Annotated in this window: 123 protein-coding genes and 1 tRNA gene (1 of these 124 cut by a window edge); 34 read left to right on the top strand and 90 right to left on the bottom strand. The window is 69.4% G+C overall.

The genetic code is table 11. From position 1 onward, the window contains the following. The 5 genes in view from nuoE to FKR81_RS31295 are tightly spaced (at most 7 nt apart) and all read right to left on the bottom strand, a layout consistent with a single transcriptional unit that may run on beyond the window. Positions 1-694, bottom strand: partial view of an NADH-quinone oxidoreductase subunit NuoE gene (gene nuoE / locus FKR81_RS31315; protein ID WP_146357426.1) — the 5' portion only. 23 nt of this gene lie to the left of the window's left edge; only the first 694 of its 717 coding nucleotides appear in the window; the start codon lies at positions 692-694; its stop codon lies off the left edge, out of view. Further along, positions 691-2,010: an NADH-quinone oxidoreductase subunit D gene (locus tag FKR81_RS31310; protein ID WP_146357424.1), complete on the bottom strand. Its 1,320-nt coding sequence runs from the start codon at positions 2,008-2,010 to the stop codon at positions 691-693. The genes nuoE and FKR81_RS31310 overlap by 4 nt, the downstream gene beginning before the upstream one ends. Then, complete coding sequence (locus FKR81_RS31305) at positions 2,007-2,747, bottom strand: NADH-quinone oxidoreductase subunit C (protein WP_146357422.1); 741 nt, start codon at positions 2,745-2,747, stop codon at positions 2,007-2,009. Before FKR81_RS31305 ends, FKR81_RS31310 begins: the two co-directional genes overlap by 4 nt. Beyond that, positions 2,744-3,295, bottom strand: a complete 552-nt coding sequence (locus FKR81_RS31300; protein ID WP_146357420.1) for a NuoB/complex I 20 kDa subunit family protein — start codon at positions 3,293-3,295, stop codon at positions 2,744-2,746. Before FKR81_RS31300 ends, FKR81_RS31305 begins: the two co-directional genes overlap by 4 nt. Before the next feature lie 7 nt (positions 3,296-3,302). Beyond that, positions 3,303-3,668, bottom strand: a complete 366-nt coding sequence (locus FKR81_RS31295; RefSeq protein ID WP_146357418.1) for an NADH-quinone oxidoreductase subunit A — start codon at positions 3,666-3,668, stop codon at positions 3,303-3,305. 451 nt (positions 3,669-4,119) lie between these two features. Between FKR81_RS31295 and FKR81_RS31290 the strand changes: the two genes are divergently transcribed. Next, positions 4,120-5,250 (top strand): amidase domain-containing protein, encoded by a 1,131-nt coding sequence (locus tag FKR81_RS31290; protein ID WP_186763271.1) that lies wholly within the window; start codon positions 4,120-4,122, stop codon positions 5,248-5,250. A 66-nt stretch (positions 5,251-5,316) separates the two neighbouring features. Here the strand turns inward: FKR81_RS31290 and FKR81_RS31285 are convergent, their stop codons facing one another. Genes FKR81_RS31285 through FKR81_RS31270 form a run of 4 tightly spaced genes read right to left on the bottom strand, consistent with a single transcriptional unit; the run spans position 5,317 to position 9,524 of the window. Further along, positions 5,317-6,582, bottom strand: a complete 1,266-nt coding sequence (locus FKR81_RS31285) for a geranylgeranyl reductase family protein (RefSeq protein WP_146357414.1) — start codon at positions 6,580-6,582, stop codon at positions 5,317-5,319. Between the two features lie 45 nt (positions 6,583-6,627). Then, positions 6,628-7,329, bottom strand: coding sequence for a demethylmenaquinone methyltransferase (locus FKR81_RS31280; protein ID WP_146357412.1), 702 nt, complete (start codon positions 7,327-7,329; stop codon positions 6,628-6,630). A 9-nt stretch (positions 7,330-7,338) separates the two neighbouring features. Next, positions 7,339-8,436, bottom strand: coding sequence for a glycosyltransferase (locus tag FKR81_RS31275; RefSeq protein ID WP_146357410.1), 1,098 nt, complete (start codon positions 8,434-8,436; stop codon positions 7,339-7,341). Continuing rightward, complete coding sequence (locus tag FKR81_RS31270; protein ID WP_222598459.1) at positions 8,433-9,524, bottom strand: glycosyltransferase family 4 protein; 1,092 nt, start codon at positions 9,522-9,524, stop codon at positions 8,433-8,435. The genes FKR81_RS31275 and FKR81_RS31270 overlap by 4 nt, the downstream gene beginning before the upstream one ends. A 145-nt stretch (positions 9,525-9,669) precedes the next feature. Here FKR81_RS31270 and FKR81_RS31265 point away from each other — a divergent pair, with 145 nt between their 5' ends. After that, entirely contained in the window at positions 9,670-10,500 is an 831-nt protein-coding gene (locus tag FKR81_RS31265; protein WP_146357406.1) for an inositol monophosphatase family protein, read from the top strand. Here the strand turns inward: FKR81_RS31265 and FKR81_RS31260 are convergent. Beyond that, entirely contained in the window at positions 10,489-11,085 is a 597-nt protein-coding gene (locus FKR81_RS31260) for a hypothetical protein (protein WP_146357404.1), read from the bottom strand. The genes FKR81_RS31265 and FKR81_RS31260 overlap by 12 nt on opposite strands. Before the next feature lie 150 nt (positions 11,086-11,235). On the opposite strand from FKR81_RS31260, the gene FKR81_RS31255 reads away from it, so the two are divergent. Further along, the gene (locus FKR81_RS31255; protein WP_146357402.1) at positions 11,236-12,705 is read left to right on the top strand and encodes an alkaline phosphatase family protein; all 1,470 of its coding nucleotides are present in this window, start codon (positions 11,236-11,238) and stop codon (positions 12,703-12,705) included. A gap of 467 nt (positions 12,706-13,172) precedes the next feature. On the opposite strand, the gene paaE is transcribed toward FKR81_RS31255, so the two are convergent. The 6 genes from paaE to FKR81_RS31225 are packed head-to-tail and all read right to left on the bottom strand — an operon-like array spanning position 13,173 to position 17,314. Next, positions 13,173-14,213: a 1,2-phenylacetyl-CoA epoxidase subunit PaaE gene (gene paaE, locus FKR81_RS31250; RefSeq protein WP_146357400.1), complete on the bottom strand. Its 1,041-nt coding sequence runs from the start codon at positions 14,211-14,213 to the stop codon at positions 13,173-13,175. After that, complete coding sequence (gene paaD, locus FKR81_RS31245) at positions 14,214-14,708, bottom strand: 1,2-phenylacetyl-CoA epoxidase subunit PaaD (RefSeq protein WP_146357398.1); 495 nt, start codon at positions 14,706-14,708, stop codon at positions 14,214-14,216. Then, entirely contained in the window at positions 14,705-15,589 is an 885-nt protein-coding gene (gene paaC, locus FKR81_RS31240) for a 1,2-phenylacetyl-CoA epoxidase subunit PaaC (RefSeq protein ID WP_146357396.1), read from the bottom strand. The genes paaD and paaC overlap by 4 nt, the downstream gene beginning before the upstream one ends. 34 nt (positions 15,590-15,623) lie before the next feature. Beyond that, positions 15,624-15,908 (bottom strand): 1,2-phenylacetyl-CoA epoxidase subunit PaaB, encoded by a 285-nt coding sequence (gene paaB, locus FKR81_RS31235; protein WP_146357394.1) that lies wholly within the window; start codon positions 15,906-15,908, stop codon positions 15,624-15,626. Further along, entirely contained in the window at positions 15,905-16,858 is a 954-nt protein-coding gene (gene paaA, locus FKR81_RS31230) for a 1,2-phenylacetyl-CoA epoxidase subunit PaaA (RefSeq protein ID WP_146357392.1), read from the bottom strand. The genes paaB and paaA overlap by 4 nt, the downstream gene beginning before the upstream one ends. A gap of 9 nt (positions 16,859-16,867) precedes the next feature. Then, complete coding sequence (locus FKR81_RS31225; RefSeq protein WP_146357390.1) at positions 16,868-17,314, bottom strand: DUF3592 domain-containing protein; 447 nt, start codon at positions 17,312-17,314, stop codon at positions 16,868-16,870. 63 nt (positions 17,315-17,377) lie between these two features. On the opposite strand from FKR81_RS31225, the gene FKR81_RS31220 reads away from it, so the two are divergent. Next, entirely contained in the window at positions 17,378-18,610 is a 1,233-nt protein-coding gene (locus tag FKR81_RS31220; RefSeq protein WP_146357388.1) for an isochorismate synthase, read from the top strand. A 49-nt stretch (positions 18,611-18,659) separates the two neighbouring features. Here FKR81_RS31220 and FKR81_RS31215 read toward each other — a convergent pair whose 3' ends face one another. Both FKR81_RS31215 and menD read right to left on the bottom strand, forming a co-directional pair. After that, on the bottom strand, positions 18,660-20,162 hold the full coding sequence (locus FKR81_RS31215) for a M1 family metallopeptidase (protein WP_146357386.1): 1,503 nt from the start codon (positions 20,160-20,162) through the stop codon (positions 18,660-18,662). Between the two features lie 52 nt (positions 20,163-20,214). After that, the gene (gene menD, locus FKR81_RS31210; protein ID WP_146357384.1) at positions 20,215-21,810 is read right to left on the bottom strand and encodes a 2-succinyl-5-enolpyruvyl-6-hydroxy-3-cyclohexene-1-carboxylic-acid synthase; all 1,596 of its coding nucleotides are present in this window, start codon (positions 21,808-21,810) and stop codon (positions 20,215-20,217) included. Between the two features lie 61 nt (positions 21,811-21,871). Between menD and FKR81_RS31205 the strand changes: the two genes are divergently transcribed. The 7 genes from FKR81_RS31205 (at position 21,872) to FKR81_RS31175 (ending at position 27,790) form a co-directional block, all read left to right on the top strand. Then, the gene (locus FKR81_RS31205; protein ID WP_146357382.1) at positions 21,872-22,777 is read left to right on the top strand and encodes a 1,4-dihydroxy-2-naphthoyl-CoA synthase; all 906 of its coding nucleotides are present in this window, start codon (positions 21,872-21,874) and stop codon (positions 22,775-22,777) included. After that, positions 22,777-23,799 carry an o-succinylbenzoate--CoA ligase gene (gene menE, locus FKR81_RS31200; RefSeq protein WP_146357380.1) on the top strand — a complete coding sequence of 341 codons (1,023 nt, stop codon included), beginning with the start codon at positions 22,777-22,779 and terminating at the stop codon, positions 23,797-23,799. The genes FKR81_RS31205 and menE overlap by 1 nt, the downstream gene beginning before the upstream one ends. 74 nt (positions 23,800-23,873) lie before the next feature. Continuing rightward, positions 23,874-24,971 (top strand): hypothetical protein, encoded by a 1,098-nt coding sequence (locus FKR81_RS31195; RefSeq protein ID WP_235921867.1) that lies wholly within the window; start codon positions 23,874-23,876, stop codon positions 24,969-24,971. A gap of 51 nt (positions 24,972-25,022) precedes the next feature. Further along, entirely contained in the window at positions 25,023-25,895 is an 873-nt protein-coding gene (locus tag FKR81_RS31190) for a 1,4-dihydroxy-2-naphthoate polyprenyltransferase (RefSeq protein ID WP_146357376.1), read from the top strand. A 27-nt stretch (positions 25,896-25,922) separates the two neighbouring features. Further along, positions 25,923-26,005: transfer RNA gene (locus FKR81_RS31185), tRNA-Leu, on the top strand. 782 nt (positions 26,006-26,787) lie between these two features. Then, positions 26,788-27,147, top strand: coding sequence for a hypothetical protein (locus FKR81_RS31180; protein WP_146357374.1), 360 nt, complete (start codon positions 26,788-26,790; stop codon positions 27,145-27,147). 337 nt (positions 27,148-27,484) lie between these two features. Next, positions 27,485-27,790: a hypothetical protein gene (locus tag FKR81_RS31175; RefSeq protein WP_146357372.1), complete on the top strand. Its 306-nt coding sequence runs from the start codon at positions 27,485-27,487 to the stop codon at positions 27,788-27,790. On the opposite strand, the gene FKR81_RS31170 is transcribed toward FKR81_RS31175, so the two are convergent. From FKR81_RS31170 to FKR81_RS31160, 3 genes are all read right to left on the bottom strand, one after another. After that, positions 27,767-29,836, bottom strand: a complete 2,070-nt coding sequence (locus FKR81_RS31170; protein ID WP_186763270.1) for an ATP-binding protein — start codon at positions 29,834-29,836, stop codon at positions 27,767-27,769. The two genes, FKR81_RS31175 and FKR81_RS31170, sit on opposite strands and share 24 nt — an antisense overlap. Before the next feature lie 640 nt (positions 29,837-30,476). Continuing rightward, positions 30,477-31,325, bottom strand: a complete 849-nt coding sequence (locus tag FKR81_RS31165) for a hypothetical protein (protein WP_146357368.1) — start codon at positions 31,323-31,325, stop codon at positions 30,477-30,479. 239 nt (positions 31,326-31,564) lie between these two features. Next, positions 31,565-32,356: an AfsR/SARP family transcriptional regulator gene (locus FKR81_RS31160; RefSeq protein WP_146357366.1), complete on the bottom strand. Its 792-nt coding sequence runs from the start codon at positions 32,354-32,356 to the stop codon at positions 31,565-31,567. Positions 32,357-32,505: 149 nt separating this feature from the next. On the opposite strand from FKR81_RS31160, the gene FKR81_RS31155 reads away from it, so the two are divergent. The 3 genes from FKR81_RS31155 to FKR81_RS31145 all read left to right on the top strand — a co-directional run bounded on the left by FKR81_RS31155 (position 32,506) and on the right by FKR81_RS31145 (position 35,270). After that, complete coding sequence (locus tag FKR81_RS31155) at positions 32,506-33,273, top strand: hypothetical protein (RefSeq protein ID WP_146357364.1); 768 nt, start codon at positions 32,506-32,508, stop codon at positions 33,271-33,273. 76 nt (positions 33,274-33,349) lie between these two features. After that, positions 33,350-34,021: a DNA alkylation repair protein gene (locus tag FKR81_RS31150; protein WP_146357362.1), complete on the top strand. Its 672-nt coding sequence runs from the start codon at positions 33,350-33,352 to the stop codon at positions 34,019-34,021. A gap of 106 nt (positions 34,022-34,127) precedes the next feature. Continuing rightward, positions 34,128-35,270 carry a serine hydrolase domain-containing protein gene (locus tag FKR81_RS31145; RefSeq protein WP_146357360.1) on the top strand — a complete coding sequence of 381 codons (1,143 nt, stop codon included), beginning with the start codon at positions 34,128-34,130 and terminating at the stop codon, positions 35,268-35,270. 12 nt (positions 35,271-35,282) lie between these two features. Here FKR81_RS31145 and FKR81_RS31140 read toward each other — a convergent pair whose 3' ends face one another. After that, positions 35,283-35,915 carry a response regulator transcription factor gene (locus tag FKR81_RS31140; RefSeq protein WP_146357358.1) on the bottom strand — a complete coding sequence of 211 codons (633 nt, stop codon included), beginning with the start codon at positions 35,913-35,915 and terminating at the stop codon, positions 35,283-35,285. Further along, complete coding sequence (locus FKR81_RS31135; RefSeq protein WP_146357356.1) at positions 35,903-37,873, bottom strand: sensor histidine kinase; 1,971 nt, start codon at positions 37,871-37,873, stop codon at positions 35,903-35,905. The genes FKR81_RS31140 and FKR81_RS31135 overlap by 13 nt, the downstream gene beginning before the upstream one ends. 136 nt (positions 37,874-38,009) lie before the next feature. Between FKR81_RS31135 and FKR81_RS31130 the strand changes: the two genes are divergently transcribed. The 4 genes from FKR81_RS31130 (at position 38,010) to FKR81_RS31115 (ending at position 42,612) form a co-directional block, all read left to right on the top strand. Continuing rightward, positions 38,010-38,684, top strand: a complete 675-nt coding sequence (locus tag FKR81_RS31130; RefSeq protein WP_146357354.1) for a hypothetical protein — start codon at positions 38,010-38,012, stop codon at positions 38,682-38,684. 285 nt (positions 38,685-38,969) lie between these two features. Then, complete coding sequence (locus tag FKR81_RS31125; protein ID WP_235921875.1) at positions 38,970-39,434, top strand: (2Fe-2S)-binding protein; 465 nt, start codon at positions 38,970-38,972, stop codon at positions 39,432-39,434. After that, the gene (locus FKR81_RS31120) at positions 39,434-40,411 is read left to right on the top strand and encodes an FAD binding domain-containing protein (protein WP_146357350.1); all 978 of its coding nucleotides are present in this window, start codon (positions 39,434-39,436) and stop codon (positions 40,409-40,411) included. The genes FKR81_RS31125 and FKR81_RS31120 overlap by 1 nt, the downstream gene beginning before the upstream one ends. Then, positions 40,408-42,612, top strand: coding sequence for a xanthine dehydrogenase family protein molybdopterin-binding subunit (locus FKR81_RS31115; protein WP_146357348.1), 2,205 nt, complete (start codon positions 40,408-40,410; stop codon positions 42,610-42,612). Before FKR81_RS31120 ends, FKR81_RS31115 begins: the two co-directional genes overlap by 4 nt. Here FKR81_RS31115 and FKR81_RS31110 read toward each other — a convergent pair. The 4 genes from FKR81_RS31110 to FKR81_RS31095 all read right to left on the bottom strand — a co-directional run bounded on the left by FKR81_RS31110 (position 42,584) and on the right by FKR81_RS31095 (position 45,444). Further along, entirely contained in the window at positions 42,584-43,567 is a 984-nt protein-coding gene (locus tag FKR81_RS31110) for an NAD(P)-dependent alcohol dehydrogenase (protein ID WP_146357346.1), read from the bottom strand. The two genes, FKR81_RS31115 and FKR81_RS31110, sit on opposite strands and share 29 nt — an antisense overlap. A gap of 93 nt (positions 43,568-43,660) precedes the next feature. Beyond that, a complete protein-coding gene (locus FKR81_RS31105) occupies positions 43,661-44,176 on the bottom strand; it encodes a DUF6609 family protein (protein ID WP_146357344.1) in 516 nt (171 codons plus the stop codon). A 9-nt stretch (positions 44,177-44,185) separates the two neighbouring features. Next, positions 44,186-44,767 (bottom strand): hypothetical protein, encoded by a 582-nt coding sequence (locus tag FKR81_RS31100; RefSeq protein WP_146357342.1) that lies wholly within the window; start codon positions 44,765-44,767, stop codon positions 44,186-44,188. Further along, a complete protein-coding gene (locus FKR81_RS31095) occupies positions 44,692-45,444 on the bottom strand; it encodes a hypothetical protein (protein WP_146357340.1) in 753 nt (250 codons plus the stop codon). The genes FKR81_RS31100 and FKR81_RS31095 overlap by 76 nt, the downstream gene beginning before the upstream one ends. Positions 45,445-45,626: 182 nt before the next feature. On the opposite strand from FKR81_RS31095, the gene FKR81_RS31090 reads away from it, so the two are divergent. Then, positions 45,627-46,859 (top strand): glycosyltransferase 87 family protein, encoded by a 1,233-nt coding sequence (locus FKR81_RS31090; RefSeq protein ID WP_146357338.1) that lies wholly within the window; start codon positions 45,627-45,629, stop codon positions 46,857-46,859. On the opposite strand, the gene FKR81_RS31085 is transcribed toward FKR81_RS31090, so the two are convergent. After that, a complete protein-coding gene (locus tag FKR81_RS31085) occupies positions 46,811-47,263 on the bottom strand; it encodes a hypothetical protein (protein ID WP_146357336.1) in 453 nt (150 codons plus the stop codon). The two genes, FKR81_RS31090 and FKR81_RS31085, sit on opposite strands and share 49 nt — an antisense overlap. A gap of 75 nt (positions 47,264-47,338) precedes the next feature. Here FKR81_RS31085 and lexA point away from each other — a divergent pair, with 75 nt between their 5' ends. Beyond that, entirely contained in the window at positions 47,339-47,989 is a 651-nt protein-coding gene (gene lexA, locus FKR81_RS31080) for a transcriptional repressor LexA (protein ID WP_146357334.1), read from the top strand. Position 47,990: 1 nt separating this feature from the next. Here the strand turns inward: lexA and FKR81_RS31075 are convergent, their stop codons facing one another. The 3 genes from FKR81_RS31075 to FKR81_RS31065 all read right to left on the bottom strand — a co-directional run bounded on the left by FKR81_RS31075 (position 47,991) and on the right by FKR81_RS31065 (position 49,770). Further along, positions 47,991-48,308, bottom strand: a complete 318-nt coding sequence (locus tag FKR81_RS31075; RefSeq protein WP_146357332.1) for an ArsR/SmtB family transcription factor — start codon at positions 48,306-48,308, stop codon at positions 47,991-47,993. Then, on the bottom strand, positions 48,305-48,742 hold the full coding sequence (locus FKR81_RS31070; RefSeq protein ID WP_146357330.1) for an SRPBCC domain-containing protein: 438 nt from the start codon (positions 48,740-48,742) through the stop codon (positions 48,305-48,307). The genes FKR81_RS31075 and FKR81_RS31070 overlap by 4 nt, the downstream gene beginning before the upstream one ends. Before the next feature lie 80 nt (positions 48,743-48,822). Continuing rightward, a complete protein-coding gene (locus tag FKR81_RS31065; RefSeq protein ID WP_146357328.1) occupies positions 48,823-49,770 on the bottom strand; it encodes a helix-turn-helix transcriptional regulator in 948 nt (315 codons plus the stop codon). A 57-nt stretch (positions 49,771-49,827) separates the two neighbouring features. On the opposite strand from FKR81_RS31065, the gene FKR81_RS31060 reads away from it, so the two are divergent. The 3 genes from FKR81_RS31060 to FKR81_RS31050 all read left to right on the top strand — a co-directional run bounded on the left by FKR81_RS31060 (position 49,828) and on the right by FKR81_RS31050 (position 52,247). Beyond that, positions 49,828-50,451: a GNAT family N-acetyltransferase gene (locus tag FKR81_RS31060; RefSeq protein ID WP_235921866.1), complete on the top strand. Its 624-nt coding sequence runs from the start codon at positions 49,828-49,830 to the stop codon at positions 50,449-50,451. A 76-nt stretch (positions 50,452-50,527) separates the two neighbouring features. After that, positions 50,528-51,472, top strand: a complete 945-nt coding sequence (locus FKR81_RS31055) for a zinc metalloprotease (RefSeq protein ID WP_146357324.1) — start codon at positions 50,528-50,530, stop codon at positions 51,470-51,472. Positions 51,473-51,563: 91 nt separating this feature from the next. Further along, positions 51,564-52,247, top strand: a complete 684-nt coding sequence (locus tag FKR81_RS31050; protein ID WP_146357322.1) for a hypothetical protein — start codon at positions 51,564-51,566, stop codon at positions 52,245-52,247. An 82-nt stretch (positions 52,248-52,329) separates the two neighbouring features. Here FKR81_RS31050 and FKR81_RS31045 read toward each other — a convergent pair whose 3' ends face one another. The 7 genes from FKR81_RS31045 to cds1 form a co-directional block, all read right to left on the bottom strand. Beyond that, the gene (locus FKR81_RS31045; protein ID WP_235921865.1) at positions 52,330-52,722 is read right to left on the bottom strand and encodes a hypothetical protein; all 393 of its coding nucleotides are present in this window, start codon (positions 52,720-52,722) and stop codon (positions 52,330-52,332) included. Next, positions 52,719-53,162, bottom strand: coding sequence for a hypothetical protein (locus FKR81_RS31040; protein WP_146357318.1), 444 nt, complete (start codon positions 53,160-53,162; stop codon positions 52,719-52,721). Before FKR81_RS31040 ends, FKR81_RS31045 begins: the two co-directional genes overlap by 4 nt. Positions 53,163-53,177: 15 nt before the next feature. Next, positions 53,178-54,164, bottom strand: coding sequence for a hypothetical protein (locus tag FKR81_RS31035; RefSeq protein WP_146357316.1), 987 nt, complete (start codon positions 54,162-54,164; stop codon positions 53,178-53,180). Further along, entirely contained in the window at positions 54,161-54,553 is a 393-nt protein-coding gene (locus FKR81_RS31030) for a hypothetical protein (RefSeq protein ID WP_146357314.1), read from the bottom strand. Before FKR81_RS31030 ends, FKR81_RS31035 begins: the two co-directional genes overlap by 4 nt. Then, a complete protein-coding gene (locus tag FKR81_RS31025; RefSeq protein WP_146357312.1) occupies positions 54,532-57,498 on the bottom strand; it encodes a methyl-accepting chemotaxis protein in 2,967 nt (988 codons plus the stop codon). Before FKR81_RS31025 ends, FKR81_RS31030 begins: the two co-directional genes overlap by 22 nt. Continuing rightward, positions 57,495-57,800: a hypothetical protein gene (locus tag FKR81_RS31020; protein ID WP_146357310.1), complete on the bottom strand. Its 306-nt coding sequence runs from the start codon at positions 57,798-57,800 to the stop codon at positions 57,495-57,497. Before FKR81_RS31020 ends, FKR81_RS31025 begins: the two co-directional genes overlap by 4 nt. A gap of 70 nt (positions 57,801-57,870) precedes the next feature. Next, on the bottom strand, positions 57,871-58,959 hold the full coding sequence (gene cds1 / locus FKR81_RS31015) for an L-cysteine desulfhydrase Cds1 (RefSeq protein ID WP_328593173.1): 1,089 nt from the start codon (positions 58,957-58,959) through the stop codon (positions 57,871-57,873). 18 nt (positions 58,960-58,977) lie between these two features. On the opposite strand from cds1, the gene FKR81_RS31010 reads away from it, so the two are divergent. Continuing rightward, positions 58,978-59,922 (top strand): ADP-ribosylglycohydrolase family protein, encoded by a 945-nt coding sequence (locus tag FKR81_RS31010; RefSeq protein ID WP_235921864.1) that lies wholly within the window; start codon positions 58,978-58,980, stop codon positions 59,920-59,922. Here FKR81_RS31010 and FKR81_RS31005 read toward each other — a convergent pair. The 4 genes from FKR81_RS31005 to FKR81_RS30990 are packed head-to-tail and all read right to left on the bottom strand — an operon-like array spanning position 59,912 to position 61,657. Next, positions 59,912-60,034, bottom strand: a complete 123-nt coding sequence (locus FKR81_RS31005) for a DUF397 domain-containing protein (protein ID WP_328593172.1) — start codon at positions 60,032-60,034, stop codon at positions 59,912-59,914. The two genes, FKR81_RS31010 and FKR81_RS31005, sit on opposite strands and share 11 nt — an antisense overlap. Positions 60,035-60,044: 10 nt before the next feature. Further along, positions 60,045-60,902 carry a helix-turn-helix domain-containing protein gene (locus FKR81_RS31000; RefSeq protein WP_146357306.1) on the bottom strand — a complete coding sequence of 286 codons (858 nt, stop codon included), beginning with the start codon at positions 60,900-60,902 and terminating at the stop codon, positions 60,045-60,047. A gap of 56 nt (positions 60,903-60,958) precedes the next feature. Next, positions 60,959-61,201: a DUF4229 domain-containing protein gene (locus FKR81_RS30995; protein WP_235921863.1), complete on the bottom strand. Its 243-nt coding sequence runs from the start codon at positions 61,199-61,201 to the stop codon at positions 60,959-60,961. A 9-nt stretch (positions 61,202-61,210) separates the two neighbouring features. Next, positions 61,211-61,657 (bottom strand): Lrp/AsnC family transcriptional regulator, encoded by a 447-nt coding sequence (locus FKR81_RS30990; protein WP_146357304.1) that lies wholly within the window; start codon positions 61,655-61,657, stop codon positions 61,211-61,213. Positions 61,658-61,801: 144 nt separating this feature from the next. On the opposite strand from FKR81_RS30990, the gene FKR81_RS30985 reads away from it, so the two are divergent. After that, on the top strand, positions 61,802-62,005 hold the full coding sequence (locus tag FKR81_RS30985; protein ID WP_146357302.1) for a BldC family transcriptional regulator: 204 nt from the start codon (positions 61,802-61,804) through the stop codon (positions 62,003-62,005). 55 nt (positions 62,006-62,060) lie between these two features. Then, complete coding sequence (locus tag FKR81_RS43855) at positions 62,061-62,234, top strand: hypothetical protein (RefSeq protein ID WP_186763269.1); 174 nt, start codon at positions 62,061-62,063, stop codon at positions 62,232-62,234. Positions 62,235-62,284: 50 nt separating this feature from the next. Here FKR81_RS43855 and FKR81_RS30980 read toward each other — a convergent pair whose 3' ends face one another. The 4 genes from FKR81_RS30980 to FKR81_RS30965 form a co-directional block, all read right to left on the bottom strand. After that, on the bottom strand, positions 62,285-63,568 hold the full coding sequence (locus tag FKR81_RS30980; protein ID WP_146357300.1) for a MinD/ParA family ATP-binding protein: 1,284 nt from the start codon (positions 63,566-63,568) through the stop codon (positions 62,285-62,287). A 100-nt stretch (positions 63,569-63,668) separates the two neighbouring features. Beyond that, on the bottom strand, positions 63,669-64,589 hold the full coding sequence (ccsB, locus tag FKR81_RS30975; protein WP_146357298.1) for a c-type cytochrome biogenesis protein CcsB: 921 nt from the start codon (positions 64,587-64,589) through the stop codon (positions 63,669-63,671). Then, positions 64,589-66,058 carry a cytochrome c biogenesis protein ResB gene (gene resB, locus FKR81_RS30970; protein WP_146357484.1) on the bottom strand — a complete coding sequence of 490 codons (1,470 nt, stop codon included), beginning with the start codon at positions 66,056-66,058 and terminating at the stop codon, positions 64,589-64,591. The genes ccsB and resB overlap by 1 nt, the downstream gene beginning before the upstream one ends. 41 nt (positions 66,059-66,099) lie before the next feature. Continuing rightward, a complete protein-coding gene (locus tag FKR81_RS30965; protein WP_146357296.1) occupies positions 66,100-66,885 on the bottom strand; it encodes a cytochrome c biogenesis CcdA family protein in 786 nt (261 codons plus the stop codon). A 118-nt stretch (positions 66,886-67,003) separates the two neighbouring features. Here FKR81_RS30965 and FKR81_RS30960 point away from each other — a divergent pair, with 118 nt between their 5' ends. Continuing rightward, the gene (locus tag FKR81_RS30960; protein ID WP_146357294.1) at positions 67,004-68,002 is read left to right on the top strand and encodes a M64 family metallopeptidase; all 999 of its coding nucleotides are present in this window, start codon (positions 67,004-67,006) and stop codon (positions 68,000-68,002) included. Here the strand turns inward: FKR81_RS30960 and FKR81_RS30955 are convergent. From FKR81_RS30955 to FKR81_RS30860, 20 genes are all read right to left on the bottom strand, one after another. Further along, the gene (locus tag FKR81_RS30955; RefSeq protein WP_146357292.1) at positions 67,959-68,537 is read right to left on the bottom strand and encodes a TlpA family protein disulfide reductase; all 579 of its coding nucleotides are present in this window, start codon (positions 68,535-68,537) and stop codon (positions 67,959-67,961) included. The genes FKR81_RS30960 and FKR81_RS30955 overlap by 44 nt on opposite strands. Further along, positions 68,534-69,142, bottom strand: coding sequence for a histidine phosphatase family protein (locus FKR81_RS30950; protein WP_146357482.1), 609 nt, complete (start codon positions 69,140-69,142; stop codon positions 68,534-68,536). Before FKR81_RS30950 ends, FKR81_RS30955 begins: the two co-directional genes overlap by 4 nt. A 20-nt stretch (positions 69,143-69,162) precedes the next feature. Beyond that, positions 69,163-70,458: a glutamate-1-semialdehyde 2,1-aminomutase gene (hemL, locus tag FKR81_RS30945; RefSeq protein ID WP_146357290.1), complete on the bottom strand. Its 1,296-nt coding sequence runs from the start codon at positions 70,456-70,458 to the stop codon at positions 69,163-69,165. An 11-nt stretch (positions 70,459-70,469) separates the two neighbouring features. After that, on the bottom strand, positions 70,470-70,784 hold the full coding sequence (locus FKR81_RS30940; RefSeq protein ID WP_146357288.1) for a hypothetical protein: 315 nt from the start codon (positions 70,782-70,784) through the stop codon (positions 70,470-70,472). 5 nt (positions 70,785-70,789) lie between these two features. After that, positions 70,790-71,218 (bottom strand): hypothetical protein, encoded by a 429-nt coding sequence (locus FKR81_RS30935; protein WP_146357286.1) that lies wholly within the window; start codon positions 71,216-71,218, stop codon positions 70,790-70,792. A 2-nt stretch (positions 71,219-71,220) separates the two neighbouring features. Beyond that, positions 71,221-71,712 carry a hypothetical protein gene (locus FKR81_RS30930; RefSeq protein ID WP_146357284.1) on the bottom strand — a complete coding sequence of 164 codons (492 nt, stop codon included), beginning with the start codon at positions 71,710-71,712 and terminating at the stop codon, positions 71,221-71,223. Continuing rightward, on the bottom strand, positions 71,709-72,284 hold the full coding sequence (locus FKR81_RS30925; protein ID WP_146357282.1) for a hypothetical protein: 576 nt from the start codon (positions 72,282-72,284) through the stop codon (positions 71,709-71,711). The genes FKR81_RS30930 and FKR81_RS30925 overlap by 4 nt, the downstream gene beginning before the upstream one ends. Continuing rightward, complete coding sequence (locus tag FKR81_RS30920) at positions 72,281-72,685, bottom strand: hypothetical protein (protein ID WP_146357280.1); 405 nt, start codon at positions 72,683-72,685, stop codon at positions 72,281-72,283. The genes FKR81_RS30925 and FKR81_RS30920 overlap by 4 nt, the downstream gene beginning before the upstream one ends. After that, entirely contained in the window at positions 72,682-73,188 is a 507-nt protein-coding gene (locus FKR81_RS30915) for a hypothetical protein (RefSeq protein WP_146357278.1), read from the bottom strand. The genes FKR81_RS30920 and FKR81_RS30915 overlap by 4 nt, the downstream gene beginning before the upstream one ends. 19 nt (positions 73,189-73,207) lie before the next feature. Next, positions 73,208-73,639 (bottom strand): hypothetical protein, encoded by a 432-nt coding sequence (locus FKR81_RS30910; RefSeq protein ID WP_146357276.1) that lies wholly within the window; start codon positions 73,637-73,639, stop codon positions 73,208-73,210. Between the two features lie 403 nt (positions 73,640-74,042). Continuing rightward, positions 74,043-74,516, bottom strand: a complete 474-nt coding sequence (locus FKR81_RS30905; RefSeq protein ID WP_146357274.1) for a hypothetical protein — start codon at positions 74,514-74,516, stop codon at positions 74,043-74,045. A gap of 23 nt (positions 74,517-74,539) precedes the next feature. Further along, positions 74,540-75,514 carry a porphobilinogen synthase gene (gene hemB / locus FKR81_RS30900; RefSeq protein WP_146357272.1) on the bottom strand — a complete coding sequence of 325 codons (975 nt, stop codon included), beginning with the start codon at positions 75,512-75,514 and terminating at the stop codon, positions 74,540-74,542. Between the two features lie 69 nt (positions 75,515-75,583). Continuing rightward, positions 75,584-77,116: a bifunctional uroporphyrinogen-III C-methyltransferase/uroporphyrinogen-III synthase gene (locus tag FKR81_RS30895; RefSeq protein WP_146357270.1), complete on the bottom strand. Its 1,533-nt coding sequence runs from the start codon at positions 77,114-77,116 to the stop codon at positions 75,584-75,586. Positions 77,117-77,134: 18 nt separating this feature from the next. Then, positions 77,135-78,070, bottom strand: a complete 936-nt coding sequence (hemC, locus tag FKR81_RS30890; RefSeq protein ID WP_146357268.1) for a hydroxymethylbilane synthase — start codon at positions 78,068-78,070, stop codon at positions 77,135-77,137. Next, positions 78,067-79,374 carry a glutamyl-tRNA reductase gene (locus tag FKR81_RS30885; RefSeq protein WP_146357266.1) on the bottom strand — a complete coding sequence of 436 codons (1,308 nt, stop codon included), beginning with the start codon at positions 79,372-79,374 and terminating at the stop codon, positions 78,067-78,069. The genes hemC and FKR81_RS30885 overlap by 4 nt, the downstream gene beginning before the upstream one ends. A gap of 37 nt (positions 79,375-79,411) precedes the next feature. Continuing rightward, positions 79,412-80,134 carry a redox-sensing transcriptional repressor Rex gene (locus tag FKR81_RS30880; RefSeq protein WP_235921873.1) on the bottom strand — a complete coding sequence of 241 codons (723 nt, stop codon included), beginning with the start codon at positions 80,132-80,134 and terminating at the stop codon, positions 79,412-79,414. Positions 80,135-80,372: 238 nt separating this feature from the next. Further along, positions 80,373-80,942: a fasciclin domain-containing protein gene (locus FKR81_RS30875; RefSeq protein ID WP_146357480.1), complete on the bottom strand. Its 570-nt coding sequence runs from the start codon at positions 80,940-80,942 to the stop codon at positions 80,373-80,375. Positions 80,943-81,094: 152 nt separating this feature from the next. After that, a complete protein-coding gene (locus FKR81_RS30870; protein ID WP_146357262.1) occupies positions 81,095-82,573 on the bottom strand; it encodes a molybdopterin-dependent oxidoreductase in 1,479 nt (492 codons plus the stop codon). Between the two features lie 57 nt (positions 82,574-82,630). Beyond that, the gene (locus tag FKR81_RS30865) at positions 82,631-82,864 is read right to left on the bottom strand and encodes a glutaredoxin family protein (RefSeq protein ID WP_146357260.1); all 234 of its coding nucleotides are present in this window, start codon (positions 82,862-82,864) and stop codon (positions 82,631-82,633) included. After that, entirely contained in the window at positions 82,864-84,336 is a 1,473-nt protein-coding gene (locus FKR81_RS30860; RefSeq protein WP_146357258.1) for an AMP-binding protein, read from the bottom strand. The genes FKR81_RS30865 and FKR81_RS30860 overlap by 1 nt, the downstream gene beginning before the upstream one ends. A 215-nt stretch (positions 84,337-84,551) precedes the next feature. On the opposite strand from FKR81_RS30860, the gene FKR81_RS30855 reads away from it, so the two are divergent. The 3 genes from FKR81_RS30855 (at position 84,552) to FKR81_RS30845 (ending at position 87,174) form a co-directional block, all read left to right on the top strand. Next, on the top strand, positions 84,552-85,127 hold the full coding sequence (locus FKR81_RS30855; RefSeq protein WP_235921872.1) for a sigma-70 family RNA polymerase sigma factor: 576 nt from the start codon (positions 84,552-84,554) through the stop codon (positions 85,125-85,127). Between the two features lie 156 nt (positions 85,128-85,283). Beyond that, positions 85,284-86,252, top strand: a complete 969-nt coding sequence (locus tag FKR81_RS30850; RefSeq protein ID WP_146357254.1) for a DUF5667 domain-containing protein — start codon at positions 85,284-85,286, stop codon at positions 86,250-86,252. 16 nt (positions 86,253-86,268) lie between these two features. Continuing rightward, a complete protein-coding gene (locus FKR81_RS30845) occupies positions 86,269-87,174 on the top strand; it encodes an HAD family hydrolase (RefSeq protein ID WP_146357252.1) in 906 nt (301 codons plus the stop codon). A 2-nt stretch (positions 87,175-87,176) separates the two neighbouring features. Here FKR81_RS30845 and FKR81_RS30840 read toward each other — a convergent pair whose 3' ends face one another. The 14 genes from FKR81_RS30840 to FKR81_RS30775 form a co-directional block, all read right to left on the bottom strand. After that, entirely contained in the window at positions 87,177-87,530 is a 354-nt protein-coding gene (locus FKR81_RS30840; RefSeq protein ID WP_146357250.1) for a VOC family protein, read from the bottom strand. Between the two features lie 315 nt (positions 87,531-87,845). After that, positions 87,846-88,814 (bottom strand): lysophospholipid acyltransferase family protein, encoded by a 969-nt coding sequence (locus FKR81_RS30835; protein WP_146357248.1) that lies wholly within the window; start codon positions 88,812-88,814, stop codon positions 87,846-87,848. A gap of 17 nt (positions 88,815-88,831) precedes the next feature. Then, entirely contained in the window at positions 88,832-89,869 is a 1,038-nt protein-coding gene (locus tag FKR81_RS30830) for an NAD-dependent epimerase/dehydratase family protein (protein ID WP_146357246.1), read from the bottom strand. A gap of 233 nt (positions 89,870-90,102) precedes the next feature. Continuing rightward, entirely contained in the window at positions 90,103-90,204 is a 102-nt protein-coding gene (locus FKR81_RS30825) for a 30S ribosomal protein bS22 (RefSeq protein WP_015105422.1), read from the bottom strand. A gap of 124 nt (positions 90,205-90,328) precedes the next feature. Then, positions 90,329-90,532 carry a helix-turn-helix domain-containing protein gene (locus FKR81_RS30820; protein WP_146357244.1) on the bottom strand — a complete coding sequence of 68 codons (204 nt, stop codon included), beginning with the start codon at positions 90,530-90,532 and terminating at the stop codon, positions 90,329-90,331. Positions 90,533-90,652: 120 nt separating this feature from the next. Beyond that, positions 90,653-91,462: a pyrroline-5-carboxylate reductase gene (proC, locus tag FKR81_RS30815; RefSeq protein ID WP_146357242.1), complete on the bottom strand. Its 810-nt coding sequence runs from the start codon at positions 91,460-91,462 to the stop codon at positions 90,653-90,655. A gap of 22 nt (positions 91,463-91,484) precedes the next feature. Continuing rightward, positions 91,485-92,270 carry a thioesterase family protein gene (locus FKR81_RS30810; protein ID WP_146357240.1) on the bottom strand — a complete coding sequence of 262 codons (786 nt, stop codon included), beginning with the start codon at positions 92,268-92,270 and terminating at the stop codon, positions 91,485-91,487. After that, entirely contained in the window at positions 92,267-93,169 is a 903-nt protein-coding gene (locus FKR81_RS30805; RefSeq protein ID WP_146357238.1) for a proline dehydrogenase family protein, read from the bottom strand. Before FKR81_RS30805 ends, FKR81_RS30810 begins: the two co-directional genes overlap by 4 nt. A 397-nt stretch (positions 93,170-93,566) precedes the next feature. Further along, on the bottom strand, positions 93,567-94,379 hold the full coding sequence (locus tag FKR81_RS30800; RefSeq protein ID WP_186763268.1) for a sugar phosphate isomerase/epimerase family protein: 813 nt from the start codon (positions 94,377-94,379) through the stop codon (positions 93,567-93,569). Continuing rightward, positions 94,376-95,578: a hypothetical protein gene (locus FKR81_RS43850; protein WP_186763267.1), complete on the bottom strand. Its 1,203-nt coding sequence runs from the start codon at positions 95,576-95,578 to the stop codon at positions 94,376-94,378. Before FKR81_RS43850 ends, FKR81_RS30800 begins: the two co-directional genes overlap by 4 nt. Continuing rightward, positions 95,578-96,558, bottom strand: coding sequence for a Ppx/GppA phosphatase family protein (locus FKR81_RS30790; RefSeq protein ID WP_146357236.1), 981 nt, complete (start codon positions 96,556-96,558; stop codon positions 95,578-95,580). Before FKR81_RS30790 ends, FKR81_RS43850 begins: the two co-directional genes overlap by 1 nt. Before the next feature lie 27 nt (positions 96,559-96,585). Next, the gene (locus FKR81_RS30785) at positions 96,586-97,266 is read right to left on the bottom strand and encodes a response regulator transcription factor (protein WP_146357234.1); all 681 of its coding nucleotides are present in this window, start codon (positions 97,264-97,266) and stop codon (positions 96,586-96,588) included. Continuing rightward, a complete protein-coding gene (locus FKR81_RS30780; RefSeq protein WP_146357232.1) occupies positions 97,263-98,423 on the bottom strand; it encodes a sensor histidine kinase in 1,161 nt (386 codons plus the stop codon). Before FKR81_RS30780 ends, FKR81_RS30785 begins: the two co-directional genes overlap by 4 nt. Positions 98,424-98,610: 187 nt before the next feature. Then, positions 98,611-99,357, bottom strand: a complete 747-nt coding sequence (locus tag FKR81_RS30775; protein ID WP_146357230.1) for a phosphoglyceromutase — start codon at positions 99,355-99,357, stop codon at positions 98,611-98,613. A gap of 47 nt (positions 99,358-99,404) precedes the next feature. Between FKR81_RS30775 and FKR81_RS30770 the strand changes: the two genes are divergently transcribed. Then, a complete protein-coding gene (locus FKR81_RS30770; RefSeq protein ID WP_186763266.1) occupies positions 99,405-99,971 on the top strand; it encodes a TetR family transcriptional regulator in 567 nt (188 codons plus the stop codon). A 66-nt stretch (positions 99,972-100,037) separates the two neighbouring features. Here the strand turns inward: FKR81_RS30770 and FKR81_RS30765 are convergent, their stop codons facing one another. The 7 genes from FKR81_RS30765 to FKR81_RS30735 form a co-directional block, all read right to left on the bottom strand. Beyond that, the gene (locus tag FKR81_RS30765) at positions 100,038-101,603 is read right to left on the bottom strand and encodes a 4-coumarate--CoA ligase family protein (protein WP_146357226.1); all 1,566 of its coding nucleotides are present in this window, start codon (positions 101,601-101,603) and stop codon (positions 100,038-100,040) included. A gap of 411 nt (positions 101,604-102,014) precedes the next feature. Further along, positions 102,015-102,860: a DUF4349 domain-containing protein gene (locus FKR81_RS30760; RefSeq protein ID WP_146357224.1), complete on the bottom strand. Its 846-nt coding sequence runs from the start codon at positions 102,858-102,860 to the stop codon at positions 102,015-102,017. A 61-nt stretch (positions 102,861-102,921) separates the two neighbouring features. Continuing rightward, entirely contained in the window at positions 102,922-103,404 is a 483-nt protein-coding gene (locus tag FKR81_RS30755; RefSeq protein WP_146357222.1) for a type III secretion system chaperone family protein, read from the bottom strand. After that, on the bottom strand, positions 103,401-104,654 hold the full coding sequence (gene mshA, locus FKR81_RS30750) for a D-inositol-3-phosphate glycosyltransferase (RefSeq protein ID WP_186763265.1): 1,254 nt from the start codon (positions 104,652-104,654) through the stop codon (positions 103,401-103,403). The genes FKR81_RS30755 and mshA overlap by 4 nt, the downstream gene beginning before the upstream one ends. Then, positions 104,651-105,415 carry an alpha/beta fold hydrolase gene (locus FKR81_RS30745; RefSeq protein WP_235921862.1) on the bottom strand — a complete coding sequence of 255 codons (765 nt, stop codon included), beginning with the start codon at positions 105,413-105,415 and terminating at the stop codon, positions 104,651-104,653. The genes mshA and FKR81_RS30745 overlap by 4 nt, the downstream gene beginning before the upstream one ends. A gap of 35 nt (positions 105,416-105,450) precedes the next feature. Further along, a complete protein-coding gene (locus FKR81_RS30740) occupies positions 105,451-106,026 on the bottom strand; it encodes a hypothetical protein (RefSeq protein WP_146357220.1) in 576 nt (191 codons plus the stop codon). Positions 106,027-106,083: 57 nt separating this feature from the next. Further along, a complete protein-coding gene (locus FKR81_RS30735; RefSeq protein WP_146357218.1) occupies positions 106,084-107,223 on the bottom strand; it encodes a L,D-transpeptidase in 1,140 nt (379 codons plus the stop codon). Between the two features lie 89 nt (positions 107,224-107,312). Here FKR81_RS30735 and FKR81_RS30730 point away from each other — a divergent pair, with 89 nt between their 5' ends. Continuing rightward, complete coding sequence (locus FKR81_RS30730; RefSeq protein ID WP_146357216.1) at positions 107,313-108,044, top strand: SDR family NAD(P)-dependent oxidoreductase; 732 nt, start codon at positions 107,313-107,315, stop codon at positions 108,042-108,044. On the opposite strand, the gene FKR81_RS30725 is transcribed toward FKR81_RS30730, so the two are convergent. Both FKR81_RS30725 and FKR81_RS30720 read right to left on the bottom strand, forming a co-directional pair. Then, positions 107,998-109,017: a chymotrypsin family serine protease gene (locus FKR81_RS30725; protein ID WP_146357214.1), complete on the bottom strand. Its 1,020-nt coding sequence runs from the start codon at positions 109,015-109,017 to the stop codon at positions 107,998-108,000. The two genes, FKR81_RS30730 and FKR81_RS30725, sit on opposite strands and share 47 nt — an antisense overlap. Before the next feature lie 81 nt (positions 109,018-109,098). Further along, the gene (locus FKR81_RS30720; RefSeq protein WP_235921861.1) at positions 109,099-110,196 is read right to left on the bottom strand and encodes a UDP-N-acetylmuramate dehydrogenase; all 1,098 of its coding nucleotides are present in this window, start codon (positions 110,194-110,196) and stop codon (positions 109,099-109,101) included. Here FKR81_RS30720 and FKR81_RS30715 point away from each other — a divergent pair. Then, entirely contained in the window at positions 110,195-110,689 is a 495-nt protein-coding gene (locus tag FKR81_RS30715) for a DUF2505 domain-containing protein (protein ID WP_186763263.1), read from the top strand. The two genes, FKR81_RS30720 and FKR81_RS30715, sit on opposite strands and share 2 nt — an antisense overlap. Then, positions 110,668-111,474: a class I SAM-dependent methyltransferase gene (locus FKR81_RS30710; RefSeq protein WP_146357208.1), complete on the top strand. Its 807-nt coding sequence runs from the start codon at positions 110,668-110,670 to the stop codon at positions 111,472-111,474. The genes FKR81_RS30715 and FKR81_RS30710 overlap by 22 nt, the downstream gene beginning before the upstream one ends. A 13-nt stretch (positions 111,475-111,487) precedes the next feature. Here the strand turns inward: FKR81_RS30710 and FKR81_RS30705 are convergent. Beyond that, on the bottom strand, positions 111,488-111,595 hold a 108-nt coding region (locus FKR81_RS30705; protein ID WP_146357206.1), incomplete at its 5' end, for an integrase core domain-containing protein.

Raw genomic sequence — 111,595 nt, 5'->3', positions numbered from 1 at the left:
GGAACTCCGCGTTGTCCGGCGTGGACGGTGCGGTCCAGCCGCGCTCGGCGGCGATCGTGGCCCCGCGCAGGGTTTCCTCGGCGGCGGAGGGTCCGTCGAGGTCCGCGTCGCGGCCCTCGAAGAACCCGGCGAGCTGGAGCTCCGCCTGCTTGAAGTCGGTGAGCGGCGCACCGCGGGTGGGGGCGGGCTTCTCCCCCTCCTGCAACGCCTTCACGAGTTCCAGCGCCTTCTCCGGCGTCTGGTTGTCGTAGAACTCGTAGTTCACCTGGAGAACCGGGCCGAGGTCGCACGCGGCGAGGCACTCGGCGTGCTCCAGCGTGATCGAGCCCGGCTCGCCCGGCTCGCCCGCGGTCTCCTCGTGGCCCACCTTGAGGTGGTCCTTGAGGGTCGCGTAGATCGCGTCGCCGCCCAGTGCCGCGCACAGCGTGTTCGTGCAGACGCTCACCAGGTGCTCGCCGCACGGGCGGCGCTTGTACATGGTGTAGAACGTCGCAACCGCGCTGACCTCGGCCTCGCTCAGGTCGAGCTGCGCCGCGCAGAACCGGATGCCGTCCTGGCTGACGTAGCCCTGCACCGACTGCACGAGGTGCAGCATCGGCAGCAGCGCGGACCTGGACTGCGGGTAGCGGGCGATGATCGCCTGAGCCTTCTCCGCGATGTCCTTGTCGAAGGTTTGGTCGAACGTCTGGGTCATCGGTCGCAACCACCCATCACCGGGTCGATCGAGGCGACGGCGGCGATGACGTCGGCGACCATGCCGCCTTCGCACATCGCGGGCATCGACTGGAGGTTCACGAAGCTTGGTTCCCGCACGTGCACGCGCATCGGACGCGTGCCGCCGTCGGACACGATGTGGTAGCCGAGTTCGCCGCGCGGCGACTCGATCGGCACGTACACCTGGCCCGCGGGAACGCTGAAGCCCTCGGTCACCAGCTTGAAGTGGTGGATCAGGGACTCCATGGACTGGCCCATGATCTTGCGGACGTGCTCGAGCGAGTTGCCCATGCCGTCCGAGCCGATCGTGAGCTGCGCGGGCCACGCGATCTTGGCGTCGGAGACCATGACCGGCCCCGGCTTGGCAAGCCGGTCGGCCGCCTGCTTGATGATGCGCAGCGACTGGTGCATCTCCTCGACGCGCAGCAGGTAGCGGCCGAAGCCGTCCGCCGTGTTCGTCGTGGGGACGTCGAAGTCGTAGGTCTCGTAACCGCAGTACGGCTCGATCTTGCGCAGGTCCCACGGCAGGCCCGCGGACCGCAGGATCGGGCCGGTGATGCCGAGCGCGAGGCACGCGTCGACGGGCAGGTAGCCGATGCCCGCGAGGCGGTTCTTCCAGATCGGCTGGCCCGTGAGCAGCTTGTCGTAGTCCGGCAGCCGCTTGTTCATCAGCTTGATGAAGTCGCGGATCTTCTCGACCGAGCCGTCCGGCAGGTCCTGCGCCACACCGCCGGGCCGGATGAACGCGTGGTTCATGCGGAGACCGGTGAGGAACTCCAGCAGGTGCAGCACTTCCTCGCGCTCGCGGAAGCCTGAGGTCATGCCGGTGAGCGCGCCGAGCTCCATGCCGCCGGTGGCGAGCGCGACGAGGTGCGAGCTGATCCGGTTGAGCTCCATGAGGAGCACCCGGATCACCTGCGCGCGTTCCGGCACGGTGACGCCGAGGAGCTTCTCGACGGCCATGCAGTACGCGGCCTCGTTGTGCAGCGGCGCCAGGTAGTCCATGCGGGTCACGAAGGTGACGCCCTGCACCCAGTTGCGGTACTCGACGTTCTTCTCGATGCCCGTGTGCAGGTAGCCGATGACGCTGCGGGCGTGGGTGACCGTCTCGCCCTCGAGCTCGAGGACGAGGCGCAGCACGCCGTGCGTCGACGGGTGCTGCGGGCCGAGGTTCATGATGATGCGCTCGTCACCCGCCGCCTCGTCGAGCACCTCGTCCCAGTCGCCTCCGGAGACGGTGTAGACCGTGCCCTCGGTGGTCTCGCGCGACGGCGCGGTGTCCATCTGCTCGCTCATGAGTAGGACCGCCTCTGGTCCGGCGGAGGGATCTCCGCGCCCTTGTACTCGACCGGGATCCCGCCGAGCGGGTAGTCCTTGCGCTGGGGGTGCCCGTCCCAGTCGTCCGGCATGAGGATGCGGGTCAGCGACGGGTGGCCGTCGTAGATGATCCCGAACATGTCCCACGCCTCCCGCTCCTGCCAGTCGGCCGTCGGGTAGACCTCGACGACGCTGGGGATGTGCGGGCTTTCGACGTCGACGGCGACCTCGAGCCGGATGCGGCGGCGGAAGGTCATCGACGTCAGGTGGTAGACCGAGTGCAGCCGTTGCGGCACGTCCGCGCCGTAGTCCACACCGGACACCGAGCTGCACAGCTCGAAGCGCAGCGTGGGCTCGTCGCGGGTGATCCGGCAGACCTCGAGCAGCTGGTCCGGGCGCACGTAGAAGGTGATCTCGCCGCGGTCGACGGTCACCTGCTGCACGGTGTCGGCCGGCAGGCCCTTGTCGGTGATCGCGGAGAACAGCTCGTCCGCGACCTCGTCGAACCAGCCGCCGTACGGCCGCTCGCTCGGCGCCGCGACGTGCGCGGGCAGGCGCAACCCGCCGAAGCCCGACGTGTCACCGGAGCCTGCGACGCCGAACATGCCCTTGCGGGCGTGGCCGGCGGCGACGGGCGCCTTGGCTCGGGCGTCAGTGGTTTCGAGGCCTTCGACAGCGCGGTCGGCGCTGGAGCCCTCGTCTCCTGGCTTGGTCACTTCTTCCTCGCAAAGCGCTCGGAGGACGGGATGAGATCCGTGCTGTAACCGGACTCGGCGAGCGCCTTGGCCCTGACCGCGTTCAGCGGCTCGTCCATGATCTTGGCGTGGATCTTGAGGATCGCGTCCATGAGCATCTCCGGACGCGGCGGGCAGCCGGGCAGGTACATGTCGACCGGCACCACGTGGTCGACGCCCTGCACGACGGCGTAGTTGTTGAACATGCCGCCGGTGCTCGCGCAGACGCCCATGGCCAGCACCCAGCGCGGCTCGGGCATCTGGTCGTAGATCTGCCGCAGCACCGGTGCCATCTTGTTGGTCACCCGGCCCGCGACGATCATCAGGTCGGCCTGCCGCGGCGATGCGCGGAAGACCTCCATGCCGAAGCGCGCCAGGTCGTACCGCGGTCCGCCGGTCGTCATCATCTCGATGGCGCAGCAGGCCAGGCCGAAGGTGGCAGGCCAGAGCGAGGACTTGCGGGTCCAGTTGACCAGCTTCTCGACGCTGGCCAGCAGGACGCCGTTCGGGAGCTTCTCCTCGAGACCCATGACTTCCTCAGTTCCAGTCCAGGCCGCCGCGACGCCACACGTAGGCGTACGCGAAGCCGACCGTGGCGATGAACAGGGCGATCTCCACCAGCCCGAAGAGGCCGAGCTTGTCCGCCGCGACGGCGAACGGGTAGAGGAACACCATTTCGATGTCGAACAGGATGAAGAGCATCGCCGTCAGGTAGTACGCGACCGGCATGCGGCCGCCACCCACGATCGGCTGCGGGCTCGGCTCGATGCCGCACTCGTACGCGTCCAGCTTGGCGCGGTTGTAGCGGCGGGGTCCGATGTACGGGGCCGCCGTCACCGAGAACAGGGCGAACGCCCCGGCGAGGGCGAACATCAATACGAGGGGGAGGTAAGGGTCCAGCACTCTCCGTCGTCCTTTCCTCGCGGTCGTCCGCACCCTAAGGGGGCCTGGTGCGGCTCTCGTTTGTTAGGCGGACCTAACAAACGCTTGTGAAACACTTCACAAGCCTGTTCAGCATGTTGTGAAGTGATTCACAAGGCCGTCGGCCAGTGTAGAACCCGCTCAAATGGCGTACGTCACAGGGTCTGACCTGGGACTTTGACCGTTCGGACATATACGAAACGTTCTCGACTCGTATTAACCCGCTCGACTGGACTTTCCGGGCCTCGCAAATGGCCGTTTTTCACCTGTGAACAACGTGTCGCAACAAGGTCGACAGCCCCCCGACCTGCTGCTACGTTCGAAGGACCGTCGCCACCGCAAGTGATGACGCACTGGGGAAACTGGGGGACAAATGAATAAGGCGCTCAGCGCCCTCTTAGGCGCGGCCACAGCCGGGTCTTTGCTAATGGGAATGGCCCCGCACTCGATGGCGGAGCCGGTGCTGACCGACGAGCAGAAGAAGGAGGTCGCCGGCCTCGCGCAGCAGTACCTGCAGGAGCGGGCGGAACGCCTCGTCGTCGGCACGGTCAGGGCACAGCAGTCGATGACGTCCGTGCGGACCAGCTCCGCGCTGTCCGAGCGCTTCGCCGCCGAGGCACGCGGACTGGACGAACGCCGCGAGAAGTCCAGGCAGGCCAACGGGGGCAAGAAGGCGGCGGCGGTCGATCTGCAGGACGTGAAGTGGTCCGGCGACAGCACCAACGTCCAGCTGGACGCGACCGAGAGCACGAAGCTGTTCTTCGTCCAGCACGGACCGGGGGCTCCTGACCACGAGCAGTTCTGGTTGGAACACACGTTCATCTTCGTGCGCGGTCAGGGCGGCTGGACGATGTCCAGGGCCACGCCGCACCTGCAGGCGGGACCAGCCCCGTCGACCCAAGTGGCGTCGGGCAGGCCCCCGGTCGCGTCCGAGCCGAAGACCGACCAGCTGCCGCTGTGGTCCGACACGGACCGGTCGCACCCGACTACTGCCGCCGTCAGCCGGAAGGTGCTCAGCGGTGAGGTGGGAGCGGCTGGTCCGCCGTACGACTACTACCGGATGGTCAACTACGCCAGGGTCTGGGCGTACGGCCGCAACCCCGAGTACCGCGACTACCCGGACAACGACTGCACCAACTTCATCTCGCAGGTCATGCGGTCCGGAGGCTGGGACTTCAACGGCAGCGGCATCTTCGAGCGCGACGACCCCGACAAGTGGTTCTACGGCGGCGGGCCTGGTGAGACGTTCCTGACCAGCTACTCGTGGGCGGGCGCGCACAACTGGGGCGTCTTCGCCCAGATCTACTCGAAGCGGACCTCGGGTCTGGAGAACGTGTGGCTCATGGACCTCGCGGACGTGCTCCAGGTGGACTGGTTCCACGACGACGGCGCCAACATCATCGACCACTCCATGGTCGTGACCTGGCGTGACGACAGCGGTGGGCCGTACGCGCAGGAGCTGTACCTGACCTACCACACGGCCAACAACCGCGACAAGAAACTGACTGATCTCCTCGCGGAGAACAGCAACCCCGCACACACGTGGTACGCCCACCGGACCTGATCCGGTTCGCCGCTGAACGGTTGCTGCCGCGGCTTCTCGCTGCGGCAGCAACCGCCGGGGTAGGAATCAGGCGCTCGGTGCCAGCTTCGTCGCCGCCGTGATGATGCGGTCCATCGAGTCGCCGTCCTTCGGGTCGTAGAGACCCGCGAGGAGCTTGAGCACCAGCTTCATCAGGGTCTTGCGCGGCATGCCGTACTTGGTGGCGGTGCGCATGATCGTGGGGTTGCCGATGAGCTTCGAGAAGACGTTGCCGAGCCGGTAGTAGCTGCCCAGCGCCTGCTCGATCCGCACCGGGTACCCGTGCAGCGCCTGCTCGCGGTTGTAACCGGTGCGCGCCATGGCCTGCACGATGCTCTCCGCCGCGATCTTGGCGGACTCCATGGCGTAGCCGATGCCCTCGCCGTTGAACGGGTTGACCATGCCGCCCGCGTCGCCGACCAGCACCAGCCCGTTGCGGTAGTGCGGCTTGCGGTTGAGGCCCATGGGGAGCGCGGCGCCGCCGATGCGGCTGGTCGCGTTCTCCTCGCGGAAGCCCCACTCCTCGGGCGTGTTGTCGAGCCAGCTCCTGAGGAGTGCCCGGTAGTCCGTGGTGCCGTAGGCCTTGGAGGTGCTGAGGATGCCGAGGCCGACGTTCACGCTGCCGTCGCCCATGCCGAAGATCCAGCCGTAGCCGGGCAGCAGGTTGCCGTCGTTGCCCCACAGCTCGAGGTGCGACTCGAGGTAGTCGTCCTTGGTGCGCGGCGACGCGTAGTAGCGGCGGACCGCTACGCCCATGGGCTTGGCGTCGTCCTTCTGCAGGCCGACGGACAGGGCCAGGCGTGCGGAGACGCCGTCGCAGCCCACGATGATCGGGGCGCGGTAGGTGCGCAGCTCCTTGTCGGGGCCGACCTTCGCCTCGACGCCCACGACGCGGCCGTTCTCGACCACGGCCTTCGTCACCGTGGTGTTCTCCTGCAGGCGGGCGCCCGCGGCGACCGCGGTGTCGGCGAGCAGGGAGTCGAAGTCCTGGCGGGGGCGGACGACGCCGTAGTTCGGGAACGTCGCCAGGTCCGGCCAGTCCAGCTCGAGGGTGACGCCGCCGCCGACCACGCGCAGGCCCTTGTTGTGCAGCCAGCCCGCCTCTTCGCGGGTGTCGACGCCCAGGTCGATGAGCTGCTTCACGCCGCGCGGGGTCAGGCCGTCGCCGCACACCTTCTCGCGCGGGAACGTGCTCTTCTCCAGCAGCAACACGTCCAGGCCCGCGCGCGCCAGGTAGGTGGCCGCCGTCGAACCCGCGGGTCCGGCGCCGACGACAATGACCTCGGCGTCCTCGTTGGCTGCGCGCCTGCTCATCCCCGACTCCTTGTGCATCAGTTCACAAAGTATTCGGGGACGAGTCTAGATGGCGCTCGCTGAGGGTTTGGTCGCTCGGTGCAGGGCGACCATGCCACCGGTCAGGTTGAACCAGGCCACGTCTTCCCAGCCTGCCTCCGAGATGAGCTCGCCGAGGGTGCGCTGGTCCGGCCACGCGCGCATGGACTCGGCCAGGTACTCGTAGGCCTCCGGGTTCGACGACACGAACCTGCCGATGAACGGCAGCAGCCGCAGCAGGTAGCGCATGTAGACGAAGCGGAACGGCCTGAAGACCGGGGTCGACACCTCGCAGATCACGAGCCTGCCGCCGGGGCGGACGACCCGCGCCATCTCCCGCAGCGCGGCCACGGTGTCGTTGAAGTTGCGCAGGCCGAAGGACACGGTGGCCGCGTCGAAGACGCCGTCGCGGAACGGCAGGCGGAGGGCGTCCGCTGCGACTTTGGGCACAGCGCGGTGAGCGCCGCCGCGCAGCATGCCGAGCGAGAAGTCGGCAGCGACGCACCAGGCGCCGGACTCGGCGTACTCGACCGTCGACACCGCGGTGCCCGCGGCGAGGTCGAGCACCTTCTCGCCGGGCCTGGCGTCGAGCACGCGCCTGCTCCACTCCCGCCAGCGCCGGTCGAACCCGAGGGTCATGACCGAGTTCGTGCGGTCGTAGCCCTTGGCCACGCCGTCGAACATCGAGGCGACCTCGCGCGGGTTCTTGTCAAGACCTGCTCGGGACATGCCCGAATGCTAGGTGACGCGCAAAACGGCCAGCATCCCGTCCACCGCCGCCTCCCACGGGTACTCCTCCGCGCGCGCCCGCGCGGCCTCCCTGCTGCTCCTGCCCAGCAGGTCCGACACGGCCGTCGCGAACGCGGGCGCGTGGTCGGCGACCGCGGCCCCGCAGGCCGGGCGGACGATCTCCTTCAAAGCGGACGACTCGGACACCACGACCGGTGTGCCGCTCGCGAGCGCCTCCAGTGCGGCGAGTCCGAACGTCTCGTGCGGGCCCGGCGCGAGCGACACGTCGGCCGACGCGAGCAGCGACGCCACCTCGGTCCGCGACTTGAGGAAGCCGAGGAACGTCACCGGCAGACCCACGGCCCGCTTCTCCAGAGCAGCCCGCCGCGGCCCGTCACCCGCGATCACCAGCCGCGCGGACACACCGGACGAGTGCAGCGACGCCAGCGTGTCCACCGAGCGCTCGACGTGCTTCTCCGGCGACAGACGTCCACAGTGGACCAAAAGTGATTCCTTGCCCTGCAACAACGTCGAGCGCAGTTCGCGATCGTGGTTCAACGGCGTGAACGTGCGCAGGTCCACCCCGAGCGGCACCTGCGCGACGTTGCGCACGCCGATCCGGTCGAACTCCTCGCGCGCGAACGACGTCGTGCACACGACCGTGTCGTACGAGGCGGCCATGCGGGCGTTGGCCCAGTCCGCGCCGTGCCGGGCGGGCGCCGGTGGCATGACGAACGACAGCAGCCGGTCGAGCCGTTCGTGCGAGATCACCACGCCGGGGATGCCGCGTTCCCGCGCCCAGTGGCCCATTCCGCGCAGCGTCAGCCGGTCGGACACCTCGAGCCGGTCCGGCCGGTGCCGCTCCAGCAACGTCTTGACGCGCCACGGGTCCACGACCCGGTAGCCGCCGGTGCCGGGGATCTTGACGGCGGGCAGCGTGATCCGGCGGACGCCGCTGGGCAGCACCTCGTCGGCACGCGCGGCACCGGGCACGACGAGCACCACGTCGTGCCCCGCGGCGACGTACCCGGCTCCGAGGTGGTGCAGCGCGGTGCGCAGACCACCCGAACGCGGGCCGTAGAAGTTGGCGAGCTGGACGATTCTCATGCAGCCCGATGCTCCGCGGGAACGTCGACGAGCTCGGCGTAGTGCCCCATCAGCTCGTCGCAGATCCTCGGCCACGTCCGGCCCGCGACGGACCGCCGGGCGGCGAGGCCGAACTGCTTGCGCAGCAACGGGTCCCGCAGCCGTTCCACGCCTTCGCGCAACGTGATCCGGTCGCCGAACAGGAACCCGGTGCGGCCGTGCCGGACGAGGTCGCGCGGACCGCCCGCGTCCGGCGCGAGCACCGGCACGCCCGAGGCGAGCGCTTCCTGGACGGCCTGGCAGAACGTCTCGTGCGGTCCGGTGTGGACGAACACGTCGAGCGACGCGTAGGCCTCGGCGAGCTCCTCGCCCTTGCGGAACCCGAGGAACTCGGCGTTCGGCAGCTGCTGGCGCAGCATCGGCAGGTCCGGTCCGTCACCGACGATCCGCAGCTTCACACCCGGCACGTCCGCGAGCTCGGTGAGCCGCGAGACCTGCTTCTCCGGCGCGAGCCTGCCGACGTAGCCGACGACGAGCTCACCGGAGTCGCCCGCATCGCGCCGGGACGGGTGGAACAGCTCGGTGTCCACACCGCGCGCCCACCGGTGCACGCGCGGCACACCGTGCTTGCGCAGCGCCTCGACGGCCCAGGTCGACGGGGCGAGGGTCCGGTCGGCCAGCGTGTGGAGACGTCTCGTCCAGCGCCACGCGGCGCGCGCGGTGAGCCCGAGGCCGTAGTTGCCCGCGAACCCGGCGACGTCGGTCTGGTACACCGCGACGGTCGGCAGCCCGAGCTTGCGCGCCGCGGACAACCCGCGCGCACCCAGCACGAACGGCGAGGCGAGGTGCACGACGTCCGGCCGGAAGTCGGCCAGCGCCTTCAGCACCTTCCGCGTCGGCACGCCGACCGGCAGGCTCGTCACTCTCGGGAGGTCGACCGCCGGAACTCTGACCACCGGCGTGCCCTCGTGGGTGTCCTCACCGGCTCCTGGCGCGATCACCAGCGCCTGGTAGCCGAGTCTCTTCAGGTGCTCCAGAACGCGGAGCACCGAGTTGGTCACCCCGTTCACCTGGGGCAGGAAGCTCTCGGTCACGATCGCGACGCGCACACCGCAGACGGTGCACGCCGAAGGACACCACCACGTGACCGCGTGAAGAACGCGTTTTGAACACCACCCGTCGTGACCAGGAGATCGCCAGAGCGTCATCTCGTAGTCGTGTCACGGTCACCCGGTGCGGTGAAACTAGGTCGGCATGACCGTCTTGTCGTCCCGGCCAGCGCACCCAGTCGATCCAGGCTTGGTGTCGATCGCGCTCGAGGTGGCCGGCCGACTCGCCAACGACGCCTCCGACGTCATCATGGCAACGGCCGGTCGCGGTGTCCGCCCCACCGAGGACGAGTCGCCCTTCGACTGGGTGACCGACACCGACCACACCCTCGAGAGACACACCCGGCGGGTGCTGACCGCCGAGTTCCCCGACATCCCCGTGTACTGCGAGAACACCGACCTCGACGTGCCCGGCGACTCCGAGTTCCGCTGGGTCGTCGACCCCGTCGACGGCACGGCCAACTACACGGCGGGCATGCCGTGGTGCGCCTACAGCCTGGCGCTGATCGACCGCTGGGGCCCGGTCGTCGGCGTCGTCGCGGACCCGTACCGCGCCCAGATCTACGCCGCCGCGCGCGGCCGGGGCATGCGCGCCAACGGCACGCCCGTGAAGCTGACCGAACGGCAGGGCGACAGCCTCGTCGTGTGCACCGAGATGACCCGCTCCGGGCCGTGGCCGGGCATGGGGACGTTCATCACCACGGCCGCCGTCGCGGGAACCGGTGTGCGCGTGCTCGGCTCGAAGGCGCTGGCCGTCGCGCAGGTCGCGCTGGGCCACGTCGCCGCTGCCGTGCTGCACGGGTACCACGAGTGGGACGTGGCGGGCGCGGTGTCGCTGGCGGTCGAGTCCGGCGCGGTCGTGCTGGACCGGCGGGGCGCGGGTGCCCAGCTGCCGCTCGACGGTCTGCTGGTCGCGGCGCCGGACGCGGCGGACGAGGTGCTGGGCTGGTGGCAGTCCGCGCTGTCAGCCGCTTAGCTGCGGCAGCTGCTGCTCCAGGAACTCCAGGTCGGTGCGCACCTGGTCCAGCTCGGGGTGGTCGAACATCTTGAGCGCGACCGTCGCGACCTGGTTCTCGAACGCGGTGAAGTCGCGCACCGCGGCCTCGAGTCGCTGGTAGACGGGGTGCTGCGCGTCCACGGCTCCCAGCGCGCGGCCCAGCTGCGCGATGCCGCGGACGTCGTCCAGCTCCTTCTTCAGGTCCTGGGCGATGCGCTCCATCCAGTCACGCGCGAGCGACTCGGGGACCGTCGTGACGGCTGCCGCGACCCGGCGCGTGGACTCGGCGCAGCGGTCGACCAGCACGGACCACATGTCGACGGGCTGGGGTGCGGCGTACGGGAGCGGTCTCGGCTGCGCGGCCCGGCGGACCAGGCCCACGACGGTGCCGACGACCAGACCGGGAACGCCGCCGAAGATCACCCCGAACACCGGGATGCTCAGCGCCAGCAGCCACACCGGGGAGTTGTTCTCGCCGAGCACCACCGCCACGACCGCGACCAGTGCGGCGCACGCAGACCCGTAGAACAACCCGCCGAGCACCGAACGTCCGACAACCCCCATGGCTGGCGATCGTGCCAGATCTCGGCCCGATCCACCGGCGAGCCCACAACGTCGCGGCGGCGAACAACATGTACTGACAAGTTTGAACGGTCGATGAACACCCTCCTGGTTCATTGACGAAAACCTTTGCTACCAAGAAATCTGCTTGTCATGACAAGAGCACTCACCCTGCTGGTGCTGATGGTGCCCCTGCTGGTCACGCCGCCTGTCGCGGCCGCTCCCGCCCCGCCGCCGAAGGTCCTGGTGATCGGACTCGACGGCGCGCGCTACGACAAGCTGATGGCCGCGAACACGCCGAACCTGCACGCGCTCGCGCTACGCGGTTACGCCGCCCCGAGCGCGCTCTACGGCTCGGGCATGGCGACCACGTCGAGCGGCCCCGGCTGGTCGACGATCCTCACCGGCGTCTGGCCGGACAAGCACAAGGTCAAGGACAACTCGTTCAGCGGCAACGCGCTGGCGTCCTACCCGAGCTGGCTGGAACGCGCCGAGAAGGCGCGGCCCTCGCTCGCCACGTACGCGGCGGTGGACTGGAAGCCGATCGGCGACCGGATCCTGCGGACCGGCCAGGACCGCAAGTACGTGCTCGACGGCGACACCGCGGGCTACGGCCCGTCCGACGCGAAGATCGCCGCCGACGCCGAGCAGCAGCTGCGCACCGGCTCGGCCGACGCGTCGTTCGTCTACTTCGGCGAGATCGACATCGCGGGTCACTCGCACGGCGCGAACTCGCCGCAGTACGACCAGGCGATGCGCACGAGCGACGCGCACATCGGCCGGGTGCTGCGCGCGGTCGAGTCGCGGCCGTCCTACGCCGACGAGAACTGGCTGATCGTGGTGACCACCGACCACGGCCACACCGCCGCGGGCGGGCACGGCGGTGACACGCCGGAGGAGCGGATGACGTTCGTGGTGTCGACCGGCGCCGCGCGTCCACCCGTCGCACCGAAGCTCGTGGACGTCGCCGCGACGGCACTGGGCCACCTCGGCGTGCCGGCCGCGCTCGACGGCTACCCGATCGGCTCCGCGCCGCGCGACGCGTTCGACGGCGTGACGCTCAAGCCGCGGCAGGACGAGACCGGCGTGCCGTCGTCGGTGCTCGGCTGGACGCACCAGGGCCCGGCGGGCTGGTCGGTGCGCAACGCCACGGCGATGCCCGCCGGGGTGGCCGAGTGGCAGGGCTGGTCGTTCACCACCGACGACTTCTGGACGCGGACGGCGCCGGCGCAAGAGCGCGAGGCGAACGTGCGGGCGCGCGGCGTGTTCGCGGTGGCGGACCCGGACGAGTGGGACGACAAGGGCTCGCCGTCGTCATCGGGCCGGTTCGACTCGACGCTGGTCTCTCCCGGCTTCGACGTCTCGGGCGCGACCACCGCGCGCCTCGAGTACGTGTCGCACTACCGGCAGGACGGCTCGCAGCGCGCCACCGTGTCGGTGTCGTTCGACGGCGGGCCGGAGAAGGTCGTGCAGACGTTGACCGCGGACGGGCTCGCCAAGCAGATCTCGCTCGACGTCGCGGTGCCCGCGGGTGCGCGCAGCGCGGTCGTCTCGTGGCGGCTCTCCGAGGCGGGCAACGACTGGTACTGGGCGGTCGACGCGCCTCAGTTCACGAAGCGCTGACCGGACAGGGGTTATGACGGGGGCGGGCTCGTGCGGCACGAGCCCGCTCGCCTCGGTCACAAAGTGGAAGACGAGGGTGTCGAACCCTCCCCGACGATCTTGCAAGGATCGTCTGCGCGCCGGCGCGTCCCCCAATTGCACTGCGCACCGGCGGAAGGAGTCGAACCCTCGGGAAACTGTTTTGGAGGCAGTTCCGCTTCCGAAGCTCACCGGTAAGGAATTAAATGGGGACACCAAACAAAGAAAGCCGCCCTGATCGGTTTCCCGATGGGCGGCTCCCAGGCTTGACGTCCTACGTCATAGCGGGGAGCCGCGGTGCAGCAGCAGCTGCAGGCGCCAGGCGAGCAAGCGCGCGGCAATGGCGGCGAGTTGCCGCATCCCCGCAATCTGCTTGTTCGTCATGACCGCTCCTCTGCTCGGTGTGTGCACACATAATTACCCACACCGCGAGGTACGTCAATCTTTATTCACGCGTCGAAGTCGACGGTCACTTCCGAAGAAGTGGGAACGGCCTGGCAGGTGAGCACGAATCCGGCTTCGACCTCGCTGGGGTCCAACGCGTAGTTGCGGCGCATCTCCACCGAACCATCGGTCACCAATGCCCGGCAGGTGCCGCAGACGCCGCCCTTGCAGGCGAACGGGAGGTCGGCGCGCACGCGCTGGGCCGCGTCCAGGATCGGCTCGTCCGGCGGCAGGTCGAGGGTGGTCGACTTGCCGTCCAGCACGACCGTCACGGACGCCGCGGACTCCAGGCGCTCCTCGACCCGGCGCGGCGGGGGCGGCGGCTCGTCGACGTAGAACAGCTCGTGGTGCACGGACTCAGGAGCCACGCCGCGCGCGGACAGCACCGCCGTGGCCTCGGTGACCAGGCCGTACGGACCGCACAGCCACCACTGGTCGATGTCGTCGACCGGCACGACCGTCGAGAAGAGCGCCTCGAGCTTGGCGCCGTCCAGCCTGCCGGAGAACAGCTCGACGTCGCGCGGCTCGCGGGACAGGACGTGGATCAGCTGGAACGTCGACGGGTAGCGGTCCTTCAGGTCGGCCAGCTCGTCGGCGAACATCACGGTGTCGGTGCGGCGGTTGCCGTAGAGCAGGGTCACGCGCGCGCCCGTGGCGAGCACGGTGGACGCGATGGACAGCGCGGGCGTGATGCCCGAGCCTGCGACCACGAAGCCGTGGTGGGTGCCCTCGGCGGACGGGGTGAACTTGCCCAGCGGCGGCAGCACCTCGACCACGTCACCGGGCGCGAGGCGGTCGACCAGCCACGTCGAGAACAGGCCGTCGGTGACCCGGCGGACGCCGATGCGCGGCGCGGTGCCGGAGGGCGCGCAGATCGAGTACGAGCGGCGCTCGTCGCCGTTGCGCAGGGTCAGGTACTGACCCGCGGAGAACGCGAAGTCCTCGGACACACCGGTGGGGACGTCGAAGGTGACCGCGACCGCGTCGTCGCACAGCCGGTCGACCTTCGACACCGTCAGCTTGTGGAACTCCGCCCGGCGCGACACTCAGATCTCCTTGACGTGCTCGAAGGGCTCGAGGCAGTCCGCGCAGCGGCGCAGCGCCTTGCAGGCGGTCGAACCGAAGCGGGACACCTCCTCGGTGCGCGGCGACGAGCAGCGCGGGCACAGCACGCGGCGCGACGGCGGCGTCAGGTTCAGCGGCACCGGGCCGACGGCCTGCGGGCCCAGCTTCGACGGCGGCGCGATGCCCGCCTCCTGCAGCTTGCGACGGCCCTCGTCGGTGATCCAGTCCGTCGTCCACGCCGGCGACAGCGCCGTGCGCACCTCGACCGACGAGTAGCCGGCGGCGACCAGCGAACGCCGCAGGTCGGCGCCCATCTCGTCGAGCGCGGGACAGCCCGTGTACGTGGGCGTGATGGTCACGACGACGCTGCCGTCCGACGACTCGGAGACCGACCGCAGCACGCCGAGATCCGCCAGCGTCAGCACCGGCAGCTCCGGGTCCCTGACGCGGGAGGCGATCTCCAGCGCGGTCGTCACCACGTCGCACCCGGCAGGGAGCGGTGCAGGTGCTGCATCTCGGCGAGCAGGAAGCCCATGGCCTCGGTGTGCACGCCGTCGCGACCGGCCATCCCGGCCACCCGCGCGGTCGGGACGTCAGCGGGACGCGTCAAGCCGGAAGCCGAGAACACGGCCTCCAGCACACCTTCCACTTCGGACCGCAGTTCGGCGGACGGCACCGCGACACCGGACAGCTTCGCCTCGACGGGGTGCGCGAGGAACAGCTCGTCGACGAACGGCCAGACGCGCTCCAGACCGGCCTGCATGCGCCGGTGCGACTCGTCGGTGCCGTCACCGAGGCGAACAGCCCACTGGGCCGCGTGGTCGCGGTGGTAGGCCAGCTCCTTGAGGCCCTTCTCCGCGATCGCCGCCAAGACGGGGTCGGCGGAGCCGCGCAACCGGGAGAACAACGCCAGCCGCCACGACGAGAACACCAGCAGGCGCGCGATGGTCGTGCCGAAGTCGCCGCCAGGACCGGGACCGCAGTCGATCTCGACCAGGTGCACGTTGCGGAACTCGCGCTCGTCGCGCAGGAACGCCAGCGAGTCCTCGTCGCGCTCCAGCACCTCGCCCGCGCGGGTCAGCAGCAGCCGCGCCTGGCCGAGCAGGTCCAGCGCGATGTTCGACAGCGCGATGTCCTCCTCGAGCTCAGGGGCGCGCGAGCACCACTCGGCGAGGCGCTGCGCCATGATCAGCGCGTCGTCACCGAGCATCAGGCAGTACGCCGCGATGTCCGCACGGTCCACAGTGGATGGGAACTCGCGGTTGACGCCGACCAGCGCCTCGGCGAAGCCGGTGCCGAAGGCCCAATGCGCGTCCTCGTGCCCGAGCAGCGACTCGTAAGCGTTGTCGAAACTCATGGCCCCTCCGCGGGGAGAAGTACGTCGGGGCGACTCATAGGTGCGGCACGTCCTCGGGAATCGCGTAGAACGTCGGGTGCCGGTAGACCTTGTCGCCCGACGGCGCGAAGAACGGGTCCTTCTCGTCCGGCGACGAAGCGGTGATGTCGTCGGCCTTCACAACCCAGATCGACACGCCCTCGTTGCGCCGCGTGTAGACGTCACGCGCGTTGCGCAGCGCCATCTCGGCGTCCGGTGCGTGCAGCGAACCCACGTGCACGTGGTTCAGCCCGCGCTTGCCGCGGACGAACACTTCCCAGAGGGGCCACGAAGAGCTCACGCGCTCTGTCCAATCATCTTGGCTTCCTTTGAGACCTGACGAGCAGCGTGGGCCTCGGCAGCCTCACGAACCCACGCGCCGTCCTCGTGCGCCTTGCGCCGGTGCGCGATGCGCTGCGCGTTGCACACGCCGTTGCCCTTGACGACCTGCCAGAACTCGTCCCAGTCCGGCTGGCCGAAGTCGTGGTGCCCGCGCTCTTCGTTCCACCTCAGCTCGGGGTCGGGGAACGTCACCCCGAGGTGCGCGGCCTGCGGCACGGACATGTCGACGAACTTCTGCCGCAGCTCGTCGTTGGTGTTGCGCTTGATCCGCCACGCCATCGACTGCTCGGTGTTGGACGACTCGGCGTCCGGTGGGCCGAACATCATCAGCGACGGCCACCACCAGCGGTTCACCGCGTCCTGCACCATGTCCCGCTGCGCCTGCGTGCCGCTCATCATCGTCATGAGCAGCTCGTAGCCCTGCCGCTGGTGGAAGGACTCCTCCTTGCAGATGCGGATCATGGCACGCGCGTACGGGCCGTAGGAGGTGCGGCAGAGCGGCACCTGGTTGCAGATCGCGGCGCCGTCGACGAGCCAGCCGATCACGCCCATGTCCGCGAACGTCAGCGTCGGGTAGTTGAAGATCGACGAGTACTTCTGCCTGCCCTCGATGAGCTTCACCGTCAGGTCCGTGCGGTCCGCACCCAGCGTCTCGGTGGCCGAGTACAGGTACAGGCCGTGACCGGCCTCGTCCTGCACCTTCGCCAGCAGGATCGCCTTGCGGCGCAGCGACGGCGCGCGGCTGATCCAGTTGCCCTCCGGCTGCATCCCGATGATCTCGGAGTGCGCGTGCTGGGCGATCTGCCTGATCAGCGTGTTGCGATACCCGTCGGGCATCCAGTCGCGAGGCTCGATGCGCGCCTCGGACCGCACCGTGCGCTCGAACGCGAGATCCAGCTCATCCGCCATGCCTCGATGTTACACCTGGCGGCGGAATCTGCGAAGTAGTGTAACAACCAGTCCTATGACGACCCAGACAGCCAGCAGGAACGTGCTGACCGGCAAGAACGACAACGACGCCGTGCGTCCGGCGACCCGCGTCAGCTCCGGGTTGGTCACGTCGTACTCGACCTTCACGCGCTGTCCGGGTTCGAGCCCCTCCGGGTAGAGCACGCCGAGCGCCGGGATGATCACGCGGCCGTCCGGTGTGACATACCGCACTACCGTCCGGTTGAAGGAGACCGACACGACCTCGGCCGCGGCCGAGCCCATCCGGCTCTCGATCGCCACGTCACCACGCCAGCAGGCGATCGGTAGCAGCACGCAGACCAGCGTGACCACGCCTCCGACCACCAGAAGAACCCGGCTCACCACCCGGCGGACGCGTACGCCGGCCGGCGGCTTCAGCACTGCGTCGTCCACCACAACTGAGAAGTCTAGAGCTGGGTCAGGGCGCGATCTTCAGCTTCGGCTTCATACCCTCGGGGCGTGACATCAGCACCCACGTCGCGAGCTCGACAACGCTTGCGCGTCCTCACGAGGCGCGACGACGCCGAGGACCTGCTCGCCAGGCTGCCCGACCCGGACCACGCGCTGGCCTGGGTGCGGGACGGATCCGGCCTGGTCGGATGGGGTGAGGCCGCGCGGCTGGAAGTGCGAGGACCTGATCGTTTCGAGCAGGCCGACCGCTGGTGGCGGGAGTTCGTGGAGCACCTGGACGTCGAGGACGAGCTGGGTGTGCCCGGCAGCGGTCCGGTGGCGTTCGTCTCCATGGCGTTCGCCGACGAACCCGGCGACTCGGTGCTGATCGTGCCCGAGGTCGTCATCGGCAGGCGCAACGGTGACACCTGGGTCACCACCATCGGCTCGTCCGAGGCCGAGCCCGCGGTGGCACCGATGCGGCGTCCGGCGACCGTCCGGTACGCGAACGGGCAGCTGCCGGTGACCGCGTACCGCGAGGCCGTGCGCGAGGCCGTCGCGCGGATGCGGCAGGGCGAGCTGGACAAGGTGGTGCTCGCGCACGACCTGGTCGCGGTGACGGACAAGCGGCTCGACCAGCGGTTCGTGCTGCGCGGGCTGGCGCGGCGCTACCCGGAATGCTGGACGTACGCGGTGGACGGCCTGGTGGGTGCCACGCCGGAGCTGCTGCTGCGGCGCACCGGCTCGGTCGTCGACTCGCGGGTGCTGGCCGGCACGACGTGGCCGCACGACGGCATGTCCGACCAGGAGCTCGCGGACTCGCTGATGTCGTCCGACAAGGACCTCGAGGAGCACAACTACGCGGTGACGTCGCTGGCGGACACGCTGCGGCCGTACTGCACGACGATGTCCGTCGATGGCCCGTCCGTGCTGCGGCTGCCGAACGTGTCGCACCTGTCCAGCGACGTGATCGGCACGCTCGGGTCGTCCGCGTCGCTGCTGCGGCTCGGTGCCGCCGTGCACCCCACGGCGGCCGTGGGCGGCACGCCGACGCTCGACGCGACGATGCTCATCAGCCAGCTGGAGGGCATGGACCGGGGCCGCTACGCGGGGCCGGTCGGGTGGATCGACGGCAACGGTGACGGCGAGCTGGGCATCGCGCTGCGCTGCGCCCAGATCGAGGGCTCCACCGCGCGCCTTTTCGCAGGTTGCGGCGTCGTGGCGGACTCAGATCCGGACACCGAGGTCCAGGAGGCCCACGCCAAGATGCTGCCCATGCGCGAGGCGCTCGAAGGCCTGTGAACGCGAAGCGGGGCCCCGCCCGAAGGCGAGGCCCCGCGTTCGTGCGTGCCTAGTGCTTGTTGGCGTCCAGGAGCTCGTGCGTGAGCTTGATCTTCTGGTGCGCCTTCGGCTCGGCCGTCACGGACTTCGCCGCGACACCGACCGACGCGCGGCCGGGAGCCTCGGCGGGCTTGCCCTTGGTGAACAGCCACGTGTTGAACAGCTCGTCCAGCGGCTGACCGGAGATCTCCTCGGCGTGCGCGATGAACTCCTCGATCGTCGCGTCGCTGTACCGCTTCTTGGCGGTCCACGTCTTGAGGATCTCGAAGAACTTCGCGTCACCGACGGCGACGCGCAGCGCGTGCACGGTCAGCGCGCCGCGGTCGTACACGGCACCGTCGAACACCTTGTCCGCACCGGGGTCGCCGGGCAGGACCTGCCAGAACGGGCTGTCCGCCGGGTAGGAGTCGTAGGTGAAGTCGGCGTTCTCCTGCGCCGTGCCCTCACCGACGTGCTCGGACCAGAGGAACTCCATGTACGAGGCAAAGCCCTCGTTCAGCCAGATGTCCCTCCAGTGGTGCACCGACACGGAGTCGCCGAACCACTGGTGCCCCAGCTCGTGCGCGACCACGTAGGTGTTCGCACCGCGCCGGAAGAACGCGGTGTCGTACGTCGGGCGCGTCTGGTTCTCCAGCGCGTAGCCGAGGTCCGGCGTCACGACGCCGCCCTGCGCCTCGAACGCGTACGGGCCGACGTTCTGCTCGAGGAACTCGATGACCTCGGGCGTGCGCTCGATGCTGGCCTTGGCCGCGTCACCGTTCTCGCCGAGGCGCTCGGAGTACGCGTTCACCACCGGCTGGCCGTTCGGCGCCGTCGACTGACGGATCTCGAACTGGCCGATCGCGACGAACGTCAGGTACGTGGCCTGCGGCTTGGTGCTGCGCCAGTTCCACCGGCTCCAGCCGTTGATCTGCCTGGTCTGGCCGAGGAACCGGCCGTTGGACAGCACCTCGACGCCGTCCGGCACCGCGACGGACACGTCGAACGTGGCCTTGTCGGTCGGGTGGTCGTTGCTCGGGAACCACCAGGCGGCGATCTCCGGCTCACCGATGCCGATGGCACCGTCCGCCGTCTTCTCCCACGCCGCGAAGCCGTTCTGGTCCTTCACCGCGGACGGCACGTCGTCGTACGTGACGACGACGGTGAGGTCCTGCCCCTTGCGCAGGCCGCCGCGCGGCGTGACGACCAGCTCGCCGTCGGCCTGGCTGTAGGAGGCGACGGCGTTGTTCACGCGGATCGACTTCACCTTGAGGCGGAAGTCGAGGTTGAACTGCGTGATGTCCTCGGTCGCCTTCGCGAGGATCGTCGTCGTGCCGGAGAGCTTGTCGCCCGCCGGCTGGTAGTTGAGCCTGATGTCGTAGTGCGACACGTCGTACCCGCCGTTCCCGTAAGACGGGAAGTACGGGTCCCCCACGCCGGGCGCGCCAGGCGCCGCAGCGAAAGCTGTTCCGGCGAACAGCGTCACCGCCGCCGCGGTTGCGACCGCGGCAGTTGCCTTGGATCTGATCGACATGCCCGGAAACTAGCCCCGCGATCGAACGTCTGATACCCCCGTACGTATGTTCCTAGCGGGCGAGAACGGTTGACACCGTCGCCTTGAGACGCTGGTGCAGGCCCCTGAGCACGGCGCGGTCCGCGCGGACCTCCACCACTCGGATGCCATGGGGCAGCGCGAGTGCAGCACGGAACTGCTCCGGTGTGTCCACAAGGGAATGTGGAATCCGGTAGCCGGCGCACAAAGCGGCCATATCGGCGTGGTGCGGTGTGCCGAACACGCGCTCGAAGCTCGCTTCGTGTTCTTCGGCCCCTTGTTCCAGCAACGAGAAGATCCCGCCGCCGTCGTCGTTGAGCACGACGATGGTGAGATCCGGACGCTCCTCGTCCGGGCCGATCAGCAGACCGTTCAGGTCGTGCAGGAACGTGAGGTCGCCGAGCAGCGCGTACGTCGGGCCGTTGACGAGCGCGAGCCCGGCCGCCGTCGAGACGCTGCCGTCGATGCCCGCGACGCCGCGGTTGGCGTGCACGTGCGCGCGCGGCACGGCGACCAGGTCGACGTCGCGGATCGGGTTGGACGAGCCGAGGAACAGGTTCGCGTCGGCGGGGATGGCGTCGACGAGCTCGCGCGCGACGTGCAGGCCGGTCGGCCACGGCTCGTCGGCGAGCAGGTCGTCGACCGCGACCGCGGTGGCCTTGTCCGCGGTCAGCCACTCCTCGGCCCAGTCGTGGTCGACGGTCTCCGGCCTCGGCAGCCAGGTGGTGGCGTGCGTGGCGTTGAACTGCGGGTCCGGCCACTCGTGCTCGCCGACGACGTGCACGGTCGGGGTCTGCGCGAGCAGCCGCGAGACGCCGCGCGAGAGCGTCGCGCGGCCGACGACCACCAGCGCCTCAGGGACGAGGTGCTCCGGCAGGCCCGCGTTGACCATGAGCGTGCCGTGGCGGAGCGCGTCGGAGCCCGCGGTCGGCTCGGCGATCACCGGCCAGCCGAGGTGCTGTGCGGCTTCTGTGCGCTCGGGCCGGTCGTCACCGATGATCACGAGCGTGCGAGGGCTGAGGTGGGCGGCGGAGCCGTAGGTGACCTGCCAGGGGTCCTCGCTGCGGGTCCACGCCTCGCGGCCGTCGTCCGGCCAGGTGTCCTCGTCCGGCACCAGCGGCTCGCGGAACGGGACGTTGACGTGCACCGGGCCGCGACGGGACTCGGCGACCGCGCGGCAGACGAGCGAGCGCCACATCGGGTGCTGGCCGTCGCGCTGCTCGGCGACCGGGACGTGCAGCGTGCCGACGCCGAGGACGTCGTGCTGGTCGACGGTCTGGCTGGCGCCCGTGCGGTACAGCTCGACCGGGCGGTCCGCGGTGAGCGCGATCAGCGGCACCCGCGAGTGCTGCGCCTCCAGCACCGCCGGGTGCAGGTTCGCGACGGCCGTTCCCGACGTGCAGCTGACGATCACCGGCCTGCCCGAGCCCTTGGCCAGGCCGAGCGCGAGGAAACCGGCACCGCGCTCGTCGATGCGGACGTGCAGCGTGAGCCGTCCGGCCAGCGACGCCTCGTGGAAGGCGAAGGACAGCGGGGCGTTGCGCGAGCCGGGGCACAGCACGACGTGCTCGACGCCGTTGCGGATCAGCTCGTCGACCAGGACCCTGGCCTGCGCGGTGGACGGATTCACGTGACCGATTGTCCCAGGTGTCGAGAACGGTCCTCAGCTCGGAGCGCCTATTGTCACGGCCGTGGCTGACGTTTCCGAGCTGTTCGACCCCGCTGCGTGGAAGCCGGTGGAGGGGTTCGACTTCACCGACATCACGTACCACCGCGCCGTCGACCAGGGCACCGTGCGCATCGCGTTCAACCGGCCGGAGGTGCGCAACGCGTTCCGCCCGCACACGGTCGACGAGCTGTACCGCGCGCTCGACCACGCGCGGATGAGCTCGGACGTGGGGTGCGTGCTGCTCACCGGCAACGGCCCGTCCGCGAAGGACGGCGGCTGGGCGTTCTGCTCGGGCGGTGACCAGCGCATCCGCGGCCGCAGCGGCTACCAGTACGCGTCCGGTGAGACGGCGGAGACCGTCGACCCCGCGCGGGCCGGGCGGTTGCACATCCTCGAGTGCCAGCGGCTGATCCGGTTCATGCCGAAGCCCGTGATCGCGGTGGTCAACGGTTGGGCCGCAGGCGGCGGGCACAGCCTGCACGTCGTGTGCGACCTCACGCTGGCGTCGGCCGAGCACGCCCGCTTCAAGCAGACCGACGCGGACGTCGGTTCGTTCGACGGCGGCTACGGCTCCGCCTACCTGGCCCGTCAGGTCGGCCAGAAGTTCGCGCGCGAGATCTTCTTCCTCGGCCGGACCTACTCCGCCGAGGACATGTTCAAGATGGGCGCCGTGAACGCGGTCGTGCCGCACGCGTCGCTCGAGGCAACGGCTCTGGAGTGGGCGCGCGAGATCAACGGCAAGTCGCCGACCGCGCAGCGCATGCTCAAGTACTCGTTCAACCTGATCGACGACGGCCTGGTCGGCCAGCAGATCTTCGCCGGTGAGGCGACGCGCCTCGCGTACATGACCGACGAGGCGGTCGAGGGCAGGGACGCGTTCCTGGAGAAACGCGACCCGGACTGGTCCAACTACCCGCACTACTTCTGATGAACCTCGACCAGCTCCGCGACGCGCTCGCCGGTGGCCTGCCGCTGGTGGAGGCGCCGCTGCGCGGCTGGGAGACGCGGGCCGCGCTGGGCGTCACGACGTCCGGCTCGACCGGTGCGCCGAAGACCGTGCTGCTGTCGGCTTCGGCGCTCCTGGCGTCGGCTGAGGCCACGCACGCGCGGCTCGGCGGGCCCGGCACGTGGCTGCTCGCCCTGCCGACGACGCACATCGCGGGCATCCAGGTGCTGGTCCGCTCGATCGTCGCCGGGACGACACCCGTCGCGATGGACCTGGCGGCTGGCTTCCGGCCGATGGGCTTCGCGGTCGACGCGCGGCCGGTGCTGGCCGCTCCCGGACGGCACTACACCGCACTGGTGCCCACCCAGCTCGCCCGGATCGTGGCGGGCGAGGGGCCTGGGCTGGCCGCTCTGCGCTCGTTCGACGCGGTGCTGATCGGTGGTGCGGCGACGCCCGCGCCGCTGCTGGAGCACGCGCGGTCGTTGGGTGTGCGGGTCGTGACGACGTACGGGATGACCGAGACCGCGGGTGGGTGCGTGTACGACGGCGTGCCGCTGGACGGCGTCGAGGTGAGCACCGACGGCGTGATCTCGCTCGCCGGGCCGATGCTGGCCCTGGGCTATCTGGGCGGGCCCCAGTTCGGCACGTGGTTCCGCACCGGTGATCTGGGTCGATTCGCGGACGGCCGCCTTTCGGTTCTGGGGCGGGCGGACGACGTGATCGTCACCGGTGGCGCGAACGTCGCTCCGACGCTGGTCGAGCAGGCGCTGATCGGGGTGGACGGCGTGCGCGAGGCGTGCGTCGTCGGCGTGCCCGACGAGGAGTGGGGCCAGGCCGTCGTCGCCGCGGTCGTCGGCTCGGCGTCCGAGGACGTGCTGCGCGAGGCCGTGCGCTCGCTGGTCGGCCGCGAAGCCGTGCCGAAGCGGCTGGCATTCGTGTCGTCACTCCCCTTGCGCGGACCGGGAAAGGTCGACCGGGCAGCCGTCGCCGCCAGCTTTAGGTGAACCTTTACCGGGCCTGAGGAGGCTGCCGCGCAGAGCGCGCGGACCCTGCCGCGTGCGCAGCGATGGGGGTTCTCATGCGCTTCCTCTTACCTCTGGTCGTCGCGGCCGTCTCGGTGGTCGGGCTCGCTCCGGCGGCTTCGGCCGGCTCCGACGACTGGTCGGCCGACCTGTCCTCCGCCGCCGTGACGTGGGGCGGCTCGCCCCGCATGGGCACGGTGGACCTGGCGCCGCACCAGCTCTCGTCCGCCGCGAACGCGGTGTCCGCGTCCGTCGACGGCTCCGGTGTGGAGATCGACGTGCGCGGCCAGATCGGCGACGACGAGTGGACGGAGTGGCGCACCGCGGACGCGTCGTCTCCGGCCGCGCTGGACAAGGCCGTGTCCGTGGTGCAGGTGCGGGTCGTCTACTCACCCGGTAGTTCGGTGGGGCTGATTCGTTTCAAGGCATCGTCCGTTCCCGTCGCGTCCGATGTGGAGGCGATGGCACCGGGCCGCGCGTACCGCGTGTACGCCACCCGCGAGGGCCTGGTCGGCGGCACGACCGCGAACGGCCACGTGATCAAGTCCCGCGACCACTTCGTCGCACTGCCGTCGCGCCGCGGCCTGGCGGGCAACAACAGCGGCAACTACACCGTCCAGGTGTGCGCGTCGAACGGCCGCTGCGAGTGGGCGCCGGTGTGGGACGTCGGCCCGTGGAACACGAAGGACGACTACTGGAACCCGTCCGCCACGCGTGAGATGTGGAAGAACCTGCCGCAGGGCAAGCCCGAGGCGCAGGCCGCGTACTCCGAGGGTTACAACGGCGGCAAGGACCAGTACGGCCGCAAGGTCGCGAACCCGGCGGGCATCGACCTGGCCGACGGCACGTTCTGGGACGGCCTGAAGCTGACCACCAACTCGTACGTCACCGTGACCTACCTGTGGACCGGCTCCGGTCCGCTCGCGACGGTCCACACCGCGGCCGACCCGCTGAACGTCCGGAGTGGAACCTCGTCCGCGACCTCTCAGGTCGGTTTGGCCGCGAACCACGCCCAGGTGCGCGTTCTGTGCCAAACCACCGGACAGAGCGTGACCGGCTCGCAGGGCACGTCGAACATCTGGTTCCGCATCGCCGCGGGCAAGTACGTGGCGAAGGCTTACGTGTCGGGCGTCACCGGCGCCACGGCCTGCTGATTTTTCGCCCCGGAGGGCGGGTCCCCGGCGTCCATACCGGAAGATGGAGGCATGGCCTCAGTCGTCCAGTGGATCGAGGGGACCCGCCCCCGCACGCTGCCGAACTCCATCGCGCCCGTACTCGTCGGCGCGGGAGCCGCCCACCACATCGAGGCTTTCTCGCTGCCCTGGGCACTGCTGGCGCTGCTCGTGTCCGTGGCGCTGCAGATCGGCGTGAACTACGCCAACGACTACTCGGACGGCATCCGCGGCACGGACGCCAATCGTGTGGGTCCGTTCCGCCTGGTCGGCTCCGGCGCGGCGTCTGCGTCGTCGGTTCGTTTGGCCGCGTTCATCTCTCTTGGCGTGGCAGCCGTTGCCGGTCTGGTGTTGGTGGCCCTGTCCGGCCGCTGGTGGATGATTCTTTTCGGTGCCGTGTGCATCGCTGCCGCCTGGTTCTACACCGGCGGCCGCAGGCCCTACGGCTACGCGGGCTTCGGCGAACTGGCCGTGTTCGTCTTCTTCGGACCGGCCGCCGTGCTCGGCACGCTGTACGTCATGTCCGGCGAGATCACCGGCATCGGCATCGGCAGCGCCATCGCGGTCGGCTCCTTCTCCACCGCCGTCATGGTCGGCAACTCGCTGCGCGACATCCCCACCGACGTCTCGGCCGGCAAGCGCACGCTCGCCGTGATCCTGGGCGACAAGGACACCCGCCGGTTCTACCTGGCGCTCGTGTTCGTGCCGTTCCTGATCGCTCTCGGGATGGCCGTGCGGGTGCCCTACTCGCTGCTCGGCTTCCTCGCGGCGCCCGTCCTGCTGCCCGCGGTGCGGCGGGTGGCGGGTGGCCGCACCGGGCGGGAGCTGATCCCGGTACTGCAGTTCACGGGGCTCGCGATGCTGGCTTGGTCCGTGCTGGTGACCACCGCGCTGGTGCTCGACTGACCTCGGGTACGCTGTGCACGCAACCTGGTCCGGGTGGCGGAATGGCAGACGCGCTAGCTTGAGGTGCTAGTCCCCGAAAGGGGGTGGGGGTTCAAGTCCCCCCTCGGACACGTTCTTTATCCCTACCGACAGGGCGGATGCTCCCATCGAGCGTCCGCCCTGCTGCGTTGGGCCGATCTCTGCGTTCAACTCTCGTACAGTCTTTGCAGCTCGCCTGCGCTTCTCAGCCTGATCGCCTTCTTCGCGTCGCCTGACGAACCAACCATGACGTAGATCTCGGCGACGCCCCGTGCGACGGGCTACGCCGCCCCGCTCAGCTCGGCCTGAGTCGCAGTTGGCCACCCCACCGCATCCTCCAGACGCCAACACACGACGGCGCCTGCAACTGACCCACTTTACTTGTCGACCGACAAGCCGTATAGCATACGGTCGACAAGTCTTGACTTGTCGACCATCAATACGAATAGGCAACCTAATGAGGGACTTGATGAACCTCGTCGCAAATGAGGCGAGGCGTCAGGGCTTCACCGTCTTTAACTCGAAAGATACCGACGTCTGGACGTTCAAACACAAAGGAAAGAGGCTGAGCGTACCGACTCCTAAAAAGCCGCTCCACTACATGGAACTCCGAGATGCACTGACAAGAATGGGCATGATCTGGCCCTTCTGAAGGGGGCGCCTTAGAGGCGTCGGGAGTCGCACCTCACTGCAGGTGCGACTCCCCAAGCCCCTAAGCTGTCCAACAGTCTAGGAGCAACAGGCGAGGAGGTGAGAAATGAGAGATTGGTATGTAAGCATAGTCCTGAATGTTCTAGCGAGCGATGATCAGGCAGATTTTATCGCCCAGCAGATCGGGTCCACGTTTGTAGACCCAGAACACAATCGGACAAGGGTGACCGCATACACCACTGCAGCCAGCGCCCGACAGGCAGTGAGCGATTGCCTCGAGCGCGTCAACGTAGCAGCATCGAAAGCCGGTTTCCAGGCAATCGTCGTTGAAATCGTCGCCAAAACGGAGGAAGACCGCATCGCCGAACTGTCCGCCTCCGGAATACCGGAGGTAGTTGGTGTGTCCGAGATTCAAGGGATCTTGCACATCAACACACGGCAGCAGGTGAGCCAACTGGCCGAGAGGCCGGACTTTCCGCAACCAGTAGCAGAGCTGCGGGCCGGGCGGATTTGGCTGCGATCCGACATAGACGACTTCCACAGAAGGTGGCAAAGAAAAACCAGACGAACTTCAGGCAAATAGCCAACAACACCACGGAAGGAACCCACGAACATGCACTTTCGGGCGACAGCATTCCCTCCAGCTAAATGGACCGCACACTACCTAATTCTTACTTGGGCGATAGTTGTCACACTGCCAGATGTCGTGGCCACCGTCGTTCGATTCGCCGTCGGCAACCTCGTGCGCCCTCGACGCGATGCTTCGAGCACATCTATTCATCTAAACTAACCAGGAAATACCTTCAAGAAGCGAAGGAGATGACCCAAATGGGTCGTCCCTTCGCTTCTGCTATGCAGTAACCAGAGCCTCGAGATCAGGCGGCCGATCTCGCCGAGGCAATCCAGGATTTCAAAAGCTCATGACCTCATCCATCACCACCTCCTTCACCCTTGGCACTGCACTGCGACCCCGTTTCGATCTGGCACATCTCAACAACGACGAAAATGGAACACCGCTGCTCAACGGTTACTGCGGCGACCTGCGCAAGTTGCGGAGCAAGCTGAGGGCGAGCTACGAAGATCCCCAAGCGGTTCAAGAGGTGCCGTGGCTGAGCCGGGAGGGAGCCGACATCTACTTCTCGAGATCCAGCAGGTGTCGCGAGCACACGTTGCCCGCCCCAGTCAGCGCAGGACGTGCAACACTAGAGATCGTCAAGCTGTCGTAGCACCTGTTCGGCCTCATCGGCGCGACCCTGCGCACGGTAGAGCGCAAGTGAGTGCCGCCAGGCGACACGTGCGTGCTCGCGCTGCCCGAGGGTGACGTAGGTCCGGGCGATGTTATCCAATGTCGTTGGCTGCGCATAGACGATGCCGTCGTCCTCGATGATCGCCATTGCCTGTCGATAGTACTCAAGCGCATCGGCGTATCTGCCAGAATGGTGTGCAATGAGGCCCAGACTGTCAAGTGTGGCGCTTTCTCCCATGCGGTAGTGCTGGCTGCGGAAGAGTTTCAGTGCGAGTTGACAGTTAGCGGCACCCTCAGCATGATCACCCAGGTAGCTCTGATATTGCCCTATCAAGTTGAGTGCCGTGGCTTCCTGCACGGGTTCGTCTAGCGTCCGTGAGAGATCACGCGCGCGAATCGCGTGCGCGAGGGCTTGCTTGTGGTCGTCGCTGTACACGCCATACGCTGCCGCAAGGTCTCGGTGTGCGTAGCTCTGTTCACGCAGATCCTCAATGTCCACAAAGATCGCGAGGGCGCGGTGTAGATGGTCCATGGCCATCTTGCGGTTCTGGTCAGTGATGAATGCGATACCGAGACACTGGTGTGCCATGCCGACAAAGTAGGCCCCCAGCTGCTTGGCGGCGGACAACGCTCGTTCCCACGCCAAGGTCATATCATGCAGATGTGCCCGCTTCCTGAACGTGTTGTTTGCCGACTGGGCGATGTGCCACACGACCGCATGCCACTGTTGTTCAACTGCAAGTTCCTGAACCGCGAGCAGGTTCAGGTGTTCTACGTCGAACCACGCTGACGCGGCTTCCTCGTCTGGCAGCGGACACATGATCACGTCGTGTGCGGGCGTAGGAGGCGTGACGGAACGGAACTGTGGGAACTGCAGGCGGTTGCCCGCATGTGCAGTGTGCAGGTAGAAGTCGGCCAGCCGACGCTGCGCGACGGAGTCTCGCGAGCTTTGCTGCGCGGCAAATAGGCGAACCAGGTCATGCATGCGGTATCGGCCGGGAAGATGCTCATCGAGCAAGGACATGCGCTCCAAGGCCCGCAATACCGTACGGGTCCTCGCGACGTGCGACCCTGTCAGGTTTGCGGCCGCGACGATGCTGAGGTCGGTGCTCGGTGTTTGGCCGAGAAGTTCGAACACCCTGGTTTGTTCGGCGTTCATTCCTGCGCACGACCACGACAGGACAGCAGTGACGTCGGCTACTAGATCGCCCATATCCAGCGACTGCAGTCGCGCTTGCCTTAGTTCATCGGCAAGTGCGGCGAGTGGGAAGTCAGGATGAGCGGCGGCACGACCAGCGACGATGCCCAGTGCCAATGGCAGCCCTGCGCAGTAGCCAAGCAGGTCGGTGACGGCGTCCGGCTCGCGCTCGAGACGTCCCACACCAAGATGCCGGGCAAGCAGATCGCGTGCCTCCTGATCAGACAGCGCGTCGAGCTTCAGTGTCCGCGCACCGCGAGTCGTGCTGAGACTATGCATGCGGTCGCGGCTGGTGATCAGGACCGTACACGTGGACGAGCCTGGCAGCAGCGGGATCACCTGCGCGGCGTCGCGCGCGTTGTCCAACACGATCAACATCCGCCGGTCCGCGACCAACGTGCGGTACAAGGCAGTCTGCGCATGCGGATCAATCGGTATAGCCGCCGGATCAACCCCAAGGGCAACGAGGAAACCGCGTACCGCGACCTCAGGCGCCATCGATCGTCCTAATGGATCGAATCCATTGAGATCCACGAAGAGCTGACCGTCCGGATAGTACTCCGCGGCACGATGAGCCCAGTGCAGGGCGAGCCAAGTCTTGCCGACTCCGCCCATTCCACCGATCGCGGAAATCACCGTCACGTCCGCGCCTGGTCCAGCAGGAAGCAGCTCCAGCTCCTGCACGCGTCCGGTGAAGGTCGCCGGGGAGGGTGGTAGCTGGCGTGGCGGCATGTGCACCACCATCGCGGCACCCGTGCCGTGCACGATGTGCACCCCGCCTTCGATCACGCCTGCCTGCACCACTGTCCCCGTAATGTCACCGTCCACTGCATTGACCACGACAGCTGACACATGACGGGTGTCGGGCTCAGTTCGCAACTCCGGCTCTGTATTCATCCGTCGTGTCAACCTCCGCTTGCCGCCACCGTTCAATGCCTGGTCGCGCCCTCGTAGGTCAGTTGTGGGCCAGTAGCTGCTCTAGCCGCCGGCGTCCTGCACGAGGTTTGACCATGCTAGAGACATCGGTCGCTGAACCTTCGTTGCAACAAGGCCGATTCATGCCTGGCGACATGGAAAGTGTGGCCCGGTGACGGATCCTCGGAAGGCCACGTGGCTGACCACACAAAATGGTATTCAATCCTCGACGGCCACTGTCCGCACCTGGCTCTCACCGACAGAGCGGCAGCGACGTCGTCCGGGTCGAGAAGTCCGCCCCCAGGTGCCGGTCCGCTAGTCGGACGTCATGTACGCGACGGATCACGCACCACCTCAAAGCTCGAGGGGCGGGCATCCGCGTGAGGCGCCCAGCCAGTAGCACCAGCCCGCCATCACTAGGTAGGCAGACGGCGAGTCACATCGAGCCATATGGTTAGCGAGCAAGTCCCCCTCGGACATACGCAGTAACCCCACGGCCCGCGAGATTGATGATCACATCAGCCTCGCGGGCCGGGTTCGTTCCTGGACCTGACTACCCGGTGCAGCCGGGCACCGCGGGGACGCTGCCCACGCAGTTGTTCGGCGTGTTGGCGCTGATCGGCGAGTTGGTGGTGGTCATGGTTCCGTTCACGCGGTAGACGCCGCCCGCGCTCAGCAGGGCGTTGTTCGCTGTCACGGCGGTCTGGGTCATGGTGGTCGCGGTCGAGTTGGCGGCCGCGATGCCGCCCCCCTGCGATCCGGTGTTGCCGGTGACGAACATCGGGCTGCCGGAGACGCCGGTGGTGGTCAGCGTGCCGCGCAAGCCGTTGTAGATGCCGCCGCCCTGCAGCAGTGCGGAGTTGCCGGACACCGGGCTCCTGGTGAACGTCGCCGCGGGTGCGGTGCCGGAAGGCGTGTCGGCGTTGGCCAGGCCACCGCCGTTGAGGGTCGCGACGTTGCCGCTCAAGCTGCTGTTGGTGAGCGTCACGGCGCCGTGGTTGAGGATGCCGCCACCGTTGCCGACGGCGCTGCCGTTGGTGATCGCGACCGATGTGGTGAGGGTGAGGCTGCCGGTCGGGCTGACCTCAGCGATGCGGAACGGCAGCAGCGAGGTGCGGGTGATGGTCGCCGGACCGATCATCTCGATGGGGGTGGTGATCACCGGCAGCCCGTTGGTCAGACCGCCGTGGGGCGAGGTGAGACCGTACGTGCAGCCGCCCGCCAGCACGAGGGTGTCGGCGGCGGAGGTGGAGTTGGCGAGGTCGACCGCGGCGACGAGAGCGGTCTCGCTGCACGCCACGGGGATGGTGATGGCCTGCGCCGCCGGCATGGCGATGGCCATGCTCCCGGCGACGACGGTGACCCCGATCAGGGCATGGATGATCGTGCGGAATTTTCGCATGACGACTTCTATTCCTGAAACATAATTGTGCACGAAAAAGGACCTCGGGCAGCGTCTTTCTGAGCCACCGAGGTCCTGGGTAACAACACACAACTTACTACTTTGCGGCGCCACTGCATACCACCATGCCCCAAATGGCCCTATTTCCGTCAGGATTTGCGGCCATCGATATTCCAGACAATTACAAGAATTTGCCCGGCGCTGAATGGAGTTCCGGTCCGCATCGGCAATTCAGGCGGTCACAGCCATCGGCGAGGGCTGTGCGCTTCGAGCGCGGGGTCCTGCACGAGAACGGCCTGCCGCAGTCGACGCAGCGCCGTGGCGGGTTCGGTGTCCAGCTCACGACGCAGATTTGCGCTGAGCCGTTCATAAGCGGCCAACGTGTCAGCACGCCGGCGGCAGCGGTACAGCGCCACCATGAGCAGACCGTGAACGCGTTCGTCGAAGGGGTGCGTGGCTGCCAGGTACTCGAGCTCGGGTATCGCCACGAGGTGGTTCCCGAGCTCGAGGTCCGCCTCGATGCGCATGATCGTGGCGAAGTGGTGCATCGCTTCCCAGCGGACGACGCAAGCGCGCAGGGTAGGGACTCCGTCCAGCTCCATCAGAGCAGGGCCGCGCCACAGCGCGAGTGCGCCGGACAGGGTCGTGGTCGCGGCGGTGAAGTCGCCGCGCAGCAGGAGATCGCGGCCGCGGGCGACCTGGTGTTCGAAGTGCAGCAGGTCCAGTTGTTCTACTCCGACGCTGAGCAGGTAGCCGGACGACCGCGTGAGCAGTAGCTGCGGAGCACCCCAGCGGGCGCGGTCGGGCTCGAGGACGCGGCGCAGGCGCGACACGTGTGCCTGCAGGACCGTGACCGCGCTCGGGGGCGGCGGGTGGTCCGGCCACAGCCAGTCCAGCAACCGTGCGACCGACACCGCGACGTTGGCGTGGCTGAGCAACGCGACGACCAGCCTGCGCTGCGTCGGCCCGCCGAACTTCACCAGGCTGCCGTCGATGCGGACCTCGAGCGGACCGAGAACGCGGAACTGCATGGTGCGCTCATGGTGGCGCAGCGCGACGGGCCATCGAAATGGCAACTTATCCCTAATGGGCGCAAGTTCTTCGCAAGTCGTTCGCAAGCCGGGACCTGCACACTGTGCGACGTCACGGGCGCGCACAGTTCAATACGAGGACGGCTCAGATGACCACGACCGTCATGCTCACCGTACCCGCACACGACCAGCACTGCGTCGCCGCCGCGCAGGCCATGGCCGACAAGCTCTCCGGCATCTCCGACGCCAGCTTCGTCATCACGCCGCACCGGCCACCGGTCGACGCCCGCGCCGTGTACGACGCGGAAGACACGGGCCGACTGGACGACCGCGTGCGGCCGGATCTGGTGATCCCGTTCGGCCACAACCCTGTCCACAGTGGACTTTGGTCGACGTTCAAGTCCTTCTACAGCGACCCGATCGCGTGGGTGGCGCTGCTGATCACCTCCGTGCTGCTCTGTTACGGCGGTGGCGCGGCCATGTTCTACGTGCACTCCATCCACTTCCGCGAGGGCGGGCCCGCGGTCAGTCCGTACGTGCACTGGGCGCTGGATTCGACGTTCGGGTGGTTCGGGCTGACCCCGGTGATCGCGGTGCTGCTCCCCCTCGCGGTGCGGCTGTGCCGCGGACTGCCGGGGTGGGCCTTCGTGCTGACCGTGGGTTTCCTGTTCGCGATCATCACGACGCCGGGGCCGCTGGCGCACGACTTGATCGTCGCGCGTGGCACGCCGGTCGCGAACGTCGTCACGCAGTTGCTCGGCGACCCGTCCGTCGTCCTGCAGCCGCCGGTGCACTACCCGCCGTTGACGAAGATGGCGCACCAGCTCGTCGCGGGGCTGCCGGTGTACGTCCTGCTGTCGGCCATTTCCTACGCGTTCGTCAGGCTCGGGTTGAAGGTGGGCGCATCGACCAGGTGAGCCGGTGGATCGGCGCCCGGCCCGCGATGCGCGTTGCTCGTAGGCTGACTCCCGACGTGATGGACGGGAGGCTGAGGTGGCCGAGACGACGGTGGCCGAGGTGATGGCCGAGCTGGCCGCGCTCGAGGACCCGAAGGCACGCGTGGTGAACGAGAAGCACGGTGACGACCACGGGGTGAACCTCGGCAAGCTGCGCGCGGTCGCGAAGCGGCTGAAGACGCAGCAGGAGCTCGCGCGCGAGCTCTGGAATACCGACGACACCGCGGCCAGGCTGCTGGCGCTGCTGATCTGCCGCCCGAAGGCGTTCGAGCGCGACGAGCTGGACGCCATGTTGCGCGAGGCGCGCACCCCCAAGGTGCACGACTGGCTCGTGAACTACGTGGTGAAGAAGAACCCGCACGCCGAGGAGCTGCGTCTGGCCTGGTTCGCCGATCCGGATCCGGTGGTCGCGAGTGCCGGTTGGGCGTTGACCACCGAACGTGTGGTGAAGAAGCCCGATGGCCTCGACCTCGTGGGACTGCTGGACGTCATCGAGGCGGAGATGAAGGACGCCCCGGATCGGCTGCAGTGGGCGATGAACCACAGCCTGGCGCAGATCGGGATCGAGCACGCCGAGCACCGCGCCCGTGCGATCGACATCGGTGAACGCCTGCAGGTGCTCAAGGACTACCCGACTCCCCCGAACTGCACGTCCCCGTTCGCGCCCATCTGGATCACCGAGATGGTGCGCCGACAGCACGGCGGGTGAGCGCGTTGGTGGAGCTGGCTCCACCACGAACCGGGGTGACCGTGCTACCGCGCGGACAGGTGCGTTCTTGACAGGGTTCCTCTCGTCACCAGCGACTGGAGGAACGATGAAGACGAAGCTGCTCGCCCCGGTGCTCGCCGCGGCGCTCGCCTGCGGCCTGGCCGCCGCGCCTGCGGGTGCGACCCCGGACCGCGCGGAGGTGCAACAGAGCCTGGACAGCTTGGTGCGCAAGGAGAAGTTCCCCGCCGCGCTGGCCGCCGTGCAAGCCAAGGGACGGTCCACTTCGTACACCTCGGGTACCGGCGAACTGGGCAAGTCGACGCCGGTACCCCGCGACGGACAGGTGCGCGTGGGCAGCAACACCAAGACGTTCGTCGCCGTCGTGGTCCTGCAACTCGTCGGCGAGGGCAAGGTCGAGCTGGACGCGCCGATCGAGCGCTACCTGCCCGGTCTCGTTCGCGGACAAGGGATCGACGGCCGGGCCATCACGGTCCGGCAGCTGCTGCAGCACACGAGCGGACTGCCGAACTACACGGCCTACATCGGACTCGAGAAGTTCGAGAACGTCCAGCACGTCTACGTCCAGCCGCGTGAGCTGCTCGACCGGGCGCTCGCGCACCCGGCCGACTTCGCGCCGGGGGCGAAGTGGGAGTACAGCAACACCAACTACCTGCTCGCGGGTCTGCTGATCGAGCGCGTGACCGGACGTCCGGTCGCGGAACAGGTGACCGAGCGGGTGATCGACCGCATCGGCCTGCGCGACACCTACTGGCCCGAGGTGGGCGACCAGACCATCGACGGCCGCCACCCGCACGGGTACGTCTTGGCGGACGACGTGTCCGATCGGGTCGTGGACGCGACCGAGCTGGACCCGTCCTGGGGTTGGGCGGCCGGCGCGATGATCTCGACTCCGAGCGACCTGAACAGGTTCTTCAGCGCGCTGCTCGGCGGCCGGCTGCTGGGCGCCGCCCAGCTCGCCCAGATGCGGACGACCGTCGAGGCGGCGACGTGGCCCGGCGCGCGGTACGGCCTCGGGCTGGTGAGCACGCCGTTGAGCTGCGGCGGCGTGTACTGGGGTCATGGCGGCGACATCCACGGGTTCGAGACGCGCGGTGGTGTCACCGAGGACGGCCGAGGCGCTGCGGTCGCGGTCACCGCGTTGCCCGGCACGTTCGACAAGGGGAACGCTGAGCGGGCGGCGCTGGCGGTGTTGTCCACTGTGGACACCGCGTTGTGCACCAGCCGATGACGTGTCGTCGACCTAGCTGTACTCGGCCAGGTACGTCAGCACGGCCAGCACCCTGCGGTGCTCCTCCATGTTGGCGGCCAGCCCCAGCTTGGCCATGATGCTGCCGACGTGGGTCTCGACGGTGCGTTCGTTGAGCCAGAGCCGCCGCGCGATCCCGACGTTGGTGCACCCCTCGGCCATGAGACCGAGCACCTCGCGTTCGCGCGGGGTGAGCGTGCCCGTGGTGGGTCGGCCGAGGAGCCGGCCCACCACTTCGGGGTCGAGGGCCGAGCCTCCTGAGGCGACGCGCGCGATCGACTCGAGGAAGTCGTCGACGTCGAGCACGCGGTCCTTGAGCAGGTAGCCGAAGCCGCCTTGGCTGACGAGCTCGACGGAGTGCCGGGTCTCGACGTGTTGGGAGAGCAGCAGGATGGCCACCTCGGGCTGGGCGGACCGGATCTGGCGCGCCGCGCGGGCGCCGTCGTCGGTGAAGTCCGGGGGCATGCGGATGTCGACGATGGCCAGGTCCGGCTGGGCATCGGCGACCACGCTCACCAGGGTCGACGCGTCGGCGGCGCGACCCACGATGTCGTGGCCCGCGTGGGACAGCAGGCTCGCGAGGCCTTCGCGGAACAACGTCGAGTCCTCGCCGATCACGATTCGCACGGCAGCACCGCCTGGATCGTCGTGCCGACGCCCTGCCGGCTGTTCAGGAGCAGTGACCCTCCCAGTGCCGCTACGCGATCGGCCAGGCCGGACAACCCCGAGCCCGCACGGGGGTCGGCGCCGCCGCAGCCGTCGTCCTGCACGCACACGCTCACCTCGTCGGCCTCCTGGGTGACGCGGACCGTGATGGCGCTGGCGTTGGCGTGCTTCGCGGCGTTGGTGATCGCCTCGGCGGCGACGAAGTAGGCGGTGGTCGCGATGTTGTCGGCCAGGGGCTCGGACATGATCTCCAGCCGCACCGGGACGGGCAGCTTGTTCGTCAGTGCGGAGAGTGCGGAGTGCAGGCCGTCGTCGAGGCTCGTGGGGCGCAGGCCGTGTGCGATCTGCCTGAGCTCGGCGATGGCGGTGGCCAGTTCGGCGACGCCCTGGTCGAGCACGGCGTGCACGTCGACCGATCCGGTGGGCAGCTGGCGCTGCGCCAGTCGCATCGCCATGCCCAGTGACACCAGTCGTTGCTGGGCGCCGTCGTGCAGGTCTCGCTCGAGCCTGCGGCGCTCGGCGTCGCCGACCTGGACCAGACGGGTGCGGCTGGCCTCGACCTCGCGCAGGGCGTTGGCGAGCTCCGCGCGGAGGCGGGAGACCTCGACGAGGCTGGCCGCGGCGGAGGCCACGACCCTGAGCACGGCCGGGGTGGTGACGGACGAGGCGAGCACGCCGATCTGGGTGCCGCCGAGCGTGATCGGGACGAGGCCGGTGTCGGCCACCGGTGCGCCCTCCGCGTCGACGAAGCCCGTCGACCTGGGGATCAGCAGGCCCACCCGCAAAGACGGGTCGCGCAACGCCGTGCGCAGGGTGGACTCGAGCTCCTCCGGCTGAGCGCCCAGGGTGTGCACGCGTCGTTGCAGGTCGTCGATGGCCTGCAGCGCCGCCTTCCGCGGCGGGAACAGCCGGCGGTCCACCGCGCGCTGCAGGTGTCTGCGGACCGGCGCGAGCAGCACGGCGCAGACCGCGGTGGCGCCGGCCGCGGCGGCCGGAGAGCCGTCGCCCACCACGAGTCCGAGTGCGAGAGCCGAGACGGCGTACGCGCCGATGAGGACCAGGAGCACGACCGTGTAGCTGACGGCGTCGGCGAGCACGCGGTCCACGTCGTAGAGGTCGTGGCGCAGCATGGCCACGGCCACCGAGCAGAACAACGCGATGATCGTGACGACGCCGAAGACCAGGGCCACGACGCCGCTGCTGCCGGTGACGACGATCTCGGCGAGGCACACGACCGGGTACGCCATCGCGGCCAGACCGGCGAACGCGAGCCACTTCAGCTGGGCCCGGACCACGCCGGTGGATCGGCGGAACCGCAGCACCAGCGAAACGCCGGACATGAGGAACGCGACGATCAGGCCGATGTTCACCGCCATGCCGAGAGCGAACACAGCATCCGACGGCGGACCCCAGGGATGGGCGAGCCCCTCCATGGGCTGGGTGAACGGTTCCCGCGGCACCATGCCGAAGCCCTGCTGTGCGAGCGCGAGGACGACGATCAGCGGTGGGAGCGTCCGCCACCTGCGGCCGGGCACCGCGCCGTCCGGGAAGTGCAGCAACAGCAACGCCACGGCGGCGAGCAGCCACCAGCCGCTCTCGTTGAGGAACGCGACCACGCGCGGGTCCAGTGGGACCGCGGAAGGGTCGTTGAGCCAGCTCCCGTAGTACACGTCGCGCGCGGTCAGGAAGACCACGATCGAGCCGACCCACGCGAGCAGGGCGCCGACCGCGTTGGCACGCACGCGAAACGCGATGACGACGCCGAGAGCCGTCATCGCCAGCCCGAGAGTCGCGAAGCCGACGAACGCCGCGGCCAGGTCACCACCCGGTCGCAAGCGGAAGAGGAGCCAGCTGCCGCCGATCGTCATGACGACGGCGAGTCCCAGCAGGCCCAGTCCCACCGACCGCGGCCACTTCATCGCCCCAGGGTAGGACCGCGACGGCGCTGCGGCCTCCGTGTCAGCACGGAGAACGACTTCCGCGCCCGCACCGATGTGACCAGCACCTTCCCGGAGGTTCCCTGGAGCGACCTCACCCCCAAGGAAGGCGGAGACCATGTCCATCGACCTCACCGCGGCGCACGACACGGCCGCGACCTCCACGCGTGGACGCGTCGCCGTCCTCGCGGCCGTACTGGCTGTCACATCAGTCGCCGCGACCGTCGGCGGACTGTTCTGGCCCGAACCGGCCGGCGGCGGCGAGACCTACTCGTACGCCGACATCGCCGCGCACCGCGACCTCTGGTGGGGACTGCTCACGGGTCTCGCGGCCATGCAGGTCCTCAACGTGCCGCTGCAGGCGCTGGCGGCCATGGTCGTCGTCCGGCGCCGCGGCAGCACGTGGGCGACCTGCGGGGCCGTGCTCATGTGGCTCGGCGGCGGACTGCAGGCCGCGGGGGTCGCGGGCTGGGCGGCGGCCTACTTCTTCCCGACCGACCCCGGTGTCGGCCGCGCGGCCGGCGAGGCGGTGATCCAGGCGGCCAACAACGACACCGGCCACCTCTTCGCGCTGATGATTCCCGGCGCCGCACTGGTGATGCTGGGCACCGTGCTGCAGTGCATCGGCCTCTTCCGCTCGCACGCCGTGCCGAAGTGGGTGCCCATCACCGCGCTCACCGTCGTGCTCACCTTCGTGATCCCCGGCAACGGGATCGCCGGACTCCTGACGGCCGTCCCGATGGCGGCCGGTGCGATCGGCCTCGGCTACTTCGCTTGGCGCTCGGCCGAATAGGGCTGATACATCGGATGTGTATGTCCTAATTCGCGTGCTGCCAGCAGGATTCGGCAGGTTGGCGCATTGACCCATCGGGTCGGTGGTGCTTATGTGACCCCGAACACAGGAGATCGCATGGCATCCAACGAGCCTGGTGTCAGTGGGGGTGGATCCGTGGACGGCCACTTGTCCAGACGGGGTTTCTTCGGGCAGGCGGCGGCGGTCTCCGCCGGAGTCGCGCTGGTTCCACCGGCGGCGGCGGTGGCGGCCGCTCAGCCGGTGGAGGCAGCGGCGAACGCGGGCCTGGTCGACGTGGCGTTCAAGGTCAACGGCGAGCCGAAGAAGCTCAGCATCGACCCGAGGGTGACGCTGCTCGACGCGCTGCGGGAACGGCTCGGCCTCACCGGCACGAAGAAGGGCTGCGACCGGGGCCAGTGCGGGGCGTGCACGGTGCACGTCGAGAACAGGCGGGTGCTGCCGTGCCTGACGCTGGCGGTTTCCCTGCAGGACAAGGCAGTCACGACGATCGAGGGAATCGCCGACGGCGAGACGCTGCACCCGGTGCAGCAGGCGTTCATCGACCACGACGGGTTCCAGTGCGGGTTCTGCACCTCGGGTCAGATCATGTCGGCCGTCGCGGTGGTCCGGGAGGGCGCGGCGCGGACCGACGACCAGATCCGGGAGGCGATGTCCGGCAACCTCTGCCGCTGCGGCGCCTACCCGAACATCCTCGACGCGATCAAGCAGGTCCAGGCAGGTGATCGGTGATGCGCGCCTTCGACTACGCGGCACCGTCGAGCGTCGACGAGGCGTTGCGACTCACGAAGCCCGGTTCCGCGTTCCTCGCGGGCGGTACCACCCTCGTCGACCTGATGAAGCTCGACGTGCTGACGCCGGACCACGTGATCGACGTCAACCGGTTGCCGTTGAACGGAATCCGGCTGAGCGACGGCCACCTGCGGATCGGTGCTCTCGAGCGGATGAGCGCCGTGGCCGCGCATCCGACCGTCATGGTGCACTTCCCGGTGATCTCCCGCGCGCTGCTGCTCAGCGCGTCGGGTCAGCTGCGCAACATGGCCAGCATCGGCGGGAACCTGTTGCAGCGCACGCGATGCGACTACTTCCGGGACGTGACGGCGCCGTGCAACAAGCGGCAGCCGGGCTCCGGGTGCCCCGCGCAGACAGGCGTGAACCGCACGCACGCGATCCTGGGTTCCAGCAGCTCCTGCGCGGCCACCCACGCCAGCGACGTCGCCGTCGCGTTCGTCGCGTTGGAGGCGATGGTCGTGGTGCGCGGACGGGGCGGCGACCGGATCGTGCCGCTGGAGGACTTCTACCTGCTGCCGGGGAACACGCCCCAGGTCGAGAACCAGCTGGGGCCGGACGAGCTGATCGTCGAGGTGCGGGTGCCGGTGTCGCCGCTGGCGCGTCAGTCGACCTACCTCAAGATCCGGGACCGGCAGTCGTACGAGTTCGCGCTCACCTCCGTCGCCGTGGCGCTGAGCCTCCGGCGCGGGGTGGTGCTCGACGCCCGGATCGCCGCGGGCGGGGTGGGCACGAAACCGTGGCGGCTGCGCGCCGTCGAAGACGCGCTCAAGGGCAACCCGGCCATGGAGAAGACCTTCAGCGACGCCGCTGAGTCCGCTGTGGATGGAGCACGTCCGTTGGCGCAGAACGCTTTCAAGGTGACGTTGCTGAAGCGGACCATCGTTCGCGCGCTGATCGACGTGGCAGGTGTGCGATGAGGGCCACGCCGATCGGGCAGCCGGTCGACCGGGTCGACGGCCGCATCAAGGTCACCGGAGCGGCGGTCTACGCCGCCGACAACAAACCGGCCGGTCTCACATACGGCTACATCGTCACGAGCACCATCGGCCGCGGCGTGATCACCGGCATGGACACGGCCGCGGCGCTCGCCTCCCCCGGCGTGCTCGCCGTGTACACGCCGTTCAACCCGCTGAAGCTGTTCGCCTACGTCCAGAACCAGAACGACGAGAGTGCACCTCCGTTGCAGGACAAGGAGGTCCGCTTCCACGGGCAGACCATCGGCTTCGTCGTCGCCGAGACGTGGGAACAGGCGAGGGACGCCGCCTCGCTGATCAGGACGACCTATCAGCAACAGCCCCCGGTGACCGCGTTCCCCGGCCCGCCCGCGGCGATGGAGAAGGCGGACACCGACGCCGAAGGCCCGGACACCGTGCTGGCCACCGGAGTGGCGTCCGTCGCCCAGGCCGTGGCCGCCGGCGAGGTCACGTTCACCGCGAGCTACTCCACGCCGGTGCAACACCACTGCGCGATGGAACCGCACGCCACGGTGGCGACCTGGAACGGCGACCACCTGACCGCCTACACCGTCACCCAGGGGGCGGTGCTCTCGGTGCGGCGGCTGTCCGAAACGCTGGGCGTGGACGCGGCGAAGATCCACGTCATCAGCCCGCACGTCGGTGGCGGGTTCGGCGGCAAGTGGGGCAACTGGGCCCAGGTGCCGCTGGCCTGCGCAGCTGCCAAAGCGCTGGGGCGGCCGGTCAAGGCGGTGCTGACCCGCGAGCAGGTGTTCACCCTCGCCGGGCACCGGCCGTTGACGGTGCAGAACCTCAAGATGGCCTGCACGGCCGACGGCAAGCTCACCGCGATCACCAACGACGGCATCACCAGCAGGGGTTTCGCCGGCAGCTGGTCCGAGTCGGTCGCCAACTGGACGCTCACCACCTACGCCAGCCCCAGCATCCAGGTCACCAAGACCATCGTGCCGCTGAACCTGGGCGCGGCGACCGTGATGCGGGCACCGGGCGAGGCGAACGGCTCGTTCGCGCTGGAGAGCGCGATGGACGAGCTGGCCGAGCGGCTGGGCCTCGACCCGCTCGAGATGCGGATGAAGAACTACGCGACCTTCGTGCCCAACACCGGAAAACCGTGGTCCAGCAAGCACCTCGACGAGTGCTACCGGCGCGGCGCCGAGGAGTTCGGCTGGTCGAAGCGGCCGAAGAAGGTGCGCGCGACCGTCGACGGCGACTGGCTCGTCGGCACCGGCATGGGTACCGCGACCTACGGCGCGTCCCGCGGCCTGGCGTCCATCAAGGTGCGGTTGAGCGCGGACGGCACCGCGTCGGTGTCGGGCACCGCGGCCGACCTGGGCACCGGGCAGTACACCGTGTTCGCCATCCTCGCCGCGGACGTGCTGGGCATCCCGGTCGACCGGGTGCGGCCCGAGCTGGGCGACTCCACGTCGCCGACCGCGGCGAACGCGGGCGGCTCGAACTCGACGTGCACCAACGGGCCCGCCGTGCAGGTCGCGGCCAAGGCGGTGCAGACGGAGCTGGTCGCGCTGGCGGTGACCAACCCGAAGTCGCCGTTCCACGGCAAGGATCCGGCGGAGGTGGTCTACCGGGACGGCAGCGTGTCGTCCGGCGGCCTCACGATGAGCTTCGGCACCCTGCTCACCACGTGCGACGTCGGGAGCGTCGAAGCGGTCGGCACCTCGCCGCGGCTCGTCGACCCGGAGCACGGGTTCCGGTCGTTCGGCGTGCACTTCTGCGAGGTCCGGGTGCACCGGTGGACCGGCGAGCCGAGGGTGACCCGGTGGCTGTCCGTCATGGACGCCGGCACGATCATCAACGTCAAGGCGGCCCGCAGCCAGATCCAGGGCGCGGTGGTCATGGGCATCGGGCAGGCGCTGCTCGAGGCGACCGAGGTCGACCAGGGCACCGGGCGCTTCGCCAACGGCAACCTCGCCTCGTACCTCGTGCCGGTGCACGCCGACATCCCGCCGATCGACGTGCGTTTCCTCGACCACCCGGACCCGTTGATCAGTGGACTCGGCGCGAAGGGCATCGGTGAGCTCGGCATCGTCGGAGTGGCCGGGGCGATCGGGAACGCGGTGCACCACGCCACCGGTGTCCGGGTTCGGGAGCTGCCGATCACGTTGGAGAAGCTGCTCGGGTCGTGACGACCACCTTGGCCCGTGCGTGCTCGATCTCCACGTGCCGGATGGCTTTGGCCGCCTCGCTCAGCGGGTACGTCGCCTCGATCACCGGGACGAGCGTGCCGGCCTCGGCGAGCTCCCGCAGCGCGTCGAGGTTCTGCTTGCTCTGGTGTGCCGCCACGAAGACCACCCGGTGCCGGATGAAGCTCGCCACCACCCTGGCCTTCAGGAACAACCCGTACGGGCCGAAGAACGACCCGCCGTTCGAGGTGCCTCCGCCGGACAGCGCGAGCGTCCCGTCCGGCGTCAGGACGCGGCGGAGGTCGGTCAGCGACCGGTTGCCCACGAGGTCGAAGACCAGGTCGTACCGCCGGGCGTCGCGGGCGAAGTCCTCCTGGGTGTAGTCGACGACGTGGTCCGCGCCGAGCGACCGGACGAGGTCGACGTTCCGCGTGCTGCACACACCGGTCACCTCGGCACCCTGCGCCTTCGCGAGCTGCACGGCCATCGTGCCCACGCCGCCGGACGCGCCGTTGATCAGCACCCGCTGCCCGGCGCCCACGTCGCGCAGGCCGATCAGCGCGGTGTTGGCGGCCAGCGGCAGTGCCGCGGCCTGCTCGAACGTCAGGTTGGCCGGTTTCCGCGCCACCGCGTTGTCCGGCACGCACACGTACTCGGCGAACGTCCCGTCCACCTCGCCGTACACCTCGTCGCCGGGCACCAGGCCGGTCACCCGCGCGCCGACGGCCTCCACCACGCCCGCGCAGTCACGGCCGCGGATCCTGGCCTTCGGGCCGCCCAGCCCCATGATCATCCGCGCGAAGTACGGGTCGCCGCGCATGAAGTGCCAGTCGTAGGCGTTGACCGACGCCGCGCGCACCCGCACCAGCACCTCGTCGTCACCGGGCACCGGCCGCTCGATCTCTCTGAGCTCCAGCACGTCCACCGAGCCGTACCGATCCTGCACGATCGCCTTCATCGCGGACCTCCCTCTGCCCGCGAAGGTAAGCGGCGCAAGGGGTTCTCCACATCAGGGACCGCACCTAGGTGAGGAGGCTGTCCGCGAGGAGGTCTAGTCGACGGCGACGTAGGTCAGCGCGATCATCGACGCCCCGATGAGCACCTTCAGCACGCCGTCGATCGCCCAGAACACCTGGAAGTTGATCGACGTCCTGAGGCCGATCACCGCGTTGATCATGCACGCGACCGCCAGGACGCCGCACAGCGGACCGTGGGAGAACGTGAGGATCAGGAAGTGGGCCGCCACGACGATCAGCATCCACATCCAGAACTCGCGGGTGCCGAACTCGTTCCGGTCCGAGACCAGGTAGACGAGGTAGCCCTCGACCAGGAACGCGACGCCGAGCACGATCCACTGGTACAGCGGGGGTGACCCCAGACCGGCGAAGATGAGCTTGGTCGCGCCTCCGACGGCCATGATGACCACGCCGAGCGCGGCGCCCGCGGCGAGTGCCGGTGCTAGCCACGAACGCGGGCCGATGCCGCCTACGACGATGCCGAGGCCGATCGCCACGAGGAACATCCCGCCGCCGCGCATCAGCGGAAAGGTCATCACCAGGTCAGTCACGGTGCCCATTCAACGCCGGTTCCCTGACGCACCCCTGACGCCCGCCAGCACCCCCAGCAACACGCCCACCCCGGCCAGGCCCCGCACCACGCGCTGACGAGCCGCGCCCGCCGGGTTGATCTCGCCCGCCGGCTGCTGGGACACCAGCACCCAGCTGAAGGACGAACGGATCTCCACCGACCTGGCCGCGACCACCGAACGTCCATCGGGGGACACGTGCGCCCCCGACCTGCCGGCGAACGCTTCCCGCGCGGCGGTCTCCACGACCGGATCGAGCGCGGACAGCCCGTGCGCGGACGCGAGGACGTGCATGTCCTTGTCGACGAGGTGCACGTCTCCCGGCAGCCTCCGCAGCGTGGTGGCGACGTACTCGGTGTCGATCTCGGTGACGACGGTCAGGTCGGCGCCCTCCGTCCAGCTGAACGAGAACAACACGGGAGTCAGGCCGTCCTGCCACCGGAGGTCGGCGCTGACCGGCAGCGGGCCGGGTGTGCGCAACGCGGGCTCACCGACGGTCAGCAGGGGCGTCCCGGCCCGGTCGATGATCGAGATGGTGCGGTAGCGGTCCTGCGCGACCAGTTGCTCCAGCACGGGGCGCAGCGCGCCGAGGTCGTTCGCGTTGGCCGCGACGCCACCGATGTCCGGGCCGCCGTTGACGGGACGAGGCCGGGCCACTCCGCCACCAGGCCTTCCTTCACCGCCTTGGTCGCCGAGACCACCGTGAAGCGCGTCAGGTGCGTGGACGTGACGGGCGCGTGCCCGACGACGGTCACCTGGCCGGCCCTGCTGCCGATCGACGGTTCGTTCGCCGCGATCTCCAGCAGCGGCTGGTCCTCGGGCGGCACGGCGGTGCCGCGCTTGGCGACGACACCACTCCGGTCGAGCAGCACCAGGCCCTCGGCGCGCCTGCTGTCGAGCGGTGCGAACGGGAGTTCCACCGGCACCGACGCGACGAGCAACCGGCCGTCCGGCGCCTCGACCGCCACGAGCAGCCGAAAGTCCTTGTCCCGCAACGGGGTGACGGACACATCCGTGGTCGGCGGCAGCTTGTCGAGCGGCAGCGCCTCACCGACCGCGGAGATCGGTGCGCGGGTGGCGCCGTCGACCAGCGCGACCCCGGCACGGCCGACCTTCAGGCGCGCGGGGTCGACATCGGGGCATCGCGGCGCGACGCGGAGATCGCGGACGGTGGCGTCGACGGTGTCGCTCGTCGACCGCGCCACCTCGGCCGCGAGCTGTTCCTGCGTGTTCAGCACCGCCCGCGGCACGACCGATCATCGGCAGGTTGACCAAAACGTGTCGTACTTCCGGCCGGTGTGGTTACAAAAGTGGCAGGGAAATACCCGCTGAAATGCCGATCGCGACGCCTTCAGCGAATCCGTAGCGTGCTTCGCGGGAGGCCGTCTTGCCGAAAAACGAAAAACCAGGCGCAATACATCGCGCCCTGCTGATGGACGTCGCGCTGTACCTCGGTTTCGCGGTTTTCGCGCGGGCGACCGTGCTGACGTCCGAGTTCCACGGGTTCCGGGTGTGGGGCAATTTCGCCGTCGCCGCTTATCTGCTGGCGGCCGCGCACGCATTGGTGTTGTTGTTGGCCGGTGCGTGGTTGCCGTCGTGGCTGCGGTCGCGGGCGCTGCCGATCTGGCTCGTGGGCGTGGTCGGCACGGCGGCCCCGCTGGGCGTGCTGACGGCGACCAGGCAGAGTGCCGAGAACTTCTCGAACACGCCGTGGACCTGGAGCGCACAGCCCAACGTCTGGGTGATCGAGCGGTCCGCGAAACTGCTTCTCGCGCACGGCACTCCGTACGTGGACGTCACCGCGCTCGGGCGGCCGCCGGACGTCAACGACTACACCCCGTACGGCCCGATGATGACCATTTTCGGGCTGCCCAGAGCGTTGTTCGGCGATGTGCCGTTCACCGACGCGCGGGTCATGTTCGCGATCATCGCCATCGCGGCCACCGCGGTGGCACTGCGGCTGCTGGCGTGGCCGAAGGTTCCCGTGCGGGCCATGCAGATCGCGGCAGCGGGCCCGTTGACGGTGCTCACCACGACCACGGCAGGCGAGGACCTGGCGGTCATCGCGTTGCTGGGGCTGATGGCCGCGCTGGTCGTCCGGGAGAAGCCGGGTTGGGCGGCCGCGGTGGCGGCGACCGCGGTCAGCATCAAGCTGATCGCACTGCCCGCCGCGGTCGTCCTCACCGTGTTCCTGCTCGTCAGGCTCGGCAGACCGGCTCGGTTCGCCGCGATCTTCGCGGGCGTGTGCGCGGCGCTCAGCCTGCCCGTGCTGCTGGTCGACCCCGGCGCGTTCGTCGAGCACGCGATCCGGTTCCCCACCGGCACGGCGCACGTCCAGTCGCCCGCCGCGAGCCCGTTCCCCGGTCACCTGCTCACCGAGCTCGGCCAGACCGGCCACGCGGTGGCGCTGGGACTGCTGGTGGCGGGCGGTCTGGCCAACCTGATCTGGCTGGTGCTGCGCCCGCCCGCCACCGCGGCCGACGCCATGCGACGGATCGTCGCCGGAATGGGGACGGCCATTCTGCTGATGCCCGCGAGCCGGTTCGGTTACCTCGTCTACCCGCTGGTGTTCTTCGGACTGGCGCTGTTCTTCCGTTCGCTGGAAAGGGTTTACGCTCAGCCGCAGTGGACCATGCCGGTGTCGCGGATGGCCATCTCGTCGTAGTAGTACGTGATGGCGCGGATGTTGACGCACTTGCCCTTCGCGTACACCTTCACGGGACCCGCGTAGTACTGGAACTTCCCACCATCGGTGTCGTTGTTGTAGCCGGGACGGTTGTTGTCGTCCTCGCGGAAGTCCTCGTTGTACATGTTGATGCTGGCTTCGTGCTTGAACTGCGAGTAGTACGCGGTCTTCACGTTCGACGCGCAGTTGTAGCCGGTGCTCGCGTTGTAGTAGAGCCGGATGTGGCTCAGCGTGTTGCCGACGCGGGACTTCACCGCGTAGGTGTCGACGAGCGTGCCGGTGCAGCCGTACTCGGCCGCGCTGGCCGTTCCCGGCGCGGTGACCGCGAACGCGCCCGCCATCAGAACCCCGGCCAGCACTCCGGCCTGTCGCAAACGTGTCATGACGACGATGCTCGGCGCGTCCGGTTAAGCGACGGCTAATCAGCGGTTAGCCGAATGGCCGCTACCATTCCGCTGGTGACCGCCTACGACGATCTTGACGACCTGGACACCTCGACGCTGCCGTCCCGGCAGCAGCACATCCTGGCCATGATCCGGGACTGGGTGGTCCGGTACGGGTACTCGCCGAGCACCCGCGAGATCGGTGACGCGGTCGGCCTGCGCTCCTCGTCGTCGGTGTCGAAGCACCTGGCCGCGTTGGAGGACAAGGGTTTTCTGCGACGCAGCTCCTCGATGTCGCGGCCGATCGACGTGCGGCTCTTCCTGCAGTCGGAACCAGCCAAGCCGTCGGACGACGCGGTGCCGGTGCCGGTCGTCGGCCACATCGCCGCGGGCGCGCCCATCTCGGCCGAGGAGCACGTCGACGACATCCTCACGCTGCCGCGCGAGCTCACCGGGCGCGGCAACGTGTTCGGGCTGCGGGTGCGCGGTGACTCGATGATCGACGCCGCGATCTGCGACGGCGACATCGTGGTGGTGCGGCAGCAGCACGAGGCCCACTCGGGTCAGATCGTCGCCGCGATGATCGACGACGAGGCGACCGTCAAGGTGTACCGCCGCCGCAACGGCCACGTCTTCCTCGAGCCCCGCAACCCGGACTACGACGTGATCGACGGTGACAACGCCGTCGTGCTGGGTGCCGTCGTCTCGGTGCTGCGCAGCGTCTGAACTAGGCCTCCTCGGCGAGGCGCTTGATGCGCGCGAGCCGCCGGTCCCACTCGGTCGCGAGCCCCGCCATCCACCGCGCCGTGGCGTTCAGCGCTTCGGGCCGCACCGCGTACCGCACCTCGCGTCCGGCGCGGCTGCGGGACACCAGCCCGGCCGCGTCGAGCACCGCGAGGTGCTTCACCACCGCCTGCCGTGAGACGGGCAGCGCTTCGGCGAGCGTCGTCGCGGTGACCTCACCCCGCGCCGCCATCAGGTCCAGCAACTGACGGCGGGTCGGGTCGGCCAGCGCGACGATGACGCCACCCGGTTCGTCGATCACATCTCGGCGCGCTTCTTGAAGGCGTCGAACACCTGCGGCCAGCCGCTGCTGTTGTCCTTGAACGCCCCGCTGCGCAGCTCGTCCGACCCCGCCAGTGCGGCGAACCCGCTCTCGACCACGCGCAGCCGCACCTGGTCGCCCTCCTGGGTCAGGGTGAACTCGATCAGCGTGCTGTTGTCCTCGCGCAGTTCCTCGCCGGCGAACGCGCTGGCCCACCGGTACGCCAGGTACGTCGGCGGCTCGACCTTCTCCACGCGCACCGGGAACTCGCCGTACTCGGTGTTCTTCGCGATCACCGTCTCGCCCGCCACGGCGACGGTGCCGGACACCGCGCCTTCGTCCGCCACCCAGAAACCCGGCTCGGCGATCAGGGACCAGACCCGCTCCAGCGGTGCCGCGATCAGCGTTTCGCGCTCGATCCTGTCCTCGTTCACGAGGATCTCCTTCCGATTGTGTGCAACCTCAGAGTTGCACATTGGTCCAACGAAGCGCAACCCCAGAGTTGCACTTGGTGCTACTCGGACGCGGCGAGCATGCGTTGGGCGATGGCGCGTGCGGACTGCTTGAGCTCCGGGCACCGCACGATCCGGTAGGGCACCGGGATCACCGCGAGCTCCTCGGCGTACCAGACCGGGTTGCTCGTGCTGCCGACCAACTTGGACGTCCCGGCGTCGACCGGTTCGACGAGGCCGAGCGCCCGTGGCAGCCAGCGCGCGACGGTCTCGGCCGGCGCATCGACGAGGACCTCGATGTCGTACTCCCAGCCGACGGCGAGGTGTTCCTCCAGCACGGCGACCGGGTCGAGATCCGGTGGCGGGACGAAGGAATCGGGCAACGGCGAGACGGACCGGACCCGGTCGATCCGGTACGCCCGGCGCGCGTCCGACTTGTGCGACCAGCACAGCAGGTACCAGCGGCCGTGCCGCACGACGACGGCCCACGGGTCGACCTCGGCGATCCACTCCGAACCTGCCTCGGAGCGGTAGCCGAGCCGCACGCGGCGGTGGGTGGAGCAGGCCTCGACGAGCGCGGTGGTGATCTCGGGTTCGGGGCGAGCAGCGGAACGGTCGGGCGCGGGAGCGGTGGTGCGGCGGACGGCCTCCGCCTGCGCGGCCACCGGCGCCGGGAGTGCGCGCACGATCTTGCCGAGCGCACTGCCCACCGGCCCGGAGGGGTCACCGGCGTCGTGGTGGCCGTCGAGCACGGCCATGACCAGGCCGAGTGCCTCGGTGGCGCTGAACATCAACGGCGGGAGGCGCAGGCCGCGGCCGACGCGGTAGCCGCCATAAGGGCCTCGGGTGGACTCGACGGGAACACCCGCTTCGCGCAGGATGCCGACGTAGCGGCGGGCGGCGCGTTCGGTGACGCCGAGCTTGCCCGCCAGGCGGTCCGCGGTGATGCCGGGTGTGGACTGGAGCAGTTCGAGCGCGAGCAGGGCTCGTGCCGTGGGGCTCGTGGTCACCGTGTTGGCCTCCGTTCCGGCAGCAGAACGTCCGGAATCGTACTTAGCATGCGGGGCGTGACCCCGATCCGCACCGAGCAGCTGACCGTCGTCCCCGCCAACGAGGCGTCGTGGACCGACCTCGCGGCGATCTTCGGCACCAGCGACCCCGGCCGGTGCCAGTGCCAGCGGTTCAAGGTGCGCGGCTGGATCTGGCGCGACTCCACGCAGGAGGAGCGGACCGCGATGCTCCGCGAGCAGACCGGCTGCGACGAACCGGGCGCGCCGAACACCAGCGGGCTCGTGGCCTACGTCGACGGCGAACCGGCGGGCTGGGTGGCCGTCGAGCCGCGGACGGCGTACCCGAAGCTGCGCTCGAAGCCGATGCTGTGGCGCGGGCGGGACGAGGACAGGGACGACGACGGCGTCTGGGCGATCACGTGCTTCGTCGTGCGCAAGGGCTTTCGCGGGCGCGGGCTCACGTACCTGCTGGCCGAGGCGACGATCGACTACGCCCGATCCAGAGGCGCGGCAGCGCTCGAGGGCTACCCGATGATCGCGCCACCCGGCAAGAAGATCACGTGGGGTGAGATGCACGTCGGGGCGCGCCAGGTGTTCGAGGACGCCGGGTTCACCGAGATCACGCACCCCACGCTGCGGCGCGTGGTCATGCGGATCGACTTCCGCGAAACCGCGCCGTAACACTGCTAAAAGTTAAAGTCCTAAAAGGACGTAGTCGTCAGTCAGGATTCCTCCACCCTGCATGGAGGAACACACAATGTCTGAAGTTGCGAAGCGCGCACTCGCCGCCGGCGTGCTGGTGGCCGCGGCGTTCACCCTGACCGGCGCCGCATCGGCCGGTGACGTGGACACGACGGCCGCGCGCCAGTCCGACTGCGTCGACACCCACTCGCTCGCCCGCGGCAAGCCCGGCACCCAGGGCCAGGACCGCAACGAGATCTCCCAGGCGATGGCCGCCGTCATGAACGCGGACCTGCGCCAGAAGGTCGCCGCATCAAGCGGGCAGTTCACCGCGATGGCGGGCGGCACGATCAACGTCGTGTTCCACGTCGTCACCGGCACCGGTGGCGTGGGCTCGATGTCCGACGCGACCATCGCGGAGCAGATCAAGGTGCTCAACACGGGCTTCGCGGGCGCCGAGGCACCGGGTGTCGCGGCGAAGACCGGGTTCAAGTTCGTGCTGCAGCAGACCAAGCGCTGGTCCAACAACACCTGGTTCACCAAGACCGACACCGCGAGCACCGAGAAGGCGATGAAGAGCGCCACCCGCGTCGGCGGCGCGAGCACGCTCAACGTGTGGTCGGTGAACATCGACGGGCTCGGCTTCGCGACGTTCCCGACCTGGTACACCAGCAGCCCGAAGCTCGACGGCGTGGTGATCGACTACACCAGCGTGCCCGGCGGCAGCGCCACGAACTTCAACCTCGGCAAGACGCTGACCCACGAGACGGGTCACTGGATGGGCCTGTGGCACACCTTCCAGGGCGGCTGCACGTCGACCAACGACGAGGTCTCCGACACCCCGGCGCAGTCGAGCTCCACGTCGGGCTGCCCTGCGGGCCGCAACTCATGCTCGCTGCCCGGCCTGGACCCGATCCACAACTACATGGACTACTCCTACGACGACTGCTACAACCAGTTCACCCCCGACCAGAACACCCGCATGCAGAACGCGTGGACGGCGTACCGCGCCGGTAAGTAGCTCCCCCGCGGTTGGCCGGGTCGGTCCCCTGATCGGCTCGGCCAACCGGAACCCATGCACTTTCCGTCTCCTCACCATGAGGGGGAACATCGTGCGTTGGTTCGTGGTGATCGCCGTCGTGCTGGCCGGGTGCGGGGCGCAGGCTCCGCCGATGCCGGAGGGTCTCGCGTTCCGGACGCAGAAGCTCGTCGGCATGCCCCATCCCAACCCGGCCGCGCTGCCGGAGTTCAGCCTCTACGGGGACGGGACGGTGCTCCGGCCCGGTCCCGCGGCCGGCGCGCTGCAGACCGCCGAGTCAGTCCACATAGGACAGGACAGGGCGGAGGAGTTCTACCAGGACGCGCACGACGCCGGGCTGGCGAAGAACCAGCTGATCGAGAACACGCACGTCATAGACGGGTATGCACAGGTGTTCGTGCTGAACTCCGGCGGACAGCGGTTCGTCACCACGGCCGTCAACCCGGAGGACTCGGAGCTCCTCGACTTCCAGGATTCGCTGCACGTGGATGGGCCCGCCACCCCGTACCGGCCGACGAAGATCGCCGCCGTCGGCTGGGCACCGGACTCGTCGCAGCAGGGCCGCCCGTGGCCGTTCGCCGCGCTGGACCAGCGGACGAAGGAGGGGAACTGCGTCGTGCTGGACGCGGCGAAGGCCGAGACGATCGCGCGCGAGACGCCCAAGGGCACGCGGTGGCGCAGCGGCGAGGGGAGTTACGTCGTCGTGTTCCGGCCGCTGCTGCCGGACGAGTCCACGTGCGCCGACCTGGACGTGTGATGGCTTGCCGTTAGGGGCACCCTTGCGACGCCAAGTGTCCCAAGGGTGCCCCTAACGTCCCGAGGGGCCGAGCGAGGGTCGATCACCACGCGTCTTCGGTGAACGACTGCGGCTCGTCGTCGTCCCGCCGGAGCGGTTTGCGCGGCTGCGGCGGTCGCACCGGCTCACCATGGATCAGCTCGTCGAGCCGGGAGCGGTTCTCCTCCAGCGCCTTGCGCACCAACGGGTCGTGCGACGCCTCGCCGGTGAGCACCTGGCGCCAGCTGAGGCCACCGCGCGCGATGCGGTCGGCCAGCGACCGCATCGCGTTCGACGCCTCGGTGGACTTGGCGAACTGCACGACGCGCCGTATGTCCTCTGTGGACGGTTCGCGGCCGCGCAGCTGGGCGGCCTCGCGCATCGCCTTCTCGACGGACGCGACGGCGGCGGTGAGGCCGTCCTCGGCCGCCAGCACGTCCGCGGTCCGCCAGGTCACCACGCGTCTTCCCGGAAGTCCGACGGCCCTTCGTCATCGTCGTCGCCACCGCGCGGCCTGCGCTGGGCGTCCATGATCTCGTCCGCGGTCATGCCCTCGGACAGCATCTGGAACGCCTGGCGCATCTTGGCCATGTTCGCCTGCTGCATCTGCTGCACGTCCGGGTCGGCCGCCGCCCGGCCGCCCACGACGTCGTCCCAGCTGAAGTCGCCCGCGTCGACCTTGCGCTTCAACGCCTTCAGCTCGGCCGGCGCGTCGCGCTCACTGGCGGCCCGCTCGACCTGCTCCGCGATCGCGGCCGTGTCGAGCGGCGGGAGCGGCGGCAGCTGCTGCGACTGCAGGCGGGCGGCCAACTGCTGGGCCTCGCCCAGTCTCGCGTCGACCTGCGCCTCGGCGGCACGCAGTTCCGGGGACTTCCAGCTGTCGTTCGGGGTGCTCATCGCTTCACTTCCAGATCAGTTGGCGCTGAAGAGTCCACGCGGCAGTGCACGCGTCTCGTCTCTGACGTCGGTCAGCTCCGCGCGCGGCGCGACGGTGCGCCACTGGCGGTAGTCGACCTCGGTCAGCCCGAGCTGCGCCGCGACCTCGTAGTTCTCGCCGAGGAAGTTGAGCACCGCGTGGTCACCGCTGACGTCGAGCAGCTCGAACTCGGCGCCGCGCCACGTGCAACGCTTGCGCAGCACCGCGATCTCGTCGACCGCGACGTCGGGGACCTGCAGGAAGCGCGCCCCGTCCTTCTCAGCGAAGTCCTGCGGCGCCTGCTGACCAGGCAGCGGGTGCAGCACCAGCTCGCCCGGCCGGTTGGCGAAGTCCGCGTCGAAGTCGCGCCCCTGGTAGCGCGCGATCAGTCCACGTCGGACGGTCATGCGCAACGTCGCGGGCGCGGGCCAGAAGCGGCTCGGGCCGAACGCGACGTCGTCCGTCGGCACCCAGCCGATCTGCCGGTGCACGTAGAACCCGACGCTCTTCGCCTCGCCGCTCGGCTCGACGCGCCACAGCTCCGCGCCGCTGGGGAGCTCGGTGAGCTCCATGAAGTACTCGGGGATCGGGTTGCTGCTCGGCGTGTACCCGGTGCCGAGGAAGGGCGCCGGGTAGACCGTGCTCGTGCCCATCTTGTGCGCGCTGTCGAGCGTCCGGCCGCCGAACGTCGTCGTGAAGAGCGTGGTGGTGTGCGCGTAGAACCGCAGCAGGTACTGGGTGCCCTTGGGCCAGCCCGGCACCTTGTCGACGCCGAACGCCTCCGTGAACGCGTCCGCGGTGCCCTCCGGGAAGTCCTGCCCCCTGGTGACGAACCCGCCCGCCCGGTGCGCCTCGAAGCGCGCCGGCACGGTCACGTTGCCCAGGTACAGCGCGGCCAGCGCCGGGTGGACGATCTTTTGCACGATCGTCTGCGGCCCGATACCGGCCGGCTTGCGCACGTCGGTGGCTTCTGGGGTGCTCATCCCGCGTGCTTCTCCTTCCAGCGCGCCAGTAGATCGGTGCGCTCGACCTTCAGGTCGACCTCGTCGAGTGGGAACGTGCCGCCGAAACCGCTGTACTGGTCCCCGTCGAGGCCGAGCTCCTTGCCCTTGCTCAGATCCAGCCCCGTGTGGCTGCCGGTGACCCGGCCGCCCTCGATCTTCACGGCGTCGAACGGCTCACCGCGCCAGGTGAACACGGCCCGGTCGACGTACCAGGACTCCAGCTGCTCCGGGCTGACGTGGTCGTCGCCGGGGCTGAGCCGGACGAGCCCCTTGCCGAGGCGCGAGTTCAGCACCTCGTAGAGCTTGCCCTGGTAGACGGCGACCTGCCGGCCGTTGTGCTCGGGGATCACGATCCGACCGGCTTCCACGACCCGTTGTCCCGCGTGTAGTAGGCGAACATCTCTTCGGAGCCATCCTTGTTGACCCGCCACATCTCGGCGCGGTCACCCATGTTCTCACCGTTCGCCCGCCACTCCGGCACACCGCCACCGGTGTGCCCGGTGCCCGTGTACGGCGCGTCGCCGCGCACCGGATCGCTGCCGGTGACGTTGCGCATCATGTCGGCCGTCCCGTCCTGACCCCACTGCGCGCCGAACGCGACCGGCATCCGGCCGGCGTCGGGCTGCACGGCCCACCGCAGCTGGATCGCGGAGTCCTGGTTGCGGTCCGGGATCGGGGACCAGCCCTGCTCGCCCTTCGCACGGGTCGGCGAGTCGTCGAGCGCGAGCCCGTCGTGCAGCCCGGACGGCGTGTTGATCGGCGCGACGTCCTGGCCGCGGGCGACGAACCCGCGGACGCTGTCCGCCGCGTACTCGCCCTTGAAGTACTTGTCGACGTCCTCCGGCCGCAGCGCCTTCGTCATGACCGAGCCGTCGTCAGCTGTCATCTGGCTGCGGACGTCCACGATCCGGCGCGCCTGGTCCTCCGTCAGCTCGTGCGACGGCCTGCGCGTCATCTCCTCGTACTCACGACGCTCGGCCTCGTTCGGGATGAGGTCGTTCAGCTGCTCGTGGTAGTTCGGACCGCCGTCGCGCATGGCCTGGTTGTCGAACTGGCCCTTTTCATCGTCGTGTCCGCCCGTGTGGTGCTCGGCTGGGGGCGGGGTGTCGCCGCCGTGGTCTCCCGTTGGGCTGCTCGGGGTGCTCGGGTCGTGGTGGTCGCCGGTGGCCGGGGTGTCCGGGTGGGCCGGGGTGTCGTGGGGCTTCGTGTCGTGCGGGGTGTCGTGCGGGGTGTCGTGGGTGTCGGTGCCGCTCGACGGGGTTGAGTCGGTGTCCGGCTTCGTCGGGTGGTCCGGCTTCGTGGACTCGTGGGTCGCGTCCGGGTGGGACGGGGTCGACTCGTGGGTGCCTGGGGTGTGCGGCGTTGTGCCGGGTGCGTGGGGCGTGGTGCCCGGCGCGTGCGGGGTTGAGCCGCTCTCCGGCGCGTGCGGGGTCGTGCCCGGCGCATGCGGCGTGGTGCCTGGCGTGTGGGGCGTCGTGCCGGTCGGCGAGCCCGGCGTGGAGCCGGTCGTCGAGGAGTGCGGCGTGGTGCCCTGGGAACCAGGGGTGTGCGGGGTTGAACCCTGCGCACCCGGAGTGGTGCCGGTGGTTGGGGAATGCGGCGTCGTGCCCTGCGAACCAGGAGTCGAACCCGGCGCGTGCGGCGTCGAGCCACCCGTCGGCGAGCCCGGCGTGGAGCCCGAGGTCGGGGAGTGTGGGGTCGAGCCCTGCGAGCCAGGAGTGTGCGGGGTCGTGCCCGGCGCGCCCGGCGACGTACCGGTCGTCGGCGAGTGCGGGGTTGAGCCACCCGTCGGCGAGTGCGGGGTCGAGCCCTGCGAGCCAGGAGTGTGCGGGGTTGAGCCCTGCGAGCCTGGCGTGGTGCCGGTGTGCGCCGATGAAGTCGGCGTGGAGCCGGAGGACGGCGCGTGCGGAGCCGAGCCCTGTGAGCCGGGGGTGTGCGGAGCCGAGCCCTGCGAACCCGGCGCGTGCGGCGTGGAGCTCGGCGAGCTTGGGGCGTGCGGGGTCGAGCCCGGCGTGTGCGGGGTCGCGGTCGGCGTGCGGGGCGGCGCGGTGGCCGAGGTGCCCGTCGAGTCGCCCGGCCGAGGCGTCGGCGCGTGCTGCTGAGGAGTCTGGGCGTGCTGAGGAGCGTGCTGGGGGCCCGCGGTCGGCGTCGGCGTGTGGGACGCGGTCGGCGTGGGCGCCGGGCCAGCCGGGGTCGGGTGCTGGGCCACGGGGGTCGACGTCTGGGCGTGCGTCGTGTCGCCGCGGTTCGCCGGAGGCGGCGTGTGCGTCGGGCCGCCGGACGGAGCCGGGGCCGACGAGGACGGGCCGCCGGAGCCGTGCACGGGGGGCGGGGTGTGGGCCGGGCCGCCGGACGGGGCCGGACCAGAAGAAGAAGGCGTGCCGTCGGAGCTGTGCATCGAAGGCGGAGCGGACACGGCGGGACCGCTCTGCGAGGTCACGGCAGAGGTGCCGGTGGCGTCAGAGCCGCCAGAGGGCTTCTGGTAGTCGCGGGCGGAGCTGTGGATGTCCTGGCCGCGGTCGCGAATCTCGGTCGCGCTGTCCTTGACGGACTGGACGCCGTCCTTGATGTCGTTGACCGAGTTGCGAACGTCGCGGACGCCCTCGGCGACCTCCTGGGTCGCGTTCATGGCCTCGGCCAGGCTGTCGGCGTCCTTCAGCTTGCCGAGAGCGGAAGCGATGTTGCCGACGGCGTCGAAGAGGGCCTTCACGTCGGTGATCAGCTTCTGGATGGTCTCGATGATGTCCATGACGCGCTGGTAGATCTGGTACGCGTTCCAGACCATCTCGGCGGCCTTGACCCAGCCCGCGACCGGGATCCACACGGTCGCTGCGGCCTGGACGAGCTTCTTGACCAGGTAGTCCAGCAGGCGAGCGGCCTGCTTGCCCAGGGCCTCGGCGCCCTCGGCGACGGTGTCGAAGCCCTTGGCGATGACGTGGGCGATGCCCATCTCCGCCAGGAGGCCCGCCTTCCAGCCCAGCGCGATGTAGCGCTCGTGGGCCTTGGCCGCCTCGCCGTCCCAGCTGTCGCGCAGCTGAGCGACGTTGTGGGTCAGGTTGTACGACATGTCGTTCATGGCGGTGCCGACGTTGCGCCACGCGTCGCCGTCCGCGCGGATCTTCGACCAGTCGCCGGTGATCGGGGTGATGATCGTCGCGACGAGGCTGTTGCCGGTCACCTGTTCGAAGATCCAGTTGACGGCCTGGAGCTCCCAGCCGCAGTCCTCGAGGACGTCGTTCAGCGACGCCTTGTCGATCTCCGGGGGCTGCAGTGCGTCTGCGATCGGACGGGGGTCCGCGAAACCCGTGCTCATCGCAGGATCCCCTCGAACATCTTCTTGTGCGCCTGCTCGATCTTGTCGTAGTCGTCGGCGGTGGCGTCGATCGCCGACGCGGCACCCTCCAACTTGGACTTGCCGAAGTCGAGGGTCTCGTCGAACAGCGCGCGCACGAGGTCGACACCCGGCTGCAGCAGCGTCAGGAGACCGGTGAACCCGCTCTTGTCGCACGCCGTGTCCCGCACGTAGCCGCGGATGGTCTCGAACTCGCCCGCCTCGGTGCGCAGGTACTCGGCGTACCCGCGCAGCTCGGCGGGGTCGGTGTACAGCAAGGACACGACGCCGTCCCCCTCGATTGAGCTGCTTGATTCCACGCTGTGACGCAGCTCGCCAGCGTACGGTTCCGGCCTACCACTTACCCGTCGAATGGAAATCCTGGAGCTTGCCCAGGAAAGGCGTCAGGTCCATGCCCTGACCGGTGACCCAGGCGTCGTCGTAGTAGGTGTGCGCATAACGCTCACCGCCGTCGCACAGCAGCGTCACGACGCTGCCGCGCGTCCGGGACAGGCGCATCTCCGAGATGATCTGGAACGCGCCCCACAGGTTCGTGCCGGTCGACCCGCCCACCCGGCGACCCAGCAACGTCTCGACGAAACGAATGGTCGCGATCGACGCCGCGTCCGGCACCTTGATCATCCGGTCGATGACCTGGCCGACGAACGACGGCTCCACGCGCGGGCGGCCGATGCCCTCGATGCGTGAACCCCGCGCGCCGATGAGGGACGGGTCCGAGTTGTTCCAGGCGTCGAAGAACACCGAGTGTTCCGGGTCGACGACGGCCAGGCGCGTGTTGAGCTTGCGGTAGTGGATGTAGCGGCCGATGGTCGCCGACGTGCCGCCGGTGCCCGCGCCGACCACGACCCAGTCCGGCTCGGGCGACGCCTCCAGCTTCATCTGGTCGAAAATGGACTCGGCGATGTTGTTGTTGCCGCGCCAGTCCGTCGCGCGCTCGGCGTGCGTGAACTGGTCCATGAAGTGGCCGCCCAGCTCGGACGCCAGCCGCCGCGACTCGTCGTAGATCGCGCTCGGCGAGTCGACGAAGTGACATCGGCCGCCCTCGCGCTCGATCAGCGCGACCTTCTCCTCGCTCGTCGAACGCGGCATCACCGCGATGAACGGCAACCCGAGCAGCCGCGCGAAGTACGCCTCGGACACGGCCGTCGAACCCGACGACGCCTCGATCACGGGCGTGCCACCGGCGACCCAGCCGTTGCAGATCGAGTACAGGAACAGCGAGCGCGCCAGCCGGTGCTTCAGCGAACCGGTCGGGTGCGTCGACTCGTCCTTCAGGTAGAGGTCGATGCCCCAGTCCGGCGGCAGCGGGAACCGCAGCAGGTGGGTGTCCGCGCTCCGGTTCGCGTCCGCCTCGATGATCTTGACGGCCTCGCACACCCAGTGACGCGTTCTGCTGCAACTGCGGTCCACGGAAGTACTCACGCGGGCACCATAACTTCCGTGGAGAACTTTCTCGGATCGCTGCTCGCGGGCGCGGTCGGCGACGCGCTCGGAGCACCCATCGAGTTCAACCGGATCGGTGACATCCGGGCCCGCTACGGCCCGTCCGGACTCACCGACTACGCACCCGCCTTCGACGGCCTCGGCTCGATCACCGACGACACCCAGATGACGTTGTTCACCCTGGAGGGTCTGATCTTGGCCCGCCGCAACGGAATCGATCCCATGCTCACCGTCCGCGCCGCCTACGGTCGCTGGCTGCAGACGCAACAGGGCCCGGAGACCACCCACGACGGCTGGCTCATCGACGTCCCGGAGTTGCACTCGCTGCGCGCGCCCGGCAACACGTGCCTCACGGCGCTGCGCAAGGACGCCAACAACAACTCCAAGGGCTGCGGCGGCGTGATGAGGGTCGCGCCGTGCGCGCTCTGGTCGGACGACCCGGCCGAGGTGTTCGCGCTCGCGGCCGGGTGCGCTCGGCTCACGCACGGCCACCCGAGCGGCTACCTGTCGGCGGGCGTGCTCGCGGTGATCGTGCACCAGGTGCTGCGCGGCGCGGACGTCGTCACGGCCACCGGACTCGCCCGCCAGATCCTGGTCGGCCACCAGGGACACGAGGAGCAGACGGCACTGCTCGACAAGGTCGCCGGCCTCGGACGGCCCACGCCCGAGCTGATCGAGTCCGAGCTGGGCGGCGGCTGGGTCGGCGAGGAGGCGCTCGCGATCTCACTGCTGTGCGCGATCCACGCGGACAACCTGGCCGACGGACTGCTCCTCGCGGTCAACCACTCCGGCGACAGCGACTCGACCGGTGCCATCTGCGGAAACATCCTCGGCGCGCGCGACGGCGCCGGCGCCATTCCTTCGCACTGGCTGGAGCCGCTGGAGCTCCGCGAAGTGATCGAACGGCTGGGCAAAGAAGGCCTTGAGGCGCTCAGCGGCTGACGAACTCCCGCCACGCTTCCGGCGAGAAGGTCAGGGTGGGACCGGTGGTGTTCTTCGAGTCACGCACGCGCACAGCCTCGGAGAACGCCACCTCGACGCAGTTGTCGTCCACGGTGGCACCGCTATAGCTGCTCTTCCGCCACGAGTCCTGGAGCATCGCGTTCCTCTCGCGAAATGATCACGAGCTTCGACAGCTCGCGTCGCGATTGTCCCGCATCCAAAGCCACGGCATCCAGCCGCTGAAAGATCGACTTGACCGTGGCGACAGCGGCCGGATCCTGCGCGAACACCTTCGCGATGTCGTTGGAGGTGAAGGCGACCGGCGCTGTCCTCTCGTACTCCCAGAGCACGTAGCTCGCCGAGAACGGGATCGCGACAGATGCCGGGATGAGGCGCACGGTGTGGGTGTTGTGGAGCATCCGCCTGATCTGCCGTGCCATCAGCTCATCGCCGCCGACCTTCATCTGCAGCACGTTCTCGTGGATGAAGAACGTGGCGGTGGGCCGATCGAACCGCCGCAGAATGGCCTGGCGATCCATGCGATTGCGGATACCCGCCTCGATCTCCTCATCCGACGCGAGCCCTCCCAACCTAAAGAGCTCTCGCGTGTACTCCTCAAGCTGGAGCAAACCCGGAATCGCCACGTTGTCGTAGCTGGTGATCGCGGAGGCCGACGTCTCGGCCATCACCATCGTGCGCAGGTTCTGCGGCACCTGCACGAAGTAGAGGTTGAAGGCGTCGCGGTACCGCTCCAGGAACGCGTTGATGAAGTCGCGGTCCTTGCCGCACGCGGTGAGGAACTGGACGAGGTCGATCTCGCTGGCGTGGACCTTGCCGTTCTCGATGTTGGAGACCTTGCTCTGGTCCCAGTTCAAGGCGGTGGCGAAGCACCTGCCGTTGTACCGGGTCCCCGTTTCGCGCAGTCGGCGCAGCTCATCGCCGAGATCCCGGCTGTATGGCGTGGAGGCAATGCAGGTCATACGGCCGAAGCTAGGCTATGGATTGGGGCCAAACACCTTGCCCGATCGGTGGTGTCTCAGGCGTCCCCGCGCAGCTCGGCACGCAGCTTCGCGCGTTCGACCTGACGCTCGTTGAGGCCCTCGGCGACGCGCTGGCGCAGTCCGCGGAACAGGAACAGCGACACCGGCAGCGCGACGACGACACCGACGGCCAGCGCGACCACGAGCGGCACCTCGACGAGCAGCAGACCGCCCGCCACGAGGGCGACGAGGCCCAGCCGGGCGAGGACGTAGAGCGTCACATCACGACCAAGGTGCACGTCACCAGGTTACTCGGACGTGTTCGGGCGTCCTTCGAAGCGTGTCGACAGCACGACCGTCGTGCGGGTGCGCGCGACACCGGGGATGCGGCGCAGGCGGCCGAGAGACCGCTCCAGGTCGTCGACCGTGGCGACGCGCACCTTCACGATGAACGACTCGTCGCCTGCGACCCGGTAGCAGGACTCGACCTCGATGAGCTCGGCCAGCGAGTCGGCCAGGTCGTTGTCGTCGGCGGTGTCGGTGGGGTGGATGCCGATCAGCGCGGTGACCCCGAGTCCGACGGCACTCGGGTCCACGACCGCGTGATATCCGACGATCACGCCGGTAGCTTCGAGCTTGCCGACCCGTTCGTGCACCGCGGAGGCGGACAACCCCACCTGGCGGCCGAGATCGGCGTAGGTGGCGCGCCCGTTGGCGCGCAAGGCGGCGATGATCTGACGATCAAGGGCATCCACCCGCGACAGCTTAGAGGGCTGGGGATGGATGTCCGAAAGCAGACTTTTCGTCCCTTACTTCCTCTTTACCTTCAGACAAGTGTTCGAGTACCTGCCGGGTGAGATGACACGATGCGGGCGGTACGTCTGATCTGAGGAGGACGAGTGACCGCGTCCGAACGTCTGCTCACCCCTGGGGAAGTCGCCAACCTGTTCCGGGTCGACCCGAAGACCGTGACACGCTGGGCGACAGCGGGCCGCATCGGCTCCATCCGCACACCGGGCGGCCACCGCCGGTTCCGCGAGACGGAGGTCAAGGCGCTGCTCAACGAGTTGACGACCGAGGCCACTGAACCCGTTCGCCACTGAACCCGTAGTACCCCTGTGCCGCGAGTAATGTCGTGGCAAAGGAGGTGTGGCGTCCGTGATCTACCTACTCGCCGCGATCGGTGCGCTCACCGTGGCAGTGCTGGTGTGGCGTGCTTTCGCCCCGCAGCAAACGGAGTTCACGCCGGGGCGGAAGACCATCGCGCCCGACGACGATCCAGAGTTCCTGCGCAAGCTCGACGAGAAGCGCCGCAAGGGCAACGAGGAGTGACCTGAAAATGGGCCCCGCGAAAATTCGTGGGGCCCATTTCGCACCTCCAGCTAGCTGGGGAAGTCGTCCGCCACGACGGCGGCGAGCTCCAGCATGGCGAGCCGGGTGTCCGGCGCGAGCTTGTTCAGGTCGATCTCCGCGCCCTCTTCGAGGTGCTCGTCGAACGGGATCCGGACGACCGCGCGGCAGCGGGACGCGAAGTGCGCGGCCAGCTTGTCCAGGTCGACCTTGCCGGACTTCGGGCGCACCGAGTTGATCACCGCGACGGACTTGGCGACGAGGTCGCGGTAGCCGTGCGCCTCCAGCCAGTCCAGCGTGGCGGCCGAGGTCTGCGCGCCGTCGACCGAGCCGGACGACACGAGGACCAGTGAGTCCGCCTGGTCCAGCACGCCCTTCATGGCCGAGTGCATGAGTCCGGTGCCGCAGTCCGTGAGCACGATGTTGTAGAAGTGCTCGAGCAGCGCGACCGTGCGCAGGTAGTCCTTGTCGCTGAACGCCTCGGACACCGCCGGGTCTTGCTCGGACGCCAGCACCTCGAGGCGGCTGGGCGACTGCGAGGTGTAGCGGCGGACGTCGCTGTACTTCGTGATCGCCGACGCGTCGCGCAGCAGGTGCCGCACCGTCGCCGTGGTCTCCCGCGGGATCTTCAACGCGAGGGTGCCGCGGTCCGGGTTCGCGTCGACCGCGATGACCCGGTCGCCGCGCAACGACGAGAACGTCGAGCCGAGCGTGGTCGTCGTCGTCGTCTTGCCGACGCCGCCCTTCAGCGACAGCATCGCGATCTTGTAGCACCCGCGCAGCGGCTGGTTGATGCGCGTGATCAGCTCACGGCGCCGCAGGTCAGCGGGGCTCTCGCCCAGGTTGACCAGCCCGCCGGACGCCGAGTGCAGCGTCTTGCGCCAGCCCGAGGACGGCGGCCGCTTCTCCTGCTTGATCAGCTGCTGCGACGAGACGTCCTGCGCGCGCGGCGGCACGCCTGCCTGGTACTGCCGCTGCGGGAAGTTGTTCGGGTAAGGAGTCTGGTACGGCCCCGACTGCGACGGGTCCACCTGGTACGGGCCCGACTGTCCCCCACCCACGTGGTACGGGCCGGATTGCCCGCCGCTCACGTGGTACGGACCTGACTGTCCACCGCTGACCTGGTACGGGCCCGACTGGGCACCACCGACGTGATACGGGCCCGACTGCCCACCGCTCACGGGGTACGGCCCGGACACGTGCTGCGGGCCGGACTGCTGAGCCGGATCGTTCTGGGCGCGGTCGATGAAATCGGTCGTCGGGTCCACGTACTGCGGGCCGGAGCCCGGTTCCTCACCCGGTGGTTGCCATGTCACCGTGTGGCCTCCTGAGCAAGGCGGATCGAGACCTCCCCGACCCCCACGTTGCGACGGTACGCAACGTGCGACGGTTCCCACGACCTGGGGTGAGAAGTCGCTACAACCCGGCGTACGAATGCAACCCGCTCGTCACCAAGTTGATGAAGAACAGGTTGAACACGGTGAACGCGAAGCCGAGCGAGTTGATCCACGCCGCGCCGGAACCGCGCCAGCCCGCCGTCGCGCGCGCGTGCAGATACGCGGCGTACACGACCCACGAGACGAACGCGACCGTCTCCTTGGGATCCCAGCCCCAGAACCGGCCCCACGCGGCCTCGGCCCAGATCGCTCCGCAGATGATCCCGGCCGTGAACAGCGGGAACGCGACCACGGTGCTGCGGTAGGCGATGCGGTCCAGCACGTCGGCGGACGGCAGCTTGGGGAACTTCTCCGGATTCTTGTTCTTGATCAGGAACAGGATGCTGGCGACACCGGGGATGAGCAGCATGCCGGAGCTGATCGAGATCACCGAGACGTGGATCACCAGCCAGTACGACTGGAGCGCCGGCATCACGGGCGCGGCCTCGGCGTACAGCACGGTGCCGCCGAGGAACATCAGCACCACGATCGGCGCGAGCACGTACCCGCCGAGCTTGCGGATCGGGAACTTGGTCATCAAGACGACCCACGTCACCACGGCCGCGAGGCACAGCAGCGACATGTACTCGTACATGTTGCCCCAGGGCGCGCGGCCGGTCGCGACACCGCGCAGCACCAGCGACGCGAGGTGCAGACCCGCGCCGAGCACGGTCAGCGCGGCGCCCATGCGACCGAAGCGCTCGGAGCGGGTGAGCTCCTGCTTCGGCGGTTTCGGCTGCTCGACGAGGCCGGGGATCCGGCCCGCGGCGACGGCCTCCTTGCGCGGAGCACGTGTGAAGGCCTGCTCGACCAGGTACAGCATGATCGCGAAGACGTAGACGCCGGCGGCGCTGTTGTACGTCCAGTCGCTGTACGTCGACAGCGTCTCGTTGACCGGCATCACGTCTCCTTGCTCAACAGCACCGCGGCCAGGCGGGTGAACTCCTCGCCGTACCCGGCCTGGTCGGTTCTCGCGAGGCCGCCGACCTCGACCAATGTACGACCGTCGTCCTGACGGGTCGCGCGCACCCAGAAGCGGCGGCGCTTGACGGTGAGGGACACCCCGAGTCCCAGGATGATCAGGATGGCGAAGATCAGCACCCACACCTGGGACGGGTCGTGGGACACCTGCAGCGACACCCAGTCGTTGACGCCGTCGAAGCGGACCTTCGTGCCGTCGTCGAGCGCCACCTCCTCGCCGACCGCGAGGTTCTTGCGGGCGACCTTCTTGAGTCGTCCCTGCTCGACCATGCCCTGGTCGATCGAGAAGATCGACTGGCCCCGGCCGTCGTCAACACCCAGGTCACCGCGGTAGACGTCGATCGCAACCATCGGGTCGTTCAGCGCCGGGAAGCGCGAGGTGAGGATCGTGCCGTGCATCGCGGGGCTCGGCGCCAGCAGGCCGGTGACCGCGATCTGGTTCTTGCGGCGCTCCTCCGCGTCCGTGAGCGGCGGGTCGAACTTCGTCGCCCCCTCGGACGCGAGCGTGAACTGGTCGACCGGCACCCACTGGGTCGCGTTGGTGCGCTGCACGCCGTTCGGGAAGGTCACCGTGAACTTCGGCGTGTAGCCGTGGCCGAGCAGGTAGACCCGGTCGCCCTCGGTGCGCAGCGGCTTGTTGACCTGGACGTTGAACGGCCGCCAGGTGCCGGCATCCAGGTCCGCACCGGACTGGTACTCGATGTCCGCCTGGTAGCTCTTGGCCTGCCCGTTGTCGAGGTACTCGGCTTTGAAGCCGTCGACCTTGACGCAGAACGGGGTGAGGTCGCTGCCGTCGACGCGGAGGCCGGGGCGGAAGGTGTCGAAGTTGAGGATGCCGCCGTTGCAGAACTGGCCGCCGTTGGCCTGCACGATGACCTGGCCCTCGTAGCCGACCATCTTGCCGGTGGCGAACGACACGAGCAGGCCGAGCAGCGCGAAGTGGAAGACGAGGTTGCCGGTCTCGCGGAGGAACCCGCGTTCGGCGCTGATCGTGGCGTCGCCGGTGTTCTTGCGCCAGCCGCCGAGCAGCTTCCCAGCGCGTGCGATCACCTCGTCCGGCGACTCGTCCGTCTCGGCCTGCGCGTGGTGCGGCAGCCGGGACAGGTTGCGCGGCGTGAGCACCGGCTTCGCCCTGGCCTGCTTGAAGTACTCCCAGGTGCGCGGCAGCAGGCAGCCGCAGAGCGAGACGAACAGCAGCAGGTAGATCGCGGCGAACCACGGGGTCGCGTAGACCTCGAAGAAGCCCAGCTTCAGCAGGAACCGGCCCCACCAGCCGTGCTGCGCGACGTACTCGTCGACCTTCTGGGCGTTGAGCGAGAGCTGCGGCAGCAACGCGCCCGGCATCGCGGCGAGCGCGAGCAGGAACAGCAGGATGAGCGCGGTGCGCATCGACGTGAGGCCGCGCCAGGTGTTGCGGAGGAAGGCGGTCACTAGAGCGGCAACTCCACGTCGTTGACGACCACGATGCGCAGCCAGCCGACGAAGTCACCCCAGAGCCCGGTGACGAGCGCGACACCGACGAGCACCAGCATGACGCCGCCGAAGATCTGCACCTGACGGGTGTGCGCGCGCAGCCAGCCGGTCATCTTGAGCGCCCAGCGCGCGCCGAGCGCGATGAGCACGAACGGCACGCCGAGGCCGAGGCAGTAGGCGAGGATCAGCACGATCCCGCGGCCCGCCGCGCTGCCGACCTCGGTGCTGCGCGCCATGGCGAGCACACCGGCGAGCGTGGGACCGACGCACGGCGCCCAGCCGAACCCGAAGACCGCGCCGAGCAGCGGTGCGCCGAGCAGCCCCGCCTTCGGCTTCGTGTGCAGGCGAACGTCCTTCTGCAACATCGGGACGAGTCCGATGAAGACCAGTCCCATCGCGATCGTGATGACGCCGCCGATGCGCTGGAACGTCGCCTCGTTGAACCACAGCAACTCGGTGGCGCCGAGCACCGCGACGGACGTCAGCGCGAAGACGACGGTGAAGCCGAGCACGAAGAGCAGCGCCGCACCGGCGACGCGCCACCGGCCGGCCTTGGCCGGTTCGCCGGTGCTCACCGCGGGCGCTTCGGCACCGACCAGCCCGGCGAGGTACGCCAGGTAGCCGGGTACGAGCGGCACCACGCACGGTGACGCGAACGAGACGAGGCCTGCGAGCAGTGCTACCCCGGTGGCCAGCAGCAATGGTCCGCTGGTGGCCAGTTGAGTGGGATCCACACAGTTCAGAGTAGGTAGTTGCCCAGATCACGTGACGACCGGTCCTGGACTTCGGTCATCGGTCACACTCGAAAGTACCTACGAACGCAGCCTTGTGGGTGATAGGGCGGTTCCCTAGCGTCATCGCATGCGCCCTTCCAGGCTGATCTTGCCGGTGTTGACCGTCGCCGCCGCGGCCCTCTTCGCCCCGGTGCCCAGTGGCGCCGTGGAAGGTCCGCCCACGGACCGCGAGTGGCGCGAGGTGTTCTCCCAGGACGGTTCGATCACCAAGAAGCTGGTGATCGCCGCCCCAAAAGTCGAAGTGACGCTCAGATCGGCGCTCGTCGCAGCTGACGTCATCCCCATCCAGGTCACCGGTGCGTCCGACGCGCGGTTCGACCTGGTTTTCGTCGGTGACGGCTACACGGCCAACGACCTGGACGCCTACAAGCAGGACGTCCTGTCCAAGTGGAACGAGCTGTCGGCCGTCGAGCCCTTCCTGTCGTACAAGAAGTACTTCAACGTGTGGCAGGTCAACGTCGTCTCCCCCGAATCCGGTGTGGACAACGACCCAGGGCTCGGCGTCGACCGCGTCACCGCGCTGGACATGGGCTTCTGGTGCCAGGGCCGCGACCCGAACACCGAGCGCCTGCTGTGCGTCAACGAGGCCAAGGCCAAGCAGTTCGCGGCACTCGCACCCGGTGTCGACCAGGTGATCGCGCTCGGCCACACCACCAAGTACGGCGGCGCGGGTGGCAGCGTCGCGACGGCGGCAGGCGGCAACGCCCAGTCCGGCCAGATCGCCGTGCACGAGCTGGGCCACTCGATCGGCGGGCTCGCCGACGAGTACGAGTACCCGTACAACCAGTACACCGGTGGCGAGCCCAGCGAGCCGAACGTCACCAAGAACCCGAACGGGACCAAGTGGTCCGCGTACCTCGGCAAGGACTCGCCCGACGGTGGGCAGATCGGTGCCTTCGAGGGTGCCCGCTACTACAAGCTCGGGCTCTACCGGCCGACGTCGAACTCGATCATGCGCACGCTGGGCAAGCAGTTCAACCTGATCGGCCGGGACGCGATGATCAAGGCGTTCGAGGCCAAGATCAAGATGGACGAGCCGAGCTCTCCGCAGCCAGCTCAGCGATGATCGGTTCCAGGTCGGAGGCCAGCACTCCGACCAGGAACACCGCCGCGACGCGGTGCTGCTCGTCCAGGATGAAGGTGGACGGCACCGCGTTCGGCGAAAGGCCCTTGAACGCCAGCAGCGAACGGCCCGACGGGTCGTAGATCGACGGGTAGTTCAGGCCGCGGTCGACGAGGAAGTCCTTGCCGTGGTCCGGCGAGGTCTCCTTCACGTCCAGCCCCAGCACCTGTGCCGTGCCCGCGTCCTGGATCTTCTGCAGCTCGGGTGCCTCGGTGCGGCAGGGCGGGCACCACGAGCCCCAGATGTTGACCACGACGATCTTGCCGGCGTAGTCGCCGAGGTTGACCGTCTTGCCGGGCTCCAGCAGCGACTCGCCGGAGAGCGCCTGCAACGGCTTGCGCTCGGCGACGGGGTAGCGCAGCTTGACCTGCCCGCCCGGTGCGACGAGCTGGAACTCGCCGCCCGCGATCGGCGCCGCGTCGTCGCCGGTGGAGCAGGCGCCGATGAGCAGGACCAGCGCGAGGGCGAGCCGCTTCATGCCCCGGTCACCCTCGGGTTCGTCGCGCCGACCGGCTCGGAGTAGACGACCTTCACGAAGCGCTCGTCCTCGAAGACCAGCGACGTGAGCGACGCCAGCGAGCACTCGCGGCGGCGCGGGTCGTGCCACATCCGCTTGCCCTCGAGGTACAGCCGCAGCGTCCAGATCGGCAGCTGGTGCGACACGCAGACGGCCTCGTGGCCCTCGGCGGCGGCACGGGCGCGCTGCGCGGCCGCGAGCATGCGGTGCGCGATCTCGATGTACGGCTCGCCCCACGACGGCTTGAACGGGTTGATCAGCTTCGGCCAGTGCTTCGGCGAGCGCAGCGCACCGTCCCCGACGGACACCCGCAGGCCCTCGAACTGGTTGTCCGCCTCGATCAGGTCCGGGTCGGTCGCCAGATCGAGGCGGTGCGACGACGCGATCGGCGACGCGGTCTGCTGAGCACGGTCCAAAGGGGACGCGACGACGTGCACGATGTCGTTCTCCGCCAGCGTCTCCGCGACGGTCAGCGCCTGCTTCTGCCCGCGCTCGGACAGCTTGAAGCCGGGGATGCGGCCGTACAGGATGCCGGTCGGGTTGTGCACCTCACCGTGGCGCAGCATGTGGACGACGGTGCGGGTGGTCACTGACGAGCCTCCTTGGCGGCGCGGGCCGCGTGCGGCAGCGCGTCGGCGATGATCGAGAACTCTTCCTCGCCCATGGCGGCGTTGACGAACCACGCCTCGAACGCCGACGGCGGCGCGTACACGCCGCGCTCCAGCAGCGCGTGGAAGAACGGCGGGAAGCGCCACGTCTCGGCGGCCTGGGCGCCCGCGTAGTCGTGCACCTCGTCGGCCGTGAAGAAGACCGACACCAGGTTGCCCGCGAACTGCACGCGGTGCTCGACACCGGCCGTGGTCAGCGCGTCCTTGAACAGCCCGCCCAGGCGTGCGGCGTTGCGGTCCAGCGCCTCGTACACCTCGTCGGTGGCCGCGCGCAGGGTCGCGAGACCCGAGGCGACGGCGACGGGGTTACCGGACAGCGTGCCCGCCTGGTAGACGGGACCGGACGGCGCCAGCTTGGCCATCACGTCGGTGCGGCCGCCGAACGCGGCCGCCGGGAGCCCGCCGGACATGACCTTGCCGAACGTGTAGAGGTCGCCCTGGACGCGCTCGAGGCCGTACCAGCCGGCCCGCGAGACGCGGAACCCGGTCATCACCTCGTCCATGATCAGCAGCGCGCCGTTCGCGTGGCACAGCTCACGCAGCTCGGCGTTGAACGTCTTCTTCGGCGCGACGGCGCCCATGTTGCCCGCGGCGGCCTCGGTGATCACGCAGGCGATCTCGCCGTCGTTCTCGGCGAACGCCTTCCGCACGGCCTCGATGTCGTTGTACGGCAGGACGATCGTGTCCGCGGCCTGCGCGCCCGTGACGCCGGGCGAGGTCGGCAGCCCCAGCGTCGCGACGCCCGAGCCCGCCTGGGCGAGCAGCGCGTCGACGTGGCCGTGGTAGCAGCCGGCGAACTTGACGATCTTGCGGCGCTCGGTGAAGCCGCGGGCGAGGCGGATGGCGCTCATCGTCGCCTCGGTGCCCGAGTTGACCAGGCGCACCTGGTGCACCGGCTCGACCCGGTTGATGATCTCCTCAGCGAGGAGGATCTCGCCCTCGGTCGGCGTGCCGAACGACAGGCCGTCGACGGCGGCCTTCTGGACGGCGCCGACCACGTCGGGGTGCGCGTGCCCGAGGATCATCGGCCCCCACGACGACACCAGGTCGACGTACCGGTTGCCGTCGGCGTCCCACAGGTGCGGGCCCTCGCCGCGCACCATGAACCGCGGCGTGCCGCCGACGGAGTGGAACGCCCGCACCGGTGAGTTGACCCCGCCTGGGGTCACGACCGACGCGCGCTCGAACAACGCCTGGGATCGACTCGCAGTCACGTACCCCAGTCTCACACGTCCGGTTCGGCGTCCTTCTCGGCGGGCGCCTTGCGTGGCCTGGCTCTCACCGCCAGCACGGTCTGCCGGACCACGTCGAGCACGAGCACGGCGGCCAGCGTGACCAACGCGATCGCGCCGCCGATCCAGTTGCCGTGGTAGCGGGTGGACACGAGCGGTGCGCCGTTCTCGACCGGGTACTCGAGCCGGACGACGCCGCGCTGCCAGCACCAGTGGGCGGCGAAGCCGAGCAGCACGACCGCGGCCACCTCCCCGGCGGCGATCAACGCCCGCTTCGGCTGGTGCAGGCTGGGAACGGCTGCGGTCACGGCGGTCAGCCTCTCACGACCCCGCGAAGCGCACGCAGGAAGGCTTCGGGATCGCGCGCCCAGCCGAGCACGACCGTCCCGTCGGACAGCTGGAGCGGCACCCCGGTCGTGCCGCGCGGGGCCGTCCAGGCGCCGCCGAGCACCCGCGCCCCAGTCGGCAGGCCCACGTCCTCGAACTTCGCGATCTTCTCGACCGACAGCCGTTCCCGGCCCTGGAACAGGTCCTCGGCGGTGAGCCGGACCGACGAGATGCGGCGGCGTCCGTTGACCCACAGGACCGCGCCGAGCATCAGGCCGAGCCCGACGAACGACCACAGCGCGCCGCTGGCCGGCCCGGTCAGCAGCTCGAGCAGGTACCCGGCGACCGCGAAGGCAGGCCCCCACAGCACCGGCCACCAGCTGCTGCCGGGCTCGGAGTACACGACGTCGTCCACAGTCAGTGGAGGTTAGCGGCGAAGTAGCCGCGTGAGCCGGGCAGGAAGCTCAGCACGATCGCCACCGGCGGCAGCACGAGCCGGATCACTTGCAGCACAACGAGATCGGTGTCCGGGATCGCGCTGACGAGGAACGCGAACGCGAGGACCTCGAACAGCAGCGAGACGAGCGTCAGCACCAGCCGCGACTGGAAGCTGCCCTGGAGGAACCGCACGACCGGCCACGTCACCGCGGCCACGACGCACACCGTCAGGAACACGTTGGCGGTCCACCACAGCTTGTCCGCGTCGCCCTCAGCGAGCCGCACGACGATCCGGCCGAGCGGCCACGCGAGCGCGGCGAGCAGCCAGACCACCGCCGCGGCGACCACGGTCGGCGGCCGCACGATGCGGGTGTACGACGTCTGCACCTCGTTCATGCCGCCGTACTGCGGGACACCGGGCTGGTAGGGCTGCGCCTGGTATCTGCGGGGCTCCTCCGGCGGCTGCATCACCGGAAGTCCGACATCGACACGTAGGCGTTCGACGGCGGCAGGAACATCAGCACGATGCCCGCGATGGTGAGACCGGCCGTCGCGACCGCCATGACCACCCCGTACTGCCACTGGCCCGCCGCGAGCGACCCGGCGAACAGCGCCAGGTCGTAGATCAGCGTGACGCCACCGAGCACGGAGAGCATCACCCGCGGCCAGTTCTTGCCGGACCGGAGCCTGAGCGCGCCGATCACGAACGGGATCGACAGGACCAGCGCGCCGAACAGCGCCAGGAACACGAGGACGGTCACGGTGATCCGCGCCTCCTCCAGCGTCAACGGCTCCGGCTGGTGGCGCGAGTCCTCGAAGATGCTCGTCGCGATCGACTCAGAGTTGACCCACAGCAGCAACGGCATGGACAGCACGCCGAGCAGCGTCGCGGCGAGCCACACCCAGGACGCGGTGGTGAGCGTCGCGGGTCGTGGCGGCTTCAGCTCGTACGGCGTGACTGACGGCATCGGCACCGGGGCCCAGCCGTACCCCGGCTGCATCTGGGTGACCTGGTATCTCGACGGTTCCTGAGGTTCTGTCATTCCCCCACCTCCGCCATCCACTTTGCCGTACTCGGCTGCCACGTGAGCACGACTGCGACGGAGATGAGCACCAGAGTGACCAGGCTCGCGGCGCTGACACCCGTGACGAGCAGCCACAGCATGTGCACGACGCCGATCGCGGACAGCCCGATGCGCGCCCACTTCCGCGCCTGGTAGAGCTTCGAGGTCAGCCACACGTACGCGGCACCGAACGCCAGCGTCACGATCGTCAACGCGATCAGCACGCTCGTGACGTCACCGACCTGCACACCGGCCTGGCGGGCCAGGTCGTCGCGCAGCACCCAGATGCCGATCAGAGTGAGCACCGCGAAGACCGCGGTGGCGAGCCAGAGCCCCGCCGCGACGCGAACCGCCGTCGGCGGGGCGGTGGGCTCGGTCATCGACGCTGCTTCGCGGCGACGAAGAAGTCGTTCGCCGGCTTCAGGTACATCATGATGATGCCGCCGAACGCGGCGAACGCCGTCAGCAGACCCAGCGCCGAAAACCCGATCATGTTGAACAGGATGATCGCGATACCGGCGATCGTGAGCGAGATCCGCGCCCACGTGGCGCCGGTGCGCAGCTTCGTCGCGGTCCACCCGACGAACGCCGCGAGCACGACACCGACCAGCGACAGCACGATCGCGGCCAGCACCGACGCCGCTTCGAGCTGCTCGGGCGACATGCCCTGGACCTGTGAGTTGCGGGCCTGCTCCGCGGCGGTGTTCCGGCCGAAGAACAGGATCGCCGACGTGACGAAGATGAGCACGGCCGTCGCGATCCACAGCCAGAACGCCAGCTGCACCTCGCGTGGCTGCGCGGTGGCAGCCGGCTCGTCCAGCGGCGGGAGTGGTGGCGGTGCCGGGAAAGGTTCCCGGCCCTCGGGTTCCTGTGGAGTGGTCACGCCCGAACGCTAGGGCTGGTCAGGGACCCTGTCCACCAGGACACGCTGCCTGAAATGTCCGGCGGCCGCGGGCGGCGACGGGTCCGCCGGGTCTAGCGCGACCCTGGGCGCCCGCGACGCCGCTGGCGTGCGTGGGCTGGTGGTGTGCGGGCTGGTGGTGCGTGAGCAGTGTGGTGCGTGGGCTGGTGTGGTGCCTGATGCCTGGGCAGCGTCGGGCGCGAGCAGCGCGGTGCTCGAAGCCGCTGGCGTGCGTGGGCTGGTGGTGCGCGAAGCCGCTGGCGTGCGCGAGCAACGTCGTGCGCGAGCAGCGCGGTGCTCCAAGCCGCTGGCGTGCGCGATGCGCGGCGCGCGGCGCGGTGCGGTACGCAGTGCGGTGCGCGGCGGCCGCGGGCAGCAACGGGCCCGCGGGGTCCAGCGCGCCCCCGAGCGCAGCGGCGACGCTGGCGTGCATGGGTTGCGTCGTGCGCGAGCAGCGTCGTGCGCGGTGCGCGGAAACCTCCGGCTCGCCAGGAACCCGGTCCGCTGGCACACGCCGCCTGAGCGCGCGGCGGCTGCGGGCAGCTACGCGTTCGCCGGGTCCACCACGACCCGAGCAGGCGGCGACGCCGCTGCGGGCGTGGGCAACGTGGTGCCTGGTGCCTGGTGCCTGGTGCCTGGGCAGCGTCGTGCGCGAGCAGCATCGTGCGCGAAGCCGCTGGCGTGCGCGATGCGCGGCGCGCGGCGGCCGCGGGCAGCAACGGGTCCGCCGGGTCCAGCGCGACCCCGAGCTCAGCGGCGAGCTGGCGTGCGCGAGCAGCAAGCAGCGCGGTGCGCGGTGCGCGATGCGCGATGCGCGATGCGCGATGCGCGGAAACCTACGACTGGTCAGGAACCCGGTCCACCGCGACAGGCTGCCTGAAGTGCGCAGCGGCCGCGGGCAGGAACATCAGCACGATCGCTGTGCCGTCCAACCCGATCCCCGCCACCGTCAACGACGCGTCCACCGGGTCGAGCGCAACGCCGAACACAGCGGCGACCCCGCTGGCGTGCGCGAGCAGCTGAAGCAGCCCGAACCCCACGGACCCGGCGCCCAGCACGGTGAGCACGATGCGCGCCCAGTTGCGGCCCCACGCCATCCGGTTCGCGATCTTGACGTACACCAGCACGATCAGGCCGGCGATGAGCAGCGTGAAGAGCAGTCCGGCCTGGACGGCCGCGTCGATCTCGTCCTGGCTCATGCCCGGATCGCGCTTGCGGATCTCGGCGATCAGCGTGTCGCGGTCGGACAGGTCGACCATCACCTGCACCAGACCGAGCAGCGCGCTGGCGATCCACAGCCAGCGCGCCACGTCGAGCACCTTCGGTGGAGTTGTTACCGGTCGAGCCACCGGGCAGCTTCCCCGGCCCAGTAGGTCAGCACGATGTCCGCGCCCGCGCGCCGGATGCTCGTGAGCGACTCGAGAACGGAGCGCTCGCGGTCGATCCAGCCGTTGCGCGCGGCGGCCTCGATCATCGCGTACTCACCCGAGATCTGGTACGCCGCAACGGGAACGTCGGAGATCTTGGCGACCTCGGATAGCACGTCCAGGTAGAACATGGCTGGCTTGACCATGACCATGTCCGCGCCCTCTGCGAGGTCCAGCTCGACCTCGCGCAGCGCCTCGCGGGCGTTCGCCGGGTCCTGCTGGTAGGTCTTGCGGTCGCCCTTCAGCTGCGACTCGACCGCGTCGCGGAACGGGCCGTACAGCGCGGACGAGTACTTGGCGGAGTAGGCGAGGATGCCGGTGTCGATGTAGCCGGCCTCGTCCAGCGCGCTGCGGATGTGGCCGATCTGGCCGTCCATCATGCCGCTCGGGCCGACCACGTGCGCGCCCGCTTTCGCTTGCGCCACGGCCATTTCCGCGTACACCTCGAGCGTCGCGTCGTTGTCGACGGTGCCGTCGGCCGCGAGCACGCCGCAGTGGCCGTGGTCGGTGAACTCGTCGAGGCAGCAGTCCGACATGATCACGGTGCTGTCGCCGAGTTCTTGGCGCAGGTCCCGCAGGGCTACGTTGAGGATGCCGTCCGGGTCGGTGCCGCCGGAGCCGACCGCGTCGCGTTCGGACGGGACGCCGAACAGCATGATGCCGCCGATTCCCGCCTGGACGGCGTCGACGGCGGCTTTGCGCAGTGATTCACGGGTGTGCTGGTGGACGCCCGGCATGCTCGCGATCTCGGCGGGCTCGCTCAGGCCTTCTTTGACGAACATCGGCAGCACGAGCTGCCTGGGGCGAACGTCGGTCTCGGAGACCAGGCGACGCATTGCGGGCGTCGTGCGCAGACGCCGGGGCCGGTGTGATGGGAACACTGGCGGTACTCCCTGCCGTGGAGGCGTCGAAGGGGCCACCCGGAATCCGAGTGGCCCCAACGGCTTCAGTTAGGAACGGCGCAGACGCTTGGTCTTGCGCGGAGGGGGAAGGGCTCCCTCGGCGCGCAGGCGGGCGGCGTGCGCGGCCAGCGCGTCGACCAGCGCCGGGACGTTCGCCTCCTCCGGCTGCACGTCGACGCGGAGCCCGAACTCCCGCGCGGTCTCGGCGGTCTGCGGGCCGATGCACGCGACGAGCGTGCGGGCGTGCGGCTTGCCCGCGATGCCGACCAGGTTCCGGACGGTCGACGACGAGGTGAAGCACACCGCGTCGAAGCCACCGGACTTGATCATCTCGCGGGTGTCGGCGGGCGGCGGCGCCGCACGCACGGTGCGGTAGGCCGTCACGTCGTCGATCTCCCAGCCACGTTCACGCAGGCCGGCGGCCAGCGTCTCGGTGGCGATGTCGGCCCGCGGCAGGAGCACGCGGTCGACCGGGTCGAGGATGTCGTCGTACGGCGGGAAGTCGTTCAGCAGGCCTTCGCTGGACTGCTCACCGGACGGCACGAGCTCGGGGATGATGCCGAACGAACGCACCTTCGCGGCCGTGGCCTCGCCGACGCAGGCGATCTTCACGCCGGAGAACGCGCGGGCGTCCAGACCGAACTCGCGGAACTTCTCCCACACGGCGCGCACGGCGTTGGTCGAGGTGAAGACGACCCACTGGTAGCGGCCGTCGACCAGGCCCTTGACCGAGCGCTCCATCTGCGCGGGGCTGCGGGGCGGCTCGACCGAGATGGTCGGGACCTCCACCGCGATCGCTCCGTGGCTGTGCAGCCGGTCGCTCATCGCGCCCGCCTGCTCCTTGGTGCGCGGGACGAGCACTCGCCAGCCGTACAGCGCCCGCGACTCCCACCAGGAGAGCTTCGAGCGCGCCGCGGCTGCGGCACCGACCGTCACGACCAGCGGGCCGTTGAGGTCACCGGCGTCAGCGGCCGCCGACGCGAGCGTCGTGTCGATGGTGCGCTGCTGGAATCCGGTGCCCTCGGCGGTCACCGCGACCGGGGTCTGCGGTGCGAGGCCTGCCTCGACGAGGTTGGAAGCCGCCTCCGCGAGGTAGCTGCCGGTCGCGTGGAGCACCAGCGTGCCGGGTGCGGACGCGAGTCCGGCCCAGTCGGTCACGCCGCGGACGTCGGCCTCGGTGTGAACGGCACCCAGCGCGGCACCGGCGTATGCCGGAACCGCGGTACCGGAAGGCACACCGGGCACGACGTCGAACGGGATCGACGTCTTCGCGACGGCCTGCGCTTCCTTCACCACCGAGTCGAGCGTCAGCGGGTCACCGGCGACGAGCCGGACCACCGTGTGTCCGTTCTTCGCCTCGGCCACCAGGTCCTTCGCGACGTCGGCTGCCTCGCCGACGGCGGGTCGCACCTCGACGCCCTCGGGCACCGTCGCGACGACCTCAGCGGGGACGTCGGGGTCGGTGACCACGAGTTCCGCCCTGGTGAGCAAGTCGTGGGCCCGGACGGTGAGCAACCCGGTGTCGCCGGGGCCGGAGCCCACAAAAGCGATGCGGCCGGGGGTCTTTCGTGCGCGGGTCATCAGGGCACTCCCCATCGATTACGCCTCTGGGCCGCTGAGCACCGCGGCCCCGAGGTCGAGCAACTCGGCGGCCAGCGCCCGGCCGAGCTCCTCAGCTGCGGTCAAGTCACCGGTGGCGGATGCACGGAGAAGGTGGTTCTCCGGCGTCGCGGCGACCCCGCGCAACGAGAGGCGGTGAACAACCTTGCCCTCGTCGTCGAGATCTTCCACCACATCGGCCAGCGCGCCGACCGGCGCGCTGCAGCCCGCCTCGAGTGCGGCCAGCATGGCGCGCTCAGCGGTCACAGCGGCCCGGCTGGCCGGGTCGTCCAAAGTGGACTGAATCAGGTGCTCGGCGTCGACGTCGTCGACCCGGCACTCGACTGCCAACGCACCCTGGGCGGGTGCGGGAAGCATCTGGATCGGCTCCAGCGTCTCGGTGATCTCCGCAGCGCGACCGAGGCGCGCGATGCCGGCACGGGCCAGCACGACGGCGTCGAGCTCGCCGCTGGTGACCTTGCCGATGCGGGTGTCCACGTTGCCGCGCAGCGGAACCACGTTCAGACCGAGGCCGAGAGCCTCGAGCTGCGCGGCGCGGCGCGGCGAGCCGGTGCCCACGGTGGACTCGTTCGGCAGCTCGCCGAGCGTCAGTCCGTCACGGGCGACGAGCGCGTCACGCGGGTCCTCGCGCTGCGGCACGGCCGCGATCACGAGTCGCGGGTCCGGCGCGGTCGGCAGGTCCTTGTAGGAGTGCACGGCGACGTCGATCTCGTTGGCCGCCAACGCATCGCGCAACGCCGACGTGAAAACGCCGATGCCGATCTGCGCGATGGGCGCGTCCGACAGGTCGCCTGGGGTCTTGATCACGACGATCTCGACCTCGGCGCCCGCGCGCTTCAGCGCGTCGGCCACGGTCCCCGTCTGCGCCAGTGCGAGCGCACTGCCTCGGGTACCGATCCTGAGAGTGCGGTTCACCGCTTTTCACCGTCCACAGCGGATTGGGAAACTGCGGCCGGGGCCGCCGGGTTGAGTCCGAACAGTTCGCGGAGCGCCTCCGCGTACTCGGTGCCGCCGGGCGAGGAGGCGAGCTCCTTCACGCGCACGGTCGGCGTGTGCAGCAGCTTGTCGACGACGCGGCGCACCGTCTTCTGCAGCTCGCCGCGCACGGCGTCGTCCAGTTCGGGCAGGCGCGAGTCGAGCCGCAGCAGCTCGGCGTCAACGACCTCGGCGGCGCGCTTGCGCAGCGCCGTCACGGTCGGCGTGACACCGGCGGAGCGCTGGCTCGCCAGGTAGGTCTTGACCTCTTCGGCCACGATCAGCGCGGCGCGGCGGGTGTCCTGGCCCGCGGGGGCCTCGGTCAGCCTGCGCTGCAACGTCTCCAGGTCGACGACCCGCACGCCGGGCAGCTCGGCCGCGGCGGGGTCGACGTCCTTCGGCAGGCCGAGGTCGCACACGACCAGCGGCTTGGTGCGCGCGGTGATCGCGGACGCGGGCACGACCACGTCGATCGAGCCGGTGCACGCGAACAGCACGTCCGCCTGCGCGATCTCGTCGGCCAGGTCGCCGAGCCCGGTCGCCTTCGCGGGCACGCCCTCGGCGTGCATCGCGGCGGCCAGTCGCTCGCCGTTCGCGGGCGTGCGGTTGGCGATGACGACCTCGCCGATGTCCGCGCGCCGCAGGTACGCGGCGGCCAGGCCGCCCATCGCACCGGCGCCGACGAGCAGCGCGCGGCGGCCGATGAGCGTGCCGAGCTCAGCTTCCGCATCACCGAGCGCCTCGGACACGACCGACGCACCGGCGTGGTCGATGTCCGTCTCGCTGTGCACGCGCTTGCCGACGCGGAGAGCGTTCTGGGTGAGCTCGTGCATCGTCTTGCCGACGGTGCCCGCCTCGTCGGCGGCCGCGTAGGCGCCGCGGAGCTGGCCGATGATCTGCGTCTCGCCGACGACCATCGAGTCGAGGCCCGCCGCGACGGAGAAGAAGTGCTCGACGGCGGCGGCCGCGTAATGCACGTAAAAGTTCTCGTACAGCGCGGCGGGCTCGACCTGGGCGTGCCGCGCGAGGACGTCGACGACCTCGGACATGCCGCCGTGGAACGTCTCGACGACGGCGTAGACCTCGACCCGGTTGCAGGTCGACAGGACCATCGCCTCGGAGACGCTCGGGCTCTTGAGGAGCTGGTCGAGGACCTTGGGCAGGTCAGGGGCCGCCACGGTGACGCGTTCGAGTACCGGGACGGGTGCGGTGCGGTGCGAGAGACCGACGACGAGCACGCTCATGCTGTCACCACGTCTCCCGGAGCCATCCGGCTCACGCTCACGGGCGAATCACCATCCCGTCCACACCGATTCCGTTCACCAGGTCGTTCGCTGCTTCGTCGGCCCGGCGTGCCACGTGGAACGAGAGGATCTGCATCTCGACCGCCAAGTCGACCTTGCGCACCTCGACGTTGTCCGGAACCTGGAGGACAACGGGTGCGAAGTTCAGGATGCACTGGACGCCCGCAGATACCAAACGGTCGCAGACGGCCTGGGCGGCGGGGGGCGGCGTCGCGATGACGCCGATCGAGACCTCGCGCTCGGCGCACACCGTGGTGATGTCCTCGATGTGGTTGACCGGTATGCCTCCTACCGGCACACCCACTAGATCCTCGTCGACGTCGAAGAGCGCGGTGACCGGAAAACCACGGCCGGGGAAGCCGCCGTAGTTCGCGAGGGCGTGACCAAGGTTACCGATTCCGACGACCGCGACGGAGTGCTTGCGGGTCAGTCCGAGGATGCGCTCGATGTGACTCACGAGCACCTCGACGTCGTAACCGACGCCGCGCGTGCCGTACGAGCCGATGTAGCTGAGGTCCTTGCGGAGCTTCGCCGAGTTGACCCCGGCGGCCTGGCTCAGTTCCTCGCTGGAGATGGTGGTCACACCCTGGTCGACCATGCCGGACAGCACGCGGAGGTAGACGGCGAGCCTGGCGACGGCCGCCTCCGGGATGGCACGAGCCCGTTCCCGGTCGGCAGGCTCCAGTGGGGTGGTGGTCAGTTCACCTTCGCCCCGCTGTGATGCCACGCTGCCAGCTCCTCAGGGTGTGCTTGTCCGCAGGAGACGAGTTCCGCGGAGTGATGCTCACACCGTACCGCTTGTGAACGCATGCACAAAGTCGGCGGATCGCTGGTCACACACCGTGCTTGGGCTCGTCACGTACCGGGTGACACGCGAGAGCCCTACGCGCCGTCGCTCCAGCACGCAGGGCTCCTGTGTCGATTCGTCGCCGGTTCGTTCAGGCCGCGGGCGGCGTGAGCACCTTGCCGATCACGAACACCGTGGCGTTCTTCGTGGGGATGTTCCCGCAGAGCACCGGGGCCCCGTTGACGGTCAGCGAGTCACCGCTGCCGGCGATCTTGAGGTCGCCGCCGCTGAGCGCCTTGACGCTGCCCGCCTGCTCCAGGCCCTTGGCGTCGTAGCGCTTGCCGACCACGTGGTACTGCAGGATCGGCGCCAACTGGTTGGGGTTGGCGGCGAGCTCGGCGAACTTCGCGTCACCCAGCTCCGCGAACGCCGGGTCGGCCGGCGCGAACACGGTGATCGCCTCCTGCGAGTTCAGCGTGTCCACCAGGTTCGTGGCCTTCACCGCCGCCACCAGCTTCGTGAGCAGCGGGTTGTTGCTGGCGGCCGTCGCGACCGGGTCCATCGCCATGCCCGCCAGCGACCCCTTGTTCGCGGGGTCCTGAGGGACTCCGGCGCACCCGGCACCGAACACGTCGCTCGTCTTCGTCACACCGTCCGCGGCCGCTGTCGCGCTCGGCTTCGTGGTGGTCGGCGCCGGCGTGTTCGTGGCCGTGGACGCCATGTCGTTGCTGCTGCAGGCGCTGACGCCGAGTGCTGCCAGGGCGCCGAGAACCGCAAGGGTCTTCCGCACGGAGATCACTCCTTGGAATGTTTCGATGTTCACTGAGACATTCGAATTGAGAAGTGACCCGGTTCGGCTTTCACACGATCGGATTACTGCACCGTGAACGAGATCGAGTGCCACCCGGTCGCGCCGTCCGGAATGGGCGCGAGGCGCGCCTGGTCCTGCGTGTAGCCGGACTTGTCCGTGGCGCGGCACTCGACCGTGTGGCTGCCGGGCTGCAGTTCGACGTCCTTGCGCCACATCCGCCAGGTGCTGTCGCTGACGTCCGCGCCCAGCTCGGCGTCCTGCCACGGCCCGCCGTCGATCCGGATCTCGACCTTGGCGACGCCCTTCGGCTGCGCCCACGCGGTGCCCGCGACCGTGGTCTTCCCGTCGGTGCGGGAAAGCCCCTTCGGCCGGTCGATCCGGGACATGGTCTTGATCGGCGCTCGGACGCCCCAGCCGCGCGGAATCCAATAGCCCTGTTCTTTGTCGAACGTGGTGATGTTGAGGTCCGTGACCCACTTCGTCGCCGACACGTAGCCGTACAGGCCGGGGACCACCAGGCGCGCCGGGAACCCGTGCTCCTGCGGCAGCGCCTCGCCGTTCATGCCGATGGCGATCATGCCGCGTTCGAGCACGTAGTCGAGCGGGCTACCGGCCGTGAAGCCGTCGCTGGACGTGCTGAACAGCTGGTCGGGGCCGCTCTTGAGCTGGGCCTCGCGCAGCACGTCGCCGATCGGGATGCCGATGAACTTCGCCGTCGAGATGTACGGGCCGCCCACCTCGTTGGAGACGCAGGTCAGCGTGACCGTCTCCTCGACGAGCTCGCGCTTCATGATGTCGTCGAAGCGGAGGATGAACGGCTTCTCGACCATGCCGTGGATGCGCAGCGACCACTGCTCGGCGCGCAGGCGCGGGACCGTCAGCGCCGTGTCGATCCGGTAGAAGTCCTTGTTCGACGTGATGAAGGTGGGCGTGCCGTCCTTGGCGAAGTCCGCGGTCATCGGGATCTCGGGGGCGGGCTTGCTCGCCTTGATCGTGCCCACCGCTTCCCTGGAGCTCTGCACGTCGACCCGGTTGCCCAGCAGCTGACCTGCCGCTCCGGCCACCACCGCCGCTCCCGCGGTGATCAGGAACTCGCGCCTGCCGGTGACCTCGGGTTCCTCCACCGCCTTGCCGTGCAGCCAGCGGAACGTCCACAGGCCGACGAAGAGGCTGGCGATCGGGGCCACCACGCCGAGCTGGCCGACGTCCGGCCTGGTCAGCACCGCGCCGATGCCGACGAGGCCGAGCACGACGGCCATCACGGAGCCCGGAGTCGGGCTGGTCCGGCTCAGGATCCCGGCCGTGATCGCCAGGCCCAGGATGACCACGGCCATGCCGCTGAGCAGCACGAGCTTGTCGTACGTGCCGAACGTGGTGACCGCGAAGTCCTTCAGCCAGCTCGGCGTCAGGTCGATCGCGGTGTTGCCGACGGCCAGGTACGGGGAGGCGCTCAGGCCCACCAGTGCCGCGACCAGGTGACCCGCCGCCAAGGCGGCGATCACGGCGAGCACTCCGACCAGGGCAGCTTTCACGGGCCTCATGCCTCTAATTCGACACCCGGAGCCGTCCGGTTCGCGCGGTCCGTAAGCACCCGGTAATCAGACGAGGGCCGCGCGGAGGCGCTCTTCCTCGACTTTCCAGTACCCGTGCTCCCGTCCGTCGACCAGGAACACCGGCACCCGGTCCCCGTACTCGGCGCGCAGCTCGGGATCGGTGTCGACGTCCTCGACGGACCAGGTGGCCCCGACCGAGTCGCAGATCCGGGCCACCTCCTCCTTGGCCACGTCACACGCGTGGCAGGTGGCCCTGCTCATGATCGTCACGTGGTGCATCAGGCACCCAGCGGCTTGCGCAGGATGGCCCGTGCCAGCTTTCCGGTGGGCGAGTGCGGCAGGGCGGGAGCGAACTCCACGGCGGTCGGCACCTTGAACTTCGCCAGCCGCTCGGCGCAGTGCGCGATCACCTTCTCCGGGGTCAGCTCGGCACCGTCGTGCAGAACGAGCACGACCTTGACGGACTCGCCGGTCTTCTCGTCCGGGATGCCGACCGCGGCGGCCTCGACGACCTCGGACAGCTCGCCGATCACCTGCTCGACCTCGTGCGGGTACACGTTGAAGCCGTTGACGATGATCAGGTCGCCCGCCCGGTCGACCAGGTGCAGGTCGCCGTCCTCGTCGATGAAGCCCACGTCACCGGTGCGGAACCAGCCCTCCGCGTCCGGGCCGTGCGCGCCGTCCGGCCAGTAGCCGCTGAACAGGTTCGCGCCGCGCGCGGAGACCAGTCCGGTGCCCGGCTCGTCCTCGTCCAGGTCCAGCGGGCTGCCGTCGGTGTCGACGAGGCGGATCTCCACACCGGGGAGCGCCCTGCCGACCGATCCCGGCTTCGGGACGCCGCCGACCAGCGTGGACGTCAGGACCGGGCCGGTCTCGGTGAGGCCGTAACCCTCGTACACGGGGATGCCGATGGCGGTGCGCATCTCGTCGATGACCCCTGCCGGGAGCGGTGCCGCGCCCGACGTGAAGAGTCGGACCGTGGCCAGCTTCTCCCGCAGCACCTCGGTCGGCGCCGCGAGCAGCGCCCGGTACATGGGCGGGACGCCGACCATCGTGGTGATGCGGTGCGCCTCGATGACCTCGAGCGCGGCGGCCGGGTCGAAGCGCTCCAGCAGCACGGCCGTGGCGCCCGCGCCCGCGACCTGCAGCAGACCGGGGCCGAGGCCGTAGACGTGGAACAGCGGCAACGCCAGCAGCACGCGGTCGCCTGGGGTCACCGGGGCCGGGCGCAGCGACGCGCATTGCTCGACGTTTGACAGCAACGCGCGGTGCGACAGCATCACGCCACGCGCGCTCCCGGAGGTGCCGGACGTGTAGCCGAGCACCGCGAGATCCTCGCCACCGCGCACGGACTCGAACTCGGGCCCCTGCTCGCTCATCACCGGAGCAGCCAGCACGGACGCGTCCGAGCCCTCGCCGTCACCGACGACCAGCTCGGCGCCGCTGTCCGCGAGCAGCCGCTGCAGCTCACGGGCCGGCTGGCCGGTGCCGATCGGCACGACCACGCCACCCGCGCGCAGGACACCCCACACCGCAACCGCGAATTCGGGACAGGTTGGCATGCGTACGGCCACTCGGTCGCCGGGTTCCACGCCGGAATCCGCCAAACGGCGGGCGAAAGCGTCGACCGCACCGTCGATGGTTTCCCAGGTGTAACTCGCGCCACTCGCGACGTCGATAAGGGCTGCATGTTGGGGACCACGACGCGCCGAGGCACGAACAAGGTCAGCGACATTGCGAGCGGAAGTCAAAGTGGCCTCCTCATGAACAAATGGACGCGCGGGTCAGTCTTCCATGCGTGGCCAGCGTCACGAAGCGGCGTGGAGCCCGTCGCACATTCGAGACGTCCCGCCGCTACCTACTACGGAGTAACCACACGTATGCTGCCGCCACGGCGACTTGGTGGAGGTGCCGCCAGCCGATGACCGCCAGGGCTAAACCGACCACGATCAGGACCACCCGGAACATGACGGGAGGTCAGACCGACAACGCCGCAGACGAGCCGTGGCAGCTCGTTCAGGCCGCCCAGCAGGGTGACACCGACGCGTTCGGGCTGCTCTACGACCGGTACGTCGACATGGTGTTCCGCTACGTGCTGTTCCGCGTCGGCGGCGACCGGAGCCTGGCCGAGGACGTCACCAGCGAGACGTTCCTGCGCGCGCTGCGCAGCATCGCCAAGGTGAGCTACCAGGGGCGTGACGTCGGCGCGTGGTTCGTGACCATCGCCCGCAACATCGTTTTCGACCACGTGAAGTCCAGCAGGTACCGGCTGGAGATCACGACACCGGAGCTGGCCGACAACCGCGAGGTGACGGCAGGCCCCGAACAGGAGGTCATGGCTGAGGCGGCCAACGCGGAACTGCTCCGCTGCGTCCACCAACTGGGCGATGACCAGCGTGAATGCATTGTTCTGCGGTTCATCCAAGGGCTGTCCGTCTCGGAGACGGCCGAGCTGATGGGCCGGAACGAAGGCGCCGTCAAGGCGCTCCAGCACAGGGCGGTTCGCCGGCTCGCGCAGATCTTGCCGGGCTGGCTGCGTTAACCCATGCGGTGATCATCACCGCACTCGCGTAACCAGCGCGAGATCAACTTCGTTACTCGGGTCGAGATGGCAGGCAAGAGACAGACGCCTCGGTGGCGACAGAGGGAGCACGAGCGATTCGCCCGTGCGGTCGAAGGCGGTCCGCACTCCGACGAGTTGGCCGACGAACTGGCGGTCGTCGCGCTGCTCAGGAGCGTGCAGGCAGGTCCCGACCAGGCCACCAGAGATCGAATCAGGCAGCGCGTCCTCACCGCGCCGCCTCCCGTACCGGTAGCCCCGGTCCGGCGGATCAGCGCGCGTGCGCGATTAGCCGTCGCGGCCGCGGCCGTGCTGTGCCTGCTGATGTCGCTCGCCGGCATGAGCGTCCTGCTCAGCAGGGACGCGCTGCCCGGTGACGCGCTCTACGGCGTCAAGCGCACCGCGGAGTCGGCATCGCTCGGGTTCGTGTTCGACGAGGAGGGGCGCGCGCTCAAGCACCTCGAGTTCGCCGCGGCGCGGATCTCCGAGATGGAGGCGCTCGCCGATCGCGGCGCGCCCAGCGGTGACCACCTGAGAGCGTTGAACGACCTGGACGCCGACGCGACCGAGGGCTCGAACCGCCTCACCACGTACGGCGCGAACGCCGACGGCCGCGTGCTGCCGTCGCTGAGCGACTGGGCGACCGCGCAGCACACCAGGCTCACCGGACTGCGCCCCAGGCTGCCCGTGGACGTCGCCGAACGCACCGATGGTTCGCTGGCCCTGCTGACGGCCATCGCGCAGCGCGCCGACGACCTGGACGCCCGCGCGGGCTGTTCCCCGATCACGAGCGGCGAGACCGACGCGCTCGGCCCGCTGCCCGCTCAGGACTGCTCGAAGGTGATCGTCGACCCGAACTCGTCGTCGAGCCGGATCCCGTCCGGCCAGCCGACCCAGTCGACGCCGCCGTCCTCGGTGCCGGTGTCCCCGACCCAGCCGAGCCCACCGCAGCAGGCACAGCCCCCGTCACCGGGACTGCTGCCGACCGTGCCGGGGTTGCCGCCGGTCAGCAACCCGACGACCAAGCCGGGGATCACGATCCCGCTGCCGTTGCCCCTGCCCAGCATTTCCCTTCCCGGACTGCCCGGAATCAGTTTCGGGAACTGATCGCTAGGCTGGTCCCATGTCACGGAGGCGTGAGGTGGAGAGCGCGGCTGATCGCGACCTGGCGGCGAGGGTCGCCGGTGAGGCGTCGGCCGAGGCTGCCGTGGCAGCGGCGGCGGCACCAGAACTCGAGGCCTCGCTGACCGTGCCGACGGATCTGACCGCGGCGGCGTTCTTCGACGTCGACAACACGATGATGATGGGCGCGTCGATATTCCACTTCGCCCGCGGCCTCGCCGCGCGCAAGTACTTCACGACGTCCGACCTGGCGGGCTTCGTCTGGCAGCAGCTGAAGTTCCGCATCGGCGGCGCCGAGGACCCCGAGAGCGTCAAGGCCTCACGCGAACAGGCACTGTCCTTCGTGGCCGGCCGCTCCGTCGCCGAACTGGTGTCGCTGGGCGAGGAGATCTACGACGAGCTCATGGTCGACCGCATCTGGACGGGCACCCAGGCACTGGCGCAGATGCACCTGGACGCCGGCCAGCGCGTCTGGCTGGTCACCGCGACCCCGGTCGAGCTGGCGACGATCATCGCCAGGCGGCTGGGCCTGACCGGTGCACTGGGCACCGTTTCCGAGTCCGTCGACGGTGTCTACACCGGACGGCTCGTCGGGGACCTGTTGCACGGCAAGGCCAAGGCCCAGGCCGTGCGCTCGCTGGCGGCCAAGGAAGGGCTCAACCTCAAGCGGTGCACGGCCTACTCGGACTCGTCCAACGACGTGCCGATGCTCTCGGCCGTGGGGACCGCGGTCGCGGTGAACCCCGACTCGGCGCTGCGGGAGATCTCCCGCAAGCGCGGGTGGGAGATCCGCGACTTCCGCACCGGGCGCAAGGCGGCCAAGATCGGCGTGCCCTCGGTGCTGGGCGCGGGTGCCGTGGCCGGTGCCATCGCGGTGGGTCTCGCCTACCGCCGCAAGGGCCGCTAGCTTCAGTCCGCGTGTTCGAGGATGTTGATCACGACGCCGTGCGGGTCCCGGACGAAGAACCGGCGCACGCCCCACGGCTCCTGGGTGAGCGGGTGGACGATCTCGTAGCCGCGGCGTTGCGCCTCCGCGTAGGCGGCGTCGACGTCGGCCACGTGGATGCTGAGCGACGACTGCTCGGGTGCGGTGGCGTCGCCGGAGACGAGGGTCACCTGCACGCTCGGGTGCGTGGGTGAGCGGAAGCTTGCCACCCAGCCCATGTCGAACTGCTTCTTCAGGCCGAGGAAGTCCTCGTAGAAGTCGTGGCCCGTGGTCGCGTCGTCGACGTTGAGGTTCGGCACGATGCGGTGAGGAGTCATCGGTTGCTCCCGTGGTCGGTGGTCGCGGACGCGGAGGCTCATCCTGCCCCTCGGCCGTGCTCACGCAGGGGTCCCCGCCCAGGGGCACCCTGATTCCACTCTCCCAGCGAGCACCGACAATTCCTGGCCTGGGACCGCGAGCGAAGCGAAACCGGCAGGCAGCGAAGAAGGAGCGCCCGCCGCACCGGCGACCCCCGCACTGCCCAACGGGTGCGGCCCCACAACACAAACCGGCGGCCGAACGATCCCAAGCATCCGAAGGGCCGGGGTGGGGAGGGCCTCGCCGATCAAGCGAAGCCCTCCCCACCCAACCCCTCAGCCCAAGAACACGTTCCGCCGCTGCGTCAGCAACCGGTAGAGAGTCTGCTGGATCGTCTCCCGCACCTGGTCGGTGAGGTTGAAGACGAGCATCGGATCGTCAGCCGCGTTGTCCCCGAACGCGTCCGTCCGAATGGGCTCACCGAACTCGATGTACCACTTGGACGGCAGCGGAATGGCTCCGAGCGGACCGAGCAGCGGGAAGAACGGCGTCACGGGGAAGTAGGGGAACCCGAACAGCCGGGCGAGAGCCTTGATGTCGCCGAGCATGGGGTAGATCTCCTCGGCGCCCACGATCGAGCACGGAATGATCGGCACCCCGGTCTTCAGCGCGGCGGAGACGAACCCGCCGCGCCCGAACCGCTGCAGCTTGTAGCGGTCCTTGAACGGCTTGCCGATGCCCTTGAACCCCTCGGGCCACACGCCGACGAGCTCGCCGGACGAGAGGAGCCGCTCGGCGTCGGGGCTGCACGCCAGGGTCTGCCCGGACTTCCGCGCGAGAGCGCCGAGCATCGGCGTCCGGAACACCAGGTCCGCGCCGAGCATGCGCATGTGGCGCTCGTTGGGGTGCTCGGAGTGAATGCCGTAGGACGTCATCAGCGCGTCGAGCGGCAACGTGCCCGAGTGGTTGGCGACGATCAGTGCGCCGCCGGAGGACGGGATGTTGTGGATCCCGATCGTCTCGACGCGGAACCACTTCTCGTACAACGGCTTCAGCGGCGGCATCAGGACGTTGTCGGTCAGGTCCTGGTCGAACCCGAACTCGTCGACCTGGTACTCGCCCGCGATGCGGCGCCGGGCGAACGCGAGCACGTCGGCCAGCCTGCGCTCCCAGTCCGGAACAGCGGTCTCGGCAGGCTCCGGAGGAGGCACGACCTCCACCTGCGGTCTCGTGGCCCGGCGCTGGCGGGCCTGTTCGGCACCGCCGTGAATCGGGATAACGCGTGCTCCTGCCACAGCGTCCATCTCCTACAAATAGTCCGTCAGCGGAGCTTGGCGGCCGTGTCGAGCAGCGTGCGCTCGGCGGCGGCAACCGTCTCTGGATCGATGAGCGGGCGCAGTCCCCTGCCGCTCACGTAGTCGTCGAAGGCCTGCTGCGTGGTCCACCGCGGCGTGAACCCGAACTCGCTCTTCAGGCGACTTGTGTCGACCACCCTGCCCCAGTTGAGGAACCTCATCTGGTCGGGCGAGAAGTCGACGAGCCGGGCGCTGCGGAAGAAGCCCCCGACGGTCGGCACGGCGAAACTGGGCACCGGCAGGTTGACCCGACCGGCCCGGCGGATCGCCTGGGACAGCAGGAGTACCCCGTCTCCGCCGACGTTGAACACTCCGGGCAGGTCGTGCAGGGTCGCCCGTTCCAGCACGGCCAGGGCGTCCTCGGAGTGCAGCAGCTGCACCCTGGCGTCGTAGCCGAGCACCGTCGGGACGACGGGCAGGGCGAAGTACCTGGTGAGCACGGTGTCGATGCGCGGTCCGATGAAGTTCGTGAACCGCAGTGTGGTCACGTTCACGTCCGGCCTGCGGCGGCCGAACCCGCGGACGTAGCCCTCGACCTCGACGGCGTCCTTGGCGTAGCCGCTCGACGGCAGGTCCTTCGGGCCCATGCCCTCGGTGAACACCGCGGGGTCGCGCGAGCTGGTGCCGTAGACGGCCGAGGTGGACTTCACGACGAGCTTCTGCACCTTGGGCGACTTCTGGCACGCGGCCAGCAGCTGCATGGTGCCGATGACGTTCATCTCCTTCATCGCCGTCCGGCCGGTGGGCCCGGCCGGGTTGGCGGTGACCGAGGCGTGCACGACGGTGTCGACGCCCGCGGTGGAGATGACCTTGGCGATGAGCGGGTTGCGGATGTCCGCGCGGACGAACTCCGCGCGTCCCATCCGGCGGAGGAGATCACGTGGCGGCGGCTCGGTGTCCACACCGAGCACCCGCTCGATCTCGGGGTTGGCGGCGAACCGCGCGGCGAGATGGCCGCCGAGGAAGCGACTGACTCCGGTGACGAGGACGACCTTGGGCGTCATGCGGCTCCAAGCTCAGGTGCGTGGGACTGGTCGATGCTACAAGCCGAATTTGTGACTGAGGCGTTCCGGAACGCCCCCTTGACGCAGGTCACGCAGGCTTTACCGGCTAATCACCCGAACGGAGGCGACCGTTCCCGTGGTTCCCACGGGATGTCCCAAGGGGTGAAACAGTTGCCAAAACGCAACCGCCGCCGGCCCCGTCGGGACCGGCGGCGGTGAGAGCGCCAGCGGGCTTACTTGCCGCGCTTCCTACGCTGGACACGGGTCTTGCGCAGCAGCTTGCGGTGCTTCTTCTTAGACATGCGCTTGCGGCGCTTCTTGATGACCGAGCCCATGAAGGGTTCCTTAGCTCTAGACGTTGGTGGGTCTGACGCGCCTCCACAAGAAGGGTCATGTCAAGCACGACTCGCCGGTAGGCACGCAACGGCCTACCAGTTTACCCGCCTCGTCCGATCGACCCTAACCAGCGTCGTAGTAAGCGTTCTCGAGGTAGGAGTAGACCTCCTTCTCGGGAACCCTGAACGACTTGCCGACGCGCACCGCGGGCAGCTCTCCCGAGTGCACCAGGCGGTACACGGTCATCTTCGAGACACGCATCTTCGAGGCCACCTCGGCCACGGTCAGGAACTGGACCTGAGCGAGATCGTTCTCCTTCGCAGGCATGTATCACCGCATCCTTCGACACGTGTCGTGCCGTCGGTCTTCCCCACCGACGGTTCGACACGCACGTGCTGCTGTCGAGAGTAGCGGGACTGGTGTGACTCCTGCGACGTCCAAGTCGGGTCAGTCTTCGTGCTGTCGGCCCAGTTCGATCGAGCGGTCGCGCGCCGACTCGATGGCGGCCAGCATCGCCGCGCGCACGCCGTGCTTCTCCAGCTCGCGGATCGCCATGATCGTCGTTCCCGCAGGTGACGTGACCGCTTCACGCAGGATGACGGGGTGCTGGCCGCCCTCGGCGAGCATGGTCGCCGCGCCCACCGCGGACTGGATGATCAGCCTGCTCGCCAGGTCGCGCGGGATGCCGAGCAGGATGCCCGCGTCGATCATGGCCTCGACCAGGTAGAAGAAGTACGCGGGGCCGGAGCCGGAGAGCGCGGTCACCGCGTCCTGCTGGTTCTCCGGGACGCGCGCGACCTTGCCGACGGCGGTCAGCAGCTCCTCGACCGTGCTGAGGTGTTCCTCACCCGCGTTGCTGCCCGCTGAGATCGCGCTCATGGCCTCGCCGACCAGCATCGGCGTGTTGGGCATCACCCGCACCACCGGCGTGCTGTCCGGCAGCCTCCGCTCGAAGAGCTTCGTCGGCAGGCCCGCGCACAGCGAGACGACGAGCGTGCCGGGCCGGATGACGGGAGCCAGCTCGTCGAGCAGCGGCTCGATGTCCTGCGGCTTGACGGCCACGACGAGGACGTCCGCCTTGGCCGCCGCGCCCGCGACGTCCAGGCCCTCGACGCCGTACTGCTTCTCGAGCGCCTCGGCCCGTCCTGGGTGCTTCTCGGTGAACATCAGGTCGTCGGCGCTGCGGCCCGCGCTCAGCAGCCCGGACAGCAGCGCCTCACCGATCTTGCCCGCACCCAGCACGGCAATCTTCGTCATGGCCGTAAAGCTTGCCACGCCATCACGAGGCAGGCGTGAGCGCCAACTGCCTGGCCTGGCAGACGAGCCGCCCCGCCGAGTCGATCACGGTCGCGTCCTCGTCGAACCACTGGCCGTGCACCGCCTGGCACGTCACGTGGATCCGCAGCCACCCAGGAGCGGGCCGAGCCCGCAGCAACGCGGTGAGCTGCACCGTGGGCGACCAGCCGACCCGGCCGAGGTTGAACGTCACGGGCATCGAGAGGTCCCCGGCGACGAGCGCGAAGTACGGGTCCGGCTGCTCCTCGTGCGGACGAGCCCACAGGCGCAGCGTGAGCGGCCCGTCGGTCCGCCCGGTCAGGAACCCTGCCGACGCGGGGTCGACGCGCACGTCGCACGCGGAGCCGACCTTGTAGAACTGCGCCGACGGCAACGCCGACAGGTCGACCGCGCCGGGCGGCGGGGACGACGGCATCGACGGCAGGTCCGCGTAGTCGGCGCGCAGCTCGGGTATCCGGCCGACGGTGATCGACGACTCGACGCACACCTGCCCGCGCTGCTCCAGCGACGCGGCCACGACGGTCGCCGTGCGGCCCGCCTTGCGCACCGACGTGCGGATCAGCACCGGGCCGACCTCGGGCGCGCGGAGGAACTGCGCGGACACGGCGAGCGGGTCGCCGTCCCCCGCCTCGGACACCGCGGCACGGGTCATCCCCGCGAGCAGGAAGCCGCCGTGCGGCTTGGGACCGACGGTCCACTCCGCTGGCAACGACGCCGTGTAGGTGCCGTCACCGAGCGGGCGGACCGCGCTGGACTTGGTGAAGGTCATGAGCGGCTGACCAGTGACCGCAGGAAGAAGGTCACGTTGGCTGGTCGTTCCGCGAGTCGCCGCATGAGATATCCGTACCACTGCTCGCCATAGGGGACATAAACGCGGGCTCCAAGGCGACGTTGTTCGGCCTGCCGGATGCCGTACAGCATCTGGTATTCGTATGAGTCGCGCGCCCGGTCGTACCAGCGCGCCCGCTCGCCGATGATCTCGATCAGGCGCGGGTCGTGCGTCGCGAACATCGGGTAGCCGTCGCCCGCCATGAGAGCGTTCACGCAGCGGACGTAGCTCAGGTCGACCTCGTGCGGGTCGGTGTAGGCGACACTCGCCGGTTCGGCGTACGCACCCTTGCACAGCCGGACGCGGGAACCGTTGCCGGACAACGACTTGCAGTCGTCCAGCGTGCGGTGCAGGTACGCCTGGAGCACCGCGCCGACCCACGGCCACTGCTCGCGCAGCTCGGTCAGCACGCGCAGCGTCGAGTCCGTCGTCGTGTGGTCCTCCATGTCGAGGGTGACCGTGGTGCCGACCTGCCCGGCGGCCGCGCAGATGCGCGACGCGTTGGTCAGCGCGAGCGACTCGTCCAGCGCCTGACCGACGGCCGACAGCTTCACCGACACCTCGGCCTTCGACGCCAGCCCGGCGGCGTGCAACGCCTCCAGCAGTTCGAGGTAGGCGCGCACGACCTGCTCGGCCTGCGCCTCGTCCGTGGTGTCCTCGCCGAGGTAGTCCAGCGTCACCGGCAGGCCGAGCTCGCGCGTCACCGCGACCGCGTCCTGGGTGGTCTCGCCCGCGACGAAGCGGCGCACGACGTCTCTGCTGATGGGGGCGGACGCGACGAGCGAGCGCACCGCCTCGTTGCGAGCCGCGGCCATGATCAACGCGCGCAACGGGTTCACGGCCAGAACCTTAACCCTCGGCGGGCTGAGCGCCACGCAGACCTGCGGATTGGGTGGGCTGCGGCTGGTTGCGGCGGCGGATTGCGGTGGGTTGTGGCTGTTGCGGCGGGTTTGGCTGTGCGGCGGCTCGGCGTGCTGGCGCGGGCGTCCCCGCCCAGGGGACCCCCTGATTTGATTTTCCCAGCGGACACCGACAATTTCCGGCCCTCGCGGCGGGGTTCGGCCAACTTCGGGCCAAACCTCGGCAAACCGAGGCGCGCCCGCAGAGGGCGAAGCCGCGCTCACGCAGGCGTCCCCCGCCAGGGGAGCCCCTGACTTGATTCTCCCAGCCGACACCGACAATTCCGGTGCCTGAGCGGCAGTTGGGCCTGAATCAGCGCGAAATCAACCCAGCGCGTCAGCCCTCGACGGGCCAGTCCAGGTGCAGGCGAGCGAACAGCAGCGACTCGGCGAGCATCTCGGCGCGCTGCGCGGGACTGTTCGCACGCCGGGTGTTGACCTCCAGCACGACCTGACCGTCGAACCCGCCACGCGCCAGCGTCTCGCACAGTTCGGCACACGGCTGGGTGCCGCGGCCGGGCACCATGTGCTCGTCCTTGGGTGCGCCGCTGCCGTCCGCGAGGTGGATGTGCGTGAGGCCGTCACCCATGCGCTTCGCGAGCTCCAGCGCGTCCATGTGCGCGGCGGCCGCGTGCGACAGGTCGAGCGTGTAGTGGGCGTGGCCGACGTCGGTCGGGTCGATCGACGGGCGGAACGCGCTCACCTCGACGGAGCGGCCGCGGCCTAGTGGCCTGCGCACCGGGAACATGTTCTCGACCGCGATGTCGATGCCGCTGGCTTCCTCGAGGTCGGCGACCATCTGCGCGAAGCCGTCGGCGTAGCGGCGCTGCCAGCGGAACGGCGGGTGCAGCACGACTGTGCGCGCGCCGAGGTCCTGTGCGGCGCGGACGCTGCGGCGCAGGCGTTCCACCGGATCGGGTGACCACACGCGCTGGCTGATCAGCAGGCACGGCGCGTGCACCGCGAGCACGGGCACACCGCTGCGCTGCGAGAGCCGGTCGATCGCGCGCACGTCCTGGCTGACCGGGTCCGCCCACACCATCAGCTCGACGCCGTCGAAGCCCAGCTCGGAAGCCATCTCGAACGCGGCTCCGGCAGGCTGCGGGTACACCGACGCCGTGGACAGCCCGACCGGGATGCGGGGGATCAAGATTTCACCAGCAGCATGGCCGCTGGCGAAACGGTGACGATCAGACCGACCAGCACCGCGAGAATTGTTGTTTGCAGGTCGTCCGCACGGCGGATCTTCCGGACCAGAAGCACGAGTCCAACGGTAACGGCAAGCGCCACGACGAGTGCGGCCACGGCCGCCTCCCGCCACAGCCAGTTGAAGCCGAGCCACAGCGCGGCACCGCCGAGCACGCCGACGGCGAGCTGGGCGATCATGACCAGCCACTCCTTGCCGGGCGAGCGCGGCGCCTCGTCGGCGTCGTCCAGCTCGTCATCGGCGTCCAGGCCGGCCGGTTCCTCGTCGTCCGCGAGGTAGTCCTCTTCCGCCGCGTAGTTCGGCGTGTAGTTGTCGGCGTAGTCGTCCTCGTCGTCGTCGAGGTACGGGGCCGGATGCGCCTGGGTGTGCTCCATCGGCGAGAGCTGCGGGTCTTCGTCGTCGTCGCCGAACCAGTCCTCGGGGTTCTGGTCGGGCAGCGGCTCCGGCAGCCTCGGCGGCGCGGGCGGCACGATCAGGACCGACTCGGTCTCCAGCGACGCGATCTGGTCGACCGGCGCCTTCGCCGGGATGCGCGGCAGCACCTCCGTCATCGCCTCGCGCGGAGGCCCGGCGGGCGGCGGAGGCGTCGGCTTCGGCGGGCGCGCGATGTTCGACCGCGACGCGTCGGGACGCGGCACGTCGGAGCGCGACGGCGGGTCCAGCCTGGGCGGCGGACCGGGGTCGAGGCGGGACTTGACCGCGTTCGGGTCAGGACGCAGCGGGTCGACGCGCGTCGCCGCCGGGTCCGGACGCGGCAGGTCGGGACGGGACGGCTGGGCGTCCTTGAACGGCGGGACCTGCCTGGTCTCCTCCGCCCGGTTGGGTCTGCGGCCGGGCGGTGGGGGCTGGGGCTGGAAACCCGCGGGAGCCGGTGCCGGACGCGGCGGACCGGCCGCGGGTGGCGGAGGCGGCGGGGGCGCCGGGTGACCGTCGGCGGGCTCGTCCCTGATCGGCATGAGCCTGCCGCTGTCGGACAGCACCCGTTCGATGATCGTCTGCGGGGCGGTGGTCTCGGGCGACTCTTCTTCCTCGGCCGCGCGGCGGCGTCGCCGACGAGGCGCACCGTCCGGGCTGCCGCCGTACTGGGCGAGCAACTCCGCGACCGTGCGCTGCGTGTGCTCCGATCCGCTCTCTCGACTCATCAACTCCACCGTGCCCCGTGCTGGCCAGTCCGTCCAGTATCGCTCCGGTCCGTGCCATTAGTGTGGTCCAGCCGTCGAAGGATGACACCCTCCCGCAGCGCCCAGGGGCAAATCTCCAACTGCGTGAGTGACAGGGCTCGCATCGACGCCTCCGCGACGAGCGCGCCCGCGACGAGCTGATGAGCCCTGGAAGCGCTCACACCTTCCAGCTCAGCGAGGTCGTTCGCCGACATCCTGGAGATGAACGCGATCAGTTGCCGCAGGCCGGCGTCGGTGAGCACGCGACGAGCGCGTGGACCGGCGGACGAAGGCGCCGCGCCGGTGAGCCGGGCCAGCGTGCGGAAGGTCTTGGAGGTCGCAACCACCCGATCGGGTTCACCCGCTCGCTTGAGCTTGCGGGCGACCGGCGCGAGCTGGTCGGCGAGCCACTCCGTGGTCTCGCGGATGGCGGTGCGGCCGGGCGGGTCCTTGCGGAACCGCGTCCTGGTCAGCCTGCCCGCACCGAGCGGGACGGAGAACGCCAGCTCGGGGTCCTCGTCCTTGCCGATCGCGAGCTCGAGCGAGCCGCCACCGATGTCGAGGCAGAGCAGCTTGCCCGCGGACCAGCCGTACCAGCGGCGAACCGCGAGGAAAGTGAGCTTCGCCTCGTCGTCGCCGGAGAGGACCTGGAGATCGACGCCCGTCTCGCTGCGCACCCGGTCGAGCACGTCGGCCGAGTTGCTGGCCTCGCGCACCGCCGAGGTGGCGAAGGCCATCAGGTCCTCGCAGCCCGAGCGCTTGGCCGACGCCTTGGTCGCGGCGACGGCGCGGACCAGCTGGTCCGCGCCCGCCTTGGTGAGCTCTCCGTCACCGTTGAGCTGCTCCGCGAGGCGCAGCACGGTCTTCTCGGAGCTCATCGGGGTCGGGTGGGCACCACGGTGCGCGTCCACCACGAGTAGGTGGACGGTGTTGGAACCCACGTCGAGAACGCCCAGGCGCACGAGCTGAACGGTACCTGGTCGTGTCCGTTAGGACTCGAACTTGTAACCGAGGCCCCTCACGGTCACCAGGTGCCGCGGCGTCGACGGGTCCGGCTCGATCTTGGAACGGAGCCGCTTGACGTGAACGTCCAGCGTCTTCGTGTCGCCGACGTAGTCAGCGCCCCACACCCGGTCGATCAACTGACCGCGGGTGAGCACGCGTCCGACGTTGCGCAGCAGGTACTCCAGGAGGTCGAACTCCTTGAGCGGGAGGCTGATGTCCGTTCCGTTGACAGTTACCACGTGCCGCTCGACGTCCATGCGCACCGGACCGGCCTCGAGGATCTGGGGAAGGAGGTCCTCGGACTCACCGCCCCTGCGCAGCACGGCCCTTATGCGCGCGATGAGCTCGCGCGCCGAGTAGGGCTTCGTGACGTAGTCGTCCGCGCCCAGCTCCAGGCCGACGACCTTGTCGATCTCACTGTCCCGGGCGGTCACCATGATCACCGGCACGGCCGAGCGCTGGCGGAGCTGCTTGCACACGTCCGTCCCGCTCATGCCGGGCAGCATCAGGTCCAGCAGCACGATGTCCGCGCCGTTGCGGTCGAACTCCTCCAGCGCCTCCTGGCCGGTGGCGGCCAGCGCGGCGGTGAACCCCTCCTTGCGGAGCAGGAAGGCAAGCGGATCGGCGAAGGACTCCTCGTCCTCCACGATGAGCACTCTGGTCACAGCTCTCCTCCGTGATCACTCGCGCCGCTCGCGACGAGGTTGGGTTCCTGTGCCGCGGCCGGAAGCCGCAGCGTGAAGGTGGATCCCGTTCCTGGCAGGCTCCACAGCTTCACCTCGCCGCCGTGGTTGGCGGCGACGTGCTTCACGATCGCGAGACCGAGGCCGGTGCCTCCGGTCGCGCGCGATCGGGCCTTGTCCACCCGGTAGAACCGCTCGAACACCCTGACCTGCTGGTCGGCCGCGATGCCGATGCCGCGGTCGGTGACGGCGATCTCCACGTGCCCGTCGATCAGCCTGCGGCTGACGCTCACCGGGCTGCCGGGCGGGGAGTAGGCGACAGCGTTGTCGAGCAGATTGCTCAGCGCGGTGACCAGCAGCGTGCGGTCACCCGGCACGAGCAGGCCGCTCGGCTCGTCGGTGGCGATGTCGATGTTGACCGACTCAGCGGCCAGCTTGGAGCGGCTCAGCGCCTCGGAGATCACCACGTCGACCTCGACCTCGGTGAGCTCGGGCAGCTTCTCCGCACCCTGCAACCGGGAGAGCGCGATCAGCTCGGTCACGAGCGTGCCGAGCCGGGTCGCCTCCTGCATGATCTTCGCGCTGAACCGGCGGACCTCGTCCTGGTCGTCGCTCGCGTCCAGCACGGCCTCGGCGAGCAGCGCGAGCGCGCCGACCGGGGTCTTGAGCTCGTGGCTGACGTTGGCCACGAAGTCGCGTCTGGTCTTCTCCAGCCGCACGGCCTCGGACTCGTCCGTCGCGTCGACGACCGTGAAGCCGTCGGTCAGCTGGCGCACCTCGGCGTGCACGGCCTCCGGCTGGCGCCCCTTGGCCTCCAGCGGCGACAGGTCCACGTAGACGATCTCGTTGGTGTCCCGCACCGCCTGCGCGGCCTTGCGAGCCCGGTCGTCGACCCGGTTGTTGCGGACGACCCCGAGCTCCTCGGCGCGCGGGTTGTGCAGCACCACGTCGCCGAACGAGTTGAGCACCACGATGCCGTCGTGCGAGCCCTGCACGACCTTCTGCATCAGGTCCGCGACCGTCAGCCCTTCCGGCTGCCTCGGCGCTTTGGACGCGGTGGATCGGCCAATGAAAAATCCGCCGAGCGCGCAGATGAGCGCTACGCCCAGCGAAACAGCGAGGAAACCCGCAGCCGTCACAGGCGAATAGTAAGCAGCGCGTACGTGTCCTGGCCTAGTGCACGAGCGTGAACCGTGATACCCGCGACACCTGTTGACCAGGTTGTTCGTGCCCTGGTCAGACCTTGTTCACCCAGTCGTGTCCTGAGACGCGAAAAGCACGTTCAGATCCACTGAGGAGCTGAACGTGCTTTTCGCGTCAAACCGGTCAGCGACCCTGGTTCGCGACCGCTTCCGCGGCGATTCGAGCGGCCTCCGGGTCGAGGTATTCACCGCCCGGCTTGAGCGGCTTCAGCTCCTCGTCGAGGTCGTAGCGCAGCGGGATGCCGGTCGGGATGTTGAGGCCCGCGATGTCGGTGTCCGAGATGCCGTCGAGGTGCTTCACGAGCGCGCGCAGCGAGTTGCCGTGCGCGGCCACCAGGACCGTCTTGCCGGTGCGCAGATCGGGCACGATCGCGGACTCCCAGTACGGGACCATCCGCTTGACCACGTCGAGCAGGCACTCGGTCAGCGGCAGGTCGGGGCCGAGGTCCGCGTAGCGCGGGTCGGTGTCCTGGCTGAACTCGCTGCCGGGCTCGATGGGCGGCGGCGGGGTGTCGTAGGAGCGGCGCCAGAGCATGAACTGCTCCTCGCCGTACTGCTCCAGCGTCTGCTTCTTGTTCTTGCCCTGCAACGCGCCGTAGTGCCGCTCGTTGAGCCGCCAGTCGCGCCGGACCGGGATCCAGTGCCGGTCGCACGCGTCCAGCGCCAGGTTCGCCGTCGAGATGGCCCGCCGCATCAGCGACGTGTGCAGCACCTCCGGCAGCACGTCGGCGGCTTTGAGGAGCTCGCCACCGCGGCGCGCCTCGCGCTCGCCCTTCTCCGACAGGGGAACGTCCACCCATCCGGTGAACAGGTTCTCCGCGTTCCACGTGCTCTCGCCGTGGCGGAGCAGCACCAAGGTTCCGACAGCCATGCCGTTAGCCTGCCATGCTCATGAGCGCAGAGGTCACTCGCACACAGGTGCGTGACGCAGGGCACCGGCTGTTCGTCGCCAACGGTTACGCCGCGACTTCGATGGCGGCGGTCGCCGCGGACCTGGGAGTGTCCGAAGAGACCGTCCACACGCACTACCCCAGCAAGGCGGCCCTGTACCGGGACGCGCTGAACACGGCGATCGCGGGTCGGCCTGCCGAAACCCCACCCGCGCCCGTCTCCGACCGGGCGGACGCGACCGCCCTGCTGACCCCGTTGCGGGCCAACGACATCATCGAGACCACCGCCGCGGGGGCTGCGGCACTGCTCGGCCGCGCGGGCGCGTTGATCATGGTGGGCATCCAGTCGTCCGGGGCCGACCCGGAGATGATGGCCGTCGCCCACGAGGGCGAGGCCGCCCAGCGCGCCACGCTCGGCACCATCGCCAAGGCGCTCGTCGACACCGGCTCGGTCCGTCCCGACTTCAGCACGTCCGAGGTCGCGGACATCATCGTCGGGCTGTGCTCGCCGCACCTGCACCACCTGCTCGGCTGGCCGGAGGACCGCTACCGGTACTGGCTGACGAGCACGCTCTGCGCGTCACTGCTGCGCTGACACGCCACGAGGGGAGCTTTCCCAGCGGTCACAGCGCCGGGAAAGCTCCCCTCGTGGCAGTGCGAGCTACTTGGCGGCCTCGCGGGCGCGCAAGTCCTTGCGGAGGATCTTGCCCGAAGCGGACTTCGGGATCGCCTCGATGAACTCGACCACGCGGACCTTCTTGTGCGGCGCCACGTGCGCGGCGACGAACTCCATGATGTCGGCACCGGAGATCGACGACCCGGCCTGGAGCACGACGAACGCCTTGGGCACCTCCTCGCCGTCTTCGTCCCGCACCCCGACGACCGCCGCGTCGGCGATCTCGGGGTGGGTCAGCAGCACGGCCTCCAGCTCGGCGGGCGGCACCTGGTAGCCCTTGTACTTGATCAGCTCCTTGACCCGGTCGACGATCGACACGATGCCGTCCGCGTCGATCACCGCCACGTCACCGGTGTGCAGCCAGCCCTCGTCGTCGATGGTGGCCGCGGTGGCGTCCGGGTTGTTCAGGTAGCCCTTCATGATGTTGGGGCCCTTGCACCACAGCTCGCCGCGCTCGTCCACGCCGACGTCCTCGCCGGTGGCCGGGTCGACCAGCCTGCACTCCAGGTTCGGCACGATCAGGCCGACCGTGCCGACGGAGATGTCGTCGCGGCTGTCCGGGATCGCGTGCGAGACGGGCGACATCTCGGTCATGCCGTAGCCCTGCGACACGCGGCAGCCGAGGCGCTTGCGCACCGCGTCCGCGAGCTCGACGTCGAGCGGCGCGGCGCCGGAGAACAGGGTCTTCAGCGGCGACAGGTCGTACTGGTCGACCAGCGGGTGCTTCGCCAGCGCCACGGCGACCGGCGGCGCGATGTAGACGCGGTCGGTCCTGTGCTCGGCGATCACGCGCAGGAACTCGGCCAGGTCGAACCTCGGCATGGTCACGACGGTCGCGCCGACGTAGAGGCCGTTGTTCATCAGGACCTGCATGCCGTAGATGTGGAAGAACGGCAGCACCGCGAGGATGCGGGTGTCCTGGGTGAGGTTCAGCAGCGGCCCGCACTGCGCGAGGTTCGCGACCAGGTTGCGGTGCGTCAGCATCACGCCCTTGGGCAGCGCGGTCGTGCCGGACGAGTACGGCAGCACCGCGATGTCCTCGGCCGGATCGATCTCCACCGACGGCACGGGGTGGTCGTTGGCGAGCAGCTCGGCCAGCGACGGGTAGCCGTCGGCCTGGTCGAGCACGAAGACGTCGGTGACGCCGGCCTTGGCGGCGCCCGGAGCCGCGTTCGGCAGCAGCACGGACACGGTGAACAGCATCTTCGCGCCCGCGTCGTGCAGCTGGTGCGCGACCTCGTCCGGCGTGTAGAGGGCGTTGATCGTGGTCGCGGTGGCGCCCGCGCGCAGGATGCCGTGGAAGACCACGGCGTAGTAGGGCGTGTTCGGGCTGAGGATGCCGACCACATCGCCCTTGCCGATGCCGCGGGCGGCCAGTGCGGCGGCCAGCCGGTCGACGTAGGTGGCGAGTTGGCCGTAGGTCAGCGACGCGCCGGAGGCACCGTCGACGAGCGCGACGCGGTCGGCGCGGTCGCCGAGGTCGCCGAACAACAGCTCGTGGAGTGAGACATCGGGGATCTCGACGTCAGGGAACGAACTGCGAAAGACCATGCGGCTGCCTCATTCACTCGCTGTACACCAAGCTGGTCAGGCCATCGTGAGCCAGGCCACTCGACGCGGTCAAGGCAGTCCGGATCGCTACAGAGACGTTACTTATCGCGGCTAAGTACACACGAATGGAGTAACCAAACCCCTTGTGAGTGCAACGATGTTTCTGAGAAGTTGGCTAGGCCTCAACGGGCTGGCTCCCACGCACTCAAACAGCCCGTCAGGCGATGAACGCGGTTCGTCATCCCCCGTCGAACCGCGTGCACCCGCTCGGATCCAGGGCTCCCCCCGTCCACGGATCCGTCGTAGCGGGGACCTTTGACGCGGGCCGGCTCGATGCGACTCCCCCTCTCTCCCGAGCCGGACCCGCGCTCCCCAAGGTGACACGCCCCAGAAACTCTCAGTAGAAGCGGATCAGCTCGCCTCGCTCGACCGGGTGACACGCTTCCGGCGACGTGCGAACCAGATCGCCGCCGCGGTGGGGATGCCGAACACGACCGCGAACGGCAGCACCGCGCCGATCACGATGATGATCCAGCCGAGCCCCGTCACCAGCACGTCCCAGCCGACGAGCAGCGCGCCCAGGAACCCGTCGCGCTCCACCGGCACCGGCGCCGACTTCTGCGACACCGACACGGTCAGCGTGGCCATCGCGACCTGCCCCTTGAGCGAGTCGTGCCTGCGCTGCAGCGACTCCAGCTCCTGCTGCCGCTTGTTCAGCTCGCTCTCGATCTGGGTGATCTCCGACGTCGACGACGCCCGCTCCAGCAACCCCCGGACCCGGTCGACGGACGCCCGCTGCGACGCGAGCCGCCCCTCGACGTCGGCGACCTGCTCGGTCACGTCCTCGGCACGCACCTCGCGTCGCGTGACCTCACCGATCGACCCCAGCTCCTGCAGGATCCGGTCGAGCTCCTTCGACGGCACCTTCACCGTGACGTTCGCGAACGTCTTGGTGGCGTTCTCCTGCCCGGAGAACCCGCCCGCGTTCGACGCCTTCCCCTTGACCTCCGCGATCGCCTTGTCCACGTCGTCCGCGCGGATGTCGACCGTGGCGGTGCGGATCAGCTGCCGGTCGGCCTGCACCGACACGGCCTCGTTCTTGCTGTTCCCCGTGTTGTTCCCCGTGTTCCCCTCAGCGCGGTCAGCCTGCGCCGGAGCCGCGGCCTGTTCGCCGCCACCCGAACTCGTCTGCGACGCCGCACCGCACCCCGTGAGGAGGAACAGTGCGACGACGACCCATAACCAGCGTCTGCCCATGCCGTCTGGACGGAACGACCGGAAGATCGGGTTGGCGCCGAGTCGCTTCCGTGACCGGCTCTTAATCGACCAGATGCGCGAAGGCCTGGAGGTTGGCCAGCGACTCGCCCCGCGAGACGCGCCACGCCCACTCGCGCCGGATGGCGTCCGCGAAGCCGATCTCGAGCAGCGCGTTGAAGTCGCCGTCCGCCGCCTCGAGCACCTGGCCGAGCACGCGGTCGAGCTCGTCCGGCGTCACGGCGTGCAGGCCGATGCGGCCGACGAGGTAGATGTCGCCCTGCGCGTCGAGCGTGTAGTGCACCCCGTAGAGCCGCGCGTTGCGGCGCAGCAGGAAGCGGTACACCTCCTCGAACGACTGGTCCGGGCGGCGGCACACGAACGCCTCGACGAGCAGCGCGTGCCTGCCCGCCACCAGCCAGCAGTTCGTCTGCAGCTTCTTGGTGCCGGGCAGCGTGACGAAGAACTTGCCCTCGTCCGGCCGGTCGTACTTCAGCTCTCGTTCGTCCAAAGTGGACTTGATGATGGAGTCGATGCCGTCGGTCAAGCGAAGACCTCCCTGCGGAACGCTTCTGCCGCTTCCTGGTACCCGGTGAGCAGGGAATCAGTCGTGCGGTCCCAGGAGAAGCGTCGCGCATGCCCGACCGCGTTGCCCGCCAGCGTCTCCCGATAGGCGGGGTTCAGCGCGAGACGACCCAGCGCCGCGGCCCACTCGGCCGGGTCGTGCCCGTCGACGAGCGCGCCGGACACACCGTCGTGCACGGCCACCGGCAGGCCACCGACGGCAGCGGCGACGACCGGTGTCCCGCACGCCTGCGCTTCCAGCGCCACCAGGCCGAACGACTCGTTGTACGACGGCACGGCGACCAGGTCCGCCGCGCGGTACACCTGCGCCAGCGCGTCGCCGGGCTGCGGCGGCAGGAAGCGCACGACGTCGGCGATGCCGAGCTGCCCGGCCAGCTCCTCGAGCGCCTTCGGCTGCTCCAGTCCCGTCCCGGACGGTCCGCCCACGACCAGCACCACCAGCCTGCCGCGCAGACCGGGGTCGCGCACCAGCAGCTCGGCGGCCGCGCGCAGCAGCACGTCCGGCGCCTTCAACGGCTGGATGCGGCCGACGAACGCGAGCACCACGGCGTCCTCGGCGAGGCCGAAGCGCGCGCGTGCCTTCGAGCGGCTGCCGGGTGTGAAGCGTTCGAGGTCGACGCCGGGCGGGACGACCAGCACCTTCGCCGGGTCGGCGTCGTACAGCTTGATCAGCTCGGTCGCCTCGACGTCGGTGTTCGCGACGAGCCGGTCCGACTCGGCGACGACCTGCTCCTCGCCGATGACCCGCATGCGCGGCTCCGGGGTGTCGCCATCGGCGAGCGCGGCGTTCTTGACCTTGGCGAGCGTGTGGGCGGTGTGCACGAGCGGCACGCCCCAGCGTTCGCGGGCGAGCCAGCCGACCTGGCCGGACAGCCAGTAGTGCGAGTGGATCGCGTCGTAGTAGCCCGGCTCGTGGTGCGCCTCGGCGCGCAAGACGCCCGCGGTGAACGCGCAGAGCTGGCCGGGCAGCTCCTCCTTGCCGAGGCCCTCGAACGGCCCGGCGACGACGTGCCGCACGTGCACGCCCGGCGCCAGCTCGGCGACCGGCGGCAGGTCGGACGACGTGGCCCTGGTGAAGATCTCGACCTCGACGCCCCGCTGCGCCATGCGCGTGGCCGTCTGCACGATGTAGACGTTCATGCCGCCCGCGTCGCCAGTGCCGGGCTGCTCGAGCGGCGACGTGTGGACGCTCAGCACCGCGACGCGCTTCACCGGGCGATCCTCGCGAGGTCGCGCGCGAACTCCGCGGGCCGTTCGAGGAACGGCGCGTGCGCGGTGTCGTCGTACCAGCTCACCTGGGCTCCGGGGATGTTGGCCAGCGCGTAGTCGGCGGCGGAAGGCGCGACCACCTCGTCCGACTTGCCGTGGACGACGAGCGTCGGCACGTCGACGGCGGCGAGCACGTCGGCGCTGTTCACGTCCCTGCGGAACAGCTCGCCTCGAACTCTAGGTGGAACTTTCAGCGCGGTCGCTGTGAGCTGTCCGACCGTCTCAACTGGCAGGTGGGGCGCGAGCTTCGCCTGGAACTCGCGCATCGCGTCGTCGTCCTCGATGGCGGCGGGCAGCGCGGCCCGCATGACCGGCCCGGTCGCGCCACCCGGACGGTCGCGGCCGATCTCGGTGATGGCGCCGACGAGGACCAGGCCCGTGATGTTCCGGGTGCCGTGAACGCGCAGGTAGTCGGTGATGACCAGGCCGCCGTACGACCAGCCGACGACCGTGGCCGGGCCGGTGTGGTCGAGGACGGCCTTCAGATCAGCCGCCCACTGCGCGGAGTCGCGGTAGTCGCCGAAGTCGTCGGACAGGCCGTGTCCGCGCAGGTCGACGGCGTAGGTGTGGAAGTCCGGGAGATCCCAGACGGCGCCCGACTGGGCCCAGCCGTGGATCAGCACCACCGGCGGGGCTTCTGTCGGGCCTGCCTCACGGACGGCCAGCTGTCCCCCACCGGCCGACGTCACGTGTGTCAGCTGCACTCTCGGATCAACGAGTGCGCACGTGCGCACATTCCCTAGTCGTCGTCCTCGTCGCGGTTCCAGGCCACGACCTCCAGCACGTCGCTCGGCATGTGCAACAAGAGCTCCTCGCCGGATCGCAGGGCGTGCGCCAGTCCCGCGGCCGCCAGATCACGCGGCCGGTCCTGCTCGGACGGCTCGTCGAGCCACGCCTCGAGGTCCGGGTACCCCTCCGGCGGGACACCCCACTCGGCCTCGATCCGCACGGACAGCTCCGCGACTTCGAGCGGTCGCCGGACGGCGTCAGCCAGCACCCGGCGCACCGACCTGGAGTACGAGGAGAGCTGGTAGGACAGCTCGTCCAGCAGGTCAGCCACGTCGACGTCCAACGGCACTCGCATCCGGTCACCGTCGAGCTCCACGCGCTCCCACGGCAGTCCCGCTCGTTCGACGCCCTGCTGGACGTCGCCGAGCAGCATGAGGCCCTCGATCTCGACCGGCTCGCCGTCGGCGTCCACCGCACCGACCCACGGCGTCACCCACAACGTGCCGAGCCCGCTCGCCGCCGCCACCGCGAAGACGTCACCCGACCTGTACCGGAGCCCGTCGGGACCACTCGTGTACCAACCCATGACGCAGAAAGATCCCCTCCGGCCGCGCCGGCCGAAGGGGATCTTCGCGAAGTTGGGCTACTTGACCGCGGACTTCGACTTCCACTGGGCCCACGGGATCTGCCAGTCGTACCAGTCGAACTGGGCGGGCAGCGTGGTGATGGAGCCGGTGACCTCGACCGGGTCGCCGATCATCGCCGAGTCGTAGTACGCCTTGGCATCGGCTTCCAGCAGGTTGGCGCACCCGTGCGAGGTGTTGTTGCTGCCGATGTTGCCGGCGTTGTCGTTGTTCTCGTGGATGAACTCGCCGTGGTTGGAGAACCGCACGGCCCACTTCTTGACGACGTTGGTGTAGCCGTAGCGCGGGTTGTCGAAGCTGAAGGTGTCGTTCTTCGCCATCACGACGAACGTGCCGTTCGGCGTGGTCAGCTCCGGGTCGGCGTCCTTGCCGAACGACGCCGGGTAGGACGCGGCCTCCTTGCCGTCGCGGATCACGACGAGCCGGTGGGTCGGGTTGTCGATCTTCACGATCTGGCTGCGGCCGATGGTGAAGTCGCTGGTCACGTCGGCCTTGCCGAACGCACCGCCGCCGTAGTTGACGCCGTAGAGCTTCGCCTCGACCTTGACCTTGGTGTTCGCCGGCCAGTACTTCTCCGGCCGGAAGTGCACCTCCTGGTCGGTCAGCCAGGCCCAGGTGCCCTCGACGTTCGCCGAGTTGGTGACCTTCAGCGCCTTCTCGACGGTCGCCTTGTCCTGCACCGGCGCCTCGAACTTGACCATGATCGGGACGGCGATGCCGACGGTCTGGTCGTCGCTCGGGAACAGCGTCGCGCGGGTCTGCGAACCAGGCGCCAGCGTGCCGAACGAGCCCTTGATCTCGACGGACTTGCCGTCGGTACCGGTGACCTTGCCGGAGTAGGTGTAGGTCTTGCCGAAGCCGAGCGGCTCGGTCGAGGTCCAGCCCTTCTTGTCCTCGGTGACCTTGCCCGCGACGTCCTTGCCCTCCGGCGACTTCAACGCGACGGACTCGATCGTGCCGTCCGTGACGGTCACCTGCACGGGCGCGGTCACGGCGACGTCCTTCGCGCCGTCCGCGGGCTCCGTGGTGACCTTCGCGGTGGGTAGCGTGCTGTCCACCTTCGGGGTGCCGGACTCCACACTCGCGCAGCCGGTCAGCAGGACCAGCCCGACGAGCAGTGCACCCAGGGTTCGTTTCACGGTTAGACCTCCAACTAAGAGGACGTCCAGACCACCGCCCCGGTGCGAGTGACGTCGGTCACACATCAACAAAGCCTACGATCGACGATGTGAATCGACCTGTCGCAGTTGTGACCGGAGCAAGCGCGGGCATCGGCGAAGCCACCGCGCGGCATCTCGCCGCCAAGGGGTTCCACGTCGTGCTGGGGGCACGCCGACTGGACCGCCTCAACGTTATCGCGAAGGAGATCGACGGGACCGCGATCGAGTTGGACGTCACGGACACCGCGTCGGTGACCGCGTTCGCCGACGAGATCCCGGCCGCGAACGTCCTCGTCAACAACGCGGGCGGCGCTCGCGGCCTCTCGACCGTCGCGGACGGCGACGAGGAGGAGTGGCGGTGGATGTGGGAGACGAACGTCCTCGGCACGCTCAAGGTCACCAAGGCGCTGCTGCCGAAGCTGATCGCCTCCGGTGACGGGCACGTCGTCACGGTGACGTCCATCGCCGCGTTCGAGGCCTACGACAACGGCTCCGGCTACACGTCCGCCAAGCACGCGCAGAGCGCGCTGCACCGCACGCTGCGGGGTGAGCTGCTGGGCAAGCCGGTGCGGGTCACCGAGATCCTGCCGGGCATGGTCGAGACGGACTTCTCGGTCAACCGCTTCGACGGCGACGCCGAGCGCGCGGCCAAGGTCTACGAGGGCATCCAGCCGCTCACCGCGGACGACGTGGCGGACGTGATCGCGTTCGCGGTCACCCGGCCCGCACACGTCAACCTCGACTCGATCGTGCTCAAGCCGCGGGCTCAGGCTTCCGCGACTCGGGCACATCGGGAGTGAGCACGTCCACGTCGAGCTGGTCCAGCACGCGGTCGATGGGGTTCGCGAACCCCGTCGACCCGGACGCGGTGCCCGCGCAGTAGAGGCCCACCACCCGGTTCTCCACGTCCACCAGCACCGAGCCCGAGTCGCCGTGGTCGCCGAAGCGGCCCGCGCACGACTCGATCCGCAGCTGGTCGCGCAGCTTGCGCACGCCGATGCCGTCGCCGAAGTCGACGGCGATCGTCGCGTCGCCGGACACGACGACGCCGTGCGTCAACGCGGTGGTGCGGCCGCGTTTGCGCACCGGGGTGCCCACGGGAGCGGGAGCACTTCCGGTGACCGCACCGATGTCGAGAATCTCGGCCCGGCAGGGGCGCTGTGGGTCGAGAAGCACGGCAGCCGCGTTGACCGACCCCGACAGCGCGGCGCGGTTCAGCTCGCCGACGTCGTCGAGGTTCTGCACACCACCGTCCACTCTGGACGGGTGGACCATCCGGTCGCCGACCATCCACGCGTCGTCGACGCAGCCGACGTGGAAGTTGGTCAGCCCCATCACCAGCTTCTCGGTGCGCGACACGACGAGCGCGCCCAGCGTGCCGACGATGACGTAGTCGCCGGGCACCGAGACGTCCGGCGGCACCACGCGCACCGCGCGCGACGGGCCGATGCTGATGCCCCCGCGCAGCACCGCGTGCCGCTCCGCGACAACAGGTTGGTGCTCGTCCGGCGACAGCAGCGCGCGGTGCAGCACGATGCTCTCGGCGACGATGTCAGTCGGGATCCCCTCGACCGAGGCGGGGATCTGCTGCGGGTGGTGGGAGCCCTTCGCGCACACGTAGACGACGATCGCCGCCCGTCCCGTCGGACGGCCACCGGTGAACTTCTCGCCGATGTCGACACCGATCACGCCGGGCCGGGACAGGAACTCGTCCTCGACCATGCGCTTGATCGGCCTGATTACGGCCCGCTCGTGCTCATCGAGGTAGGCCATGGCGACCTCCGTGACATCCTTCTACCACCATGAAACACGGTTCGTAGGCAATTGGTCACATGGAGTCACCCGTTCGGCCGTTCAGAGTGAACAGCCGATGAACACCGGCTCGGGGTGCAGCTCGACACCGAACGCCGCACGTACCCCGTCACGGACCTCGCGGGCGAGGTCGAGCAGGTCCTCTGTCGTCGCGCCACCGCGATTCGTCAAAGCCAGGGTGTGCTTGCTCGACAGCGCCACTCGCCCGCCAGGTCCCACGTGCCCCTTGCGGAAGCCGGCGCGCTCGATGAGCCACGCGGCGGAGAGCTTGCGGTGTCCCTGACCGGCCGGGTAGGTCGGCACGTCGACGTCCGAGCCGAGCACCTGGGCGATCCGGATGAGCACGCCGGTGAACGTCGCGTCGTCGATGATCGGGTTCGTGAAGAACGAGCCGGCGCTCCACGTGTCGTGGTCCGCGGAGTCGAGCACCATCCCCTTGCCGCGCCGCAGTTCCAGCACGGCCTTGCGGGCCGCGTCCGCGGGCACCCGCTCGCCCTGGTCGACGCCCAGCGTGCGGGCCAGCTCGGCGTAGCGGATCGGGGCGGACATCCCACCGGCCGTCAGCGCGAACCTGGTGCGCAGCACGACCGCCTGGTCGGTGCCCTTCAGAACGCTGGTGCGGTAGGCGAGTCCGAGCTTCGCGGCGGGCACCTGGTGCACCTTGCCGCTGCGCCGGTCGAGCAGGTCGACGGACGTGAGCACCTGGGCGATCTCGACGCCGTACGCGCCGACGTTCTGCACCGGGGTCGCGCCGACCAGTCCGGGGATGCCGGACAGGCACTCCAGGCCACCCAGGCCCTGCGCGACGGCTTCGGCGACGACGCCGTCCCAGTCCTCGCCCGCCTCGACGGTGAACTGCACGATGCCGCCACCCAGCGGGTCCGCGCGCCAGCCCTTCGTCGCCACGTGGACGACGGTGCCGTCGAAACCTCTGTCGGCCACCACCAGGTTCGAGCCGCCGCCGAGCAGCAGCACGGGTTCGGTGGAGGCGTCGGCTGTTCGCACGGCTTCGACCAGCTCAGCTGCGGTGGTGGCGTGGACGAACCGCGCGGCCGGTCCACCGAGCCGGAGCGTGGTGCGCTCGCCGAGAGGCACGGACTGCGTGGTGGTCACGACCGTCAACGGTAGCCTCCGCGACATGGCACGCCGCATCGAGCACCACACCACGTCGCCCCATTCGGCCGAATTGGTCTTCGGCGCGATGGTCGACGAGACGTACCTGCGGGACCGTCTGGCCGCCATCGGCGGCAACAACGCCGAGCTCGTGACGTACTCGAGCGGCGGAGGCAAGACTTCCTACCAGCTCAAGCAGGGCGTGCCCGCGGAGCACCTGCCGTCGATGGCGAAGAGCCTGCTCGGCGGCGACCTGGTGATCCAGCGCGTCGAGTCGTGGACCGAGGCCGGGCACACCGGCACCGTCGAGGTCACGCTCAACGGCGTGCCCGGACGGCTGGACGGCACGTTCTCGCTCGTCGCCAACGGCTCCGGCAGCAAGCTCGTGCTGGACGGCCAGGTCAAGGTCAGCATCCCGCTGATGGGCGGCAAGCTGGAGAAGGTCATCGCCGAGCAGGTGATCGTGCTGCTCGACAAGGAGAGCGAGTTCACGTCGGAATGGCTCGCAAACCGCGCCTAGCCGCCGGCCGGGCGCGGGCGCTCGGGCTGCCCACGCGCGGCACGACCAACCCGAACCGGCTGCGCCGCGTCGACCGCTGGATGGCGGGCACGCTGGCTGGGTTCCTCGGTTCGTTCCCCGATCCGCTCGTCGTCGACCTCGGCTACGGCTCGTCGCCGATCACCACCGTCGAGATGGCCGCGCGGCTGCGCGCCGTGCTGCCGTCCGTGCGCGTGCTGGGGCTGGAGATCGACCAGGACCGCGTCGACGCGGGCAAGGCCGTCGCCGACCCGCCGCTGCTCGACTTCCGGCGCGGCGGCTTCGAGCTGGCAGGCGCGCGGCCGGTGTTGTTGCGGGCGTTCAACGTGCTGCGGCAGTACACCGAGGAGCAGGCCTTCGAGGCGTGGGACACGATGGTGTCCCGGCTCGCGCCAGGTGGGTTGCTGGTCGAGGGCACGTGCGACGAGATCGGGCGGCGGTGCTGCTGGGTGACGCTCTCGGTTGACGGGCCGCAGACGTTCACCCTCGCCTGCCTGCCCGCTGATCTCGACGTGCCCGGCGATCTCGCCGAGCGGTTGCCGAAGACGTTGATCCACCGCAACGTGCCGGGTGAGCGCGTGCACTCGTTGCTCGCCGAGCTGGACGCCTGCTGGGCCACCGCGGCGCCGTTCGCACCGTTCGGGCCTCGGGCCCGGTGGGTGGAGTCGGTCCGGCTGCTCGCTTCGCGCGGCTGGCCCGTCGTCGACGACCGGCGGCGGTGGCGGCTCGGGGAAATCTCCCTCGAATGGGCGGCCGTCGCGCCCTAGGTGTATCTGGCCATCAGGTTGGTGACAGTCGGCTGATGGGCGGGCAGCCTCCGAGCGCGCTGTGGCGGCGTCGAGTGTTGTAGTACTCGAGCCAGGGAGCAAGGGCGGCAGTGCGCTCGGT

The organism is Lentzea tibetensis (assembly GCF_007845675.1).
Taxonomy (GTDB): Bacteria; Actinomycetota; Actinomycetes; order Mycobacteriales; family Pseudonocardiaceae; genus Lentzea; species Lentzea tibetensis.
Note: the sequence above shows the minus strand (reverse complement) of the source record. Positions and strands in the feature narration are given on the sequence as shown.

Bases quoted from the DNA above. Each gene is read 5' to 3' on its own strand.
- FKR81_RS30710 (WP_146357208.1), top strand. From the start codon at position 110,668: ATGGCTCGCAAACCGCGCCTAGCCGCCGGCCGGGCGCGGGCGCTCGGG.
- paaC (WP_146357396.1), bottom strand. From the start codon at position 15,589: ATGAGTTTCGACAACGCTTACGAGTCGCTGCTCGGGCACGAGGACGCG.
- FKR81_RS30895 (WP_146357270.1), bottom strand. From the start codon at position 77,116: ATGACCCGCGCACGAAAGACCCCCGGCCGCATCGCTTTTGTGGGCTCC.
- FKR81_RS31285 (WP_146357414.1), bottom strand. From the start codon at position 6,582: ATGAGCAGGCGCGCAGCCAACGAGGACGCCGAGGTCATTGTCGTCGGC.
- FKR81_RS31275 (WP_146357410.1), bottom strand. From the start codon at position 8,436: ATGAGAATCGTCCAGCTCGCCAACTTCTACGGCCCGCGTTCGGGTGGT.
- FKR81_RS31280 (WP_146357412.1), bottom strand. From the start codon at position 7,329: ATGTCCCGAGCAGGTCTTGACAAGAACCCGCGCGAGGTCGCCTCGATG.
- FKR81_RS30775 (WP_146357230.1), bottom strand. From the start codon at position 99,357: ATGGCTGTCGGAACCTTGGTGCTGCTCCGCCACGGCGAGAGCACGTGG.
- FKR81_RS30715 (WP_186763263.1), top strand. From the start codon at position 110,195: ATGGCACGCCGCATCGAGCACCACACCACGTCGCCCCATTCGGCCGAA.
- FKR81_RS30760 (WP_146357224.1), bottom strand. From the start codon at position 102,860: ATGGGCAGACGCTGGTTATGGGTCGTCGTCGCACTGTTCCTCCTCACG.
- FKR81_RS31055 (WP_146357324.1), top strand. From the start codon at position 50,528: ATGTCTGAAGTTGCGAAGCGCGCACTCGCCGCCGGCGTGCTGGTGGCC.
- paaA (WP_146357392.1), bottom strand. From the start codon at position 16,858: ATGGCGGATGAGCTGGATCTCGCGTTCGAGCGCACGGTGCGGTCCGAG.
- FKR81_RS31255 (WP_146357402.1), top strand. From the start codon at position 11,236: ATGACAAGAGCACTCACCCTGCTGGTGCTGATGGTGCCCCTGCTGGTC.
- FKR81_RS31135 (WP_146357356.1), bottom strand. From the start codon at position 37,873: ATGAAGTGGCCGCGGTCGGTGGGACTGGGCCTGCTGGGACTCGCCGTC.
- FKR81_RS31025 (WP_146357312.1), bottom strand. From the start codon at position 57,498: ATGAGCACGGGTTTCGCGGACCCCCGTCCGATCGCAGACGCACTGCAG.
- FKR81_RS30765 (WP_146357226.1), bottom strand. From the start codon at position 101,603: ATGGTCTTTCGCAGTTCGTTCCCTGACGTCGAGATCCCCGATGTCTCA.
- FKR81_RS31120 (WP_146357350.1), top strand. From the start codon at position 39,434: ATGCGCGCCTTCGACTACGCGGCACCGTCGAGCGTCGACGAGGCGTTG.
- FKR81_RS31040 (WP_146357318.1), bottom strand. From the start codon at position 53,162: ATGAGCACCCCGAACGACAGCTGGAAGTCCCCGGAACTGCGTGCCGCC.
- FKR81_RS31195 (WP_235921867.1), top strand. From the start codon at position 23,874: ATGCGCTTCCTCTTACCTCTGGTCGTCGCGGCCGTCTCGGTGGTCGGG.
- FKR81_RS31160 (WP_146357366.1), bottom strand. From the start codon at position 32,356: ATGCAGTTCCGCGTTCTCGGTCCGCTCGAGGTCCGCATCGACGGCAGC.
- FKR81_RS30950 (WP_146357482.1), bottom strand. From the start codon at position 69,142: ATGCTGCGCCACGGTGAGGTGCACAACCCGACCGGCATCCTGTACGGC.
- FKR81_RS31130 (WP_146357354.1), top strand. From the start codon at position 38,010: ATGTCCATCGACCTCACCGCGGCGCACGACACGGCCGCGACCTCCACG.
- FKR81_RS43850 (WP_186763267.1), bottom strand. From the start codon at position 95,578: ATGAGTCGAGAGAGCGGATCGGAGCACACGCAGCGCACGGTCGCGGAG.
- FKR81_RS30925 (WP_146357282.1), bottom strand. From the start codon at position 72,284: ATGACAGAACCTCAGGAACCGTCGAGATACCAGGTCACCCAGATGCAG.
- FKR81_RS30920 (WP_146357280.1), bottom strand. From the start codon at position 72,685: ATGACCGAGCCCACCGCCCCGCCGACGGCGGTTCGCGTCGCGGCGGGG.
- FKR81_RS30955 (WP_146357292.1), bottom strand. From the start codon at position 68,537: ATGAAGCGGCTCGCCCTCGCGCTGGTCCTGCTCATCGGCGCCTGCTCC.
- FKR81_RS31145 (WP_146357360.1), top strand. From the start codon at position 34,128: ATGAAGACGAAGCTGCTCGCCCCGGTGCTCGCCGCGGCGCTCGCCTGC.
- FKR81_RS30720 (WP_235921861.1), bottom strand. From the start codon at position 110,196: ATGTCGCGGAGGCTACCGTTGACGGTCGTGACCACCACGCAGTCCGTG.
- menE (WP_146357380.1), top strand. From the start codon at position 22,777: ATGAACCTCGACCAGCTCCGCGACGCGCTCGCCGGTGGCCTGCCGCTG.
- FKR81_RS30855 (WP_235921872.1), top strand. From the start codon at position 84,552: ATGACGGGAGGTCAGACCGACAACGCCGCAGACGAGCCGTGGCAGCTC.
- FKR81_RS30960 (WP_146357294.1), top strand. From the start codon at position 67,004: ATGCGCCCTTCCAGGCTGATCTTGCCGGTGTTGACCGTCGCCGCCGCG.
- FKR81_RS31000 (WP_146357306.1), bottom strand. From the start codon at position 60,902: ATGACCTGCATTGCCTCCACGCCATACAGCCGGGATCTCGGCGATGAG.
- FKR81_RS30840 (WP_146357250.1), bottom strand. From the start codon at position 87,530: ATGACTCCTCACCGCATCGTGCCGAACCTCAACGTCGACGACGCGACC.
- FKR81_RS31110 (WP_146357346.1), bottom strand. From the start codon at position 43,567: ATGAAGGCGATCGTGCAGGATCGGTACGGCTCGGTGGACGTGCTGGAG.
- FKR81_RS30870 (WP_146357262.1), bottom strand. From the start codon at position 82,573: ATGAGGCCCGTGAAAGCTGCCCTGGTCGGAGTGCTCGCCGTGATCGCC.
- FKR81_RS31085 (WP_146357336.1), bottom strand. From the start codon at position 47,263: ATGACACGTTTGCGACAGGCCGGAGTGCTGGCCGGGGTTCTGATGGCG.
- FKR81_RS31155 (WP_146357364.1), top strand. From the start codon at position 32,506: ATGACCACGACCGTCATGCTCACCGTACCCGCACACGACCAGCACTGC.
- FKR81_RS31290 (WP_186763271.1), top strand. From the start codon at position 4,120: ATGGCCCCGCACTCGATGGCGGAGCCGGTGCTGACCGACGAGCAGAAG.
- proC (WP_146357242.1), bottom strand. From the start codon at position 91,462: ATGACGAAGATTGCCGTGCTGGGTGCGGGCAAGATCGGTGAGGCGCTG.
- FKR81_RS30835 (WP_146357248.1), bottom strand. From the start codon at position 88,814: ATGGACGCTGTGGCAGGAGCACGCGTTATCCCGATTCACGGCGGTGCC.
- FKR81_RS31165 (WP_146357368.1), bottom strand. From the start codon at position 31,325: ATGCGAAAATTCCGCACGATCATCCATGCCCTGATCGGGGTCACCGTC.
- FKR81_RS31265 (WP_146357406.1), top strand. From the start codon at position 9,670: ATGACCGTCTTGTCGTCCCGGCCAGCGCACCCAGTCGATCCAGGCTTG.
- FKR81_RS30820 (WP_146357244.1), bottom strand. From the start codon at position 90,532: ATGCCTGCGAAGGAGAACGATCTCGCTCAGGTCCAGTTCCTGACCGTG.
- FKR81_RS31115 (WP_146357348.1), top strand. From the start codon at position 40,408: ATGAGGGCCACGCCGATCGGGCAGCCGGTCGACCGGGTCGACGGCCGC.
- FKR81_RS30875 (WP_146357480.1), bottom strand. From the start codon at position 80,942: ATGGCGTCCACGGCCACGAACACGCCGGCGCCGACCACCACGAAGCCG.
- ccsB (WP_146357298.1), bottom strand. From the start codon at position 64,589: ATGCCGGTCAACGAGACGCTGTCGACGTACAGCGACTGGACGTACAAC.
- FKR81_RS31260 (WP_146357404.1), bottom strand. From the start codon at position 11,085: ATGGGGGTTGTCGGACGTTCGGTGCTCGGCGGGTTGTTCTACGGGTCT.
- FKR81_RS31175 (WP_146357372.1), top strand. From the start codon at position 27,485: ATGACCTCATCCATCACCACCTCCTTCACCCTTGGCACTGCACTGCGA.
- FKR81_RS31300 (WP_146357420.1), bottom strand. From the start codon at position 3,295: ATGGGTCTCGAGGAGAAGCTCCCGAACGGCGTCCTGCTGGCCAGCGTC.
- FKR81_RS30810 (WP_146357240.1), bottom strand. From the start codon at position 92,270: ATGACCTTCACCAAGTCCAGCGCGGTCCGCCCGCTCGGTGACGGCACC.
- resB (WP_146357484.1), bottom strand. From the start codon at position 66,058: ATGCGCACCGCGCTCATCCTGCTGTTCCTGCTCGCGCTCGCCGCGATG.
- FKR81_RS30830 (WP_146357246.1), bottom strand. From the start codon at position 89,869: ATGACGCCCAAGGTCGTCCTCGTCACCGGAGTCAGTCGCTTCCTCGGC.
- FKR81_RS31090 (WP_146357338.1), top strand. From the start codon at position 45,627: ATGGACGTCGCGCTGTACCTCGGTTTCGCGGTTTTCGCGCGGGCGACC.
- FKR81_RS30885 (WP_146357266.1), bottom strand. From the start codon at position 79,374: ATGAGCGTGCTCGTCGTCGGTCTCTCGCACCGCACCGCACCCGTCCCG.
- FKR81_RS31215 (WP_146357386.1), bottom strand. From the start codon at position 20,162: ATGTCGATCAGATCCAAGGCAACTGCCGCGGTCGCAACCGCGGCGGCG.
- FKR81_RS31310 (WP_146357424.1), bottom strand. From the start codon at position 2,010: ATGAGCGAGCAGATGGACACCGCGCCGTCGCGCGAGACCACCGAGGGC.
- FKR81_RS30740 (WP_146357220.1), bottom strand. From the start codon at position 106,026: ATGGGTTGGTACACGAGTGGTCCCGACGGGCTCCGGTACAGGTCGGGT.
- FKR81_RS31190 (WP_146357376.1), top strand. From the start codon at position 25,023: ATGGCCTCAGTCGTCCAGTGGATCGAGGGGACCCGCCCCCGCACGCTG.
- FKR81_RS31035 (WP_146357316.1), bottom strand. From the start codon at position 54,164: ATGAGCACCCCAGAAGCCACCGACGTGCGCAAGCCGGCCGGTATCGGG.
- FKR81_RS30910 (WP_146357276.1), bottom strand. From the start codon at position 73,639: ATGCACGCCAGCGTCGCCGCTGCGCTCGGGGGCGCGCTGGACCCCGCG.
- FKR81_RS30825 (WP_015105422.1), bottom strand. From the start codon at position 90,204: ATGGGCTCGGTCATCAAGAAGCGCCGCAAGCGCATGTCTAAGAAGAAG.
- FKR81_RS30865 (WP_146357260.1), bottom strand. From the start codon at position 82,864: ATGCACCACGTGACGATCATGAGCAGGGCCACCTGCCACGCGTGTGAC.
- FKR81_RS30725 (WP_146357214.1), bottom strand. From the start codon at position 109,017: ATGGCCTACCTCGATGAGCACGAGCGGGCCGTAATCAGGCCGATCAAG.
- FKR81_RS30845 (WP_146357252.1), top strand. From the start codon at position 86,269: ATGTCACGGAGGCGTGAGGTGGAGAGCGCGGCTGATCGCGACCTGGCG.